110 protein-coding genes and 1 pseudogene (1 of these 111 cut by a window edge) are annotated in these 111,960 nt (G+C 60.8%); 62 read left to right on the top strand and 49 right to left on the bottom strand.

Annotated features, from left to right (window positions below):
- The 4 genes in view from B2Y33_RS02455 to glyQ are tightly spaced (at most 47 nt apart) and all read right to left on the bottom strand, a layout consistent with a single transcriptional unit that may run on beyond the window.
- Nucleotides 1-330: the 5' portion of a lysophospholipid acyltransferase family protein gene (locus tag B2Y33_RS02455; protein ID WP_206405071.1), read on the bottom strand. The gene continues 453 nt to the left of window position 1, outside the view; 330 of the gene's 783 nt are visible here — the first part of the coding sequence; the start codon lies at nt 328-330; its stop codon lies beyond the left edge, outside the window.
- 47 nt (nt 331-377) lie between these two features.
- Nucleotides 378-905 carry a D-glycero-beta-D-manno-heptose 1,7-bisphosphate 7-phosphatase gene (gene gmhB, locus B2Y33_RS02460; RefSeq protein WP_027913294.1) on the bottom strand — a complete coding sequence of 176 codons (528 nt, stop codon included), beginning with the start codon at nt 903-905 and terminating at the stop codon, nt 378-380.
- A gap of 3 nt (nt 906-908) precedes the next feature.
- Entirely contained in the window at nt 909-2,963 is a 2,055-nt protein-coding gene (glyS, locus tag B2Y33_RS02465; protein WP_206405070.1) for a glycine--tRNA ligase subunit beta, read from the bottom strand.
- The gene (gene glyQ, locus B2Y33_RS02470) at nt 2,960-3,907 is read right to left on the bottom strand and encodes a glycine--tRNA ligase subunit alpha (RefSeq protein ID WP_027913292.1); all 948 of its coding nucleotides are present in this window, start codon (nt 3,905-3,907) and stop codon (nt 2,960-2,962) included. The genes glyS and glyQ overlap by 4 nt, the downstream gene beginning before the upstream one ends.
- A gap of 83 nt (nt 3,908-3,990) precedes the next feature.
- On the opposite strand from glyQ, the gene B2Y33_RS02475 reads away from it, so the two are divergent.
- Complete coding sequence (locus tag B2Y33_RS02475) at nt 3,991-4,542, top strand: DNA-3-methyladenine glycosylase I (protein WP_027913291.1); 552 nt, start codon at nt 3,991-3,993, stop codon at nt 4,540-4,542.
- Between the two features lie 41 nt (nt 4,543-4,583).
- A complete protein-coding gene (locus B2Y33_RS02480; protein WP_027913290.1) occupies nt 4,584-5,471 on the top strand; it encodes a lysophospholipid acyltransferase in 888 nt (295 codons plus the stop codon).
- 55 nt (nt 5,472-5,526) lie between these two features.
- Here B2Y33_RS02480 and B2Y33_RS02485 read toward each other — a convergent pair whose 3' ends face one another.
- The 5 genes from B2Y33_RS02485 to def are packed head-to-tail and all read right to left on the bottom strand — an operon-like array spanning nt 5,527 to nt 10,044.
- Nucleotides 5,527-5,835 carry a tetratricopeptide repeat protein gene (locus tag B2Y33_RS02485; RefSeq protein WP_027913289.1) on the bottom strand — a complete coding sequence of 103 codons (309 nt, stop codon included), beginning with the start codon at nt 5,833-5,835 and terminating at the stop codon, nt 5,527-5,529.
- Nucleotides 5,836-5,845: 10 nt separating this feature from the next.
- Entirely contained in the window at nt 5,846-7,219 is a 1,374-nt protein-coding gene (gene trkA / locus B2Y33_RS02490; RefSeq protein ID WP_027913288.1) for a Trk system potassium transporter TrkA, read from the bottom strand.
- A 19-nt stretch (nt 7,220-7,238) separates the two neighbouring features.
- Nucleotides 7,239-8,549 carry a 16S rRNA (cytosine(967)-C(5))-methyltransferase RsmB gene (gene rsmB, locus B2Y33_RS02495; RefSeq protein ID WP_028686818.1) on the bottom strand — a complete coding sequence of 437 codons (1,311 nt, stop codon included), beginning with the start codon at nt 8,547-8,549 and terminating at the stop codon, nt 7,239-7,241.
- On the bottom strand, nt 8,546-9,478 hold the full coding sequence (gene fmt / locus B2Y33_RS02500; RefSeq protein ID WP_027913286.1) for a methionyl-tRNA formyltransferase: 933 nt from the start codon (nt 9,476-9,478) through the stop codon (nt 8,546-8,548). Before fmt ends, rsmB begins: the two co-directional genes overlap by 4 nt.
- Nucleotides 9,479-9,537: 59 nt before the next feature.
- A complete protein-coding gene (gene def, locus B2Y33_RS02505) occupies nt 9,538-10,044 on the bottom strand; it encodes a peptide deformylase (protein ID WP_023532616.1) in 507 nt (168 codons plus the stop codon).
- Between the two features lie 207 nt (nt 10,045-10,251).
- Between def and dprA the strand changes: the two genes are divergently transcribed.
- From dprA to B2Y33_RS02520, 3 genes are all read left to right on the top strand, one after another.
- Complete coding sequence (gene dprA, locus B2Y33_RS02510) at nt 10,252-11,349, top strand: DNA-processing protein DprA (protein ID WP_027913285.1); 1,098 nt, start codon at nt 10,252-10,254, stop codon at nt 11,347-11,349.
- Nucleotides 11,350-11,390: 41 nt separating this feature from the next.
- The gene (locus tag B2Y33_RS02515) at nt 11,391-11,948 is read left to right on the top strand and encodes an L-threonylcarbamoyladenylate synthase (RefSeq protein WP_027913284.1); all 558 of its coding nucleotides are present in this window, start codon (nt 11,391-11,393) and stop codon (nt 11,946-11,948) included.
- A 362-nt stretch (nt 11,949-12,310) separates the two neighbouring features.
- Complete coding sequence (locus B2Y33_RS02520; RefSeq protein ID WP_027913283.1) at nt 12,311-12,616, top strand: DUF3077 domain-containing protein; 306 nt, start codon at nt 12,311-12,313, stop codon at nt 12,614-12,616.
- A 340-nt stretch (nt 12,617-12,956) separates the two neighbouring features.
- Here B2Y33_RS02520 and B2Y33_RS02525 read toward each other — a convergent pair whose 3' ends face one another.
- Nucleotides 12,957-13,934 carry an NADPH:quinone reductase gene (locus B2Y33_RS02525; RefSeq protein ID WP_206405069.1) on the bottom strand — a complete coding sequence of 326 codons (978 nt, stop codon included), beginning with the start codon at nt 13,932-13,934 and terminating at the stop codon, nt 12,957-12,959.
- A gap of 134 nt (nt 13,935-14,068) precedes the next feature.
- On the opposite strand from B2Y33_RS02525, the gene hemF reads away from it, so the two are divergent.
- Together hemF and aroE are read left to right on the top strand one after the other, a co-directional pair.
- A complete protein-coding gene (gene hemF / locus B2Y33_RS02530) occupies nt 14,069-14,980 on the top strand; it encodes an oxygen-dependent coproporphyrinogen oxidase (RefSeq protein ID WP_023532527.1) in 912 nt (303 codons plus the stop codon).
- A gap of 25 nt (nt 14,981-15,005) precedes the next feature.
- The gene (aroE, locus tag B2Y33_RS02535) at nt 15,006-15,830 is read left to right on the top strand and encodes a shikimate dehydrogenase (protein WP_027913281.1); all 825 of its coding nucleotides are present in this window, start codon (nt 15,006-15,008) and stop codon (nt 15,828-15,830) included.
- Nucleotides 15,831-15,869: 39 nt separating this feature from the next.
- Here the strand turns inward: aroE and B2Y33_RS02540 are convergent, their stop codons facing one another.
- From B2Y33_RS02540 to betC, 3 genes are all read right to left on the bottom strand, one after another.
- Nucleotides 15,870-17,435, bottom strand: a complete 1,566-nt coding sequence (locus tag B2Y33_RS02540; RefSeq protein ID WP_181073839.1) for a SulP family inorganic anion transporter — start codon at nt 17,433-17,435, stop codon at nt 15,870-15,872.
- Nucleotides 17,436-17,526: 91 nt separating this feature from the next.
- On the bottom strand, nt 17,527-18,456 hold the full coding sequence (choX, locus tag B2Y33_RS02545; protein WP_197873900.1) for a choline ABC transporter substrate-binding protein: 930 nt from the start codon (nt 18,454-18,456) through the stop codon (nt 17,527-17,529).
- Nucleotides 18,457-18,470: 14 nt separating this feature from the next.
- Entirely contained in the window at nt 18,471-19,988 is a 1,518-nt protein-coding gene (gene betC, locus B2Y33_RS02550; protein WP_145278719.1) for a choline-sulfatase, read from the bottom strand.
- Between the two features lie 108 nt (nt 19,989-20,096).
- Here betC and B2Y33_RS02555 point away from each other — a divergent pair, with 108 nt between their 5' ends.
- Complete coding sequence (locus B2Y33_RS02555; protein WP_206405068.1) at nt 20,097-20,996, top strand: choline sulfate utilization transcriptional regulator; 900 nt, start codon at nt 20,097-20,099, stop codon at nt 20,994-20,996.
- Between the two features lie 55 nt (nt 20,997-21,051).
- A complete protein-coding gene (locus B2Y33_RS02560) occupies nt 21,052-21,390 on the top strand; it encodes a DOPA 4,5-dioxygenase family protein (RefSeq protein ID WP_206405067.1) in 339 nt (112 codons plus the stop codon).
- Nucleotides 21,391-21,556: 166 nt separating this feature from the next.
- On the opposite strand, the gene trpA is transcribed toward B2Y33_RS02560, so the two are convergent.
- Both trpA and trpB read right to left on the bottom strand, forming a co-directional pair.
- Nucleotides 21,557-22,366: a tryptophan synthase subunit alpha gene (gene trpA / locus B2Y33_RS02565; RefSeq protein WP_027913275.1), complete on the bottom strand. Its 810-nt coding sequence runs from the start codon at nt 22,364-22,366 to the stop codon at nt 21,557-21,559.
- On the bottom strand, nt 22,363-23,580 hold the full coding sequence (trpB, locus tag B2Y33_RS02570; RefSeq protein WP_023532832.1) for a tryptophan synthase subunit beta: 1,218 nt from the start codon (nt 23,578-23,580) through the stop codon (nt 22,363-22,365). Before trpB ends, trpA begins: the two co-directional genes overlap by 4 nt.
- A 108-nt stretch (nt 23,581-23,688) precedes the next feature.
- On the opposite strand from trpB, the gene B2Y33_RS02575 reads away from it, so the two are divergent.
- Nucleotides 23,689-24,585 (top strand): LysR family transcriptional regulator, encoded by an 897-nt coding sequence (locus tag B2Y33_RS02575; RefSeq protein ID WP_206405066.1) that lies wholly within the window; start codon nt 23,689-23,691, stop codon nt 24,583-24,585.
- Here the strand turns inward: B2Y33_RS02575 and B2Y33_RS02580 are convergent.
- Complete coding sequence (locus tag B2Y33_RS02580) at nt 24,582-24,905, bottom strand: DUF883 family protein (RefSeq protein WP_023532474.1); 324 nt, start codon at nt 24,903-24,905, stop codon at nt 24,582-24,584. The two genes, B2Y33_RS02575 and B2Y33_RS02580, sit on opposite strands and share 4 nt — an antisense overlap.
- A 151-nt stretch (nt 24,906-25,056) precedes the next feature.
- On the opposite strand from B2Y33_RS02580, the gene B2Y33_RS02585 reads away from it, so the two are divergent.
- The gene (locus B2Y33_RS02585; protein WP_023532741.1) at nt 25,057-25,272 is read left to right on the top strand and encodes a dodecin; all 216 of its coding nucleotides are present in this window, start codon (nt 25,057-25,059) and stop codon (nt 25,270-25,272) included.
- Between the two features lie 101 nt (nt 25,273-25,373).
- On the top strand, nt 25,374-25,595 hold the full coding sequence (locus B2Y33_RS02590) for a DUF1161 domain-containing protein (protein ID WP_206405065.1): 222 nt from the start codon (nt 25,374-25,376) through the stop codon (nt 25,593-25,595).
- A 123-nt stretch (nt 25,596-25,718) separates the two neighbouring features.
- On the opposite strand, the gene B2Y33_RS02595 is transcribed toward B2Y33_RS02590, so the two are convergent.
- Entirely contained in the window at nt 25,719-26,723 is a 1,005-nt protein-coding gene (locus tag B2Y33_RS02595) for an LLM class flavin-dependent oxidoreductase (RefSeq protein WP_206405064.1), read from the bottom strand.
- Nucleotides 26,724-26,874: 151 nt separating this feature from the next.
- Here B2Y33_RS02595 and B2Y33_RS02600 point away from each other — a divergent pair, with 151 nt between their 5' ends.
- Nucleotides 26,875-27,300: an OsmC family protein gene (locus B2Y33_RS02600; protein ID WP_027913272.1), complete on the top strand. Its 426-nt coding sequence runs from the start codon at nt 26,875-26,877 to the stop codon at nt 27,298-27,300.
- Between the two features lie 71 nt (nt 27,301-27,371).
- On the top strand, nt 27,372-27,605 hold the full coding sequence (locus B2Y33_RS02605) for a DUF1161 domain-containing protein (protein ID WP_027913271.1): 234 nt from the start codon (nt 27,372-27,374) through the stop codon (nt 27,603-27,605).
- Between the two features lie 29 nt (nt 27,606-27,634).
- Here B2Y33_RS02605 and B2Y33_RS02610 read toward each other — a convergent pair whose 3' ends face one another.
- Nucleotides 27,635-28,048, bottom strand: coding sequence for a hypothetical protein (locus B2Y33_RS02610; RefSeq protein ID WP_206405063.1), 414 nt, complete (start codon nt 28,046-28,048; stop codon nt 27,635-27,637).
- A gap of 57 nt (nt 28,049-28,105) precedes the next feature.
- Complete coding sequence (locus B2Y33_RS02615; RefSeq protein WP_027913270.1) at nt 28,106-28,519, bottom strand: hypothetical protein; 414 nt, start codon at nt 28,517-28,519, stop codon at nt 28,106-28,108.
- Between the two features lie 66 nt (nt 28,520-28,585).
- Between B2Y33_RS02615 and B2Y33_RS02620 the strand changes: the two genes are divergently transcribed.
- Nucleotides 28,586-29,677 (top strand): aminopeptidase, encoded by a 1,092-nt coding sequence (locus tag B2Y33_RS02620; protein WP_028687750.1) that lies wholly within the window; start codon nt 28,586-28,588, stop codon nt 29,675-29,677.
- Between the two features lie 26 nt (nt 29,678-29,703).
- Here B2Y33_RS02620 and B2Y33_RS02625 read toward each other — a convergent pair whose 3' ends face one another.
- Together B2Y33_RS02625 and B2Y33_RS02630 are read right to left on the bottom strand one after the other, a co-directional pair.
- Nucleotides 29,704-30,360: an HAD family hydrolase gene (locus B2Y33_RS02625; protein ID WP_206405062.1), complete on the bottom strand. Its 657-nt coding sequence runs from the start codon at nt 30,358-30,360 to the stop codon at nt 29,704-29,706.
- Between the two features lie 74 nt (nt 30,361-30,434).
- Nucleotides 30,435-30,983: a gamma carbonic anhydrase family protein gene (locus B2Y33_RS02630; protein ID WP_023532446.1), complete on the bottom strand. Its 549-nt coding sequence runs from the start codon at nt 30,981-30,983 to the stop codon at nt 30,435-30,437.
- 66 nt (nt 30,984-31,049) lie between these two features.
- Between B2Y33_RS02630 and prlC the strand changes: the two genes are divergently transcribed.
- The 28 genes from prlC (at nt 31,050) to B2Y33_RS02770 (ending at nt 60,866) form a co-directional block, all read left to right on the top strand.
- Nucleotides 31,050-33,137 (top strand): oligopeptidase A, encoded by a 2,088-nt coding sequence (gene prlC, locus B2Y33_RS02635; RefSeq protein WP_145278708.1) that lies wholly within the window; start codon nt 31,050-31,052, stop codon nt 33,135-33,137.
- Nucleotides 33,134-33,415, top strand: a complete 282-nt coding sequence (locus B2Y33_RS02640) for a YheV family putative zinc ribbon protein (protein WP_027913266.1) — start codon at nt 33,134-33,136, stop codon at nt 33,413-33,415. The genes prlC and B2Y33_RS02640 overlap by 4 nt, the downstream gene beginning before the upstream one ends.
- A 121-nt stretch (nt 33,416-33,536) precedes the next feature.
- Nucleotides 33,537-35,543, top strand: a complete 2,007-nt coding sequence (locus B2Y33_RS02645) for a M3 family metallopeptidase (protein ID WP_206405061.1) — start codon at nt 33,537-33,539, stop codon at nt 35,541-35,543.
- A gap of 61 nt (nt 35,544-35,604) precedes the next feature.
- Nucleotides 35,605-36,663 carry a PA0069 family radical SAM protein gene (locus tag B2Y33_RS02650; RefSeq protein ID WP_027913264.1) on the top strand — a complete coding sequence of 353 codons (1,059 nt, stop codon included), beginning with the start codon at nt 35,605-35,607 and terminating at the stop codon, nt 36,661-36,663.
- Nucleotides 36,664-37,204: 541 nt separating this feature from the next.
- Nucleotides 37,205-38,155, top strand: coding sequence for a P-type conjugative transfer ATPase TrbB (trbB, locus tag B2Y33_RS02655; protein ID WP_305955236.1), 951 nt, complete (start codon nt 37,205-37,207; stop codon nt 38,153-38,155).
- Between the two features lie 13 nt (nt 38,156-38,168).
- Entirely contained in the window at nt 38,169-38,570 is a 402-nt protein-coding gene (locus B2Y33_RS02660) for a TrbC/VirB2 family protein (RefSeq protein ID WP_050587287.1), read from the top strand.
- 3 nt (nt 38,571-38,573) lie between these two features.
- A complete protein-coding gene (locus B2Y33_RS02665) occupies nt 38,574-38,885 on the top strand; it encodes a conjugal transfer protein TrbD (RefSeq protein ID WP_023532470.1) in 312 nt (103 codons plus the stop codon).
- Nucleotides 38,882-41,440, top strand: coding sequence for a VirB4 family type IV secretion/conjugal transfer ATPase (locus B2Y33_RS02670; protein WP_027913263.1), 2,559 nt, complete (start codon nt 38,882-38,884; stop codon nt 41,438-41,440). Before B2Y33_RS02665 ends, B2Y33_RS02670 begins: the two co-directional genes overlap by 4 nt.
- The gene (locus B2Y33_RS02675; protein ID WP_027913262.1) at nt 41,437-42,195 is read left to right on the top strand and encodes a VirB8/TrbF family protein; all 759 of its coding nucleotides are present in this window, start codon (nt 41,437-41,439) and stop codon (nt 42,193-42,195) included. Before B2Y33_RS02670 ends, B2Y33_RS02675 begins: the two co-directional genes overlap by 4 nt.
- Nucleotides 42,196-42,205: 10 nt before the next feature.
- The gene (gene trbG, locus B2Y33_RS02680) at nt 42,206-43,096 is read left to right on the top strand and encodes a P-type conjugative transfer protein TrbG (protein WP_206405060.1); all 891 of its coding nucleotides are present in this window, start codon (nt 42,206-42,208) and stop codon (nt 43,094-43,096) included.
- Between the two features lie 2 nt (nt 43,097-43,098).
- On the top strand, nt 43,099-43,542 hold the full coding sequence (locus tag B2Y33_RS02685) for a hypothetical protein (protein WP_081728179.1): 444 nt from the start codon (nt 43,099-43,101) through the stop codon (nt 43,540-43,542).
- A gap of 6 nt (nt 43,543-43,548) precedes the next feature.
- Nucleotides 43,549-44,946, top strand: a complete 1,398-nt coding sequence (locus B2Y33_RS02690; protein WP_027913260.1) for a TrbI/VirB10 family protein — start codon at nt 43,549-43,551, stop codon at nt 44,944-44,946.
- A 23-nt stretch (nt 44,947-44,969) separates the two neighbouring features.
- Entirely contained in the window at nt 44,970-45,749 is a 780-nt protein-coding gene (gene trbJ / locus B2Y33_RS02695) for a P-type conjugative transfer protein TrbJ (RefSeq protein WP_033694858.1), read from the top strand.
- Between the two features lie 10 nt (nt 45,750-45,759).
- Nucleotides 45,760-46,005, top strand: a complete 246-nt coding sequence (trbK, locus tag B2Y33_RS02700; RefSeq protein ID WP_111475819.1) for an entry exclusion lipoprotein TrbK — start codon at nt 45,760-45,762, stop codon at nt 46,003-46,005.
- Between the two features lie 126 nt (nt 46,006-46,131).
- Nucleotides 46,132-47,724 (top strand): P-type conjugative transfer protein TrbL, encoded by a 1,593-nt coding sequence (trbL, locus tag B2Y33_RS02705; RefSeq protein WP_178102841.1) that lies wholly within the window; start codon nt 46,132-46,134, stop codon nt 47,722-47,724.
- Between the two features lie 118 nt (nt 47,725-47,842).
- Nucleotides 47,843-48,049 carry a TrbM/KikA/MpfK family conjugal transfer protein gene (locus tag B2Y33_RS23120; RefSeq protein ID WP_144435207.1) on the top strand — a complete coding sequence of 69 codons (207 nt, stop codon included), beginning with the start codon at nt 47,843-47,845 and terminating at the stop codon, nt 48,047-48,049.
- 10 nt (nt 48,050-48,059) lie between these two features.
- A complete protein-coding gene (locus B2Y33_RS02715) occupies nt 48,060-48,665 on the top strand; it encodes a muramidase (protein ID WP_206405059.1) in 606 nt (201 codons plus the stop codon).
- A gap of 348 nt (nt 48,666-49,013) precedes the next feature.
- Entirely contained in the window at nt 49,014-49,472 is a 459-nt protein-coding gene (locus B2Y33_RS02720) for a hypothetical protein (protein ID WP_058603667.1), read from the top strand.
- Between the two features lie 60 nt (nt 49,473-49,532).
- Entirely contained in the window at nt 49,533-51,227 is a 1,695-nt protein-coding gene (locus tag B2Y33_RS02725; protein WP_206405058.1) for a T6SS phospholipase effector Tle1-like catalytic domain-containing protein, read from the top strand.
- 107 nt (nt 51,228-51,334) lie between these two features.
- On the top strand, nt 51,335-51,805 hold the full coding sequence (locus tag B2Y33_RS02730) for a hypothetical protein (protein ID WP_206405057.1): 471 nt from the start codon (nt 51,335-51,337) through the stop codon (nt 51,803-51,805).
- Between the two features lie 374 nt (nt 51,806-52,179).
- A complete protein-coding gene (locus B2Y33_RS02735; protein WP_027913254.1) occupies nt 52,180-52,638 on the top strand; it encodes a hypothetical protein in 459 nt (152 codons plus the stop codon).
- Between the two features lie 69 nt (nt 52,639-52,707).
- The gene (locus tag B2Y33_RS02740; protein WP_050587284.1) at nt 52,708-54,408 is read left to right on the top strand and encodes a T6SS phospholipase effector Tle1-like catalytic domain-containing protein; all 1,701 of its coding nucleotides are present in this window, start codon (nt 52,708-52,710) and stop codon (nt 54,406-54,408) included.
- Nucleotides 54,405-55,166, top strand: coding sequence for a TraX family protein (locus B2Y33_RS02745; RefSeq protein WP_206405056.1), 762 nt, complete (start codon nt 54,405-54,407; stop codon nt 55,164-55,166). The genes B2Y33_RS02740 and B2Y33_RS02745 overlap by 4 nt, the downstream gene beginning before the upstream one ends.
- 10 nt (nt 55,167-55,176) lie before the next feature.
- A complete protein-coding gene (locus B2Y33_RS02750) occupies nt 55,177-55,716 on the top strand; it encodes an IncP plasmid survival protein KfrC family protein (protein WP_206405055.1) in 540 nt (179 codons plus the stop codon).
- A 46-nt stretch (nt 55,717-55,762) separates the two neighbouring features.
- Nucleotides 55,763-57,601: a type IV secretory system conjugative DNA transfer family protein gene (locus B2Y33_RS02755; protein ID WP_027913252.1), complete on the top strand. Its 1,839-nt coding sequence runs from the start codon at nt 55,763-55,765 to the stop codon at nt 57,599-57,601.
- On the top strand, nt 57,598-58,137 hold the full coding sequence (gene traF / locus B2Y33_RS02760; RefSeq protein ID WP_206405054.1) for a conjugative transfer signal peptidase TraF: 540 nt from the start codon (nt 57,598-57,600) through the stop codon (nt 58,135-58,137). The genes B2Y33_RS02755 and traF overlap by 4 nt, the downstream gene beginning before the upstream one ends.
- 286 nt (nt 58,138-58,423) lie before the next feature.
- Nucleotides 58,424-59,143: a carbonic anhydrase gene (locus B2Y33_RS02765; protein ID WP_023532649.1), complete on the top strand. Its 720-nt coding sequence runs from the start codon at nt 58,424-58,426 to the stop codon at nt 59,141-59,143.
- Between the two features lie 190 nt (nt 59,144-59,333).
- Nucleotides 59,334-60,866, top strand: coding sequence for a SulP family inorganic anion transporter (locus B2Y33_RS02770; RefSeq protein WP_206405053.1), 1,533 nt, complete (start codon nt 59,334-59,336; stop codon nt 60,864-60,866).
- A gap of 53 nt (nt 60,867-60,919) precedes the next feature.
- Here B2Y33_RS02770 and B2Y33_RS02775 read toward each other — a convergent pair whose 3' ends face one another.
- Nucleotides 60,920-61,561, bottom strand: a complete 642-nt coding sequence (locus tag B2Y33_RS02775) for a hypothetical protein (protein WP_027913249.1) — start codon at nt 61,559-61,561, stop codon at nt 60,920-60,922.
- A 356-nt stretch (nt 61,562-61,917) separates the two neighbouring features.
- On the opposite strand from B2Y33_RS02775, the gene B2Y33_RS02780 reads away from it, so the two are divergent.
- Nucleotides 61,918-62,550 carry an SCO family protein gene (locus tag B2Y33_RS02780; RefSeq protein ID WP_206405052.1) on the top strand — a complete coding sequence of 211 codons (633 nt, stop codon included), beginning with the start codon at nt 61,918-61,920 and terminating at the stop codon, nt 62,548-62,550.
- A gap of 126 nt (nt 62,551-62,676) precedes the next feature.
- Here the strand turns inward: B2Y33_RS02780 and B2Y33_RS02785 are convergent, their stop codons facing one another.
- The 3 genes from B2Y33_RS02785 to B2Y33_RS02795 form a co-directional block, all read right to left on the bottom strand.
- A complete protein-coding gene (locus B2Y33_RS02785) occupies nt 62,677-63,447 on the bottom strand; it encodes a MetQ/NlpA family ABC transporter substrate-binding protein (RefSeq protein WP_206405051.1) in 771 nt (256 codons plus the stop codon).
- A gap of 64 nt (nt 63,448-63,511) precedes the next feature.
- Entirely contained in the window at nt 63,512-64,183 is a 672-nt protein-coding gene (locus B2Y33_RS02790; protein ID WP_027913246.1) for a methionine ABC transporter permease, read from the bottom strand.
- Complete coding sequence (locus tag B2Y33_RS02795; RefSeq protein WP_027913245.1) at nt 64,183-65,190, bottom strand: methionine ABC transporter ATP-binding protein; 1,008 nt, start codon at nt 65,188-65,190, stop codon at nt 64,183-64,185. Before B2Y33_RS02795 ends, B2Y33_RS02790 begins: the two co-directional genes overlap by 1 nt.
- 222 nt (nt 65,191-65,412) lie before the next feature.
- Between B2Y33_RS02795 and katE the strand changes: the two genes are divergently transcribed.
- Nucleotides 65,413-67,548: a catalase HPII gene (katE, locus tag B2Y33_RS02800; protein ID WP_027913244.1), complete on the top strand. Its 2,136-nt coding sequence runs from the start codon at nt 65,413-65,415 to the stop codon at nt 67,546-67,548.
- Nucleotides 67,549-67,593: 45 nt separating this feature from the next.
- On the opposite strand, the gene B2Y33_RS02805 is transcribed toward katE, so the two are convergent.
- The 4 genes from B2Y33_RS02805 to zur form a co-directional block, all read right to left on the bottom strand.
- The gene (locus B2Y33_RS02805; protein WP_206405050.1) at nt 67,594-68,301 is read right to left on the bottom strand and encodes a PA5502 family lipoprotein; all 708 of its coding nucleotides are present in this window, start codon (nt 68,299-68,301) and stop codon (nt 67,594-67,596) included.
- A gap of 125 nt (nt 68,302-68,426) precedes the next feature.
- Nucleotides 68,427-69,209: a zinc ABC transporter permease subunit ZnuB gene (znuB, locus tag B2Y33_RS02810; RefSeq protein WP_027913242.1), complete on the bottom strand. Its 783-nt coding sequence runs from the start codon at nt 69,207-69,209 to the stop codon at nt 68,427-68,429.
- On the bottom strand, nt 69,202-69,975 hold the full coding sequence (znuC, locus tag B2Y33_RS02815) for a zinc ABC transporter ATP-binding protein ZnuC (protein WP_288632760.1): 774 nt from the start codon (nt 69,973-69,975) through the stop codon (nt 69,202-69,204). The genes znuB and znuC overlap by 8 nt, the downstream gene beginning before the upstream one ends.
- Nucleotides 69,972-70,457 (bottom strand): zinc uptake transcriptional repressor Zur, encoded by a 486-nt coding sequence (gene zur, locus B2Y33_RS02820; protein ID WP_027913240.1) that lies wholly within the window; start codon nt 70,455-70,457, stop codon nt 69,972-69,974. Before zur ends, znuC begins: the two co-directional genes overlap by 4 nt.
- An 18-nt stretch (nt 70,458-70,475) precedes the next feature.
- On the opposite strand from zur, the gene B2Y33_RS02825 reads away from it, so the two are divergent.
- The gene (locus B2Y33_RS02825) at nt 70,476-71,429 is read left to right on the top strand and encodes a zinc ABC transporter substrate-binding protein (protein ID WP_241194854.1); all 954 of its coding nucleotides are present in this window, start codon (nt 70,476-70,478) and stop codon (nt 71,427-71,429) included.
- 100 nt (nt 71,430-71,529) lie between these two features.
- Here the strand turns inward: B2Y33_RS02825 and B2Y33_RS02830 are convergent, their stop codons facing one another.
- Nucleotides 71,530-72,480, bottom strand: coding sequence for a homoserine kinase (locus B2Y33_RS02830; RefSeq protein WP_206405049.1), 951 nt, complete (start codon nt 72,478-72,480; stop codon nt 71,530-71,532).
- 68 nt (nt 72,481-72,548) lie between these two features.
- Nucleotides 72,549-72,836, bottom strand: a complete 288-nt coding sequence (locus tag B2Y33_RS02835) for a DUF2782 domain-containing protein (RefSeq protein WP_027913237.1) — start codon at nt 72,834-72,836, stop codon at nt 72,549-72,551.
- 75 nt (nt 72,837-72,911) lie between these two features.
- Here B2Y33_RS02835 and polA point away from each other — a divergent pair, with 75 nt between their 5' ends.
- Nucleotides 72,912-75,659: a DNA polymerase I gene (gene polA, locus B2Y33_RS02840; RefSeq protein WP_028687760.1), complete on the top strand. Its 2,748-nt coding sequence runs from the start codon at nt 72,912-72,914 to the stop codon at nt 75,657-75,659.
- Between the two features lie 298 nt (nt 75,660-75,957).
- Here the strand turns inward: polA and yihA are convergent, their stop codons facing one another.
- Nucleotides 75,958-76,590, bottom strand: a complete 633-nt coding sequence (gene yihA, locus B2Y33_RS02845; RefSeq protein ID WP_027913235.1) for a ribosome biogenesis GTP-binding protein YihA/YsxC — start codon at nt 76,588-76,590, stop codon at nt 75,958-75,960.
- A 228-nt stretch (nt 76,591-76,818) separates the two neighbouring features.
- Here yihA and B2Y33_RS02850 point away from each other — a divergent pair, with 228 nt between their 5' ends.
- The 7 genes from B2Y33_RS02850 to B2Y33_RS02880 all read left to right on the top strand — a co-directional run bounded on the left by B2Y33_RS02850 (nt 76,819) and on the right by B2Y33_RS02880 (nt 83,934).
- Nucleotides 76,819-77,091 (top strand): cytochrome c5 family protein, encoded by a 273-nt coding sequence (locus B2Y33_RS02850; RefSeq protein ID WP_080992798.1) that lies wholly within the window; start codon nt 76,819-76,821, stop codon nt 77,089-77,091.
- A gap of 31 nt (nt 77,092-77,122) precedes the next feature.
- Nucleotides 77,123-77,740 (top strand): c-type cytochrome, encoded by a 618-nt coding sequence (locus B2Y33_RS02855; protein WP_027913234.1) that lies wholly within the window; start codon nt 77,123-77,125, stop codon nt 77,738-77,740.
- A 151-nt stretch (nt 77,741-77,891) separates the two neighbouring features.
- A complete protein-coding gene (gene dsbA / locus B2Y33_RS02860; RefSeq protein ID WP_206405048.1) occupies nt 77,892-78,524 on the top strand; it encodes a thiol:disulfide interchange protein DsbA/DsbL in 633 nt (210 codons plus the stop codon).
- 11 nt (nt 78,525-78,535) lie between these two features.
- Nucleotides 78,536-79,390, top strand: a complete 855-nt coding sequence (locus tag B2Y33_RS02865) for an endonuclease/exonuclease/phosphatase family protein (RefSeq protein ID WP_027913232.1) — start codon at nt 78,536-78,538, stop codon at nt 79,388-79,390.
- Between the two features lie 95 nt (nt 79,391-79,485).
- Nucleotides 79,486-81,360, top strand: coding sequence for a GGDEF domain-containing protein (locus B2Y33_RS02870; protein WP_206405047.1), 1,875 nt, complete (start codon nt 79,486-79,488; stop codon nt 81,358-81,360).
- 76 nt (nt 81,361-81,436) lie between these two features.
- A complete protein-coding gene (locus tag B2Y33_RS02875; protein ID WP_027913230.1) occupies nt 81,437-82,225 on the top strand; it encodes an N-acetylmuramoyl-L-alanine amidase in 789 nt (262 codons plus the stop codon).
- 104 nt (nt 82,226-82,329) lie between these two features.
- On the top strand, nt 82,330-83,934 hold the full coding sequence (locus B2Y33_RS02880) for an EAL domain-containing protein (protein ID WP_027913229.1): 1,605 nt from the start codon (nt 82,330-82,332) through the stop codon (nt 83,932-83,934).
- A 15-nt stretch (nt 83,935-83,949) separates the two neighbouring features.
- Here the strand turns inward: B2Y33_RS02880 and B2Y33_RS02885 are convergent, their stop codons facing one another.
- A complete protein-coding gene (locus B2Y33_RS02885; RefSeq protein WP_033694889.1) occupies nt 83,950-85,716 on the bottom strand; it encodes a KinB sensor domain-containing domain in 1,767 nt (588 codons plus the stop codon).
- A gap of 11 nt (nt 85,717-85,727) precedes the next feature.
- On the bottom strand, nt 85,728-87,074 hold the full coding sequence (gene algB / locus B2Y33_RS02890) for a sigma-54-dependent response regulator transcription factor AlgB (protein ID WP_027913227.1): 1,347 nt from the start codon (nt 87,072-87,074) through the stop codon (nt 85,728-85,730).
- A 210-nt stretch (nt 87,075-87,284) separates the two neighbouring features.
- Between algB and B2Y33_RS02895 the strand changes: the two genes are divergently transcribed.
- The 6 genes from B2Y33_RS02895 (at nt 87,285) to B2Y33_RS02920 (ending at nt 92,655) form a co-directional block, all read left to right on the top strand.
- Nucleotides 87,285-88,106: a BON domain-containing protein gene (locus B2Y33_RS02895; RefSeq protein ID WP_206405046.1), complete on the top strand. Its 822-nt coding sequence runs from the start codon at nt 87,285-87,287 to the stop codon at nt 88,104-88,106.
- A 173-nt stretch (nt 88,107-88,279) separates the two neighbouring features.
- Entirely contained in the window at nt 88,280-88,570 is a 291-nt protein-coding gene (locus B2Y33_RS02900; protein ID WP_027913225.1) for a hypothetical protein, read from the top strand.
- Nucleotides 88,571-88,604: 34 nt separating this feature from the next.
- Nucleotides 88,605-88,766: a DUF1328 domain-containing protein gene (locus B2Y33_RS02905; RefSeq protein WP_023532363.1), complete on the top strand. Its 162-nt coding sequence runs from the start codon at nt 88,605-88,607 to the stop codon at nt 88,764-88,766.
- Nucleotides 88,763-89,233: an inhibitor of vertebrate lysozyme family protein gene (locus tag B2Y33_RS02910; protein ID WP_104925684.1), complete on the top strand. Its 471-nt coding sequence runs from the start codon at nt 88,763-88,765 to the stop codon at nt 89,231-89,233. Before B2Y33_RS02905 ends, B2Y33_RS02910 begins: the two co-directional genes overlap by 4 nt.
- Before the next feature lie 729 nt (nt 89,234-89,962).
- A complete protein-coding gene (gene gltP, locus B2Y33_RS02915; protein WP_023532821.1) occupies nt 89,963-91,291 on the top strand; it encodes a glutamate/aspartate:proton symporter GltP in 1,329 nt (442 codons plus the stop codon).
- Between the two features lie 134 nt (nt 91,292-91,425).
- Nucleotides 91,426-92,655, top strand: coding sequence for a nucleoside recognition domain-containing protein (locus B2Y33_RS02920; RefSeq protein ID WP_023532681.1), 1,230 nt, complete (start codon nt 91,426-91,428; stop codon nt 92,653-92,655).
- A 31-nt stretch (nt 92,656-92,686) separates the two neighbouring features.
- Here the strand turns inward: B2Y33_RS02920 and B2Y33_RS02925 are convergent, their stop codons facing one another.
- The 15 genes and pseudogenes from B2Y33_RS02925 to B2Y33_RS02995 form a co-directional block, all read right to left on the bottom strand.
- Complete coding sequence (locus B2Y33_RS02925) at nt 92,687-93,709, bottom strand: DUF5924 family protein (RefSeq protein WP_027913223.1); 1,023 nt, start codon at nt 93,707-93,709, stop codon at nt 92,687-92,689.
- Nucleotides 93,710-93,785: 76 nt separating this feature from the next.
- Nucleotides 93,786-95,193, bottom strand: a pseudogene (locus B2Y33_RS02930) (M16 family metallopeptidase).
- Between the two features lie 30 nt (nt 95,194-95,223).
- Nucleotides 95,224-96,882 (bottom strand): Na/Pi cotransporter family protein, encoded by a 1,659-nt coding sequence (locus B2Y33_RS02935; RefSeq protein WP_027913221.1) that lies wholly within the window; start codon nt 96,880-96,882, stop codon nt 95,224-95,226.
- 208 nt (nt 96,883-97,090) lie between these two features.
- Nucleotides 97,091-97,861 carry a TerC family protein gene (locus B2Y33_RS02940; protein WP_027913220.1) on the bottom strand — a complete coding sequence of 257 codons (771 nt, stop codon included), beginning with the start codon at nt 97,859-97,861 and terminating at the stop codon, nt 97,091-97,093.
- 70 nt (nt 97,862-97,931) lie between these two features.
- Complete coding sequence (locus B2Y33_RS02945) at nt 97,932-99,239, bottom strand: CitMHS family transporter (RefSeq protein WP_023532698.1); 1,308 nt, start codon at nt 99,237-99,239, stop codon at nt 97,932-97,934.
- Between the two features lie 289 nt (nt 99,240-99,528).
- The gene (locus B2Y33_RS02950; RefSeq protein WP_241194863.1) at nt 99,529-101,475 is read right to left on the bottom strand and encodes a DUF4105 domain-containing protein; all 1,947 of its coding nucleotides are present in this window, start codon (nt 101,473-101,475) and stop codon (nt 99,529-99,531) included.
- Between the two features lie 5 nt (nt 101,476-101,480).
- On the bottom strand, nt 101,481-101,801 hold the full coding sequence (locus tag B2Y33_RS02955; protein ID WP_023532340.1) for a DUF2388 domain-containing protein: 321 nt from the start codon (nt 101,799-101,801) through the stop codon (nt 101,481-101,483).
- Between the two features lie 36 nt (nt 101,802-101,837).
- Nucleotides 101,838-102,131, bottom strand: coding sequence for a DUF2388 domain-containing protein (locus tag B2Y33_RS02960; RefSeq protein WP_028687771.1), 294 nt, complete (start codon nt 102,129-102,131; stop codon nt 101,838-101,840).
- Between the two features lie 29 nt (nt 102,132-102,160).
- Nucleotides 102,161-102,478 carry a DUF2388 domain-containing protein gene (locus B2Y33_RS02965; protein ID WP_027913216.1) on the bottom strand — a complete coding sequence of 106 codons (318 nt, stop codon included), beginning with the start codon at nt 102,476-102,478 and terminating at the stop codon, nt 102,161-102,163.
- A 285-nt stretch (nt 102,479-102,763) separates the two neighbouring features.
- A complete protein-coding gene (locus B2Y33_RS02970; protein WP_027913215.1) occupies nt 102,764-102,979 on the bottom strand; it encodes a DUF1127 domain-containing protein in 216 nt (71 codons plus the stop codon).
- Between the two features lie 339 nt (nt 102,980-103,318).
- Nucleotides 103,319-104,812 carry an acetyl-CoA hydrolase/transferase family protein gene (locus B2Y33_RS02975; RefSeq protein WP_028687772.1) on the bottom strand — a complete coding sequence of 498 codons (1,494 nt, stop codon included), beginning with the start codon at nt 104,810-104,812 and terminating at the stop codon, nt 103,319-103,321.
- A 186-nt stretch (nt 104,813-104,998) separates the two neighbouring features.
- On the bottom strand, nt 104,999-106,435 hold the full coding sequence (locus tag B2Y33_RS02980) for an NAD(P)(+) transhydrogenase (Re/Si-specific) subunit beta (protein ID WP_027913213.1): 1,437 nt from the start codon (nt 106,433-106,435) through the stop codon (nt 104,999-105,001).
- Nucleotides 106,432-106,752, bottom strand: a complete 321-nt coding sequence (locus B2Y33_RS02985; protein WP_023532697.1) for an NAD(P) transhydrogenase subunit alpha — start codon at nt 106,750-106,752, stop codon at nt 106,432-106,434. Before B2Y33_RS02985 ends, B2Y33_RS02980 begins: the two co-directional genes overlap by 4 nt.
- Nucleotides 106,753-106,764: 12 nt before the next feature.
- Nucleotides 106,765-107,886 (bottom strand): Re/Si-specific NAD(P)(+) transhydrogenase subunit alpha, encoded by a 1,122-nt coding sequence (locus tag B2Y33_RS02990; protein ID WP_206405044.1) that lies wholly within the window; start codon nt 107,884-107,886, stop codon nt 106,765-106,767.
- Nucleotides 107,887-108,301: 415 nt separating this feature from the next.
- Nucleotides 108,302-109,207, bottom strand: a complete 906-nt coding sequence (locus B2Y33_RS02995) for a LysR family transcriptional regulator (RefSeq protein WP_206405043.1) — start codon at nt 109,205-109,207, stop codon at nt 108,302-108,304.
- Between the two features lie 156 nt (nt 109,208-109,363).
- Here B2Y33_RS02995 and B2Y33_RS03000 point away from each other — a divergent pair, with 156 nt between their 5' ends.
- Nucleotides 109,364-110,545 carry an acyl-CoA dehydrogenase gene (locus B2Y33_RS03000; RefSeq protein ID WP_027913210.1) on the top strand — a complete coding sequence of 394 codons (1,182 nt, stop codon included), beginning with the start codon at nt 109,364-109,366 and terminating at the stop codon, nt 110,543-110,545.
- A gap of 13 nt (nt 110,546-110,558) precedes the next feature.
- Nucleotides 110,559-111,779: a CaiB/BaiF CoA transferase family protein gene (locus tag B2Y33_RS03005; protein ID WP_206405042.1), complete on the top strand. Its 1,221-nt coding sequence runs from the start codon at nt 110,559-110,561 to the stop codon at nt 111,777-111,779.
- The last annotated feature ends 181 nt before the right edge of the window (nt 111,780-111,960 follow it).

Here is a 111,960-nt window from a genome sequence, read left to right on the forward strand (position 1 = left end):
CTCACGCTTGAGCACCTGGCTGAGCGGAGAGAAATACTGAGACAGGAAAAATGTCTCCCAGGTGCTCTGGTGATTCGACAAAATCACACAGGGCTCGGCTGGCACGTTTTCAGCGCCGGTAATCTTGTAATCGATGCCTACGATGACGCGTGCCAGGAAAATAGCGCAGCGGCACCAGTACACATTGATGAATTTGTAGCGCTTGGGGAACGACAGAAACGGCGCAATGAAGAAGCTCAGCGAGCACCAGAGCAGCGAACTGGTACCCAGCAGCAGGTAAAAAAGAAAGACTCTGATCGCCTGCAGGATCGACATAGTGGTTTGTACCATTGCGGGACCTGCCCGCTTTTAGAAAAGTGCGCCCAAGGGCGCACCGTTTAGATAAGTGCCCTGGCGATGGCAGCCAGATCGTCATAAATCAGGGTTGAAGCCGGAACGCCCTTCTCAAGGGTACGTTCGCCTTTGCCTGTCTTTACCAGAACAGGTTGTGCATCGACGGCCAGCGCAGCCTGTAGGTCACTTTGGCTATCGCCCACGAACCAGATGCCCTCAAGGCTTGCCTGGTAGTGCTCGGCGATGGCCCGCAACAGGCCCGGCTTGGGCTTGCGGCAATCGCAGCCTTCATCGGGGCCATGCGGGCAATACACGATATGCCCCACCTCACCGCCCTGCTCGGCCACCAGCATGCGCAAGCGCGCATGCATGGCCTCAAGGGTCGCGAGCGGGTAATAGCCACGGGCGATACCGGACTGGTTGGTGGCCACGGCCACCGTCCAGCCCGCTTTGCTCAACTGCGCGATCGCCTCGATGGCGCCAGGGATGGGCACCCATTCATCCAGCGACTTGATGTAGGCGTCGGAGTCCTGGTTGATGACCCCGTCACGATCGAGAATCAGCAGTTTCAAGGCTTACCCCAGCAACGAAATGTCGGCCACGCCCAGGAACAGCCCACGCAGACGGCTGAGCAGGGCATATCGGTTGGCACGTACCTTGGCGTCCTCGGCATTGACCATCACAGCCTCGAAGAAGGCATCGACCGGATCACGCAGGGCGGCAAGGCGCGCCAGCGACTCGCTGTACTGACGTGCAGCAGCCATCGGTTGCACAGCCTGATCGGCTTGCTGGATGGCCGAGTACAGCGAGAACTCGTTGGCATTGTCGAAGTACTTGGGCTCGACCTGTTCGGCGATGGCGCCTTCTGCCTTGCTCAACAGGTTCGACACGCGCTTGTTGACGGCGGCCAGTGCCTCGGCTTCGGGCAGCTTGCGGAAGGCCTGGACCGCCTGGACGCGCTGATCGAAGTCCAGTGCGGAACCTGGCTGAAGCGCGCGAACCGCGAGGTAAGTGGCGACGTCGATGCCTTCGTCTTCGTAACGGGCACGCAGCCTGTCGAAGATGAACTCCAGCACCTGGTCAGCCAACCCGGCAGCCTTGACCTTGGCCCCGTACTGCTGGACCGCGAACTGCACGGCACCGGTCAGGTCCAGGTCCAGCTGCTTCTCGATCAGGATGCGCAGCACGCCCAGTGCGGCGCGGCGCAGGGCGTACGGGTCCTTGCTGCCGGTGGGCAGCATGCCGATGCCGAAGATGCCCACCAGGGTATCGAGCTTGTCGGCGATGGCGACGGCAGCACCGGTCAGGGTCTGAGGCAATTCGGCGCCTGCACCGCGCGGCATGTATTGCTCGTTCAGCGCCAGCGCCACATCCTGCGGTTCGTCGTCGTTGAGCGCGTAGTAGTAGCCAGCGACGCCTTGCATCTCTGGGAACTCACCGACCATTTCCGTAGCCAGGTCGCACTTGGACAGCAAGCCGGCACGCGCGGCTCGTTGCGCATCGCCGCCAATCAAGGGCGCAATGAACGCTGCCAGTTTCGATACCCGCTCGGCCTTGTCATAGACCGTACCCAGCTGGGCCTGGAACACCACGTTCTTCAAGCGCTCGTTGAAGGTTTCCAGCGGTTGCTTCTTGTCCTGCTTGAAGAAGAACTCGGCGTCGGTCAGGCGTGGACGCACGACCTTTTCGTTACCCTGCACGATCTGCTTGGGGTCGCGGCTCTCGACGTTGGCCACGGTGATGAAGCGCGGCAGCAACTTGCCTTCGCTGTCGAGCAGGCAGAAGTACTTCTGGTTGTCCTGCATGGTGGTGATCAAGGCTTCTTGCGGCACCTCCAGGAAACGCTCTTCGAACGAGCACACCAGCGGTACCGGCCACTCCACCAGCGCGGTCACTTCGTCCAGCAACGCGGGTGGCACGATGGCGGTGCCTTCCTGCTGCATGGCCAGCTCGGCGGTACGTTTGGCGATCAGGTCGCGACGCTCGCTGAAATCGGCCAGCACATAGGCCTTGCGCATGTCCTCGACATAGTTGGCCGGGGCGCTGATGGTGACGCTTTCCGGATGGTGGAAGCGGTGCCCGCGCGATTGGCGGCCGGCCTTCTGGGACAAGAGGGTGCAGTCGACCACCTGATCGCCCAGCAGCATCACCAGCCATTGGGTCGGACGCACGAACTCTTCACGGCTTGCCGCCCAGCGCATGCGTTTAGGGATAGGCAGGTCGTTGAGCGAGTCTTCGACGATGGTCGGCAGCAGGCCCGCGGTCGCTTTGCCGGGGATGTGCTGGGAGAAGCGCAGCTTGGGGCCGCTACGGTCGATGTCGGCCAGCTCCACACCGCACTTCTTGGCAAAGCCCAGTGCAGCCTGGGTCGGCTCGCCTTCTGCGTTGAAGGCCGCCTGCAGGGGCGGGCCGTCGATGTTGATGCTGCGGTCAGGCTGCTGCACATCGAGTTGGCGGATCAGCACGGCCAGGCGGCGCGGCGCGGCGTAGACCGATTTGCCGGTGTAGTTCAGGCCTGCAGCTTGCAGGCCTTTTTCGATGCCGGCCAGGAACGCGTCGCCCAGGGTCGCAAGGGCCTTGGGTGGCAGCTCTTCGGTGCCCAGTTCTACCAGGAAATCTTGAGCACTCATTGTGCAGCCTCCAGCTTAACCAACACTTCGTCACGCAGTTCGGGGGTCGCCATCGGGAAGCCCATGCGCGCACGGGCCTGCAGGTAGCTTTGCGCCACGTCGCGGGCCAGGGTGCGCACCCGCAGGATGTAACGCTGGCGCTCGGTCACCGAGATGGCACGGCGGGCATCGAGCAGGTTGAACGTATGGGATGCCTTGAGGACCATTTCATAGGTCGGCAATGGCAGTTCCAGCTTGATCAGGCGGTTGGCTTCACTTTCGTAGAAGTCGAACAACTCGAACAGTTTCTCGACGTTGGCGTGCTCGAAGTTGTAGGTCGACTGCTCCACTTCGTTCTGGTGGAACACGTCGCCGTAGCTGACCTTGCCGAACGGACCATCGGCCCATACCAGGTCGTAGACCGAGTCCACGCCCTGGATGTACATGGCCAGGCGCTCCAGACCATAGGTGATTTCACCGGTCACCGGGTAGCACTCGATACCACCGACCTGCTGGAAGTAGGTGAACTGAGTCACTTCCATGCCATTGAGCCAGATTTCCCAGCCCAGGCCCCAGGCCCCGAGGGTTGGCGATTCCCAGTTGTCTTCGACGAAGCGAATATCGTGCACCAGCGGGTCCAGACCGATGGCTTTCAGCGAGCCGAGGTACAGCTCCTGGAAGTTGGCCGGGTTGGGCTTGAGCACTACCTGGAATTGATAATAGTGCTGCAGGCGGTTGGGGTTTTCGCCGTACCGCCCGTCGGCAGGGCGACGGCTTGGCTGCACGTAGGCGGCGTTCCAGGTTTCTGGACCCACCGCGCGCAGGAAGGTGGCGGTGTGGAAAGTGCCGGCGCCTACTTCCATATCGTAGGGCTGAAGCACCACACAACCTTGCTCGGCCCAGTAGTTCTGCAGGGCGAGGATCAGGTCTTGGAAGGTACGCACGGCTGGCGTAGGCTGGCTCACGAAATTCACCTGTATCTGGGGATGCGGATGTAAAGAGCGGGAGTATAACCTGATTCGCCTCGCCCTCTACTCATTGGAGCCTTATGCCACGCTGCTTTTGGTGTACCGACGATCCGTTGTACCAGGCCTACCATGACCAGGAATGGGGAACGCCCCAGCGTGACCCGGCGTTGCTGTTCGAGATGCTTTTGCTCGAAGGGTTCCAGGCAGGCCTTTCCTGGATCACCGTGCTGCGCAAGCGCGAGCGCTATCGTGAAGTGCTGGAGGGTTTTGATCCTGCGAAACTCGCGGTGATGAGCGACGAGCGCATCGAGGCGTTAATGCAGGATGCCGGCATCATCCGCAATCGGCTCAAGCTCAAGGCTGCCAGGCGCAATGCCCAGGCCTGGCTGGCTGTGGATAACCCGGCCGAGTGGCTGTGGTCGTTCGTCGGTGGCGCCCCGAAGATCAACCATTTCAGCACCCGCAGCGAAGTCCCGGCGGTCACCGAACAAGCCCAAGCCATGAGCAAGGCGTTGCGCAAAGCCGGCTTCACCTTCGTCGGCCCGACCATCTGCTATGCCTTCATGCAGGCGACCGGCATGGTCATGGACCACACCACCGACTGTGATCGCTACGCCGACTTGTCCCACTGAAGGGTTACAATGCCCGTCCTGCTGAAATAAGGAACTCGCCTGTGGAAAAGTTCAAGGGCGCCCTGATGGTCGGGGTGCTGCGACTGTTCGCCAAGTTGCCTTGGGGTGCGGTGCAACGCGTCGGGGCCGGCATCGGCTGGCTGATGTGGAAAATACCCAATGGCTCGCGCAACGTGGTGCGCATCAACCTGGCCAAATGCTTCCCCGAGATGGACCCGGTTGCCCGTGAGCAACTGGTCGGCCAGGCCCTGCGGGACATCGGCAAATCCTTCGTCGAAAGCGCCTGCGCCTGGATCTGGCCTCCACACCGCTCGTTGGAGTTGGTCAAGGAAGTGCATGGGCTTGAAGTGCTGGAGCAGGCCCTGGCTTCTGGAAAGGGCGTTGTGGGCATCACCAGCCATTTGGGCAATTGGGAAGTGCTGAACCACTTCTACTGCAACCAGTGCAAGCCGATCATTTTCTACCGGCCCCCCAAACTCAAGGCGGTGGACGACCTGCTGCGCGAGCAGCGTGTGCAGATGGGCAACCGTGTGGCGCCTTCGACCAAGGAAGGCATCCTCAGCGTGATCAAGGAAGTTCGGCGCGGCGGCCAGGTCGGCATCCCGGCCGATCCCGAGCCGGCCGAATCGGCGGGTGTATTCGTTCCCTTCCTGGGCACTGAAGCGCTGACCAGCAAGTTCGTGCCGAACATGCTCGCCGGCGGCAAGGCAGTGGGGGTTTTCCTGCATGCCCTGCGCCTGCCTGACGGGTCAGGCTTCAAGGTGTTTCTGGAAGCCGCGCCGGAGGCGATGTACAGCACCGACGTGAACGAGTCGGCGGCCGCGATGAGCAAGGTGGTCGAGCGCTATGTGCGCGAGTATCCCAGCCAGTACATGTGGAGCATGAAGCGCTTCAAGAAGCGTCCGGCGGGTGAGGCGCGCTGGTATTGAGGCGCGCATCGCCGGCAGCGGCTGTCTGGCAGCCGACGTGTCGGCGACAGCGCACTCAGCGTTTGTCGAGTTTCTTGAGAAACACCGTCATTTCTTTCTCGGCCTGCTTGTCGCCATGGGCCTGCGCCGCCGCGATGCCATCTTCCCAGGCCTTGCGCGCAGCTGGCAGGTCCCCCAGTAACTGGTAGGCCTTGCCCAACAGCTTCCAGGCTGCCGAATAGGTGGGGTCCTGCTCGACACAGCGAGCCAGGTGCACGGCAGCCTGGGCACCATCGCCTTCGTCGAGCCACGCCTTGCCCAGGCCAAAGCGCAACAACGGGTTATCCACACCCTTGGCCAGCATCTTTTCCAACGATTGGCGCATGTCCCGCCTCCTAGAAGAAACTCAAGCCGACGTGGAACAGCTTCTCCACATCCCGAATGTGTTTCTTGTCCACAACGAACAGGATCACATGGTCACCTGATTCGATGACTGTCGTGTCGTGCGCGATCAGCACACTGTCGTGGCGAATGATGGCACCGATGGTCGTCCCCGGGGGCAGGGTAATGTCCTCGATCGCCTTGCCCACCACCTTGCTCGACTTCGCATCACCGTGGGCCACAGCCTCGATGGCTTCGGCTGCACCACGACGCAGCGAGTGCACGCTCACGATATCGCCACGGCGCACATGCGCCAGCAAGGTACCGATGGTGGCCAATTGCGGGCTGATGGCGATGTCGATTTCACCGCCCTGCACCAGGTCCACATAGGCCGGGTTGTTGATGATCGTCATGACCTTGCGCGCACCCAGGCGCTTGGCCAGCAGGGACGACATGATGTTGGCTTCGTCATCGTTGGTCAGGGCCAGGAAGATATCGGTGTCGGCGATGTTCTCTTCCAGCATCAGGTCTTTATCCGATGCGCTGCCCTGCAGCACCACGGTACTGTCCAGCGTATCGGACAGGTACCGGCAGCGTGCCGGGTTCATCTCGATGATCTTCACCTGGTAGCGGCTTTCGATGGCTTCGGCCAGGCGCTCGCCTATCTGCCCGCCGCCGGCGATGACGACACGCTTGTTGGTTTCATCGATACGGCGCAGCTCGCCCATGACCGCCCGGATGTCCTTCTTGGCGGCGATGAAGAACACCTCGTCATCGGCCTCGATCACCGTATCACCGCGCGGTGTGATCGAACGGTCACGGCGGAAGATCGCCGCCACCCGGGTTTCCACATTGGGCATGTGCGCGCGTATCTGGCGCAGCTGCTGGCCGACCAGCGGGCCGCCGTAATAGGCCTTCACGGCCACTAGCTGCGCCTTGCCCTGGGCGAAGTCGATCACCTGCAACGAACCGGGCTGTTCGATCAGGCGCTTGATGTAGTGGGTGACGACCTGCTCCGGGCTGATCAGCACATCGACCGGAATGTGGTCGTTGTCGAACAGCTCTTCACGGGTCAGGTAGGCCGACTCGCGCACCCGGGCGATCTTGGTCGGTGTGTGAAACAGCGAGTAGGCCACCTGGCACGCGACCATGTTGGTCTCGTCGCTGTTGGTCACGGCAACCAGCATGTCGGCGTCCTCGGCGCCGGCCTGGCGCAACACCGTCGGCAGCGACCCGCGCCCCTGCACGGTGCGGATATCCAGGCGATCACCCAGGTCGCGCAGGCGGTCGCCATCGGTGTCGACCACGGTGATGTCGTTGGCCTCGCTGGCCAGGTGCTCTGCAAGCGTCCCGCCCACCTGGCCGGCGCCCAGGATGATGATCTTCATCCGCTACTCTCCAGTGTGCTCAACCGCGCGAGGCGGCAATCTTGATCAGCTTGGCATAGTAGAAACCGTCGTGGCCGCCTTCCTGAGCCAACAACTGGCGTCCATGCGCCTGGCGCAGGCCCGCTTCGGTGGCCAGGTCCAGCTCGCGTGCGCCTGGCGTGCGTGCCAGGAACGCGCCGATGACCTCGGTATTCTCGGTCGGGAGGCTGGAGCAGGTGGCGTACAGGAGCATGCCGCCCACCTCCAATGTCGGCCACAGGGCATCGAGCAACTCGCCTTGCAAGGCCGCCAGCGGCGCGATGTCTTCGGCCTGGCGGGTGAGCTTGATGTCTGGATGACGACGGATTACGCCAGTCGCCGAGCAAGGCGCGTCCAGCAGGATGCGCTGGAACGGTTTGCCGTCCCACCAGCTGGCCGTGTCGCGGGCATCGCAGGCGATCAGCTCGGCGTCGAGCTTCAGGCGGTCGAGGTTTTCCCGCACGCGTACCAGGCGCTTGGCTTCAAGGTCGATGGCCACCACGTGAGAGAGCCCGGCTTGGGCTTCAAGCACATGGCAGGTCTTGCCCCCAGGGGCGCAGCATGCGTCGAGCACGCGTTGACCGGGCGCCAGGTCCAGCAGGTCGGCGGCCAGTTGCGCGGCTTCGTCCTGGACGCTGATCCAGCCCTCGGCAAAGCCTGGCAGACCGCGTACGTCCCGCGGTTCGGCCAGCACGATACCGTCACGGCTGTACGCGCAGGCCTGGGCCTGGACGCCTGCATCGGCGAGCAGCTTCAGATAGCCGTCGCGGCTGTGGTGGCGGCGGTTGACGCGCAGGATCATCGGCGGGTGCGCATTGTTGGCGGCGCAGATGGCTTCCCACTGATCCGGCCAGAAGGCCTTGAGCGCCTTCTGCAGCCAGCGTGGGTGCGCCGTGCGCACCACAGGGTCGCGCTCCATGTCGGCCAGCATCGCTTCGCCGTCGCGCTGAGCACGGCGCAGCACGGCGTTCAGCAGCCCCTTGGCCCAGGGTTTTTTCAGCTTGTCGGCGCAGCCCACGGTTTCACCAATGGCGGCGTGAGCCGGGATGCGTGTATAGAACAACTGGTACAAGCCAATCAGCAACAATGCCTGCACGTCGGCATCGGCGGCCTTGAAGGGCTTTTGCAACAGCTGCGCTGCCAGCAGGTCCAGGCGCGGCTGCCAACGCGCGGTACCAAAGGCCAGGTCTTGGGTCAGCCCGCGGTCGCGGTCCTCGACCTTGTCCAGTTGCGCGGGCAGGGAGCTGTTCAGGGAGGCCTTGCCGCTGAGCACAGCGGCAAGGGCACGGGCGGCAGCCAGGCGTGGGTTCATTGGCCGAGCACCTTGCCGGGCGTGAATTTCTCTTTGCGGCTGTTGAACAGGTCAGCGAAGGCCAAGGCTTTACCGCCAGGCAACTGCAGGCGGGTCAGGCTGAGCGCCTGCTCGCCGCAAGCCACCACCAGGCCGTCTTTGCTGGCCGCCAGGATTTCACCGGGTGCGCCCTGCCCTGTGGCCAGGCACGCACCCAGCACCTTCACGGTTTCCCCGTCGAGCGTGCTGTGGCAAATCGGCCAGGGGTTGAATGCCCGGATCAGGCGCTCCAGCTGTTCAGCGGGCAGCGACCAGTCCAGACGCGCCTCGTCCTTGTTCAGCTTGTGCGCATAGGTGGCCAGGGCATCGTCCTGTACCTCGCCGTGCAAGGTGCCATCGGCCAGCCCGGCGATGGCCTGGATGACGGCCGGCGGTCCCATTTGCGCCAGGCGATCGTGCAGGCTGCCGCCGGTATCAATGGCGTTGATCGGGGTGACGACCTTGAGCAGCATGGGGCCGGTGTCCAGGCCCGCTTCCATGCGCATGACGGTTACGCCGCTTTCGGCATCGCCCGCCTGCACGGCCCGCTGAATCGGGGCCGCCCCGCGCCAGCGTGGCAGCAGGGACGCATGGCTGTTGATGCAGCCAAGGCGCGGGATGTCGAGCACCGCCTGGGGCAGGATCAGGCCGTAGGCAACCACGACCATCAGGTCGGGTTCCAATGCTGCCAATTGTGCCTGGGCCTCGGCATTGCGCAGGCTCGGCGGCTGCATCACCGGGATGTCATGGGTTACGGCCAGCGCCTTGACGGCGCTGGGCATCAGCTTTTGACCGCGGCCTGCCGGGCGATCGGGCTGCGTGTAGACGGCCACGACTTCGTAAGGGCTGTCGAGCAGGGCCTTGAGGTGTTCGGCGGCAAACTCGGGAGTGCCTGCAAAGACGATGCGCATGGTGTTCTCGCTGCAAAAAGAAAAAGGCTTGCCGGAGCAAGCCTTCTGGGAGGTGGGAATCAGGCTTGCTGGCGGTGCTGTTTTTCCAACTTCTTCTTGATTCGATCCCGCTTGAGCTGCGACAGGTAGTCGACGAACAGCTTGCCATTGAGGTGATCGAATTCGTGCTGCACGCACACCGCCAGCAGGCCTTCGCATTCCAGCTCGAACGGTGTGCCGTCGCGATCCTGGGCCTTGACCCTGACACGCAGGGGCCGGTCTACGTTCTCGTAGAAGCCCGGCACCGACAGGCAGCCTTCCTGGTACTGGCCCATGTCATCGGTCAGTTCCTCGACCGACGGGTTGATGAAGACGCGTGGCTCGCTGCGGTCTTCGCTGAGGTCCATCACCACGACTTGCTGGTGCACGTTGACCTGGGTCGCAGCCAGGCCGATGCCAGGGGCTTCGTACATGGTTTCAAACATGTCGTCGATCAGCTGGCGCAGGGCGTCGTCGAACGCCGTCACCGGTTTGGCGATGGTGCGCAGGCGCGGGTCCGGGAATTCGAGAATGTTCAAAATGGCCATAAGGTCAGGCAGTCACTGTGCGTTTGGTTGAAAACTGAACACACATAATAAAGGGAAACGCGGACTTCGGCACCTGGCAAGCTCGTCTAGGGTGACTATTGGCGTGATAGCCCCCAGCCAATGGACAGCTTTTCAAAGTGTTACTCACAGAGTTATCCACAGGCTGCGCAGCCTGAATCAACCGTTTTGCATCAAGGATGATTGCCGATGTCTGATTGCTCCTTATCCACTTGCCCACCTGCGGAACTGGAGGCGCGCTTGCGCCTGCATTGCCTTCCCGAGACCGGCTTGCGACGCTTTTCTACGCTGATCGAGGCCTTCGGAAGTGCCTCATCGGCGCTCAGTGCCCCCGGCTCGGCCTGGCGCGCACTGGGCATTCCCCATGCCAGTATCGATGCAAGGCGCAGCCCTGAAGTGCGGGATGCGGCCAGTGCCGCAATGCGCTGGCTAGAGCGTCCGGGCCAGCAATTGCTGATGTGGGACAGCCCAGACTACCCCCCGCTGCTCGCCGAAATCGACGACGCCCCGCCGCTGCTGTTCGTGACGGGGAACGCATCGCTGCTCAGCCGCCCGCAGTTGGCGATCGTGGGCAGCCGCCGCGCGACGCCGCCGGCGGTGGACACGGCTGGAGCGTTTGCCAGGTACCTTGCCCAGGCAGGCTTCGTCGTCACCAGCGGCCTGGCAGTAGGCATTGATGGCGCCGCTCACCGCGCCGCGCTGCAGGCTGGAGGGGCCACGATAGGCGTACTGGGCACAGGGCTCGAAAAACTTTATCCACAGCGGCACAAGCAGTTGGCCGAGGCGATGATCGACAACGGCAGTGCACTGGTGTCGGAGTACCCGCTCAACGCCGGGCCGCTGCCGGCTAACTTCCCCCGGCGCAACCGCATCATCAGCGGTCTTTCGTTGGGTGTGCTGGTGGTCGAGGCCAGCTTGGCCAGTGGCTCGCTGATCACGGCGCGGCTCGCCGCCGAGCAGGGCCGGGAGGTCTATGCCATTCCAGGCTCCATTCACCATCCCGGCGCCAAGGGTTGTCACCAGCTGATCCGCGACGGCGCACTGCTCGTCGAAAGCGTCGGGCAGATACTCGAAACCCTGCAAGGCTGGCAGAACCTGCCCCCGGCCCGTGCGGACACGTTCGATCACCCGCTGCTGGCGCTATTGCACGCTGCACCGCAGACCACCGAAAGCCTGGCCCATTGCAGTGAGCAGCCGCTGGCAGAGGTGCTGGCGCAGCTCACCGAACTGGAGCTCGATGGCCGGGTCAGCAATCAAGCGGGGCGTTGGTTTGCCCGCTCGGGCTGAGTAAACTGCGCCCAGGCAACATTCCCAGTGGAGAAACATCAATGGTGAGCAGTTTTCGTGTGCAACAAGCCGCACGTGAGATCCGGGCAGGCGCAGTGATCGCCTACCCGACGGAGGCGGTCTGGGGCCTGGGCTGCGACCCATGGAACGAGGATGCGGTCTATCGGCTGCTGGCACTGAAGTCGCGGCCTGTGGATAAAGGGTTGATCCTGGTCGCCGACAACATCCGCCAGTTCGACTTCCTGTTCGAAGACTTCCCCGAAGACTGGATCGACCGAATGGCCAGCACTTGGCCTGGGCCCAACACCTGGCTGGTGCCGCATCAGGATCTACTGCCTGAATGGGTGACCGGGCAGCACGACACCGTAGCGCTTCGCGTCAGCGACCACCCGGTGGTACGCGAGCTGTGCGCATTGGTCGGGCCGCTGATCTCCACGTCGTGCAACCCTGGCGGGCGCCCTGCGGCGAAGACCCGGCTGCGGGTGGAGCAGTACTTTCATGGGCAACTGGATCTGGTACTGGGCGGGGCATTGGGCGGTCGGAAGAACCCGAGCCTGATTCGCAATCTGGCTACTGGCGAGGTGGTACGACCGGGTTGAGGCACCTGCTGACCAGGCTTGGGCCGAGCGCCTGAGCCATCCCCCTCATGACCCCTTGGTTTTTTCTGATTTTTGCCAAGGCGGTTGTTTGATATTCGGTTTGGGAAATATCCTACGAGCCGCGTCCCCTGCCATCACCTTCTCAGTAGGAACCTCTCCCCATAGGCTTCAGCTGTCGCCAAATACCTTGGCGATCGGGTGTGGTAGCCCGGATGCATTCTTTCTATGACAGTCTATGGCGACTGTGCGTGGGAGGCTTTCGAGCCTGCCTGGATTGGAAAATGCCCGGGTCTACCACCCCGCGTACAGTCGCCACCTATTCGCGTGGTAGTGGTACGTGGCGGCGTTAGGAGCATTTTCCAATGAAAAAAATAGTCCCTGATCCACCCCTTCCTTCAACTTCCACCCACCCATTCGGCCGCTGCGACGCAGGTCACCGGCCGCTGTTTGCGGTTAACCCAGACATCTCCGCTGAAGACGCCCTGGTGCATGTCGCCCTGTATCTGCGCTGTGCGTACGAAGCCGGCTACAAGGCCCTGGACCATATGCGCGAAGAAGGTCGTGGCCTGTTCTGGTCCAATCTGCATGCCGTTGAAATGGCAGAAGGTGTGGTCGAGGCCATCTTGAATGGCATCGAGTCGAATCCGCCGTCGCAGAAGAAGGTGTGAGGGCTGACAGGTGTCCGCCTTTAGTTTTTAGCGCCTGTGAAATCGAGCGCCGCCCGCGCGGCGCTTCGCGGGACAAGCCCGCTCCCACATTTGTTGCAACGTGCCGAACCTGTCAGGCCATGGTTGCCCGCCTTGATGTATAGCTTGAGGCAGGCGGCGGCATCAATGCCCGCCTTGAAATCCAGTCATGCCAGCAAGGCTGACAACCATGGACTTACAGGCGTGGTCGCGTTGCAACGGATGTAGGAGCGGGCTTGTCCCGCGAAGCGCCGCGTGGGCGGCGCTCGATCTACAAAAACCAAGGCAAGCACCTGGTCGCCATAACGCGACCTTCTGCCAATCAAGGCAACAAAATAGTAGACCCCACGGTCCGCCGCGCCGACAGCTCGCTCTGGGCCTTGGCCGCTTCGCTGAGCGGGTAGCGTTGCTGGATATCCACCGTCAGTTGGCCGCTGGCAATCATGGCAAAGAGGTCATCGGCCATGGCCTGGGTGTTCTCGGCGTTGTTGGCGTAAGTCGCCAGGGTCGGCCGAGTGACGTACAGCGAGCCCTTCTGCGCCAGAATCCCCAGGTTCACCCCACTCACCGCGCCCGAGGCATTGCCGAAGCTTACCATCAACCCCCGCGGTTGCAGGCAATCGAGCGACGTCAGCCAGGTGTCGGCGCCCACGCCGTCATACACGACTGGGCATTTCTTGCCGTCGGTCAGCTCCAGCACCCGTTTGGCGACATCCTCGTGGCTGTAGTCGATGGTGGCCCAGGCGCCCAAGGCCTTGGCCCGCTCGGCCTTTCCGGCAGAGCTCACGGTGCCGATGAGCTTGGCGCCCAGCGCTTTTGCCCACTGGCAGGCCAGCGAACCAACGCCGCCTGCGGCCGCATGGAACAGGATCACATCGCCAGGCTGCACAGCGTAGGTCTGCTTGAGCAGGTACTGCACGGTCATGCCCTTGAGCATGACGGCGGCAGCCTGCTCGAAGCTGATGGCCTCTGGCAATTTGACCAGGTTGGCCTCAGGCAGCGTGTGCACCTCGCCATAGGCGCCCAATGGGCCCCCGCCATACGCCACACGGTCGCCGACCTTCAACCGTGACACGCCCTGGCCCACGGCCTCGACCACCCCTGCGCCTTCGGTGCCCAGGCCCGAAGGCAGGGACGGCGGCGCGTACAACCCGCTGCGGAAATAGGTATCGATGAAGTTCAAGCCCACAGCATGGTTGCGCACGCGCACGTGCTGAGGCCCAAGGTCGGCGGGTTCGAAGTCCACCCACTGCAGCACTTCGGGGCCGCCGTGCTGGTTGAACTGGATACGCTTGGCCATCTCGTACTCCTGGATTGGGGATCGGGAAAGGGGCTTCTATCGGACGCCTTTGCTTGACTGCCGTCAACTGCGGGGCGCTGGCAGGCGGTGTTATGCTACGCGCCACTTGTTTCCTGCCCGCTCCTGGTGACCCGATGATTAGCCGCACCGAGGCTGTGAAAGCCTATCTGCTCGATTTGCAAGACCGCATCTGCTCAGCCCTGGAACGCGAAGACGGCGGCGCCCGCTTCGTCGAGGACGCCTGGGTGCGCGAAGCCGGTGGCGGGGGCCGTACGCGGGTGATCGGCGAAGGCACCGTCATCGAAAAAGGCGGGGTGAACTTCTCCCATGTGTTCGGCACCGGGTTGCCGCCTTCGGCCAGCGCCCATCGGCCGGAGTTGGCTGGGCGCGGTTTCCAGGCGCTCGGGGTGTCGCTGGTGATCCACCCGCACAACCCGCACGTGCCTACTTCCCACGCCAACGTTCGGTTTTTCATCGCCGAAAAGGAAGGCGAAGAGCCTGTCTGGTGGTTCGGCGGTGGCTTCGATCTGACGCCGTATTACGGCGTGGAGGAAGACTGCGTGCACTGGCATCGAATCGCTGAACAGGCCTGCGCCCCCTTCGGCGCCGATGTGTACCCACGCTACAAGGCCTGGTGCGACCGGTATTTCCATCTCAAGCACCGGGGTGAGCCCCGTGGCATCGGCGGGCTGTTCTTCGATGACTTGAACGAATGGGACTTCGATACTTGCTTCGCCTTCATCCGTGCCATCGGCGACGCGTACATCGACGCGTACCTGCCCATCGTGCAGCGCCGAAAAGGGACGGCCTATACCCCACAGCAACGTGAATTTCAGGAGTTTCGCCGGGGCCGCTACGTCGAGTTCAACCTGGTCTATGACCGTGGCACGCTATTCGGGCTGCAGTCTGGTGGGCGCACCGAGTCCATCCTCATGTCGCTGCCACCGCAGGTACGCTGGGGCTACGACTGGAAACCCGCGCCAGGCAGCGAAGAGGCACGGCTGACCGAGTACTTCCTGCAAGACCGTGACTGGCTCGGCCAGTAAGCCTGTAACCATTCAAGGAGCCGTCATGGACCAGTACGTCGTTTTTGGCAACCCGATCGGCCACAGCAAGTCGCCGCTGATTCACCGCCTGTTCGCCGAACAGACCGGCCAGGAGCTGGAGTACGCCACGCTGCTGGCGCCGCTGGATGACTTCAGTGACTGCGCGCGCGGCTTCTTCAAGCAAGGCAGCGGTGGCAACGTTACCGTGCCATTCAAGGAAGAAGCCTATCGCCTGTGCGACAGCCTTACCCCGCGCGCACGTCGCGCAGGTGCGGTGAACACGCTCAGCAAGCTGGCCGACGGTACCTTGCAGGGTGACAACACCGACGGCGCGGGGCTGGTCCGTGACCTCACCGTCAATGCCGGTGTTGAACTGGCAGGTAAACGCATCCTTGTCCTCGGTGCCGGCGGCGCCGTGCGCGGGGTGCTGGAGCCGCTGCTGGCACACAACCCGCAGTCACTGGTGATCGCCAACCGCACGGTGGAGAAGGCCGAACGCCTGGCCGAGGCGTTCGATGAACTGGGGCCGGTGGTGGCCAGTGGGTTCGCCTGGTTGCAAGAGCCAGTGGACCTGATCATCAATGCAACCTCGGCCAGCCTGGCCGGTGAGCTGCCACCGATTGCCAGCAGCCTGATCGAACCCGGGCGCACGGTGTGCTACGACATGATGTATGGCAAGGCGCCAACGCCGTTCTGCCAGTGGGCCGCCCAACATGGCGCCGCCAAGGTGCTGGACGGCCTGGGGATGCTGGCCGAACAAGCAGCCGAAGCCTTTTATGTGTGGCGCGGCGTGCGGCCGGACACTGCACCGGTTCTCGCTGAACTGCGCCGCCAACTGGCGCGGGGCTGACCGCCAGCTGGGCTACTGAGCGGCGCTGGGTGTGGCTGCTCAGTCCTCGAACCGGATTGGGCAACGCGCCGGGCCTTCGAGCTTATGCAGCTCTTCGATCACCTGTGGCCTGGCGCCGCGCAAGGTCAGGCTACCGCCTGTTCGCGCCAGCCGCCTCGCCTCGCGGTGCAGCATGTCCACCCCTGAATAGTCGATGAAGTTCACCTGCCGCGCATCCATGACCACCTGCGGGCCTTGGCAACCTTGCAGGCGTACTTGCAGGTAATGCGCAGCACCGAAGAAGATCGACCCGCCTACACGCAAGATGTCCGCATCGCCTTCGCGGCTCTGGTGGATCCGCGGGCGCGAGGTGCGCTTGAGGTAGAAGAACAGGGAAACCAGCACACCGGCATAGATGGCCGTCTGTAATTCCAAGAGCAAGGTGGCCGCTGCCGTCAGCGCCATGACCGCGAACTCGGCACGGCTGACACGCAGCAATGCGCCAATGGCCTTGCGATCAACCAGCCCCCAGCAAATCAACAGGATGCTGCCTGCCATCGCCGGAATCGGCAGGTGCGCGATCAGGCCGGCACCAGCGACGGCGAACACCGCTACCCAAAGCGCCGAGAACACGCCGGCCATGGGCGAGCGTGCGCCTGCGTCATAGCTCAGGCCCGATCGGGTGAACGAGCCCGACGAGAGGTAGCCGGAAAAGAACGCACCGACGATGTTGGAGAGCCCTTGGGCACGTATTTCCTGGTCGGCGTCAATCAGTTGCTCGGAGCGCGCAGACAACGAACGTGCGATGGACAAGCTGGTCACCAGCCCCAGCATGCCAACGGCCACGGCGCTGGGGAGCAGGCGCAGTATCAGGTCCACGTCCAGCAGCGGCACGGCACTCAAGGGGGGCAGGCGCCCCTCGAACGCCGGTACACGCGGCACGTGCCCGAACACGCCGGGCAGCAGCCACGCCAGCAGGCTGACGGCCAACAGGCTTATCAACAGGCTGGGCCAGCGGGGACGCCATAGTTTCAGCGCTATGCCCATTACCACGGTGAGCGCTCCCAGTATCAAGGACGGCACGTCCATCTCACCGGCATGGCTGGCCAGGTCTTGAGCTGTCTTCAAGGCGGTAGCCTGGCTGGGCAAGTCCAGCCCAAGCAGGTTGGGCAGCTGCCCCAGCGCGATGACCACGGCGGCCCCAAGGGTGAAGCCGATCACTACCGAATGCGAGACGAAATTGACCAGGGCCCCGAAACGCAAAAGCCCCAGCAGTAGCTGGAAGACACCGCCCAGAAAGGTCAGCAGCAGCACAAGGGTGATGTAGTCATCGCTTCCTGCTACCGCCAACGGGCTGACACTGGCGTATAGCACGATGGAAATGGCCGCCGTCGGCCCGCAGATCAGGTGCCAGGAGGATCCCCACAGGCAGGCGACCAGCACGGGGACGATGGCCGCGTACAGCCCATATGCTGCTGGCAGGCCGGCGATCAGGGCGTACGCGATGGATTGCGGCAGCGCAAGGATGGCGCCGCTCAAACCCACCAGCAGGTCCTGACGCAAACTGTGGCGCGTCTGGCGCGGCAGCCAGCCCAGAAAGGGCAGCAGGCGTATGAGGCGATGCATAGTGCGATCAAAATCCCCCGAATGGGTCTGTTCTGGAGAAGCGATCTATTTCACGAATCAACCGCAGACAGACCCGCTCCCCATTAACGCGTTACAGCGTTCTTTTTACGGCCGCAACGGCGTCCGCACCCTCTTTGGTGGTCACGCCGGTCAGCCAACCATCCAGTGCTTCGGGATGTGCTCTCACCCAGGCCTTGGCGGCATCGTCGAAGCTGATCTTCTTATCCACAACCTCGGCCATGATGGTGTTTTCCATGTCCAGCGTGAAGCTCAAGTTGCTCAGCAACTTTGCCGCGTTCGGGCAGGCTTGTGGATAACCCTTGCGTGTCAGCGTGAACACGTCGCCTTTGCTGCCGAACCACTTCTCTCCACCGGTCAAGTAATGCATGTTCAGCTTCACGTTCATGGGGTGAGGCGTCCAGCCGAGGAAGGCGATGTACTGCTGTTTCTTGACCGCTCGGTCCACCTGGGCCAGCATGGCCTGCTCACTGGACTCCACCAGCTTCCATTTGCCCAGGCCGAAGGCATCATCCTTGATGATCGCTTGTAGCGAGAGGTTGGCCGGCGCGCCTGAGCCAATGCCGTAGAGCTTCCTGCCAAACTGATCGGCGTGTTTGTTCAGGTCTGCGAAATCGCGTACCCCGCCATTCCACACGTAGTCCGGCACCGCCAGGGTGAATTCGGTTCCTTGCAGATTGCGCGAGAGCTGCTGCACATCCCCGTTGGCGACGAATTTGTCATGGAAGCCTTGGTGCGCAGGCATCCAGCTTCCAAGAAAGGCATCGACCTGGCCGTCCTTGAGCCCGCCATAGATGATCGGCACCGCCAGGCTGTCCACCTTGACCTGGTACCCCAGGGGTTCAAGCAGCAGGCGGGCCACTGCGTTGGTGGTGGCGATGTCACTCCACCCAGGGTCGGCCAGCTTGACGGTTGAGCACTGCGCGTTGTCATCGGCGGCCTGGGCGCTCAGTGTGCCCAGGCTGACGGCTAGCGCGAACAAGGTAGCAGCGAACGTATGCATGGCGGGCTCTCTTTTCAATCCAGTGGGGCGGGCTGTGGATAACGTGCCTTGCGCTCAAGGTCATCAAGATCGATGTGGTTGCGCATGTACTGCTGACTGGCGTCCACCCAAGGTTGGTGGTCCCAGCTGCTCAACTTGCCAATGGCCAGTGCCTGGGCCACCAGACGGCGACGTCGCTGGCTGGCCAGCACTTGCTGGCGCAGGCCGGGTATGTCCCAGCGCTGGCGCGCCTCGGTGACGAACGCCTGCATCGATGCTTGATGATCCGGGCTGGTAGCCAGATTCTCCCGCTCGTACGGGTCGCGGCTCAGGTCATAGAGTAGACAGGGGTCGTCCTCGCTGTACACGAACTTGTAGGAACCACGGCGAATCATCATGAGCGGGCCGACGGTACCCTCGGCCATGTATTCACCAATGACCTCGTCGTGACCGCCCTGCCCTTGCAAATGACCAAGCAGAGAGCGGCCATCCAGGTGAAGGGATTTATCCACAGCCCCACCTGCCAACTCGACCAGGGTGGGCAGCAAGTCGCAGGTCGAGACGGACGCACTGACGCGTCCGGGCGCGAAGCGCTGCGGGGCATGGATCAGTAGCGGTACACGGGCTGACATCTCGAACCAGTGCATCTTGTACCAGAGGCCACGCTCACCCAGCATGTCGCCATGGTCGCCCGAGAACACGATCAAAGTATCGTCGGCGAGGTTGCATTCCTCGAGGGTTTGCAGCAATTGACCGATATTGTCGTCGATATAGCTGCATGCGCCGAAGTAGGCCCGCCGAGCATCGCGGATTTTGTCCACAGGAAGCGGTTTGTTCCAAAGGTCGTAGACCTTGAGCAATCGCTGGGAGTGGGGATCGAGTGACGCCTGGCTATCGGTGTGCCTGGGCAACGGAATATCCACACCTTCGTAGCGATCCCAGTAGCGTTTGGGAATGGTGTAAGGGTCGTGGGGGTGGGTCATGGACACTGTCAGACAGAACGGACGGCCGTCGTTTTCACGGACATGGTCATACAAATACTGACGCGCCTTGAACACCACTTCCTCGTCGAAATCCAGCTGGTTCGTACGCACGCATGGCCCTGCCTGCAGCACCGAGGACATGTTGTGGTACCAGCTTGGTCGCACGTCAGGCTCATCCCAGTTCACGGCCCAGCCGTAGTCGGCCGGGTAGATATCACTGGTCAGGCGTTCCTCGTAGCCGTGCAATTGATCAGGCCCACAGAAGTGCATCTTGCCTGACAGTGCCGTTCGGTAACCCAGGCGGCGCAGATAATGGGCGTAGGTGGGGATATCGGCGGGGAAATCTGCTGCATTGTCATAGGCCCCAATGCGGCTGGGCAGCTGACCGCTGACGAGGGTGAAGCGCGAGGGCGCGCACAGCGGGCTGTTGCAGTAAGCCGAATCGAACACCACGGCCTGAGCGGCCAGGCGAGTGAGGTGAGGCATTTGAAGGGGTGAGTCAGCGTAGATGGGCAGCAGCGGCGCTGCCATCTGGTCGGCCATGATGAACAGGATATTAGGGCGTTTCATGCAAGCTTCCATCGTTGAAGGTTATGCGGAATGCTTGCCTACCACGATGAGGCGGTGCATAACGGGGGTAAAGCCCCTGTAGGGCAATGTGTGGGATTAGCCAGGCTTATGTTCGAGCACCTTGCGGGATTGTCGTTGGATACGTTGCGCGTGTTCGAGGCCGCCGCGCGCTTGCGCAGCTTTACGGCAGCTGCCTTGGAGCTGGGCACCACGCAGCCGGCGATCAGTCAGCAGATAAAACGCCTGGAGGCGCAGCTGGGCACGCGGCTGTTCGACCGTATCTACCGGGGCATCGAGCTGACCGAAGCGGGCCAGGTGTTGTTCGAGTATGTCGGCCAGGGGCTGCACACCATGGACGATGGCGTGGCCCGCGCAAGCGGGCGCACACAGCGTGAAGTCCTACAGGTGGCAACGGATTTTGCGTTCGCTGCGTTCTGGTTGATGCCCCGACTGCAGCGCTTTCATGAAGCGTATCCTCAGGTCGATGTGAGCCTGGTAACAGGTGAGCGAAGCCAGGGCATGTTGCGCCCGGATATCGACGTGGCGGTGCTGTTCGGCGATGGGCGTTTTCATCAAGGCGAGAGCCGTTGGCTGTTCGACGAGGAAGTTTTCCCGGTATGCAGCCCTCGTCTTATCCATGGCAAACCCTTGTCTGCTGCGGCCTTGCAGCGTTTGCCGCTGCTGCACCTCAAGGGTGAACAGGCCAGCCGATGGTTCGACTGGGCAGGTGTATTTCGCGGTTTAGGAGTGACCAGCGCGCCGCCTGCGGGGCAGCTGCGGTTCGACAACTACACGTTGTTGATCCAGGCTGCCATCGCGGGCCAGGGCATGGCGATTGGCTGGCGGCATCTGGTCGATGGGCTGGTCGATCAAGGGTTGTTGTGTCGGCCGTTGGAGGGCAGCTTGCGGTCGGCGCGCGGCTATTACGCCGTGCTGCCGCCGCGCAAGCGTCGCGGGGCGTTGATCGGACGGTTCGTGGATTGGCTTGAGCACGAGCGTAGCCTCTGAGATGCTGGGCCCGCTTGTGGCAGGTTGTCAGAATCGACGCACATCAGGAGTAGCTGTGCAGAGAATCAAGGGTTATCACGCCCACGTGTACTACGATGCCTCGACCCTTGAGCACGCGCGAGCCTTGTGCGAGGAGGCAGCGGCGCTGTTCCCGGTCGTCATGGGGCGTATGCACACCAGGGCGGTTGGGCCGCATCCCGACTGGAGCTGCCAGTTGGCGTTCGAGCCGGAGCTCATTGGCGTGGTGCTGCCCTGGTTGGCGCTGCACCGCAAGGGGCTGGTGGTGTTTCTGCACCCGCTGACGGGGGATGAGCTGGCAGACCACCGCGATCATGCGATCTGGATGGGAGCGTTGCGGCCTCTGGACTTGTCGGGCTTTGGCGAAGGGCGTTGATTGGGCGATCCCAATCTCAGGAACGTTCTTGCCGGGGCGCCGGACTGGCGCCGATGAGTCGCGGAGCGTGTCCGGAAACCTCTGTGGAAAGTTGAAATCCTGGGACTGCAAAGTAGTCCCAGGATAGCTTCGGGCACCGAGCAACCCTTGAAGCGACAACCATCGGTTAGCGCCGAGCGCCACGCACCCCTTCTGCCAACGCCGAGCACAGGCTCAACACATCGTCTACCGCCTGACCGGGGTTCTGCGCGTGGGCAATCTTGTCGACCAGGGCCGAGCCTACCACCACACCGTCGGCAAGGCGGGCGATATTGGCCGCCTGCTCGGGGGTGCGAATGCCGAACCCTACACTGATCGGCAAATCCGTATGGCGACGCAAGCGTGCAATGGCTTCGGTCACATGTTCGGTAGTCGCCGAGCCTGCACCGGTCACACCGGCCACCGACACGTAGTAGACGAAGCCGGAGCTACGCTGCAGCACGCGGGGCAGGCGCGCGTCGTCGGTGGTCGGGGTCGTCAGGCGAATGAAGTCGATACCCGCAGCCTGGGCCGGGCTGGCCAGTTCGTCGTCATGCTCAGGTGGCAGGTCGACGATGATCAGGCCATCGACACCGGCTTCGTTGGCCTGGGCCACGAACGCTTCCACGCCAAAGCGGTGGATCGGGTTGTAGTAACCCATCAGCACGATCGGCGTGGTCTGGTCATCCACTCGGAATTCGCGGACCATCTGGAGCGTCTTGGCCAAGGTCTGGCCAGCCTCAAGCGCGCGCAGGGTGGCCAGTTGGATCGCTACACCATCGGCCATGGGGTCGGTGAACGGCATGCCCAGTTCGATCACGTCGGCACCTGCCGCCGGCAGGCCCTTGAGAATCTGGAGCGAGGCGTCATAGCCTGGATCACCTGCGGTGACGAAGGTGACCAGTGCTGCGCGGCCTTCGGTTTTCAGCTCGGCGAAACGTTGTTCAAGACGGCTCATGCCTGTTTCTCCTGGGCGGCCATGTGGTTCATGACGGTGTGCATATCCTTGTCTCCGCGCCCCGACAGGCAGATCACCATCAGGTGGTCCTTGGGCAAGGACGGAGCGCGCTTGATGGCTTCGGCCAGCGCGTGGGCGCTTTCCAGCGCTGGAATGATGCCTTCGAGCCGGCAGGATGCGTGGAAGGCATCCAGGGCCTCGTCATCGGTGATGCTGACGTATTCGACCCGCTTCACTTCGTGCAGGTAGGCGTGCTCGGGGCCGATGCCCGGATAGTCCAGGCCTGCAGAGATCGAATGGGCATCGGTGATCTGGCCGTCGGCATCCTGCAGCAAGTAGGTACGGTTGCCGTGCAGTACCCCAGGCACCCCGCCGTTCAGGCTGGCAGCGTGCTTGTCGGTCTGCACGCCGTGCCCGCCCGCCTCGACACCGATGATCTGAACGCTCGGCTCTTCAAGAAACTCGTGGAACAGGCCCATGGCATTGGACCCGCCACCCACGCATGCCACAAGGCTGTCCGGCAGGCGGCCTTCCTTTTCCTGCATCTGGGCGCGGGTTTCCTTGCCGATGATCGACTGGAAGTCCCGGACCATGGCTGGATAGGGGTGCGGGCCGGCCACGGTGCCGATCAGGTAGAAGGTGTCGTCGACATTGGTGACCCAGTCGCGCAGAGCCTCGTTCATGGCGTCTTTCAAGGTGCCGGTGCCAGCGGTGACCGGCACGATTTCAGCGCCCAGCAGTTTCATGCGGAACACGTTGGCCTGCTGCCGCTCGATGTCGGTAGCGCCCATGTAAATCACGCAAGGCAACCCGAAACGCGCCGCCACGGTGGCGGTAGCGACGCCATGCATGCCGGCACCGGTTTCAGCGATCAGGCGCTTCTTGCCCATGCGCTTGGCCAGCAATACCTGACCGATGCAATTGTTCACCTTGTGCGCGCCGGTGTGGTTGAGTTCCTCGCGCTTGAAGTAGATTTTGGCGCCACCGCAGTGCTCGGTCAGGCGCTCGGCGAAGTACAACGGGTTGGGACGGCCGATGTAGTCGCGTTGAAAATAAGCCAGCTCTTCGAGAAATGCAGGGTCTGCCTTGGCCGCTTCGTATTCACGGGCCAGGTCCAGTACCAGTGGCATCAGGGTTTCGGCCACGTAGCGGCCGCCGAACGAGCCGAACAGGCCATTGGCATCGGGGCCGGGGCGATATTGGGACTGGGTCATGAGACGCTCCAAGGCATAACGAATGAGTGATGGGCTTTACTGTAACCATGACCTGCTCCGATGAAAACCGATAAGATTGCTCTGACTTGTCAGGAAAACTCACACGTAATGGCCAGTGATCTCCCTCCTCTCAATGCGTTGCGCGCCTTCGAGGCAACTGCCCGGCTCAACAGCGTCAGCCAGGCAGCCGAGGCGCTGCACGTCACCCACGGCGCAGTTAGCCGGCAAATCAAAGCGCTCGAAGCGCACCTTGGCGTGGCCCTGTTCGCCAAGGATGGGCGAGGTGTCAAACTCACAGATGCAGGCGCCAGGTTGCGTGACGTCAGTGGTGAGGTCTTTGATCGGCTGCGTGGGGTATGCCGGGAGCTGACCCGCGAAGTGGAGCACGCCCCTTTCGTGCTTGGCTGTTCCGGAAGCTTGCTGGCGCGTTGGTTCATCCCGCGCCTGGGACGGCTGAATGCCGACTTGCCTGAGCTTCGCCTGCATCTTTCTGCCGGTGAGGGTGACCTGGACCCGCGTCGCCCTGGGCTGGATGCGTTGCTGGTCTATGCCGAACCGCCGTGGCCAGCGGACATGCAGGTTCACGTACTGGCGCAGGAACGTATCGGGCCAGTCGTCAGCCCGCACTACGAGGGCACCGGGCGCCTGCGTAAAGCGGCTGTCAGCCAGCTCTTGGAAGAATCCTTGCTGCACACCACCTCGCGCCCGCAAGCCTGGCCTACCTGGGCGTTGGCCAATGACCTCGATGCCCAGGCGATGAAATATGGGCAGTCGTTCGAGCACTTGTATTACTTGTTGGAAGCCGCAGTCGCAGGATTGGGGGTGGCCATCGCGCCGGAGCCACTGGTGGCCGATGACTTGCGTGCAGGGCGCCTGATCGCGCCATGGGGCTTTAGCGCAACGCCTGCAGCGTTGGCGCTGTGGGTGCCACGGCGCGCCGCGGATGGGCGCGCCGAGCAGCTGGCGCAGTGGTTATGCGCCGAGTTGGCTGGGCAGAGCGTTTAGTTGCGCTTGCACAGCAGGTAGGCAGCCAGCAGGCCCAGTGCGCCTACTGCCACGCCAGCGGTGGTGTAGGGGTGTTCCTGGGCATAGTCGCGAGTAGCGATGCTGGTCTTGACCGTGCGGTCTTTGACTTCTTCGTAAGCGTCGCTCAGTAGGCTGCGCGAGTGCTTCAGGGCCGTCTCGGCATTGCTGCGGATAGCCTTGAGGGACTTCTGGGATTCCTCGGAGGCGTCGTTCTTGAGGCTTTCCAGGCTCTTCAGGAGGCTCTCGATCTCGGCTTCCATGCTTTCCAGTGATGTTTTACGCAGCGAGTTGCGGGGCATGTTGACTCTCCTTCGCGTTATGGGCTCTAGAGAGTGCGACTATCAAGCGAAGCGAAAGTGCGATCGAACTTTCTGCCGCTGCGCCTGCTCGCAGGTAAACCAGCACTGCGCTGCTAGCGCTCAACGTTATCGCCATCCAAGGAGTCAACACATGTCCGATCACCACACGTACAAAATGCTCGAACTGGTAGGTTCATCCACCACCGGTATCGAAGATGCAATCCAGAATGCCCTGGCCGAAGCCTCCAAAAGCGTGCAGATGATGGAGTGGTTCGAAGTCGTCAGCACCCGCGGCCATATTCGCGACAACAAAGTCGAGCACTTCCAGGTGACCCTGAAGGTCGGCTTCCGTATCACCAACAGCTGATACAGGTCCGGGCTGGATGTGCCTGGCGCGATGGGGTAAGACTTAGACGAGGCGCCTGATGGGCGCCTTTTGCGATTTCATCTGCACAAGGAAAGCAAGTGATGAACAAAGTGGTTCTGGCGTTGGGCCTGATGACCCTGGCGGGCGGCGTGATGGCGGCCGGCAAGCCGTGCGAAGAGCTGAAAGCGGAAATCGCTGCCAAGCTCGATGCCAAGGGCGTGCAAAATTACATGCTGACGGTCGTGGACAAGGGCGATCCCGCTGGCAAGGTGGTGGGCAGTTGTGAAGGCGGTACCAAGGAAATCGTTTACAGCCGCAACTAAAGGGCCACCGAACCCCGTGGGTTGACCACGGGGTTCGGGCATACGGCCGTTTGCTCGGCTGCCGGCCACCCATCAAGAGGCCGGCCTGGCCCAGTTCGCTCCGCGGCGCGCCCTGCTCAACCGCTAGGCTGACTGCAGGGCCTGAGCCAGCAACTCGTAGGAGCGTATCCGGTCTGCGTGCTCGTACAGGTCGCAGGTAAAGATCAGTTCATCGGCCCCTGTCTGCTCCAGCAACACGTCGACCTTGGCACGGACCTTGTCTGGGCTCCCGATCATCGCCAGCCCCATGAAGCTGCCCACTGCATCGCGCTCATGCGGCAACCACAAGCCATTCATGGTTTCTACCGGGGGCTTCTGCATCAGGCTCTGACCGCGAATCAAGGCCAGGATGCGTTGATAAACCGACGTGGCCAGGTACTCGGCTTTCTCATCGGTCTCGGCCACTACCATGGGGATGCCGAGCATGACGTAGGGCTTGTCCAGCGTGGTAGAGGGCTTGAAGTGGTTGCGGTAGACCCGAATGGCCTCGTGCATGTAGCGCGGCGCAAAATGCGATGCGAAGGCATAGGGCATACCACGCATGCCGGCCAATTGGGCGCTGAACAAGCTAGAGCCCAGCAACCAGATAGGTACTTCGGTGTCGTGTCCCGGTACGGCAATCACCTTCTGATCATCGGTGCGTGGGCCCAGGTAGCGCGACAACTCTTCGACGTCATCCGGGAAATCATCCGCACTGCCGGCCCGGTCGCGGCGCAATGCGTGGGCGGTCATCTGGTCGGACCCTGGAGCGCGGCCCAGGCCCAAGTCGATACGGCCGGGGTAGAGGCTGGCCAGGGTGCCAAACTGCTCGGCCACGACGAGCGGCGCGTGGTTGGGCAGCATGACGCCCCCGGAACCTACCCTGATACGCGATGTACCGCCTGCGAGGTAACCGATCAGCACTGAGGTGGCCGAGCTGGCAATGCCGTCCATGTTGTGGTGCTCGGCTACCCAGAAACGGTTGTAACCGAAACGCTCGACCTGTTGCGCCAGGTCCAGCGAATTGCGCAGTGATTGCGCGGGCCCCTGGTCGGCGCGCACTGGCACCAGATCAAGGGTGGATATTTTCAGATTTCGCAACTGCGTCATGAAGCCTCCGCAATGATGGTTGGCCTGAGGCCTTTTGACTCTGTATGGGCGCAATCGTTGGATTCAATGTCCCCTGTCGGATTGAGCTGAACTCTCATCAGGCTACCAGCCTCTGAATAGATAGGTACTTAACCAATGACCGGGAGGCATCATGAAGAAGACAGCATCGGCAATCTGGGAAGGTGGTCTCAAGGACGGCAAGGGCCAGATCTCCACTGAAAGCGGCGCGCTCAAGAACAATCCTTATGGGTTCAACACCCGTTTCGAAGATACGCCGGGCACCAACCCGGAAGAACTGATCGGCGCCGCCCACGCTGGGTGCTTCTCGATGGCGCTGTCGATGATGCTGGGCGAAGCCAAGCTGACGCCCGAGCGTATCGACACAGCGGCAGAAGTCACCTTGGACAAGCAAAGCGATGGTTTTGCCATCACCGCAGTGCACTTGGTGCTCCGCGCCAAGGTACCAGGGGCGAGCGAAGAGCAGTTCCAGGAAATCGCCAATAAGGCCAAGCAAGGCTGCCCCGTGTCCAAGGTGCTCAACGCCGACATTACCCTGGATGCCAAGCTGGTAAGCTGATCGCTCCAGCCGTGGGCGGTTTGCGGTAATCTGAAAACCCGGCAGCTTCGCTGCCTTTACTGGAGCCGCCCATGATTCGCATCGCTACAACTTTACTGGTCTCCCTGATGACAACTTCGGCACTGGCAGCAATCAAGCCATGCGAGGAGTTGAAGGCAGAAATCGAGGCCAAGATCCAGGCCCAGGGCGTGCCGTCCTATACCCTTGAAATCGTGCCCAACAGCGAAGTGCAGGACCCTAATATGGTGGTCGGCAGCTGCGATGGCGGTGCCCGCAAGATCATTTATCAGAAGAATGATCAGTAAGCCTGCCAACAGCGGGTCATTAAGGAAACCTAAGGGATGCAGAAGACCCTGCTAGGTTCGTTGACGACCACGGCCCTGGCTGAGTCATACAGCAGCACCTGTGGCTCCATCACCGGCGCTCTTGCCTCAAGCCGATAACGCTCCCCTGCCTCGAAGTGATCGTAACGCACCGTCAGGTAGCACGTACGGTCCCTGGGGTCGGTAGAGAACCCGCCCGCGTAGATCTCATAGTCGAAACGTACGATCAGTTCGTGCTTGCCGGGCGTCACCTGAAAATAACGGCCATCGTCCAGGCGCTTGCCATCGAGGCGGTCGGCCATGATGACCCTGCCGGGTGTCATGGTGTATAGGTCTACCCAGGCCTGTTTGGGATCTTTGGGCGGTAGGGGGCTGGCACAAGCTCCCAGTGCACTGAGGGCGATCAGCATCATGGGCTGGCGCATGGCAGGGTTTTCCACTTGCAGTGAATATGTGACAAGCATAGCGCTGTTTTGGATGCTTTACGTCCGTTGGCAGCCTGCCGGTTCGCCCTGGCTGACCAGTTTCTGTTGCTGATCATAGAGCTTGATCCAGGGACGGAAGCCGATGCTGCCAGCCTGCAGCTGGTACCGCTCGCCAGCATCGAAGCCCTTGAAGGCTACCTTGACCTGGCAATCACGCCATAGCGGGGCGTCGACGGGACCGATGTTGCTGGGCGCCACCGGGAATTGGTAGCGCACGGTCAGTTCATGGTTGCCGGGCGGTACCTGGAAATAACGGTTGTCGTCCCAGTCGCGTGCATCGACTTTCACCGCATCTAGGGACGTCTGCTGGCCTGGTTCAAGGTCGACCCACGCCTGAGAGGGGTCGGGGTCGGGCAATGTCGAACAGGCCGTTGTCAACAGCAAGGAACCGGTAACCCACAATGCGCGCATGGCGAAACTCCCCTTCGGCACGATAATCTTTAGGCGAATGGGGTTGAGCGAATAAGACGGTAAACGATGCTTGGAATAGTGCTTGCGCAGCGCTCAGACCCTGGGGCACTCGACCGTGTTTTCACCCGGTTTGTTCCGCTACTGGTCGCCGCGCTGCTCAACGGTTGCAGCAGCGCTGGCTACTATGGCCAGCTGGCAGCCGGCCAGTGGGAGCTGCTGCAGGCGCGTCGGCCCGTGACGAAGGTGATGGCTGATCCTGCCACGTCTGTGCCATTGCGCGCTCGGCTGGAGTACGCCCAACAAGCGCGAGCGTTCGCCACCCAGCAGCTGAAATTGCCCGACAACCGAAGCTACACGATGTACGCCGACTTGGGCCGCCCCTACGTCGTGTGGAATGTTTTCGCCACCCCCGAGTTGTCGCTTCAGCCAGTCACCCACTGTTTTCCCATTGCCGGGTGCGTGGCTTACCGCGGCTATTATCGTCAGGGCGCAGCACGGGGTGCAGCGGCGTTGATGCGCCAGCAGCACCTTGACGTCTATGTGGGCGGCGTTGAAACCTATTCGACCCTGGGCTGGTTCGATGACCCCATCCTGTCATCGATGATGGGCTGGGGTGAAGAGCGCCTGGCCACACTGATCTTTCACGAGCTGGCTCATCAGCGTGTCTATGTGCAAGACGATACGGCCTTCAACGAGTCATTCGCGTCGTTCGTGGAGCAGCAAGGCACGCGGCAATGGCGGCTCAGCCGTGGGCTGGCGGCCACCGGCGACGACCATGGTCCGCAGCGCGAGCAGTTCATTCGCTTGGTGCTGGCCACGCGGGCACGGCTACAGGCCCTTTATGCGGCGCCCACCGATGATCAAACCAAGCGCTTGGCCAAGCGGGCCGAGTTCGAGCGGTTGCGGCGCGATTACCATTCGCTGCGCGATGGCCCATGGGGAGGCGACAGGCGTTACGACGCTTGGGTCTATGGGCCGATGAACAATGCGAAATTGCTGCCATTCGGACTGTACGACCAGTGGGTGCCTGCTTTTTCGGTTTTGTTTCGCCAGGTCGAAGGTGACTGGGAACGCTTTTATGAGCGCGTCGGGCAACTGGCTTCATTGCCCCTCGCAGCGCGTACTGCAGCCTTGCAAGGGTTGATGCCCAAGGGCTAGGTCGCGCTAGCCGGTTGCCCAGCCCTTCAGCGAGGTTGCCTGTTGAACGCCTCGTGCATCTCGGCCAGGGAGGCGAAATGGAACGCCGGCGCTTCTGCCATCAGTTCCTCGCGGCTTCCGAACCCATACCCTACTGCCACGGACTGCAAACCGTTGCTACGGGCTCCGATCAGGTCATGCTTGCGATCGCCGATCATGAGCGTGTGCGCCGGGTCCAGCCCTTCTTCGTCCAGCAAGTGGCGAATCAGCTCGACCTTGTTGGTTCGCGTACCGTCCAGCTCGCTGCCGTAGATCATTTTGAAATGCTGATCGAAGGCGAAGTGGCGGGCAATTTCGCGCGCGAATTCCCACGGCTTGGAAGTCGCTATGTAGAGCGTGCGGCCTTGGCCATTGAGGGTCTCGAGCAGCTGCGGCACCCCGTCGAACACGAGGTTTTCGTACAGGCCCGTGACGCGAAAGCGCTCACGGTAGAAGTTGACCGCCTCCCAGGCCTTGGCTTCGTCGAAACCGTAGAACTGCATGAACGCCTGCAACAACGGTGGGCCGATGAAGTGTTCAAGGCGTGAGAGGTCTGGCTCGTCGATACCCAGTTTCGCCAAGGCGTACTGGATGGAGCGGGTGATACCCAGGCGTGGGTCGGTCAGGGTGCCATCAAGGTCGAACAAAATGTTTTGCTGGTGCATAGGGAAGGTTTCCGCTTGAGTGCTGCGCCGCATGCTGGCGGGCAAGCCGTGCCCGCATGGCTGTGGAAAAACGATCAGTCTGGCTGATCGAAGCCCTCGGCCAGGTGCTGGTCCTTGAGCTTCACATAGTTGCCAGCGCTGTAGGCGAAGAAGGCACGTTCCTGGTCGTTCAACAACCGGACCTGCCTGACTGGGCTGCCCATGTACAGGTAGCCACTGACCAGGCGCTTGCCCGGTGGCACCAGGCTGGCGGCGCCAATGATCACCTCGTCCTCGACGATGGCGCCGTCCATGACGGTACTGCCCATGCCAACCAGGATGCGGTTGCCCAATGTGCAGCCGTGCAGCATGACCTTGTGCCCGATGGTGACTTCGTCACCGATGATCAGCGCAAAGCCATCAGGGTTGAACGGGCTAGCGTGGGTGATGTGCAGCACACTGGCGTCCTGCACACTGGTCCGCGCGCCGATACGGATGCGGTGCATGTCGCCTCGCACGACCACCAATGGCCAGACCGAACTGTCTTCGCCGATCTCCACATCGCCCAGTACCACCGCCGAGCGGTCGACGAAGGCCCGCGCTCCGAGCTTGGGATGGTGTTGCTGGAAGCTTCGAATGGCCATGATAGTGTTCCTCATGTGTGCCGATAGGCTGGCTGCCTGCTGCGGTCGGCGTCGATTGTAATTAAGATGGGGCTGTGTTTCTTCTGCCAAGGTATCCAAACCGTGACTGCGAACAACCCGCTTCTGCAATCCCACGATCTGCCGCCCTTCTCGCAAATCCGTGCAGAGCACGTGCTGCCGGCGATCGAAGCGATCCTGGCCGACAACCGTAAAGCCATTGCCAGGATTCTTGAAGAACAAGGCGCAGCGCCTACATGGGCAGGCCTGGTGCTGGCGATGGACGAACTGAACGACCGCCTCGGGGCCGCCTGGAGCCCGGTGAGCCACCTCAATGCGGTGTGCAATAGCCCAGCGTTGCGTGAAGCCTATGAGGCCTGCCTGCCAGCGCTGAGTGCCTACTCCACGGAGCTTGGGCAGAACCGTGCGCTGTTCGATGCCTACCAGGCACTGGCTGCAAGCCCTGAAGCTGCCTCGTTCGATGTGGCGCAAAAGACCATCCTTGAACATGCATTGCGCGACTTCCGCCTGTCGGGCATCGACCTGCCCGCCGCAGAACAGCAGCGCTACGCTGAGGTGCAGAGCAAACTCAGCGAGCTGGGCAGCCGTTTCTCCAACCAGCTGTTGGATGCCACCCAGGCATGGAGCAAGCACGTCACCGACGAAACCACGCTCGACGGCCTGCCCGACTCGGCCAAGGCCCAGATGGCCGCCGCTGCCGCCGCCAAGGACCTCGAGGGCTGGCTGATCACGCTAGAGTTCCCCAGCTATTACGCGGTGATGACCTACGCCAGCGACCGCGCGCTGCGCGAAGAGCTGTATGCGGCCTACTGTACCCGCGCTTCGGATCAGGGCCCGAACGCGGGGCAGTTCGATAACGGTCCGGTGATGCAGCAGATTCTCGATCTGCGCCAGGAGCTTGCCGAATTACTGGGCTACAAGAACTACGCCGAGCTCAGCCTGGCGACCAAGATGGCCGAGTCCAGCGACCAGGTGTTGAGCTTCCTGCGCGATCTGGCCAAGCGCTCCAAGCCCTTCGCCGCCCGCGACCTGGCCCAGCTCAAGGCCTATGCTGCCGAACAGGGTTGTCCCGAGCTGGCCAGTTGGGATGCCGGCTACTTTGGCGAGAAGCTGCGAGAGCAGCGCTACAGCGTGTCCCAGGAAGCACTGCGCGCCTACTTCCCCATCGACAAGGTGCTAGGCGGCCTGTTCAGCATCGTGCAGCGCCTGTACGGCATCGAGATCAACGAGCTCAAGCAGTTCGATGCCTGGCACCCGGATGTACGCCTGTTCGAGATCAAGGAGAACGGCCAGCATGTGGGGCGTTTCTTCTTCGACCTCTATGCCCGCGCCAACAAGCGTGGCGGTGCCTGGATGGACGGTGCGCGTGACCGTCGCGTAACGGCTCAGGGCACACTGCAAAGCCCGGTGGCCAACCTGGTGTGCAACTTCACCCCTGCCGCGCCGGGCAAACCTGCCTTGCTGACCCATGACGAGGTCACGACGCTGTTCCATGAGTTCGGCCATGGCTTGCACCACCTGTTGACCCGCATCGACCACGCTGGAGTGTCCGGCATCAACGGCGTGGCATGGGATGCGGTAGAACTGCCCAGCCAGTTCATGGAGAACTGGTGCTGGGAGCCCGAAGGCCTTGCCTTGATCTCCGGCCATTACGAAACTGGCGAGGCACTGCCGAAGGACCTGCTGGACAAGATGCTGGCTGCGAAGAACTTCCAGTCGGGCATGATGATGGTGCGCCAGCTCGAGTTCTCGCTGTTCGACTTTGAGCTTCACGCCAGCCACGGTGACGGCCGTACGGTACTGCAGGTGCTCGAAGGGGTGCGCGATGAAGTGTCGGTCATGCGCCCACCGGCCTATAACCGCTTCCCCAACAGCTTTGCGCACATCTTCGCGGGCGGTTATGCCGCAGGCTACTACAGCTACAAATGGGCTGAAGTGTTGTCGGCCGATGCCTTCTCGCGGTTCGAGGAAGAAGGCGTGTTCAATGCCGAAACAGGCCGGGCGTTCCGCGAAGCGGTGCTGGCACGCGGCGGCTCGCGTGCGCCGATGGTATTGTTCGTCGACTTCCGCGGTCGCGAGCCGTCCATTGACGCCTTGCTGCGCCACAGCGGTCTGGCCGAAGAATCGGCAGCATGAGCGAGGATGCCGTGAACAAGACCAAGAAGCGCTTCATCGCCGGCGCGGTATGCCCGGCGTGCAGTGAAGCTGACAAGCTGACGATGTGGAACGAAGACGGTGTGCCGCACCGCGAGTGCGTGGCGTGTGGTTTTACCGATACGCTCAATGAGCAGGGCTTGTCGGTACCCAGTGAACTGGGCACGCGGGTCAACCAACAAGCGCCCAAGCCGGCAGCGGCGAAAGTGCAGACCGTGCAGTTCTTTCCCAATCCGAAGCTGAAGAAACCGGCCGATTGACCACCGCACCGCCCGGGTGCAAGGCCCGGGCGGTGGCGGCTGGTGGTAATTAAGAGCGACCTGCACGCTTGCGCAGTCGTCCACGCTTGCATGCTCCCATCATTGAGCAAGGTAACGCGTGATGAGCAACCCGCTTCTGCAAGACGGCAATGTGCCCGTCGACTACCCCTCCATTACAGTCGAAAGCATGCAGGATGCGTTCGACCAGGTCCTTGAGCAGTATGCACAGGGCATTGAGCGCGTGATCAACAGCCAGCCATCGATGCCAACATGGGATGACCTGGTGCTGGCCATGGATGATCTGGACGCCCAGGTGTACGCAGTGCTTTATGGGGTAATGCCCTTTCTGGGCAAAGGGCAGACCTGGAGTGACCCTATCCTGGCGTTTCATATCGCGGCCAGCGCTGCGTTGGACTCAAGGTTTAGCAACGAGCAGCTTCAATCGCTGTATGAACAGCTGGCGCACAGCGATATCGGCGTTAACCTCGATGATCGCCAGCGGGCAACACTGCGCTGGCACTTGGAAAGGTTTCGCGTGAGTGGCGCTTCCCTGCCCACGAGCGACAAGGCGCGGCTGCTCGACCTGCAACGTCGGATAACCGAGCTTGAAGAGCAGTATCTGATTAATCTCGACCAGCCGGACATGATCGTCGATGACGTCACTCAGCTGCGTGGTCTGTCCCAACGCAGTCTCGATGAGTTGAGCGAGCGAGCAAGGCAGCGTGGCAGTAACGGATGGTCCATACCTTGCGAAAGCTGGGCTGCCGAGCGTGTGCTGGAAGAGGCCGAGCTGGGTGCTCTCCGTGAGCAGGTGTATCAGGCTTTTCATGGACGTGGCGTCAATACCGACCTGTCGCAAGATAATGGTCAAGTGCTGCAGCAACTGGCCCTTCTGCGCCATGAACAAGCGACGCTATTGGCGTTCTCCGATCACATGACCCTGAGCTTGGCGCGTAAAAGTGCTGGTTCGCCAGACCAGGTTCGCGCCTTCCTGCAAAGCTTGGCTGCTGGCATGAAGCCCGTGGTGCTGCAGTGGCGCTCAGACTTTGAGCGTGACGCTCAGGCATTGGGGCTGGAAGACATGCAGCCCTGGGACCTACGCTTTGCCCAAAAGCAACTGCGAGACGCGGCCAAGATAGTGCCAAAGGACGCGCTGCGCGAATTTTTCCCGATGGCTGCCGTCATCGACGCGTTGGTCCAGCTGGCCAAGCGGCTCTTTGACCTGGAGTTGAGGCCAACCCCTGCCCCCGTATGGGCACCCTCGGTACTGGTGTTCGAGGCATTCCAGGACGACGCACGGATTGGCTTGCTCTACCTCGATGCCGTGCAGCACGCCGGTAAGCAGGCAGAGGCGGTGTTCACAACGTATGTGCGTAACCGCCGGATCGACGCGGAAGGGATTTTCCAGCAAGCGGTGGTGATCGTCTTCAGCGATGTGCCCGAAGGTAGTGCAGGTGCGCAGCCACTGTTGGATCACCTCGCGTTGCGCAAGCTGTATCACGAGTTCGGCCATGCCTTGCACCACCTCTTGGTGCGCACGGACAATCAGATCCAGTCGGGCGTAGTCGAACTCGGTACGGACGGTACGGAGCTCTTCGGCAAGCTGTTCGAACGTTGGGTGTGGAACGCCGCCTATCTCGTCAGCATTTCCTCGCACTATTCGGATGGGCGTCAGATTGACAGGGCGCAGGTCGAGCAGTGCGTCGAGCGCTACAGACGCGAAGCCATCGGCGAAGCCGCGCTTGAGCTGAGCAAGGCCTTGTTCGATGTGGATCTGCACACGAACCCAGCTGACGGGAAAACCCTTCGCCAGCGATTTACTCGATCGCGCGAGCAATGTGGTTACTGGCCTTTGAACGCCCTAGAGCACCCAGCCCACGCCTTCGACCACCTGGTTACCGGCTATGACGCCGGTTATTACGCGTACCTCTGGGCAGATGTATGTGCTGTGGATATCTTCACCCGCTTCGAGCAAACAGGGCTACTTGATCGTGCACTTGGACAGGCGCTGTTCGAGTCATTGATTGCCCCCGGAGCATCGCGCCCATTGCGTGAAGGAGTGATGCAGTTTCTTGGCCGTGAGACAAACCTACACCCCTACCTCCAGTGGCTTCAGGCCGTCGGATGATCGGGCTGGCAATTAGTCGCCAGGCCCTTTACTGTACATGCATACAGTAAAGGGTGTAGCCATGTCATATTCACCTCCGTTGAAGGGCCGCGGCACTGCGCATAACCCGCATAACCGCTTCGGCCCTACCCACTCTTCGCATGAGGACGATGGCTGGTACCAAGATGTACCGGTCACGCAAGGGACCGAAGTGCGGATCGAGACGGCCAAGACGGTTATCAGCCGCAATACCTCACCCGATCTGCCCTTCGACCGGTCGATAAACCCTTATCGCGGTTGCGAGCACGGGTGCATCTACTGCTATGCACGCCCTTCGCACGCCTATTGGGATTTGTCGCCTGGTCTGGATTTCGAAACCAAGCTGATTGCCAAGACCAATGCAGCCGATGTGCTGGCGCAACAGCTGAGCAAACCTGGGTACGTGTGTGCGCCAATCAACCTGGGGGCGAACACCGACCCTTATCAGCCCATAGAGCGCGAATACATGCTGACCCGGCGTTTGCTGGAGGTGCTGCTGAAGTTTCGCCACCCAGTGACCATCGTTACCAAGGGCGCCTTGGTTCTGCGTGACCTTGACCTGTTGACTGAAATGGCCAGCTTGCGGCTCGTGCGCGTGATGATCAGCCATACCACCCTTGATGCCGGCCTCAAGCGCATTCTGGAGCCCCGTGCCGCTTCGCCTGCTGCACGCTTGCGGGCCATACGCCTGCTGCGCGATGCCGGCGTACCCGTAGGCGTCCTGTGCTCGCCGATCATTCCCATGATCAACGACTGTGAACTGGAGCAGTTGCTGGAGTCGGCGCAAGAGGCTGGGGCGCAAAGCGCAGCCTACATGATGCTTCGCTTACCGCTTGAGGTGGCCCCTCTGTTTGAGCAGTGGTTGCACGATCACTACCCGCAGCGTGCAGCCCATGTAATCAGCCTTATTCGGCAAAGCCGGGGTGGAGCGCTTTATGACAGCCGTTTCGGTGCTCGTATGCAGGGCGAGGGTATTTTTGCGCAGTTGTTGGCGCAGCGTTTTGACAGGGCTGTACGCAAGCTGAACCTGGAGGGCCGTGAATCTCTGCAACTTGATTGCTCATTGTTCAGCCCACCCGGCAGACAACTTCAATTGCTTTGAACCAATTAACGTAGATGCTGTCTGGCTTGCTCGTTGATATCTAAGTGCCATCATCGTATGGCTGTCTTATATCAACTCACAGCCAACAGAAGCGATGTTTGCGCAGGAGGCAATTGTGAACTGGGCCACAAAAAAATGTTTTGGCTAATTGTGAATTGCCTCTCATTTTTTGTGAAAGGCGATCAGTCAGCGGTAGTGGCGTTTAGCTGCCAGCATTACTGGCGCTCATGGTAGAGACCAGCTACGGCGCGGGTTTCAGAGGCACGCGTGCGGTCAATTCGAAGAACGCTCGTACCAATTTTGTAGGAAAAGACTTACATGGCTGTAAGAGATTTACCATTTCGTTAGCAATTGTTGCTCCGGTAACCTCCGCGCCATTGTGGATCGCCTCTCGTAACTTGAAAGCATCTGGTCAGCCCAGGTGGATATTTCGAGCGAGGCGCGTTTTGCCCCTCATCAGTAGTTGAAGATCTGTAACACACGCTCGGTGGAATACCTTGCGATTGGGTCAGCGTTTAATTCATGGACGAATAGTGTGGATATTGCAGAAACTGTCAGCCTGAAAGATCGCGCCAAGAAAAAACTTGAACGCGATGCCGGCCCGCTGATTATCGACGCGCTCAACCATCCGCAGACCGTCGAGTTGATGTGTAACGGCGACGGTAAGCTGTGGCTCGAACAATTGGGCCAACCGATGAGGCACATTGGCGACCTGCGCCCGGCGCAGGCCGAGTCCATCATCAAGACCGTGGCCGGCTTCCATGGCAAGGAAGTGACCCGCAGCAAACCGCTGCTCGAAGGCGAATGGCCCCTCGATGGGTCGCGCTTCGCGGGCCAGCTTCCGCCAGTGGTGCGCGCCGCCACGTTTGCGATCCGAAAAAAAGCGGTCGCCATCTACACCCTGGACCAGTATGTGGAGTCGGCGATCATGACGCCGGCCCAGTGCGATGCCATCAAGCGGGCCATCCGCGATCACCGCAATATCCTCGTTATCGGCGGTACGGGTACCGGCAAGACCACCCTGGTCAACGCAGTCATCAACGAGATGGTCATCGAGTTCCCCAGTGAGCGGGTATTCATCATCGAGGACACCGGTGAGATTCAGTGCGCTGCCAAGAACTTCGTGCAGTACCACACCACCGTCGACGTAAGCATGACCCACCTGCTCAAGACCTCCTTGCGCATGCGGCCTGACCGCATCTTGGTCGGTGAGGTGCGTGGCGAAGAGGCACTCGACCTGATCGACGCCTGGAACACTGGTCACCCTGGCGGTGCTGCGACCCTGCATGCCAACAGCGCCAGTGAAGGGCTGACCCGTCTTAAATCCCTGGTTTCTCGCAACAAGTCGGCCCCGGCCGACATCGAGCCGCTGATTGGCGAAGCGGTTCACGTCGTCATCTCCATCGCCAGAACCCCAGAAGGCCGCCGCATCCAGGAAATCCTCGAGGTTTCCGGGTACGAAAACGGCCGTTACATCATGCGCAACCTCTAGGAAAACATCGCACATGCAAGCCAACATTTCTCTGTCCCGCATCAATGCCCAAACGTTTGGCTATCTGGCGCTCTGCCTGTTGATGCTCTACGTAATGGTCACCCCGGAAAATGCATTCGCCTCTACTGCCGGTAGCGGCAGCTTGCCCTACGAGAGCTGGTTGGAGTCTCTGCAGAAATCGGTGACTGGCCCAGTCGCCTTTGCCCTGTCGCTGATCGGCATCGTGGTCGCAGGCGGCGTGCTGATCTTCGGTGGCGACCTCAACGGCTTCTTCCGCACGCTGATCTTCCTGGTGCTGGTTATGGCACTGATCGTGGGCGCCAACAACATCATGCAGAAATTCTTCGGCACCTCGGCTGAACTGGCCCAATCGGTACCGATGATGACTGCCCACTCGGTACAAGGGCAGGTCTGAACCATGGCGCTGCGCACCATCCCTATTCGCCGTGCGGGAAACCGCGACAATCTGTTCATGGGTGGCGACCGCGAGCTGGTGATGTTCTCCGGCCTGCTGGCATTCGCCCTGATCTTCAGCGCCCAGGAATTGCGCGCCACGGTAGTCGGGCTGGTGCTGTGGTTTGCCGCACTTTTCATTCTGCGGGTCATGGCCAAGGCCGACCCGAAGATGCGCCCGGTGTACCTGCGTCATCGACGCTACAAGTCTTACTACCCGGCGCGTAGTACCCCGTACAGGGACAACCCGCCAAGTCAGGGAAATCAATACAAATGATCGAAGGTATTGCGTATGCCATCGCAGCCCTCGGTGCGTTGCTGGTCCTGCTGCTGGTCCAGCGTCTCCTGCAGGTCGATGCCGAGCTCAAGCTCAAAAAGCACCGCTCCAAAGATGCGGGCCTCTCAGATCTGCTGAACCATGCGGCGCTGGTCGACGACGGTGTGATCGTCGGCAAGAACGGCGCATTCATGGCTGCGTGGTTGTATCGAGGTGACGATAACGCCAGCAGCACCGACGCCCAGCGCGAGTTGGTATCGCTGCGTATCAACCAGGCCTTGGTTGGGTTGGGCAGTGGGTGGATGATCCACGTCGATGCCGTGCGGCGTCCTGCGGTCAATTATTCCAGCAAGGGTTTCTCGCATTTCCCGGATCGGCTCACCGAAGCGATGGACGAAGAGCGACGCAGCTTCTTCGAGTCATTGGGATCGTTGTATGAAGGTTATTTCGTCCTGACGCTGACTTACTTCCCGCCCATGCTGGCGCAGCAGAAGTTCGTCGAGCTGATGTTCGACGATGACACGCCGCCGCCAGACCACAAGGCGCGCACGCGTAACCTTATCGAGCAATTCAAGCGCGATTGCACCAGCGTCGAGGGCAGCCTGTCGTCGGTGCTCAAGATGACACGTTTGAAGGCCAATACGCTGGTGACAGAGGAAGGCGCACAGATCACCCATGAGGATCTGCTCAGCTGGGTCCAGTTCTGCGTGACCGGTATAAGCCAACCCGTACAGTTACCAAGCAACCCCATGTACCTGGATGCCATTCTTGGCGGCAAGGAACTGTGGGGGGGCGTGGTACCGAAGATCGGCCGCAACTTCATTCAGGTGGTGGCGATAGAAGGTTTTCCGCTGGAGTCTGCGCCCGGCATCCTGGCCGCGCTTGCCGAGCTGCCCTGCGAATACCGGTGGTCCAGTCGCTTCATATTCATGGATACCCATGAGGCCGTGCGACACCTGGATAAATACCGCAAGAAATGGAAGCAGAAGGTTCGTGGCTTTTTCGATCAAGTCTTCAACACCAACAGCGGCAATATCGACCAGGACGCGCTCTCGATGGTGCAGGATGCGGCTGACGCGATCGCCGAGGTCAACAGTGGCTTGATCGCTCAGGGCTATTACACCAGCGTCGTAGTCTTGATGGATGAGGACCGCCAGCAACTTGAAGAAGCCGCCCGTGGTGTGGAGAAGGCCATCGAGCGGCTTGGCTTTGCCGCTCGTATCGAGACCATCAATACGCTGGACGCGTATCTGGGAAGCCTGCCGGGCCATGGCGTTGAAAACGTCCGTCGCCCGTTGATGAATACGCTGAACCTGGCTGACATGCTGCCCACCAGCAGCATCTGGACAGGCAGCGCCGAAGCCCCCTGCCCACTCTACCCGCCGCTTTCGCCGGCGCTGATGCACTGTGTAACCAGCGGTGCCACGCCGTTCCGTCTGAATCTGCACGTGCGCGATCTGGGTCACACATTCATGTTCGGCCCCACGGGTGCGGGTAAGTCCACGCACCTGGCGCTGATCGCTGCACAACTGCGCCGCTACCAGGGCATGTCGATTTTCGCCTTCGACAAAGGCATGTCCATGTACCCCCTCGCAGCAGGTATCCGGGCAGAAAGTGCCGGGAGCTCCGGGCTTCACTTCACCGTAGCGGCCGACGACGAGCGTCTTGCCTTCTGCCCTCTGCAGTTCCTGGAAACCAAGGGTGACCGCGCGTGGGCGATGGAATGGCTCGATACCATCCTGGCGCTGAACGGCCTTGAGACCACCGCTGCACAGCGTAACGAAATTGGCCATGCGGTGATGAGCATGTACCGCGACGGTTCGCGCACCCTTTCCGAGTTCTGCCTGGTGGTGCAGGACGAGAACGTGCGTGAAACCCTGCGCCAGTACACCGTCGACGGAACCATGGGGCACCTGCTCGATGCCGATGAGGATGGTTTGACACTGTCCGACTTCACCGTCTTCGAGATCGAAGAACTGATGAACCTGGGCGACAAGTACGCCTTGCCAGTGCTGCTTTATCTGTTCCGCCGTATCGAACGCGCGCTCAAGGGGCAGCCGGCGGTGATCATTCTCGACGAAGCCTGGCTGATGCTTGGCCACCCCGCTTTCCGCGAGAAAATCCGTGAGTGGCTCAAAGTGTTGCGTAAGGCCAACTGCCTGGTACTGATGGCTACCCAGAGCCTGTCGGATGCCGCCAACTCCGGCATTCTCGATGTCATCGTCGAGTCGACGGCCACCAAGATCTTCCTGCCTAACGTCTATGCACGTGATGAAGACACTTCATTGCTGTACCGGCGCATGGGCTTGAACGCCCGGCAGATCGAAATCCTCGCCACCGCCGTACCCAAGCGTCAGTACTACTACGTCTCGGAAAACGGCCGCCGGTTATATGACCTTGCCCTGGGTCCGCTCGCCCTGGCGTTCGTCGGCGCCTCCGATAAAGAGTCGGTGGCCGCCATCAAGCGACTGGAAGCCAAGTATGGCAACGGTTGGGTGGACGAATGGCTGGCCGCCCGTGGCCTCAGACTGAATGATTATGGAGTGGCCGCATGAGCTTCGCTGAACGCATGAAAGCGATGGTGCGCAAACGCCCCGCTGAATCTGTCGATACCGTTACCGGCGCCCCGTCGCCGCAAGGCGCAGTACTCGACAACCCCTACCTGACGGCCCGCCGTACCTGGAATGACCATGTCGGCAGCGTCGTGACCTCGCGCCTGATGTGGCAGGTGGTTGCGATCCTGTCGATGATGATCGCCCTGGCCTGTGTGGGCGGGCTGATTCATATCGGCAGCCAGTCCAAGTTCGTGCCCTACGTGGTTGAAGTGGACAAGCTTGGGCAGCCATTGGCGGTAGCGCCGGCGCAGGTGGCGCAGCCAGTCGATCAACGCGTTGTGAAATCGCAAATCGCCAGCTTCATTGCCGATGCCCGCACCGTCACGCCGGACGTGGCGCTGTTGCGCAAATCGATCTTCCGCATTTATGCGCTGCTCAGCCAGAACGATCCGGCTACGCAGAAAATGAACGAATGGCTCAACGGCACCAAGGACTCGAGCCCGTTCGTGCGCGCTGCAGAGGAAACCGTCAGCGTCGACATCCGTTCGGTCATGCAGCAGACCCCGGAGACATGGCAGGTGGACTGGGAAGAAGTCACTCGTGATCGGCAAGGCCTGGTCAAGAGCAAAGTCAACTGGCGTGCCCTGGTAACCACCTATACCGCCGAACCCACTACTCAAACCAGCGAAGAGCAACTGCGGATGAACCCGATCGGGACCTATGTGCGCGACTTCTCCTGGTCTAAGCAACTCTGAAGGACCGACCATGAACCGTTATCTTTGCGCTTTGCTCGCCGCCGCACTGCCTGCGTTCGTTCAGGCCGCGCCCGGCACCAGTCAGGCCGACCTGTACTTCTCGGACGCCAACCCTACCTTGACCCCGCAGGAAAAGGCCGGCCTGGCCATTTCCCAGCGTTGGCAGCAGGCCAGTGCCACTGGCATCAAGCCGGTCGATGGTGGCGACGGCACTGCCCGCTTCATCTTCGGTGCCCAGCAGCCGAGCATCGTCTGCGCCGTGTTGCAGGTGTGCGACATCGCCCTGCAAGCCGGTGAGCAGGTCAACTCGATCAACCTGGGTGACACTGCACGCTGGACTGTCGAGCCGGCCATCACCGGTGTGGGCCCGAGCGAAGTACAACACCTGATCATCAAGCCCATGGACGTGGGGCTGGAGACGTCGCTGGTGGTCACCACCAACCGCCGCACCTACCACTTCAAGCTCCGCTCGCACCGCACCCAGTACATGCCGCAGGTGGCCTTCACCTATCCGGAAGAAGCGCTGGCGAAGTGGAACATGATCAAGCAGCGCGAAACCACCGAGCGCAAGCGCGCGACCATCCCCGAAACCGGCGAATACCTGGGTAACCTGAGCTTCGACTACACCGTCGAAGGCGACACTGCCTGGAAACCCGTGCGGGTTTATAACGATGGCAGCAAGACCATCATCCAGATGCCGCAAACCGTAGCCCAAACCGAGGCCCCGTCGCTGATGGTGGTGCGCAAGGACGGCGGCTGGTTCCGGGATGATGAGACCGTGATGGTCAACTACCGCATCCAGGGCGACCGTTACATTGTTGACACCGTGTTCGACAAAGCCATCCTGATTGCCGGCGTGGGCAAGTCCCAGGACCGTGTCACCATCCAGCGGGGTAAATGAGCATGCGCGCTTGTCTAGCACTGTTCGCCACCCTGTGGCTGGCCGCCTGTGCCAACGGGCCTTATGGCAACTTCGCCGAGCGCACATCGCCTGCGGTCAACCAGCAGCTGGCGCAGGCCACCGTTCGCCAGTTGGCGGTGGTGCACCCGCCTGCCAGCACCCGCTTGCGGTTTGCTCAGGAAACCCGTGATGGCTTCGGTACTGCCCTGTTGAGCACTCTGCGCGCCTCGGGCTATTCCGTGCAGGAGTTCGACCCCAAGGCGCAGCCAGCGCCTGCTGCGCGCGGCGTGGTACCTGCGCTGCCGCTGAACTACGTGGTCGACACCCCCAAAGACACCCAGCTGCTGCGGGTGATCCTGCGGGTCGGCCCTGAAACCCTGAGCCGTGCCTATGGCGTACAGAACGATCGCCTGCTGGCTGCTGGCGTCTGGGTTCGCAAGGAGTGACATGGGATGAGTAAAGCTAACGATGCCATGTCCCCGGATGCCTCCCCTGGCAAGCTGAACCGCAGCAGCGGTGTGCGTCGCGTGAACAACTGGCCGATGTACATCATCGGTGCTGCGACCGCTATCTTCCTGCTGATCATGATGCTGGTGGCAGCGGATCGGTCGGGTGAGCAGAGCGAGCCGAAGGACAAGAAGAGTGAAAAAACGGGCAACAGTAGCCTGTTTGCCAGTCAGATCAGCGGTATGGACTCGGACGGGATCATCCCAAGCAAGGCAGAACCGCCAAAAGTGCCAGTGCTCGACAACGCGCCCGCGCGCGAACCTGAGCGGCTTCAGGTGGTGCGCCCGGACAACCTTGATGCGCCGCCATTGCCTCCGCGTGCGTCGCAGCCAGATGTGAATGCGGACGAGTTGCAACGCATTCGCGTAATGAAGGCGCAGCAGTTCCAGGAGGCAGTGCGGGCCAGGAGCACCGTTCAGGTGCAAGCACCGCGTAGCGCAGCATCCTCTCAACCGACTCATGGTCCGCTGGGCCCTCAGGACGCGCTCGCAAACATTGCGGCTGCACGCCAACGGTTGGATGAACAGGCGCGAAGTGATCCAAACAGCGCCTTCAAGGCCCGCATGGCCGAACTGCGTCGTGCAGGCATGGGCGGCGTCGGTGGTGGCGCTGACGGCGACGATGACTCGCCGTTTAGAGTAACGCCTTCATCCGCTCGCAATGCGGGCTACGACCAGTTCGCCGCAGGTGGGAGCGAAGACCGTTGGGCACTGAATTCGAAAGTGGAGGCACCGAGAAGCCCTTACGAGTTGCGCGCCGGCTTCATTATTCCCGCGATGCTGGTGTCTGGGATCAACTCCGACTTGCCAGGGCAGATCATTGGGCAGGTCACTCAGGGCGTCTATGACACTGCGACCGGCAAGCACTTGTTGGTGCCTCAGGGCGCGCGGCTGGTGGGGTCGTACTCCAGCGAGGTGGCCTATGGTCAGGCGCGAGTACTGGTTGCCTGGCAGCGCATCATTTTTCCAGATGGCAAGGCGATGGATATCGGCGCGATGCCTGGAGCGGACGGCCTGGGCTATTCCGGTCTGAGCGATCAAGTCAATAACCACTATGTGCGACTCTTCGGGTCTGCCTTCCTGATGTCCGGCGTAGTGGCCGGGATCAGCTTGAGCCAAGACCAGAACAACAGCAGCAGTTTTGGTGGCGGCAATCAGCGCGAGAGTGCCAGCAGCGCCATGAGCGAAGCACTGGGTCAGCAGTTGGGTCAGGTGACGGCCCAGATGATCGCCAAGAACCTGAATATCGCCCCCACCCTCGAGATTCGCCCTGGATTCCGTTTCAACGTGATGGTCACCAAAGACCTTACGTTTTCCAAGCCTTATCAATCGTTTGACTACTGATGGACTAAGTCAAGGAGAGGACTATGAACAGACCTACCGCGTTTAAATCGGCTCTGGGCTTAGTGGCTGGTATCGGGCTCGCCCTGCAAGCCCATGCTGGGATTCCAGTGATCGATGGAGCGAATGTGGCGCTTAATAAGGTCACTTCTATTGAAAGCATTGCCCAGACGGCAAAGCAGATCGAAGAGTATGCAACGCAGGTTAACCAATACAAGACACAGCTTGATCAGTACGAAAACATGATCAAGAATACTGTCGCCCCTGCAGCTTATATCTGGGATGAAGCGAACAACACGATCAACAAACTGATGCGTGCCCAGGATATGCTGGACTACTACACCAATCAGGCGGGTAGTTTCGATTCCTATTTGGATAAGTTCCAGGATACAAGCTACTACAGGAACTCCCCCTGCTATGGGAGCGGCGGATGCTCAGCTGAAGACGAGGCGGCCATTCAGAAACAACAGGACATGGCCACTGCATCCCAGAAAAACGCAAACGATGGGATGTTCAAGAGCATCAAACAGCAGCAAGAAAACCTGAAAGCGGACGCTCGGCAGCTTGAGAGGCTCCAACAGGCTGCCACCACTGCCGATGGACAAGTGAAGGCCATTCAATATGCCAACCAACTGTCTAGCCAGCAGGCCAATCAGCTACTTCAACTGCGTACCTTGATGCTGGCGCAGCAAACCGCCGAAGCCAACCGTCATGCTGCAGAGCTCGATGAGCGAGCACGTGGCGAAGCCCAGAATCGCAGGCTCACCGATTGGACTTATAAAAAGAGCCCTAAAGATGATTTTTAATGGAGAAGTTATGAAAGTGTTTAGCGTAAAAGCTGCCCTCGTGCTGGTTACTGCCGGGTTGCTGGCAGGTTGCTTTGGCGAAGACGTACCGCAGGCTACGGCTGAAAACTGCTCGCCCGTTATGTACGAAAAAGTCCTTGCAGAACTTTCGAAAGAGGCCAGTAAAAATGAGTTCAAAGCCAACTGTGATAGTTTCTTGTCTTCCAAAAAAATGACGGATTGGGAATTTAAGAAAAGTCCGAAGGACGATTTCTAGTAAGGAATGAGTTTTATGCTTGGCAAACGTCGGGATTTGTTCGTAAACGCCTTGGCTATCCTCGCCATTCTGTCAATCCCGGCGGTGGCTCAAGCGGCGGGCCCCGGGTTAGGCAGCTCGGGAATCATGAACGAAGTGCTCCATCGCTTCCGTGATGCCACCCAGGAATGGTTGCCCGCCATTCAGGCTGCTGCTGAACGGCTGTTTTTGGCACTGACCGTGATTTCCATGGTGTGGACGTTTGGGCTCATGCTGCTCAAAAAAGCCGACATTGGCGAGTTTTTCGCAGAGCTGATACGGTTTCTGGTGGTGTTCGGGTTGTTTTGGTGGTTACTGAGAAATGCCATGCAGGGCCTCCAATTGGCTGAGAGCATCGTGAGATCATTGAGCGAACTGGGATCGACAACCGGTAATATTGGTACTACTGATCTCCAGCCGTCTACCATTGTCGACATAGGGTTCGAACTCTATGACCGGACAGTTAAAGCGACTGATAAGCTGAGCTGGTACCAAATGGGCCGGCAGATCACTATGGAACTAATGGCAATTGTTGTTCTGGTCGTCCTGGCCGTAGTGGGTATCAACCTGCTAATACTTCTGGCATCGAGTTGGTTCTTATTGTATGCCGGTGTGTTTTTCTTGGGCTTCGGCGGCTCGCGATGGACTTCTGATATCGCCTTGAACTATTACCGAGCGGTATTAGGTGTCGGGGCCCAGCTGTTTTCGATGGTCCTTCTTGTCGCCATTGGCAAACGTTTCATTGAAGACTTCGCTAACCGCATTAGCGACAAAATGGCAGTGCAAGAGCTGGCTGTGATGCTCGTAGTCTCTGTGCTGCTACTTTTACTTGTTCACAAAATTCCGCCCATGATTGCAGCGCTGGTAGGTGGCGCAGGCAGTGCTTCATCGGGCATCGGAAACTTTAGCGCAGGCGCGGTAGTGGGTGCGGCAACTACCGCTGTTTCGATGGCTGGAAAGGGTGCATCTGCAGTCGCCAGCGGCGGGGCAAACCTGATAGGTGGTGCGCAGGCTGTGCATGCCGCATTCAAAGGAGCGCAATCAAGCGTCGCATCTGGCTCCGACATTGGCTCGCGCATGGCTAGCGGTCTTTCCGGCATGTTGGGTGGCGGCACCAATGGGGGCCAAGCGGGTTCACCTGGCGGCAAAAGTAGTAGTTCGGAATCAAGTCCTCTCAGCTCAGTGATGGGCTTGTCCTCATCATCGAGTGCGGGAAGCGTACAAAGCGCCTCCTCTAGCGGAGGCGAACAGTCCTTGACCAGTGCAGGTGCAGAGTCGTCTGGTTCATCTGCTGGCGGGGCGCAAGAGAGTGTCGCTGACGCTGGAGGTGGAAGCACAGCAGGGGGCAGTAACGACTCTGCAACCGCCGCTGGCGCTGCGGGTGCTCAGGGGGGTAGCACCTCTTCCGCCTCAAAAGACGCTGCAGGCAGCACCGCTGGCAGCGGTTCAGCTCAGACCTCCTCAAGTAAGTTGGGTAATGCGGGACGTGTCGCTTTGCAAACAACAGCGAATCTAATCTCAGGTTCAGGCCGTGTGGCGCAGGCGCGCGTAGACAAAAGCTCGGGCGGTAAGCTGGCTCAGGCAGTGAGCAATAGCGGCCAGCGTACATCAGGCAACTTGGACACGCAGTCAAAAAGCCGTGACTTCAACCCCGACGCAGAAGTGAAGAGCTTCAGCGAGCGCAAACAAGATTTGTCCTGACCTGGAGGTCGTTGTGAAGAACTCAATACGCTCAACTCAAATACTGTTGGCCGCCACGCTTGCACTGGCTGTTGTGAGCCCAGCCCAAGCCGGTGACCCATGCGCCACAGTACTGTGCATGTTCGGCAAGCTCAAAGGCGCCGGTGTCGTTGAAGGCTGCGAGGGTCCAGTAGCCGACTATTTCAATATCGTTAAGAGAAAAAAGCATGGTGGTATCAAGTGGAACGATACCGCTAACGCCAGGCAGTCTTTCCTGGATAGCTGCCCAGCAGCTGACTCGGATAAGACCAAAGAAATTAACAACAAATTTGGCAAAGTGATCTAGGCCCACGCGCATGCCCATCGACGCCCCGCCTCCGCTCCCGCCACTCGAAGAGCCGATCGTGTGCTCGGTCATGGCCGCCGTTAAGTACGAGCTGCCCGTGAACATCGTGCTCGCGGTGGCAGCTCAGGAAGGCGGCAAGCCGGGCCAATGGGTGCGCAATACCAATGGCACCTACGACGTAGGCCCCATGCAGTTCAACACCAGCTACCTGCGCGAGCTCGCCCGTTACGGCATCACTGCCCAGGATGTGGAGCAAGGTGGCTGCTATGCCTACGACTTGGCGGCTTGGCGCTTGCGCGGCCATGTGCGCAACGACCGTGGCGACTTGTGGACGCGGGTCGCCAACTACCACTCGCGCACCCCCGCCATCAATGCCCGTTATCGCCAGCAAGTGATGCGTCGGGCGGCCTGGTGGGCCGATTGGCTGGATGAGCGCTTCGCCACGCAGCAAGTAGCACAAGGCGCCGTCTTGTCTACTGCCCCGGGCCAAGCGCCTGTCGTTGCGGCGAGCACCTCTTTTGAAGCGACGCCGGTCGTTGAAACGCAGCCAGCCGTGGCCCAGCCTAAGGCAGCGACCGCGTATGTGCCGCGAGGTCTGGTGCTGGGCGGCAAATGATAGTGAATGTACTGTGCGGTGACATTTCAATCAGCGCAAACCGTGAGTTGTTCACGTTGTTGGATACGCGTGTAGTGGCCCCAATCTCGGGATTTATCAGTATTCTTCGATCAACTTAGCCGGATGACCCATGCGAATACAACCTGTCAAGAGCCATCCGGAGACGGAGGTCACGGAGGATAAATGAGTAGAACCGACAACCTGAGTACATGGGTTCCCGCCGCTGCAAATAGCGCCATTCAAGGCTGCTGGTCTCGCCTGCGTCTGAGCCGGCTCGCCACGCTGGTCCTGGGAGCGTTCGTGCTCCTGCCGGCTACTTCCTCTGCACTCCAAGCCAAGGAGATTTCCATGCAAGACAATCAAGGCCAATACCAACCCTACACACCTGGCATGAAGCTACCAGAGGGTGTGTTCCCACCTATGCAGGGTTATACACACGAAGATTTGGTAGGCGCTGCCGCCAAGCGTGCCGAGGCCGTGCTCAAGCGTGGTGGCGTGGATCCAACACTCATACGCGAATCGTTGATAGCGCTAGCCAAGCACTTTAACCAGGCGCTTGAAGCCCAGAATGTCGAGTACCAGATATCGACCTGGTATCAGAAACCTTATGCAAACCCTGCCGATCGCGACAAAAGCGTCGCTGACATGGCGGAGACCTTCGGCGCACTGGCCGTCCGGGCCGCAACTGAATCTCTCAAGGGGTCGCCGTTGCTGGACCAAGACAGGGAGCTGCTTGGTGAATACATCAGCAGTGCCGGGGATGGCGTTCACGATTTGATCGCTGGCCTGGAAAAGCCAGGCGCCTGATCGTTATCCAGAGCGGTACCGAGAGCCCGTACCGCGCTACGAGCACCATAGGGACATGAAATGAGTGATGCCAAGCGCTTTACGGTGTACTTCGATGGCACCGGGAATAACAAAGACCTGAATACGCCGGAAGGTACGCAGACTAACGTCGCGCGCCTTTTTGAACTTGATACGGCCAAGGGCACCAACTTGGCACGCAACTCAGGGCATGTTCCGCAGCAGTACGACACGCAGGAGCGTTCGGGCCAGTCTGAGAAAATCTATTTCGATGGCGTGGGCAGCCAAGGCCAGACATCAGGGCGCTCGCTCATCGAAGGCGCTACCGGGCGCGGCGCACAGGAGCGCGTTGACCAGGCCTACGACGCTATCGTGGCCTTTCATAACAAGTATCCCGGTGAGCAGGTTGACGTAAATATCGTTGGCTTCAGCAGGGGTGCATCGCAGTCCAGGGCGCTCGCTAACAAATTCATTGAAAGCGGCGTGCCTAAGCTCGACGGGCAAGGCAAGCCTACTGGGGATTTTCTGATTCCCCCTGGGCAAGCGCACGTCAACAAGCTGGGGATCTTCGACACTGTGGCCACCGATGGCCTGTCCATTACAGACACGCACTTGGGCAAGAATCTCGAAATCGGCAAGAACGTCGATTCGACTACCCACTTGGTGGCCATGAACGAATACCGAGATACGTTCAGGTTGACCAGTGCGCTGCGCAATGACAATAACGGCAAAATCGAGGAGCTGAAGTTCGCAGGCGCCCACTCGCAGGTCGGTGGTGGCTATCAGAATGACGTGCTGGCCGCGGGTCCTCTTGCCGTGATGTACGATCGCTTGCAGTCGGCAGGCATCGAACTCAAACCGATGCACCAGGAAGATGTGCAACGCGTCGAGCAGTACAATGAATTGATAAAGGATCCGCAGAAGGTCCAAGCAGCGCTCATTGATTCACGCCTGATAAAAGGTGAAAAGGCATTTTCCCAAGACGAGAACGGCGCCTACAAAACCCTCGACAATCAGCCCTTTCCTCTGGAAAGAGGGACGCTCAATGTCTTTGATCGCCAAAGCCGGCCTTTCGATCACGAACCCGATGGCAGGGGCGTGATTTTCGAGAACGACGACAGCCTGAGCCGCAGCAGCGTCACCCGTGGCCTGGAAGGGCTTGGTGGCAGTCTTAAGGCGTTGGGCCAGAATGCGCTGGAAGCCACATCGCGTTTTGTCGGGCTTGATACGCGCAAGCAGGCCAAGCAAGACGGGCTTGACGTCATTGATCAGCTGCAGGCGGAAAGAGCAGCGGCTGCGCAGAAGCAAGTTTCTGATTTGACGGGCGACCTGAAGGCATCGCGCCCCAACGCGACTTACATCGAAGGCATAAAATTACAACCTGTCCCAATTCCCAAAACTGCTTCGCACGCCCAGGAACTGGATCCTCTCTCGCAGCCACGTAACGAGTCGTTCAAAGCGATGGAAGATGAGGCTCGTGCCATGAGCCCATCCGCAACTATCAATGAGGCATCCCAATCCGGGCGCAAGGCTACCAGCGGTATGGTCGTTGGCATGGACGAACACCATATCCTTCAAAAGGTCGGTCAGACTGATCAATTCGTGATCCATGACCGGCGTGACGTCGACCCTAACCGAAACTTCCAGGTAGGCAAAAGTACAGCCATCGTCAACGAGAAAGGTATTGGTGAGCTGGGGCGTAGTACCCCACCCAAGATCGAACTTGATGTGGGGCTAGGTCAGGCGATGCGTAGATAAATCCATCTCGACCTGCAGACCTTGCCAGTTCACGTGTTGTACGCGTCGCTCGGCAGTCAGTTGCCGGCCTGATCGCAGGCGCTACCCCACAAACCTGAGAGTCCAAAATGACTGAAAAAAACGATGCCTATTCGTGCGATACACGCGGCATGAAGCTGCCCGATGGGGTCTTCCCCCCTATGCAGGGATATACCCATGAGGACTTGATAAGCGCGGCGGCAGTCCGTGCCGAAGCGGTACTGACCAAGGATGGTATGGACCCCACGCTGATTCGGGAGTCGCTATTGGCAATGGCAAACTACCTCAAGCCAGCATTCGAGGCCAAAAACGTCGAGTACCAGATCTCGACGTGGTACCAAAAACCATATGCGGACCCGGCGGATCGTGGCAGAAGCGTTGCTGACATGGCCGAAACCTTTGGCGCTCTCGCGGTGCGAGCCACCACCGAATCTCTGCGAGGCTCTGCGTTATTGGACAAAGACTGGGATTTTATCCGTGAGTACATCAGCAACGCGGGGGACGGCGTGCACGACCTGATCGCTGGCTTGGAACGGCCAGACGCCACACCGGATGTGTAGGGTCACCAGGCCGTGTGAATGAGGACACCAAGCTCTTCGAACGTTCTCTCACGACTTAGTCGAGGTAGGCACCCTGTTCTGGTGCAACATTGGTCTGCTGAGCCTCATAACTTCTCGGCTTCGCCTGTCTTGTGAGGCCAACGCATTAACAGAAAAACACTTCAGAAGGACGCAGGCCACTCAACGACCAAACTTCACCCATGGAAAATACCATTGAATTTCATTCCTCATTATGGAGGAGAGTGATGAACCAAAAAAAACGTTGGCCTCAAGGACGCTGTGGACTAATGCGCGGCGGCCTACTGGGCTTTGCACTGACTACCAGTCTGGTAGCGCTGCTGATCAATTCCCCTGTTCACGCAAAGGAGCCAACCATGGCTGATAAAGACTACACCTACCACCCCTACACCCCTGGCATGAAGCTCCCCGACGGTGTCTTCCCGCCCATGGAGGGTTACACCCATGGTGACCTGATCGCAGCCGCTCAGGTTCGCGTTGAGGCGTACATGAAAGCGCACGATATCGACCCGACGCTGATACGTGAGTCGTTGATCGCACTGGCGGCGCACATGAATGAAAAGTTCGAACGTGAAGGCGTCGAATACCAAGTGTCGAGCTGGTATCAGAAACCCTACGACGATCCTGCCGCACGAGCGCGCAGTGTCGAGGCGATGAGCGAAGAGTACGGTTCTGCGACCGTCGAAGCCGCCGCAGAATCGATGGACGGTTCGCCATTACTGCATCAGGGCAGGGAGTTCTACAAAGGTTACATCGGGGCGGCAGGTGATGCAGTTCGTGATCTCATCATCACGCTGAACAAACGAGACGCCTGACCGCGTACCGGCGTGGTATGCACGCCGGCTCGCGAACACTCAAGCCTTACAACTGCATAGGGACGTGACATGAGCGACGCTCTGCGATTTTCGGTCTTTTTTGATGGCACCGGGAATAACAAAGACCTGGACCAACCTAAAGGCATGCACACGAACGTGGCTCGCCTGTACGACCTGGATAATGCCCAAGGTACCAACTTGGCCAGAAACTCCGGTCACGAGCCCGCTCAGTACGACAGTACCTTGCGTACGGGACAGTCCGAGAAGGTGTACTTCGACGGCGTCGGCAGTCAGGCACAGACGTCCGTTCGCTCGGCACTGGAAGGTGGGACGGGCCTGGGCGGGCAGGAGCGGGTTGAGCAGGCGTACAACGCCATCGTGGCGTTCCACAACAAATACCCGGATCAGAAAGTCGATGTAAACATCGTCGGTTTCAGCCGTGGTGCTGCCCAGTCGCGTGCCTTGGCCAACGAGTTCATTGATCGTGGTGTGCCCAAGCTCGATGACCAAGGCAAAAGCACGGGCGAATATCTGATTCCTCCCGGACAAGCTCACGTTCACAAGTTGGCGATCTTCGATACCGTTGCTTCCTATGGGAACGCCTTGTCCGACGAGCACTTGGGCAAGAACCTGGAAATCAGCAAGAACGTCGACTCCACCACTCATCTGGTGGCCAGTAACGAATACCGCGGTACGTTCCGGTTGACCAGTGCACTGCGCAATGATGACAACTCCAAGATCGAAGAGGTGAAATTCCCTGGTGCGCATTCGCAGGTGGGTGGCGGGTACAGGGATGACGACCTAGCGGCTGGGCCACTTGCCCATATGTACAACAGCCTTGAGGACGCCGGCTTTGATCTCAAGCCAATGTTGCAAGAGGACCTCCAGCGCGTCGGACGCTATAACGACATTATTCAAGATCCTGCCAAGGTTCAGGAGGCCCTGATCGATTCTCGACTCAAGGATGGGAATCTGGCATTCGGACGGGGTGAAGACGGCTCGTATATTGTCTTGGACAATACGCCGTTCATCGGTGAGCGAGGCACGGTGCTGAGCTCTAATCGCCAGACTCGGCCGTTCGATCACGAGACGAATGGTCGAGGCGTGATTTTTGAAAATGACGACTCGCTGAGCAAAACGCGGATCCAGCGTGGCGTGGAGACGGTCGGGACATGGTTTGAGAAAGCCGGCGATCAACTCAAGAACCGGGCTGCGGAATTCGTGGGTAAGCGTCCCGAAGTCAGTCAAACTGTCGACAAGATGGGCGACGACCTCTTCGAAAAGCAGCTCAAGCAGTTGAATGCGCAGTCTACGGCGCAGAGCCAAGCCATGAAGGCTGCGATGACGCAGTCCAGGCCCGACCAGGCCTACATCTCTAGCCTGAACCTGCAACCTGTTCCCATACCCGGTCAGAAAAACCGCCCGGGCGAGGAAGATACTCAGGCCCGCCAACGTGGTGAATCCCACAAAGCAATGGAGGAAAAGGCTAAGTCGCTAAACCCTGGGGCCAGTATTCGCGACGCTGGGCAAGAGGGCCGCTCTGCCACCAGTGGCATGGTCGTGGACATGGATGATCACCACATCTTGCAGAAGGTGGGGCGCTCCGATCAATTCGTGATTCACGACCGTCGTGATGTGGACCCCAACCGTAATTTCCAGATTGGTAAAAGCACGGCCATCGTCAACGAGAAGGGGCTCGGCGAGGTCGCGCGCGACATGACACCCAAACTCTCCCTCGAAACAGGACTGGGCCAGGCGATGCGCAGATGACGCACACCCGCGCGCATTGCGCCCCTGCACCTGCCGATCAGGTGGCAGCGCCGGGCGTTCGATTTCAGACCGGTGCGCTTGAAGCGTTGAAGTGGCTGGCATTGTTGTTGATGACCGGCGATCACGTGAACAAGTACCTGTTCAACGAGACGCTCCCCTATCTGTTCGAAGCTGGCCGTGTCGCGATGCCGCTGTTCGTGATGGTGCTGAGCTACAACCTGGCGCGCCCGACGACTTGGCACAATGGCGGCCACCGGCGTACCGCCTGGCGCCTGCTGGGCGCCGGCCTGCTCGCCACGCCGCCGTTCATCGCCTTGGGCGGGCTGTGGTATGGCTACTACCCGTTGAACATCCTCTTCACCCTGCTGGTCATCACGCTTACCCTGGCCGCCTGCGAGCGCGCCTTGGCAGGCCAACGCTGGGCGTGGTTCGTGGCACTGATGGTGTTCGTGCTCGGCGGCGCACTGGTGGAGTTCTGGTGGCCGGCGGTACTGCTGGGGCTGTGTACGACTTGGTTCGTCCGTCGTCCCAATCCGATAGCCGCACTGGGCGCAGTGCTCTCGTTGGCATCGCTTACCTATATCAATGGCAATGCCTGGGCCATGGCTGCCCTGCCCATCGTGCTGCTGGCGCGCGGCCTGTCACTGAACGTACCGCGGTGGCGCTGGCTGTTCTATGCCTATTACCCCCTGCACCTTGCGGCGCTTTGGCTGATCCGTATCCCCATGGCCAAGGTCGGTTACCTGTTCCTGATTTGAGGAGTGCTTGATGAAAATGCCCACCCCCATCAACCCGCCGGCGGATGATGCTGGCCAAGGTATCGAGGCGCAGGCCCAGGCGTTGGCCGCCGAGCAGGCTGCGCTGCTGCAGGGCGGTTCGGTACAGGCCCGCTACGATCAGGCGCTCGGCGAACTGGTGGAGCAGAAAGCCGATCAGGCGGGTGCGCTGGAACAGCGGCTGGAGAACATGCTCGATCGTCAGCAGGCGCAATTACAGCAGAACATGGCCTCACGCCCAGGCATGATCGCCCTCCCCTCCACACGTGCTGCCTGGGAACAGGCGAACCAGCGCTGCCAGGCACGTTTGCAACAGTTGCAGGCGCGCCTGGAACGGGTACAGGACCTGCACCATGGCATGGGTCTGTACTCTCCGCGTATCGAGGAGATGGCGGCGCGCCAGTTGCGAGCCGAGCAACCTGAACTGGTCGAGCAATGGAGCCTGCAACGCCAGGCCGAGCGCAGCTTGACCGAAACACAGCGCCGCAGCCTCACCCAAGAGCTGAGCCGTGGCCGGACGCCATCACCATGACGCCAACCCTTTTTCCCACTCACTTCATCCTTTCCGGAGCCCATCCATGAAGCACAACAACGCCGTTGGGCCGCAAATTCGCGGCGAGAGGCGCGGCGGCGCCAGCCGTTGGCAAGCTTTGCTGGCGCTGGCGTTTTTGCTCGCCGGGTTGGCCACTGCCACGCAATATTTCGCCTATCTGTTCAACTATCACGCCGCCCTTGGGCCTAACCTCAACGGGGTCTATGCCCCTTGGATGATCCTGGTGTGGGCCGCTCGCTGGTCGACCGAACAGCAGGACGCGCTGATGACCGCAGGCTCCGTCGGGGTATTGGTCACAGGGGTTGGCCTGATTGCCGTGGTGGTGGTGCGCATGATCACCAACAACAGTGCCCAGGCCAACGCCTTCCTGCACGGTTCGGCGCGCTGGGGGGGGCACAAGGACATCCAGAGCGCGGGTTTGCTGGCCGATGAAGGCGTGTACGTCGGCGCCTGGCTCGACAAGCGCAACAAGCTGCATTACCTGCGTCACAACGGGCCGGAACACATCCTCACCTTTGCCCCCACGCGCAGTGGTAAGGGCGTGGGGCTGGTGATTCCTACCTTGCTGTCGTGGAAGCACAGCGCCGTGATCACTGACTTGAAGGGTGAGCTGTGGGCGTTGACCGCAGGGTGGCGTCAACAGCATGCGGGCAACCGCGTGCTACGGTTCGAACCGGCAACCGCCAATGGCTGTGTGGGTTGGAACCCGCTGGAAGAGATCCGCCTGGGCACCGAGTTCGAGGTGGGTGATGTGCAGAACCTGGCCACGCTGATCGTCGACCCTGACGGCAAGGGCCTGAACGACCACTGGCAGAAGACCTCCCAGGCCATGCTGGTCGGCTGCATCCTGCACCTGTGCTACCGCGCCCAGGATGAAGGGGGCGTGGCCAGCCTGCCGATGCTCGATGCCATGCTGGCCGATCCCTCCCGGCCCATTGCGGAGCTGTGGGAAGAGATGACCCATTACGGTCACCTGGACGGCGAAAACCACCCGCTGGTGGGCTCTGCCGCGCGCGACATGCTCGATCGGCCGGCCGAGGAAGCCGGCTCGGTGCTGTCTACCGCCAAGTCCTACCTGTCGCTGTTCCGCGACCCGATCGTGGCCCGCAACGTGGCGCGCTCGGAGTTCAAGATCCGCGACCTGATGAACCACGACGACCCGGTCAGCCTGTTCATCATCACCCAGCCCAACGACAAGGCGCGCCTGCGCCCGCTGGTGCGAATCCTGGTGAACATGATCGTGCGGCTGCTGGCCGACAAGATGGACTTCGAGGACGGCCGGCCCAAGGCCCATTACAAGCACCGCCTGTTGATGATGCTCGATGAGTTCCCAAGCCTGGGCAAGCTGGACATCATGCAGGAGTCGTTGGCGTTCGTGGCCGGTTACGGCATCAAGTGCTACCTGATCATCCAGGACTTGTCGCAGTTGCAGGAGTTCTACGGGCAGAACGAGAGCATCACCTCCAACTGCCATATCCAGAACGCCTACCCGCCTAACCGCGTGGAAACGGCCGAGCACCTGTCCAAGCTGACAGGCCAGACCACCATCGTGAAAGAGCAGATCACCACCAGCGGGCGCCGCTCCAGTGCGTTGCTCGGGCAGGTTTCGCGCACCATCCAGGAGGTCCAGCGCCCCTTGCTCACCACCGACGAAGCCCTGCGCATGCCCGGCCCGCGCAAGGACAGCCAAGGCAACATTCAGGAAGCCGGGGACATGGTGGTGTACTGCGCAGGTTACCCAGCCTTCTACGGCAAGCAGCCGTTGTACTTCCAGGACCCGATCTTCCTGGCCCGCGCCAAGGTGCCTGCGCCGCGCGAGAGCGATCGCACCATCGATCTACGGGACACTGTGACCCCGGCATGAAACGTCCGCTGAGCGTGGCCGCCGCCTTGGCCATCCTGTGTTTCCTGTTGCTGCCCCTGGCGCTGCACTGCGGCGCCAGGATCAATGTGACCAGCAGTTTCCCGCCCGGTATCTATTGGGTAGTCGACAAGACGCCGGCCAAGGGCGACTTGGTGATGTTCTGCCCGCCAGAGCAGCCTTTGTTCGAGTTGGCCCATAGCCGTGGCTATGTGGGCAGCGGGACATGCCCTGGCGGCTACATGCACATGCTCAAGCGCCTTGTGGCCGTGGCGGATGACGAGGTGGACTTCGCCGAGACGGGCGTGCGGGTCAATGGTCAGTTGCAGGTGCGCAGCCAGCCGCTGGCCAAGGACCCCAGTGGGCGGAGCCTGCCACGCCCGCCTCAGGCTCACCTGCGCCTGGCGGGCAGCGAGGTGCTTCTGCTCTCCGACTACAGCAGCCTGTCGTTCGACGGTCGCTATTTCGGTGTCTTGCCACGCAAGCAAGTGAACGAAGTGGTCAGGCCTTGGCTGGTATGGCAGCGCGAGCCACGTTGAGCGCTGGGGCCTTAATCCCCAGCCTCACTAATCCGAGCAAATAATTGCAGTCATGGTACTTGGCAATTGATGCTTTTTTGCTACTATTGAAACTCCCTCCTGATCATCTGGAACGCCCGTTCTAGAGCCTCCGAATTAAGTTTCAGTTAAGTTTTCCCGGCTAGCGTAGGAAATCAGTCCACACCGACTGTGATTTATGCTCAATGCCTGTCATCTAAATCCCAGCATTGCCAGAATCTTTCACCGGTAAAATGGATTTGCCTACTCACCGTCAAGAGGATGAATCATGCCCGTAAAGGACCCATCCAAGGTCGTGCCGCAGGTCCCTGCGGAGAGCGCCGATGCCGCCCTGAAGCACATTGTCGACGGCTTCCTGCGCTTTCATCATGACGTTTTTCCTGAGCAGCAAGAGCTGTTCAAGAAGCTCGCCACGGCGCAAACGCCGCGCGCCATGTTCATTACCTGCGCCGACTCGCGCATCGTGCCGGAGCTGATCACGCAAAGCTCGCCGGGCGATCTGTTCGTTACTCGCAACGTCGGCAACGTGGTCCCGCCTTATGGCCAGATGAACGGCGGCGTTTCCAGCGCTATCGAATACGCCGTCATGGCGTTGAAGGTGCATCACATCATCGTGTGCGGTCACTCCGACTGCGGCGCCATGCGCGCCGTGCTCAACCCGCAGTCGCTGGCCAAGATGCCGACCGTCAGCGCATGGCTGCGTCATGCCGAAGTAGCCCGCACCGTGGTCGAGAACAACTGCACGTGCGAAACCGAGCACGAGAACATGCAGGTGCTGACCAAGGAAAACGTCATCGCCCAGCTGCATCACCTGCGTACGCACCCCTCCGTTGCTTCGCGCCTTGCCGCTGGCGAGCTGTATATCCATGGTTGGGTGTACGACATCGAGACGAGCAAGATCGAAGCCTACGACGCCTTGAGCGACAGCTTCCTGCCGTTGTCGGCAGACCAGCCAGTGCCCTGCGCTACGCCGAGAGGCCGCTACTAAGCGACCCGACCACCGCTGAACCTTGATGGCCGGCTACACCCCGCTGGGGTGTGGCGTGGCCGTCTGCTGCCCTGAATTCCCTGACTGGTGTGCCGGCTTCTGCGCTGGCGGCTTGCTGCCGCGCGCCTGTCGGGGCTAAACGTGCCCGCGGCCAGAGGAATGGCCGTGCGATAGAGAAAGGAGTAATACGGTGAACATTACACAGCTGAAAGCGGCCCTGCCGCGTGAGTTGCTGGCCTCGGTAGTGGTCTTTCTGGTGGCCCTGCCCTTGTGCATGGGCATTGCGATCGCCTCCGGTATGCCGCCGGCCAAGGGACTGATCACCGGTATCATCGGCGGCATTGTCGTCGGTTTTCTTGCCGGTTCCCCGTTGCAGGTCAGCGGACCGGCAGCTGGGCTGGCGGTGTTGGTCTTTGAGTTGGTGCGCCAGCACGGCATGGCCATGCTCGGGCCGATTCTGCTCCTGGCAGGGATACTGCAGTTGCTGGCCGGGCGCCTGCGCCTGGGCTGCTGGTTTCGAGTGACGGCGCCTGCGGTGGTGTACGGCATGCTGGCGGGTATCGGGGTACTGATCGTGCTGTCGCAGGTCCATGTGATGTTCGACACGGCGCCTCAGCCGTCGGGCATGCAGAACCTGCTGGCGTTCCCGGCAACCGTCGCTGGGGCATTGCCCCTGCAAAGCGCAGGCATGGGTTGGCAGGCCGGTGCATTGGGGTTGGGTACCATGGTCATCATGTGGGGCTGGGAACGGTTGCGGCCACAGCGTTTGCGCTTCATTCCGGGGGCATTGCTGGGCGTGACAGCCATGACTGCCATCAGCCTGTGGCTGGCGCTGCCGGTGAACCGCGTGGAGGTACCGGCGGACTTGTCCGAGGCCATCGACTGGATTCGGCTCGATGACCTGATGAAACTGACCGACCCTAGCCTGCTGGTGGCTGCCTTCGCACTGGCATTCATCGCCAGCGCCGAAACCTTGTTGTCCGCCGCAGCGGTGGACCGCATGCACAGTGGCCAGCGCTCGGATTTCGACCGGGAACTCTCGGCCCAAGGCATCGGCAACATGCTGTGTGGCGTACTGGGCGCGCTGCCCATGACCGGCGTGATCGTGCGTAGCTCGGCCAACGTTCAGGCCGGCGCACAAACCCGGGCTTCGGCGATTCTGCATGGCGTGTGGCTGTTGGCGTTCGTGGTGGTGCTCAGCAGCATCTTGCAGCAGATCCCGATTGCAAGCCTGGCCGGGGTGCTGGTGTTTACCGGGATAAAACTGGTCGATCTCAAAGCCTTCCGGGGCCTTGGACGCTATGGCCGGATGCCGATGTTCACCTATGCGGCCACCGCCTTGGCGATCATCTTCACCGACCTGCTCACGGGCGTCTTGCTGGGCTTTGCCCTGACGTTGCTCAAGCTCGCCTTCAAGGCAGCACGCCTGAAGATCAACCTGGTGGACCTGCCCAAGGCCGGGCACATGGAACTTCGCCTGAGCGGCGCGGCCACCTTCCTCAAGGTGCCGGCGCTGACCAAGGTGCTCGACGGCGTACCGGCCGGCACCACCTTGCATGTGCCGCTGGGCAACCTCAGTTACATCGACCACGCCTGCCTGGAATTGCTCGAAGACTGGAGCCGCAGCAATGCAGCCAATGGCTCCAAGCTTCGCGTCGAGCACAAGCGCTTGAAACGGCGGGTAGAGGGACGGTTACGTACCACGTCCGGCGTCGGCGCCTGACAGCGGGCCGTGGCCCAGGCCGGCCATCGCAAGAACAGCCAGCCTGGCCCTGCTCAGGCTGGCTGGCCGAGCTCCACGCCCAGCTGACGTGACAAGCAAGGCCAACGTTTCCAGGCGGCGCCGGTTTCAGGGCTGCTCAGCTTCTCGCGGTAGGCCTCTACGGATTCGGCGGCGAAGCTCTCGTCGTCGAGCATTTCATCGACCGAATGGTGCACCACTTCGTCGAGCTGATTGGCGAACGCCTCGCCGATCAGCTGGTGAGCGATCAGGTTGGCAACGGTGGTATCGACGGGGATGAGCGGCTGCTGGAAGTGCCGGATGTACAGGTCGTTCACCTCCTCCACCAGGCGATGGGCCAGATAGGCCTCATCCAACAGGCAGTCCAGGCCGACATGCCCTTGCATCACGCTGGGCGGCTGCAGGAAGTAAGCCTCGGCAATTTTCAGCACCGGCGTGATCTGCGATTCGATGCCGGCTTCACGCGCCACCTCATGAGCCGCTTCGAGCAGTTCCGGCACTTGATCGATGTAGGCACCCACAAAGCGCGCCAGCGTGTCCTGAGCACCCTGCTCCGGCAATTGAATGGACGGGTGCAGGTGCGGCAGTTGCAGCGCGAGACGTTTTTTCAACTGGCCGGTCTGGCCTTCATGTTGATGGGCTTGATTCACCTGCTCGCGTACAGCAGCGATGTTCATGACAACTCCAAGGACAAAACGTTTCAAACGGAAGACACTAACTTAGCTGGATATTCAATTAAGTTAAGATCCATTTGTTATAAACGGATCCAATCCCTGTGGCATCCAGCATATATGGCGTTCCCTGCCTGACGGTTTTCCTTCAATTACACCGGTTTAGAGCCTTGAGGCGGCGGATGAAGTTCATTTCATGAAGAGCCTCGCCCACCGTGCTGATCCTTCCGGGCAGCCTGAAAAGGCCAGTGCAGGCCGTGGCGCCGCGCCGCATGCGCAGCATGTCGGCATCGCGTACCCTACTGCCTACCTTGTGCGCTGTTCGCCACAGCGATCGTCGACCTCAACCTGTTACCGAGCCCATGACCCGAACCCAGAAAGCCGTCTTCATCATCGCTGCCCTGATCGTTGTGATCATGGGCCTGATCCTCAACAATGTGCTCAACGCCAAACACGCCCCGAGCGCCACCGAGCTTATCGATGCTGGCATCATCCTGCTGCCGCAAAGCCGGACGGTGGCTGGCGTGACCATGACCAACCAGGATGGCCAGCCGGTGCAGCTGGACCAGCTGAAAGGCAAGTGGTCGCTGCTGTTCTTCGGCTATACCTACTGCCCGGACATCTGCCCCACCACGTTGGCGCAGCTGCGGCAGGTAAAGAGTGAACTGCCCAAGCAGGCGCTGGACCGCTTGCAGGTGGTATTGGTGAGCGTGGACCCCAACCGCGACACGCCGAACCAGCTCAAGCAGTACCTGGGTTATTTCGACAAGGACTTCATGGGGCTGGCCGGTTCCGTGGAAGACACTCAGAAGCTGGCCAATGCGCTCAGCATTCCCTTCATCCCAGCCGATACCAGCAAGCCCGGTTACACCGTGGACCACAGCGGCAACCTGGCCATCGTCGGCCCGGACGGCCGTCAGCGTGGCTTCATTCGTGCGCCGTTCGACAGCCAGAAATTGGTGGCCCGCCTACCTGGTCTGGTCCAGGGCGACTGAGCATCGCTCAGGGCCCTGCGCGGGCCCTGGCCTCTGGGGCGATAGCACAGGCGCATTGCCCCCGTGCTTGCGTCACGCGCCAGTAGCAACCTCACCCTGGGTCGCCAGGCGACCCAGGGCGCAGGCTCAGAACGCGGGTACTACAGCGCCTTTGTACTTCTCGGTGATGAACTGCTTCACCTCAGGCGAATGCAGGGCGGCTGCCAGCTTCTTCATGTCCTCGCTGTCCTTGTTGTCCGGACGCGCGACGAGGATGTTCACGTAAGGCGAATCGCTGCCCTCGATGGCCAGCGCATCCTTTTCCGGGTTCAGCTTGGCTTCCAGTGCATAGTTGGTGTTGATCAGGGCGGCATCGACCTGGGTCAGCACGCGCGGGATGGTGGCCGCTTCAAGTTCGCGGAACTTGATGTTCTTCGGGTTCTCGGCAACGTCTTTCACAGTGGAGAGGATGTTGGTGTTGTCCTTGAGCTTGATGACACCAGCCTTGTCCAGCAGCAGCAGAGCACGGCCACCGTTGGTGGCATCGTTGGGGATGACTACGGTGGCGCCGGACGGGAGTTCGTTGAGCTGCTTGATCTTGGTGGAGTAAACGCCCAGCGGCTCGATGTGCACGCCAGTCACGCTCACCAGGTCAGTGCCCTTGGCCTTGTTGAACTCATCGAGGTAAGGCTGGTGCTGGAAGAAGTTGGCGTCCAGACGCTTTTCCGCCACCTGTACGTTTGGCTGGATGTAGTCGGTGAATTCCTTCACCTTCAGCTCCACCCCTTGCTTGGCCAGCAGCGGCTTGACCACATTGAGAATCTCGGCATGCGGCACCGGCGTAGCGGCGACGGTGAGGGTATCGGCCTGGGCCGAGAAGGCCGCGATGGCGGCAGCGACAGCAAGCAGCTTCTTCATTGATCACTCCTTGTGAGGGCCGCGACGGCCCCCGAACGGGTCGGTCGAGCCGACCCCATTGGGGTTACTTACGGGAAAAATGCACAACCAGCCGGTCGCCGACACTTTGCAGGACCTGCACCAGCACCAGCAGCAGCACCACGGTCACGACCATGACGTCGGTCTGGAAGCGCTGGTAGCCGAAACGAATCGCCAGGTCCCCCAGGCCACCGGCACCCACGACACCGGCCATGGCGGTGTAGGAAACCAACGTGATGGCCGTGACGGTGATCGCGGCGAAGATCCCTGGCCGGGCCTCAGGCAACAGCGCGCTGGTGATGATCTGGCGCGTGGTGGCGCCCATCGACTGGGTAGCTTCGATGATGCCGCGGTCCACTTCGCGCAGGGCGGTTTCGACCAGACGTGCAAAGAACGGGGTAGCACCCACCACCAGCGGCGGGATCGCACCTGCCACGCCTAGCGATGTACCCGTGATCAGCACGGTGATAGGGATCATTACGATCAGCAGGATGATGAACGGCAGCGAGCGCAGGATGTTGACCACCAGCGACAGCAACGCGTACACGCCCTTTTGTTCGAACATTTGCCGCGGGCCGCACAGGAACAACAGCACACCGAGTGGCAGGCCGAGCAGTACGGTGAAGAACAGCGAGCCGAACAGCATGATCATGGTATCGACGGTTGCCAGCCAGATTTCGGCCCAGTCGACGTTAGCGAAGAAACTCAGGGCGTCCATCAACGCAATACCTCCATATGAACATCAGCAGCCTTGAAGCAGGCAAAGGCCGCTTCCATGTCGCCGCCGATCAGGGCAAGCGTGAGCTGGCCGTAGGGGACGTCCTTGATGCGATCGATACGCCCGGCAAGGATGCTGTAGTCGACGCCGGTTTCACGGGCGACGGTGCCCAGCAGCGGTGCATAGGTCGCGTCACCCTGGAAGGTCAGTCGCACGATGCGGCCTGGCACATGGGCGAAATCGTCGCGCTGCTCGCCTTCGTCGACTTGCTCGTCTTCCTGCACGAAGCGTTTGGTGGTGGGGTGCTGCGGATGGAGGAACACGTCCGCCACCGAGCCCTGCTCGACGATCTGGCCGGCGTCCATTACTGCCACCCGGTCGCAGACACGGCGGATCACGTCCATTTCATGGGTGATCAGCACAATGGTGAGCTTCAGCTCACGGTTGATCTCGGCCAGCAGCTGCAGTACCGAGGCGGTGGTCTGCGGGTCCAGGGCGCTGGTTGCTTCGTCACACAGCAGAATCTTCGGGTTGGTGGACAAAGCACGGGCAATGCCGACGCGTTGCTTTTGACCGCCCGACAACTGCGCAGGGTACTTGCGCGCATGGTCCGACAGACCGACCCTGGCCAGAAGCTCGACCACGCGTTTGTCGATCTCGGCGCGCGACAATTGGCCAGCGAGGGTGAGTGGCAGGGCGACATTGTCGGCGACGGTCTTGGACGCCAGCAGGTTGAAATGCTGGAAAATCATGCCGACCTGCTGGCGAAAGCCGCGCAATTGGGTGGCATTGAACGCGGTCACTTCTTCACCGTCGACAATGATCTTGCCGCCGGAAGGCTCTTCCAGGCGGTTGATCAGGCGCAGCATGGTGCTCTTGCCGGCCCCGGAGTGGCCGATCAGGCCAAACACCTGGCCATCCTCGATCGTCAGGGTCGTCGGATTCAGGGCGGGAATTTCTCTACCGGCAACGCGGTAAGTTTTGTGTACCTGTTGGAACTCGATCACGTAGCGAACCTTGTGGGGCGCATGGAAATTGATTCAGCGGTGGGCTGGGGGCCGCATTTTAGCCTTTTATAACCGCTGTTCTTAGCATTTATTTTGCCTCTGACCAATCAGAACGCTATATGGCGACAGCTGGTCATCCCGATGGAACGCTCGCTCTTGTGCCCGGGTCACTAACTGGACAAGCCCGATCGGGCGCCCGAAGACTGATGAGGAAAGCCAACCATGCCCAGCAAGAACAAGGATGCGCCGAAGCACAGCGAGGCCGCAGGTACTCAGACCCCGGATCGGGCCAATACCAATGCCAAGTTGCAGAGCCTGGAAGCAGACCGCAGCGATGCCACCGGGCAGGCGCTGCGCACCAACCAGGGTGTGCGCATTTCGGACAACCAGAACACCTTGAAGGCCGGCGACCGCGGCCCCTCGCTGCTTGAAGACTTCATCATGCGCGAGAAAATCACCCATTTTGACCATGAGCGCATCCCGGAGCGGATCGTCCATGCACGAGGCACCGGTGCCCATGGTTATTTCCAGAGCTATGGCTGCCACGCCGAACTGACCAAGGCCGGTTTCCTGCAAGATCCGGAGAAGATCACCCCGGTATTTGTGCGCTTTTCCACCGTTCAGGGGCCGCGCGGCTCCGGTGACACGGTGCGCGACGTGCGCGGCTTTGCCGTGAAGTTCTATACCGATGAAGGCAACTTCGACCTGGTCGGCAACAACATGCCGGTGTTCTTTATCCAGGACGCCATCAAGTTCCCGGACTTCGTACACGCCGTCAAGCCCGAGCCGCATAACGAGATCCCCACCGGCGGTTCGGCCCACGACACCTTCTGGGACTTTGTCTCGTTGGTGCCTGAATCGGCGCACATGGTCGTCTGGGCCATGTCGGACCGCGCCATCCCACGCAGCCTGCGCATGATGGAAGGTTTCGGCGTGCACACCTTCCGTCTGGTCAACGCCGAAGGCGTGGCCCACTTCGTCAAGTTCCACTGGAAGCCCAGCGAGGGCGTGCATTCCGTGCTGTGGGACGAGGCGCAGAAACTGGCGGGCAAGGACACCGACTACCACCGTCGTGACCTGTGGGAAGCCATCGAAACCGGCGACTACCCGGAATGGGAACTCGGCGTGCAGATCGTGCCTGAGGCCGACGAGCACAAGTTCGACTTCGACCTGCTGGACCCGACCAAGATCATCCCTGAAGAGCTGGTCCCGGTCACCCCGCTGGGCAAGATGGTGCTCAATCGCAACCCGGACAACTTCTTCTCCGAGGTCGAGCAGATCGCTTTCTGCCCAGGCCACATCGTGCCGGGCATCGACTTCACCAATGACCCGTTACTGCAGGGTCGCCTGTTCTCCTACACCGATACTCAGATCAGCCGCCTGGGTGGCCCAAACTTCCACCAGATCCCGATCAATCGCCCGGTTGCCCCGAACCACAACAACCAGCGCGATGCGATGCACCAGCATATCGTGCACAAAGGCCGCGCCGCCTACGAGCCCAACTCCATCGACGGCGGCTGGCCGAAGGAAACCCCGCCCGGCCCACGCGACGGCGGTTTCGAGACGTATCAGGAGCGCGTCGATGCGCACAAGATTCGCCAGCGCAGCGACTCGTTCGGTGATCACTTCTCCCAGGCGCGCCTGTTCTTCCAGAGCATGAGCCCGACCGAGCAGCAGCACATCATCAAGGCCTACAGCTTTGAGTTGGGCAAGGTCGAGCGTGAGCACATCCGTGCGCGCCAGGTGAATGAGATTCTCGCCAACATCGACCTGAAGCTGGCAGCAGCCGTGGCGGAAAACCTGGGCCTGCCAGCCCCTAAAGCCGGCACCGTCAAGGTCAAGGGCAGCCAGCTGGCCGAATCGCCAGCCTTGAGCCAGATGAACCATCCGGGCAAGGTCGGGATCAAGGGTCGCAAGATCGCTGTACTGATCGCCAACGGCGTGGATGCCGCCAGCGTCGACAAGATGGTCAAGGCCCTGGAGGCGCAGAGCGCTCGCCCCATGCTGCTGGGCCCGACCTCGGCGCCTGTGAAGGCCGCCGACGGTACGCAACTGCCGGTAGATGCCTCCATGGAAGGCATGCCGTCGATCATGTTCGATGGCATCGTTGTACCCGCTGGCAAGGCGTCCACCGATGCCATGGCGGCCAGTGGCCTGGCCAAGCACTTCCTGCTTGAGGGCTACAAGCATCTCAAGGCGATGGTGCTGACCCAGGAACTGCTTGCAACGTTGGGCCTGAAGGAAGACAAGGGTCTGCTGACCGGCGACGACCAGAAGGCCATGGACGCGTTCGTCAAGGCAGTGGAAGGGCATCGCGTATGGGAGCGTGAAGCGGCTGCCGAAGCGGTTCCTGCTTAAACCCTCCGCGTGTCAGGGGCTGCATTGCAGCCTCTATCCACGGGCCTAGCGCTGGTGGGGGACCAGCACCACCTGAGCGGGCAACGCGCGCTGGATGTCGTGCTTTTGTTTCAGGTCGAAGGTGCTGTCGATCTTGCGAACACGCTTGGCCAGCAATGTCTTCAGCCACGGCGCATCCGCGCTGCGTGGCACCTGGAACACCACATCGCAACCATAATTGACCACGTCGGCGGCGATGTCATCGAGCTGCTGGCGCATGGCTTGGATGTCGGTGGTTTCCAACGCAATCACCGTACTGGGCGCACTGGGGTCGATCACTCGAGCCCTGGGCTTGGCTTCGGCAGCCTTGAGTGCGGCTTCGGCCTTGGCCAGCTCGGCCTTGCGCGCTTGTGAAACGGCATCACCGCCAGTGACCGCCGGTGCCTGTGGCATCAGTGCGCGCGCGCGCGCCAGGGCTGTGACCGCCGCATTCACGTCACCCTTCTGCAACATGATCTGGCTGCGTTGCAGGTAGGCTTCGGCCAGCTCGCGCTGGTATTGCTCGACGCGGCCATCGCCAGGCGACTGCGCTTGCAGGGAGACCAGTTGGTCTTCTGCGGTGGCCAGCTCGTTGCTGGCGATATTTTGTTGCAACTGCTGCCATGCATCAGGCTGGGCAGGCGTGCTGGCCTGTTCGACCGGTGCATGGGAGCACGCGGCAAGGAACAGGGAAAATACGCCAACAAGCAGACAACGGGAGGCAAACGGCTTCATTCCTGCGGCTCTCTATTTGCGCAAAAAGCGAGCAAGTCTACACCCAGGTGCGCACGCTCGAAAACTGGTCTTACAGACCCTTTACTCCGCCGAAGGTTGCAAGGCAGGACTTGGACGCCTGTCGCTCACCGTTTGGGCAGGGCCAGACTCAGCAAGAATAGCACCGCAGCGCACACCACAATGGATGGACCGGCAGGCGTGTCCTTGAACCATGACAAGGCCAGCCCGCCGCAGACCGCTACCACGCCTATGACGCTGGCGCCTACGGCCATCTGCTCGGGAGAGCGCGCATGCCGCTGAGCGGCTGCCGCCGGAATGATCAGCAAAGAGGTGATCAGCAAGACGCCGACGATCTTCATGGCCACCGCGATGACCACGGCGATGAGCAGCATCAGCGCCATGCGCAACGCTGCAACCGGTAGCCCTTCGACCGTTGCCAGTTCTTCGTGGACGGTGACGGCGAGCAAGGGGCGCCACAAGACGGCGATCAGTACGAGTACCAGGGCGCTGCCGCCCAAAATCCAGGCAAGATCGGTCGGGCTGATGGCCAGCAGATCCCCGAACAGGTAAGCCATCAGGTCGATGCGCACGTCGTGCATGAAGCTCAGCACCACCAGGCCCAAGGACAAGGTACTGGGTGCCAGGATACCGAGCAGCGTGTCGGATGCCAGAGGCTGGCGTTGCTGCAAGGTCACCAGCAGAATCGCCAGCAACAGGCAGCCCACGGTGACGGCCAATGTGGGGCTGACATCCAGCACGAAGCCCAGGGCTACACCCAGCAAAGCAGCATGGGACAGGGTGTCGCCAAAGTAGGCCATGCGCCGCCAGACGACGAACGAGCCAAGGGGGCCAGCTACCAGCGCGAGGGAAAGACCAGCGAGCAGGGCGTAGAGAAGAAAATCAGCCATGCTTGCAGTGCGCTCCGTGAACATGGGGGGCTGGGGCGACCACCGAACCGTGCAGGTCGTGACTGTGGTCATGATGATGGTGATAAATGGCCAGGCTGGGTGCGGTCTGGCCGAACAGTTCGACGAATGCCGGGTCACCGCTGACCTGTTCGGGATGACCGGAGCAGCACACATGGCGGTTCAGGCACACCACCTGATCGGTTGCACTCATGACCAGGTGCAGGTCGTGGGAAACCATCAATACGCCGCAACCCAGGCGGTCGCGCAGTCGGGTGATGAGGTTGTACAGCTCCGTTTGCCCTACTACGTCAACACCTTGGACCGGCTCGTCCAGCACCAGCAACTGCGGCTCTCGCAGCAGCGCACGGGCCAGCAGCACGCGCTGCATTTCACCCCCGGACACAGTCTGGATGGGGCTGTCGATCACGTGCTCGGCGCCGACCTCCTGAAGCGCCGACAGGGCCGCCGCGCGATCCACGCCGGGCACCAGGCGCAGAAAGCGCAGCACCGACAACGGCAGCGTGGCGTCGACCTGGATTTTTTGCGGCATGTAGCCAATGCGCAGCCGGGGTTTGCGCCATACCGAGCCGCGGTGTGGCTTGAGTAGCCCCAGCACGGCGCGGACCAGCGTGGTCTTGCCCGCTCCATTGGGCCCGATCAGGGTGACGATCTGGCCGGGTGCGACTGCCAAGTCGATGCTGTCGAGCACGGCCTCCCCGCCATAGGTGACGCCAACCTGCCCCAGGCGGATCAGCGCGTCGCTCATGCCGCGTCCTTGCAGTTGCTGCACACGCCCACGACCTCGACGGTCTGGTTCTCGACCGTGAAACCTACATGCCTGGCGCTGCCGACGATGGCATCGCTGATACTCGCCTGCTCCAGCTCAATGGCGATATGGCACAGTCGGCAAATGAGAAACTGCCCCTGGTGCGTATGCTCGGGATGGCTACAACCGATAAAGGCGTTGAGCGAAGCGATGCGGTGCACGAGACCGTTTTCCAGAAGGAAGTCCAGCGCGCGGTACACCGTTGGCGGCGCCGCGCGACGGCCATCCTGTTCGCTCAGCACCGCCAGGATGTCGTAGGCGCCCAACGGTTTGTGGCTCTGCCACACCAGCTCCAGTACCCGGCGGCGCAGCGCCGTCAGGCGCAGCCCTTGACGAGCGCACAGAGCGTCGGCTTCAGCCAGGGCGCTGTGCACGCAATGGGAATGGTCATGAGGACGGGTGGCCAGCGGCGTAATGGACATGGGCAGAGACGATTCTGGATGGAGACGTTATTATGTTACCTGTTTCTGACGATTCGAGTACCTACTGTGGCCCGATTCCTTACCCTGTTTGTCGCTTTCATCGCATTTTCCGCCCACGCTGACGTGCATGTGCTGACCAGCATCAAGCCTCTGCAACAGATCGCCGCTGCTGTGCAGGAAGGCGTCGGCAGCCCTGAAGTGCTGTTGCCGCCGGGTGCCTCGCCTCACCATTACGCACTGCGTCCCTCGGACGTGCGCAGGGTCGCGGAGGCGGATTTGCTGTACTGGATAGGCCCGGACATGGAGGGCTTTTTGCCCAAGGTGCTGACCAGCCGCAGCAAGACGACCGTTGCGGTACAGTCGCTGCCGGGCATGAAGCTGCGTCACTTTGGCGAGGACAGCCATTCCCACGACGAAGACCACGACGACCATGACCATGATCACCGCCCAGGCAGCCTGGATGCGCACTTGTGGTTGTCTTCGGTGAACGCCCGGGTGATCGCCGGGAAAATGGCCGCCGATCTCGCCAGCGTGGACCCTGCCAATGCCGACCGCTACACGCGTAACCTGGCGACCTTCACCCAGCGCCTGGACGCGCTCGACACCCGCATCAAGGCTCGGGTGGCGGGTGTGGCAGGCAAGCCTTACTTCGTGTTCCACGAGGCCTTCGATTATTTCGAGGCAGAGTATGGCCTCAAGCATACCGGCGTGTTCAGCGTGGCGTCTGAAGTGCAGCCCGGCGCTCAGCACGTGGCCGCCATGCGTAAGCGGCTGCAGGAAGTGGGCAAGACTTGCGTCTTCAGCGAGCCGCCCTTGCGCCCCCGGCTGGCCGAAACCCTGACAGCCGGTCTGCCGGTGCGCCTGGCCGAGCTCGATGCGCTGGGTGGCACCGATCCGGTGGATGCGCAAGGCTACGAGCGATTGCTCGACAAGCTAGGGGGCGACTTGGCGAGCTGCCTGGAGCAGCTGTAAAGGTACGCTGCGGCTGCATATCTGGGTTGGGCGCCCGGGGCAGCGCCTGATGCCTTCTGCCCCATGGGCAGGCGCACAGGGCCTGCCGCCAGGGTTTGGATCAGAGGGCGAACGGCAGCTTCACGGCCACCTGCTGGCGCTGCGCCAGGCGCACCTCGAACTCGCTTGGGTCGTGGATCATCACGTCCATGCCAGCAAAGGACTCTGCCGCGATCAAGCGAGACAGCCAGAACCGCACGCAGGCAACGCGCAACATCTGTGGCCAGAGTTCGGCTTCGGCTGCTGTGAACGGCCGTAATGCGGCGTAGGCGGCAAGCAAGGCCTGGGCGCGCGGTACATCGATGCCGGCCTGCGCATCCAGGCACCAGTCGTTCAGGGTAATGGCAATGTCATACAGCATCGGCCCCGAGCAGGCGTTGTAGAAGTCGATGACTCCGGACAGATGGGTGCCTTCGAACATCACGTTGTCGCGGAACAGGTCGGCATGCAGGTTCGCCCGGGGCAGTGCCAGGATCTGCGCCTGATGGGCGGCGATTTCATCCAGCGCCGGTTGCAGCAGGCTCGCCTGCTCGGCGTTCAGGCGCGGCAGCAGTTCAGCCCCGGCGGCCAGCATCCACTCAAGGCCTCGGTCCGTGCGGCGCTCGATGATGTGTTCACGGGTGGCCAGGTGAATGTGTGCGAGCAGTTCACCGACCTGGGCACAATGCTGGGCATTGGGCGCCTTGATGTGTTTGCCCGAGAGCCTGGGTTGCAGCAACGCCGGCTTGCCGCACAGTTCGCGCAGGCCATGGCCGTCACGGTCACGAATGGCGTAGGGCACTGGCATCCGGACCGTGTGCAGGGTATCGAGCAGCTCGATGAAGAACGGCATGTCCTCGCTGGGCCCACGCTCGATCAGCGTCAGCACGAACTCCCCCTGTTCGAGGCTGACGAAGAAGTTGCTGTTCTCGGTGCCGGCGGCGATACCCTGGAAATCGAGCAGGCGACCCAGCTCATAAGGTGCCAGAAAGGTTTCCAGCTCAGGCCGGGTCACGGGGGTGAAGACTGACATGATGAAAGATTGCCCATGCAGGCACTTCTGGCCGAAGTGCCGGGTTGATGTGAACGGTGCGCGTCAGATTACCACTCGAAGATCTTCCAGGACGGAATCAGCATGTCCGGCTGGTCGGAACGAATGAAATTGCCATCGGAGCCATCGGCGCGTACCAGAAAGTAAGGCTTGCCATGTTTGGGCGTGATCTTGATCGCATACAGGAAGCCGTTTTGGCGATATTCCTGGATGGTCTTGTCGCCTTCCGTGCGAATGGTCACCTCGGGATCGGCCGAGGGCGCGTCATCCGCCGCCAAGGTAACGACGGGCAGACCTGCCATCAGGCAGAGCAGTAACAGGCGATTGAGTGTACGCATGATAACCTAGTCCCTTTGTCGTCAATGATTCTGGCTATTCTAGCGCCGGACCCGTCGAAAAGGTTGATTCTGCTCATGAGCCAAGCGCCCCTCGTCCTCGTGGACGGTTCCTCCTACCTTTATCGCGCCTTCCATGCCTTGCCCCCGCTGACCACGTCCAAGGGCATGCCAACCGGTGCGGTGAAGGGTGTGCTCAACATGCTCAAGAGCCTGCGCAGGCAGTACCCGGACAGCTTGTTCGCCGTGGTGTTCGACGCCAAGGGCGGCACGTTCCGCGACACCCTGTTCGCCGACTACAAGGCCAACCGCCCCAGCATGCCTGACGATCTGCGGGTGCAGATCGAGCCGCTGCATGCCAGCGTCAAGGCCATGGGCTACCCACTGTTGTGCGTCGAAGGGGTCGAAGCTGACGATGTCATCGGTACCTTGGCACGCAGCAGCGCGGCGCTGGACCGGCCGGTCATCATTTCCACCGGCGACAAGGACATGGCGCAGCTGGTCGACGGGCACATTACCCTGGTCAACACCATGACCGGTAGCGTGCTGGACGTGGCTGGCGTGCACGAGAAATTCGGGGTCGGCCCCGAGCACATCATCGACTTCCTGGCGCTGATGGGCGACAAGGTGGACAACATTCCAGGTGTGCCAGGTGTGGGTGAAAAGACCGCCGTCGGGCTGTTGACCGGGATCGGCGGGGGGCTCAGCGACCTGTACGCGAACCTGGACAAGGTGCCTGCGCTGCCCATTCGAGGCGCCAAGAGCCTGCCCGCCAAGCTTGAAGAACACCGTGAAGCGGCTTTCATGTCGTACGAGCTGGCCACCATCAAGATCGATGTGCCGCTGGACATCGAAGTCGATGCGCTGGTGTGCGGCGAACCAGACCGCGAGGCGCTGCTGGCGCTGTATACCGAAATGGAGTTCAAGAGCTGGATTGCCGACCTGCAGCGCGATGCGGCTCGGGAAGGGGACCAGTTGCCCCCGGTAGAGGCCCCGGCGGCCATGGTCGAGGCCCGCTATGAAACCATCCTTGACCAGGACCGCTTCGACGCCTGGCTTGAGAAACTGCGCCAGGCACCGCTGTTCGCGTTCGATACCGAAACCACCGGCCTCGATGCGCAGCGCGCCCAGCTGGTAGGGATTTCCTTCGCCGTCGAGCCCCATGAAGCGGCCTACGTCCCCTTGATGCACGACTACGAAGGCGCCCCTGCCCAGTTAGACCGTGAGGCCGTTCTGCTCGCGCTCAAGCCCTTGTTGGAGGACCCGGCAAAAGCCAAGGTAGGCCAGAACGCCAAGTACGACATCAACATCCTTGCCAATGGTTCTCCCGCGATCCAGGTGCAGGGGGTGGCCTATGACACCATGCTCGAATCGTACGTGTTCAACTCGACCGGCACGCGGCACGACATGGACAGCCTGGCGCAAAAGTACCTTGGGCATACCACCATTGCGTTCGAGGACATTGCAGGCAAAGGTGCCAAGCAGCTGACCTTCAACCAGATCCATCTGGACAAGGCCGGCCCCTACGCGGCCGAAGATGCCGACATCACCCTGCGCCTGCACCAGGCATTGCAGGCGCACATGGCCAAGACCCCCAGTGTGCAGCCGGTGCTCACGGACATCGAAATGCCGCTGGTGCCCGTGCTGGCCAAGATCGAGCGCCAGGGCGCGTTGGTCGATGCGGCGCTGTTGCACGTCCAGAGCGGTGAGCTGGGTGTGAAGATGGCCGAGCTGGAACAGCGGGCCTTCGAACTGGCTGGTGAGGAATTCAACCTGGGTTCGCCCAAGCAGCTGGGCGCGATCCTGTACGACAAGCTGGGCATGCCGGTGATCAGCAAGACGGCCAAGGGCCAGCCATCGACGGCAGAAGCTGTGCTGGACGAGCTGGCCGAGCAAGGGTACCCACTGCCTGAAGTGCTGATGCAGTACCGCAGCCTGAGCAAGCTCAAGAGCACCTACACCGACAAGCTGCCGGGGCAGATCAACCCTCGCACGGGGCGAATCCACACGTCGTATCAGCAGGCAGTGGCGGCCACGGGCCGGTTGTCGTCCAGTGACCCGAACCTGCAGAACATTCCGATCCGCACGGCCGAAGGCCGGCGAATCCGCCAGGCCTTCATCGCAAGCCCTGGCTACAAGCTGCTGGCCGCCGACTATTCCCAGATCGAGCTGCGCATCATGGCGCACCTGGCCAAGGACGAAGGCTTGCTGCACGCGTTCCAGAACGATCTGGACGTGCACCGGGCGACGGCGGCCGAAGTATTTGGCGTTGCGCTCGAACAGGTCACCCATGACCAGCGGCGCAGCGCCAAGGCGATCAACTTCGGGCTGATCTACGGCATGAGCGCCTTTGGTCTCGCCAAGCAGATCGGGGTGGACCGCAAGCAGTCCCAGGATTACATCGATCGTTACTTCACACGCTATCCAGGGGTGTTGGCCTACATGGAGCGTACCCGTGCCCAGGCCGCAGAGCAGGGGTTCGTGGAAACCCTGTTTGGTCGCCGGCTCTACCTGCCTGATATCAACGCCAAGAACCCAGCCTTGCGCCGGGGAGCCGAGCGCACGGCGATCAACGCGCCGATGCAGGGTACGGCTGCCGACATCATCAAGCGCGCCATGGTCAATGTGGACAACTGGTTGACCGAAAGCGCACTGGATGCGCGGGTGATCCTGCAGGTGCACGACGAACTTGTTCTTGAGGTGCGCGAAGACCTCGTGGATCTGGTGAAAGATGAAATTCGAAAGCACATGAGTCAGGCGGCGCAACTGGACGTGCCGTTGCTGGTCGAGGCCGGTGTGGGCGCAAACTGGGACGAAGCCCACTGATTGCGCGGGCCAAGGGGCGTTGTGGTGCGGTTTGCCGTCACAGTCGCCCTGGGCTGTCACAACCGGTTTCATGAAACTGTCGCAAATAGTTCCAGGCCCCAGGAACTAAAGCAGTGAACTGCAACTCAGAGTACCTGAATGGCTGGTGAAGCCGTTCGATGCTCCTATGTTGTGTTAAGTGTTGGCAGATATCCGGACCCCGCCCTAGCGGTCCGGGCTTGGACCCCGAACTTCCCCCTCCCCATACGAAGTCCGGGGTTTTTTTTGCCTGAAATTTGCCTGGCGCGGGCCTTGGCCCTCAGGCGACAGGCTTGTCTTCGAGCTCCATCCAGTCGGCCAGCACGCGGTAGGCGTCTTCAAGGCCCAGGCGCTTGGGGGCCGAGAACAGTTGGATGGTCACGCCTTCGCCCCAGCCTTTCCTGATCTCCGATTGCACCTTGAGCAAGGTGTTCTTGGCGGCGCCATGGGTGAGCTTGTCGGCCTTGGTCAGCAAGATATGCATGGGCATGCCGCTGGCCTTGGCCCAATCGAGCATCATCTTGTCGAAATCCGTCATCGGGTGGCGGACATCCATCATCAGGATCACGCCACGCAGGCATTCGCGGCTGCCCAGGTAAGCTTCCAGGTGGCGCTGCCAGTGCTGCTTGAGGGGGATGGGCACCTTGGCGTAGCCGTAGCCCGGTAAGTCGACCAGGCGGCGTTCGTCATCCAGGCTGAAGAAGTTCAGCAACTGGGTGCGGCCGGGCGTTTTCGAGGTGCGGGCCAGGCTGGCGTGGGTCAGCGTATTCAGCGCGCTGGATTTACCGGCGTTGGAGCGGCCGGCGAAGGCCACCTCGTAACCCTGGTCGTCCGGGCATTGTTCGACCTTGGCAGCGCTGAGGGCGAATTTGGCTTTCTGGCACAGGCCGAGGATGGGGTTCTTGACTTGCATGGGATATCCGATGTGGTGATGCCAGCCCCCTGTTGAGCGGGGCCTGGCAAGCGGTGTCGTTTCCGTTTGGGTGGCGGAAGTATATAATGCCCCAGTTTTTGTGTGCTCTTTCTCCCGGCTTTGGGGAACGAGCATGGGGTGTCGAACATGAGCTTGCGCATTAGAACGCAGCGCGGCCCCCAACCCTGAACGTCATGGCGCAATACGCAATGGCCGCTTGCTGTCGGTCTGTTCCTGCCGGTTTTCAGCGCACAGGCTACACAGGATTCCGAGGTGTTGTACAACCGCGTGTGCGCGGCGGGTACAGCGAACGCCTGCTCCATGAGCCCAGAGGGGCGATCGGGCAACCTGAATCCTGATCTGGCGCAATGCATGAATATCTCGGCACGGCACAATGCTCAGGGTTTCAAGGCTATGCCGCCGCGTGGATTGTGCATGGACTGCAGTGCCGAGGACTACCGTCTGGTCATCCTTTGGATGAATGGCAGTCCCGATACATAACATTTCACCCCTAGCCGTGTTGGATTAGCTGATGAACAAACTAGTCGTGAGTCTGCTGTTGAGCCTGGGTGTCGCAGGTGCGGCCACTGCTGCGCAGCCCGTCAAAGGCGATGCCGCCGCAGGTCAGGCCAAGACGGCCGTCTGCGGGGCCTGCCACAACCCAGATGGCAATAGCCTGGCACCGAACTTCCCCAAGCTGGCAGGTCAAGGCCAGCGCTACCTCGAAAAACAAATGCACGATATCAAGTCCGGCAAACGCGTCGTGCTGGAGATGACCGGCATGCTGGCCGGTTTCAACGACCAGGACCTAGCCGACATTGCGGCATATTTCGCTAGCCAGAAAAGCAGCGTGGGCGCGGCCGACCCTGCGCTGGTCGAGCGCGGGCGTGCGCTGTTCAACGGTGGCGACCTGGACAAGGGCATGCCGGCCTGCACGGGCTGCCACTCGCCTGACGGGGCGGGTATCGCACTGGCCGGGTTCCCTCACCTGAGCGGGCAGCATGCCCAGTACGTGAGCAAGCAGCTGACGGACTTCCGTGAAGGCAATCGCACCAACGATGGGGATGCCATGACCATGCGCACCATCGCCGGGAAGCTCAGTAACCATGACATCGAGGCATTGGCCAGCTACATCCAGGGCCTGCATTAATGCCCGGTTAATGTTGAAAGCCAAAGATGAAAGGGCGGCGCGGCTGCCCTTTTTTTCGTCCGCAGCCGTTACACTACAGAACTAGAGCCCTTCCCGGCCTGTCTCAATCCAGGTCGTGCCGTGGCGACCCATGACTGCTCAGGAGTAAAGCATGCGTAAACTGATTCTCAGCGCTGCGCTGGTCGCTGCCAGCGTACTTGGTATGACTTCCGTTCAGGCCGCAGAGCCTGTAGCCGGCAAGGAGTATGTCGAGCTGAGCAACCCGGTTCCGGTTTCCGTGCCTGGCAAGATCGAAGTGGTCGAGTTGTTCTGGTATGGCTGCCCGCATTGCTATCACTTCGAGCCTGTCATCAACCCGTGGGTCGACAAGCTGCCCGAGGACGTCAACTTCAAGCGTGTGCCTGCCATGTTCGGTGGCCCTTGGGATGCCCATGGCCAGATGTTCCTGACTCTGGAAGCGATGGGCGTCGAGCACAAGGTGCACGCGGCGGTATTCGACGCCATCCAGAACCAGCACAAGCGCCTGACAGATCCAAAAGACATGGCCGCTTTCTTGGCAACGCAGGGGGTGGACAAGGACAAGTTCCTGGCCACCTATAACTCGTTCGCCATCAAGGGCCAGGTCAACCAGGCGAAAGAACTGGCCAAGAAGTATGAAATCACTGGCGTTCCCAGCATGGTGGTCAACGGTAAGTACCGCTTCGACCTGGGCACCGCTGGCGGACCAGAGGGCGTCCTCAACGTGGCCGACCAGCTGATCGACAAGGAGCGCGCTGCCAAATAGGCAGCGCAACCATGCCTCGCCTACGGGTCACGCGCGGCGTTGCCCTGCCCCAGCCGCAGGTCAACGAGCATCACTTGCAAGCCCCCGGCTTGCCAGAAGATGGTCGTCTGCGGCTGCTCAGCTTCAACATCCAGGTGGGCATTAGTACCGAGCGCTATCGGCATTACCTGACGCGCAGCTGGCAGCACCTGCTGCCGCACACTGGCCGAGCCAGCAACTTGCAGAAAATCGGTAAGTTGCTTGGGGACTTCGACCTGGTGGCCCTGCAAGAGGCGGATGGGGGCAGCTTGCGCTCGGGCTATGTCAATCAGGTCGAGCATCTGGCCCAACTGGGTGCCTTCCCCTATTGGTACCAACAGCTCAATCGCAACCTTGGGCGCTTCGCTCAGCACAGTAATGGCGTACTCAGTCGCTTGAAGCCTCACCAACTCGAGGATCACCCACTGCCTGGCCCAGCAGGGCGCGGGGCTATCCTGGTGCGCTTCGGCGAGGGTGAGGATGCGCTGATCGTAGTCATGATGCACTTGGCCTTGGGCGCCAAGACCCGTGCACTGCAGCTGGCCTACATCCGCGAACTGATCGGCGGGTATCGCCATCAGGTGTTGATGGGGGACATGAACACCCATGCTACCGACCTGCTCGAGCATTCACCGTTGCGCGACCTTGGCCTGATTGCGCCTCAGGTGGAGGCCACCTTCCCCAGTTGGCGACCACAGCGCTGCCTGGACCATATCCTGCTCAGCCCGAGCCTTACCCTGGAAAGAGTCGAAGTGCTGGCCCAGCCGATTTCCGACCATCTTCCTGTGGCCGTCGAGATCCGATTGCCTGATGCATTGACTGTGGATACGCTGCCGGCCTTGAGCTGAATCAACTGACGCCTCGCTTGCCCTCAAGTGTCCCGGGCACGCGCCGACAGTGTGTATCAGACAGCCCCAGTTGTATCACCCGTGCGGACACAGGCATGACCGAAGAAGCCGAGCGCTGGAAAGAAAAATACCTGATAAGCATTGAGCAACAGGAGAAGCTCGAACGTCGCTGGGAGGCGCGCCTGGACTTGCTGCGCCGAGGCCTGGTTCGCAGTACGTTAGCCGCTGAGGGCAGCGACAAGGTCGTCGACCAGTGCATGAAGGAAATGCGCGAGGTCATTCGCAGTGACAACATGGATGCCGGGCTTGCCGGCCTTATCCCCCGTCTTGAAAAAGCGGTACTGGAGTCTGAGCAGCGCCGCGAAACCCGCATGAACCAAGTGGGCGATGCGCTGACGGCACTGGTCGATCAGTTGCAAGGCCTGCCGTTGACCAGCGATGTCTCCAGGCCGTTGAAGAAGCTTGCCAAGCGGCTGGAGGCCGGTGTCACCCAGTCTCGCGATCTGCCGCCGCTGCTGGGGGAACTCAGTGGGCTGCAAGGGCGTGCGCTGGCCGCGCTGGACAGGCCCGAAGCCAGTTCGCGGGGCGGCTTTTTGCAGCGGTTGTTCAAAGGTCGCGATGACCTGGCGCCTGTCGAGGCCGCCAGCGAGCAGGCGCCGGGCCTCGTCCCTGCTGCCTCGCAGCCCCTGGTTCAGGAAGCGTCCATTGTCCCTCAGCACGATGGGCATGAGGACAGCGATGCGTCCCCGTCACTGATCGAGTCTGAACAAATGTCGGGTGGCGAGCCGCCGCCCGTGCCCCCGGCACCTGGTCCGGCAATGGACGTGCCATTGCAAAGTGGGGGTGAGGATGATTCGACCCCTTTGGCTGATGTCCCGTTGTCTGACCAAGAGGCCTATGCCCTGCCCTACGCAGTCGAGCCGCCATACAGCCAGGTGGCCGCCCATATCGAGCAGACGCTGCTCGGTCTGCTGGATGACCTGAGCCTGCCGGACCGCCACAAGGCGCAGGCGCAGGCGATGCGCGAACGGGTGGCGCGCGGCATGAACTGGTACGAGTTGATTCCGGTGCTGGATGATCTTGCCGTGTTGTTGCTGGCGATCACCGACAGCGGCCAGCATGAGTTCGAAACCTATCTGCAATTGCTCAATGAGCGGCTCGAGGGTTTCCACGGCCACTTGCAGGCCGCCAGCGCAGGTCACGCCGACAACAGCAGTGCGGCACGCGAACTGGATACGCAATTGCGTGAGCAGGTGGACGGGCTGCAAACCGACATGCAAGGCGCCGCAGACGTATCGAGCTTGAAGCACCTGCTCGAAAGCCGGCTCGAAGGCTTGCTGATGACGATGGACCAGCACCAGCACGAGCGCGATCGCCGCGAGCAGGCGCTGGCTGGGCGTCTGCAGGGGCTGTCCGAGCGCGTGGCCAGCATGGAGCAGGAAGCGCTGGGTTACCGTGAGCACCTGGAGGAGCAGCGGCAGAAGGCGTTGCTCGACCCACTGACCGGCTTGCCCAATCGTGCGGCCTGGAGCGAGCAAATCGAGCGCGAGATGCAGCGCTGGCAGGAAAACGGCGGCGACTTGGCCATGGCGATTCTGGACCTGGATCATTTCAAGCAGATCAACGACGGCTATGGGCATCTGGCCGGTGATAAGGTACTGAAGATCGTGGCCGAACAGTTGCGCAAACGGCTGCGGGGCCAGGATTTCATTGCCCGCTTCGGGGGCGAGGAGTTCGTGCTGCTGCTGCCCGACACCTCGCCGGCAGACGCGTTACAGGTCGTCGAAACGATGCGCCTTGCCGTAGAGGCCTGCCCGTTTCACTTCAAGGGGGAGCGGGTGGTGGTATCCACGTCCATCGGGCTGAGCGCGTTCAGGCCTGGCGAGGTGGCCGATCAGGTGCTCAAGCGTGCCGACGTAGCGCTTTACCGTGCCAAGCAACGGGGGCGCAACTGCGTGGAGCAGCACTGACCGAGCGCCTGGCAAGGGCGAGCGCAGATGCGGGGAGAGCGTTATACTGTAGCGCTCATTCGCTGAGGCCACTGCCGTGCTTTCCACGCTGAAAAAATCACTGATCACCCTGCTGCTGCTGACTGTCGCCGGTTGCTCCACGGGCTTGCGCATCGACCGCAGCCACCCGTCAGCCAACCAAGACAACCGCATTCAGTTCGTGGTGCTGCACTATACCAATGCTTCACTGGAGCGCTCGTTGGCGTTGCTGACCCATGGCGAGGTCAGCAGCCACTACCTGATCGGTGATGGCCCCGCAACTGTCTACCAATTGGTGGATGAAAGCAGGCGGGCCTGGCACGCTGGCGACAGCCAGTGGCAAGGCAGAACCTGGTTGAATTCATCGTCCATCGGTATCGAGATCGTCAACGCTGGCTTTACCGATACGCCTGCCGGGCGGGTATGGCACCCCTACAGCGAAGCGCAGATCCAGTCGCTGATCGCGCTGCTCAAGGATATCGTCAAGCGTAATGGCATCGAGCCTCGGCACATCATTGGCCATAGCGACATCGCCCCACTGCGCAAGCAGGACCCCGGCCCGCTGTTCCCGTGGAAACGTTTGGCCGACGCCGGCCTGGGTGTGTGGCCTGACGCCTCTAGCGTGGCTCGCCAGCAGGCCTACTTCGAGGTCAATCCTCCTACGGTTGGATGGTACCAGCAGGCGCTTGCCCGATTTGGCTACGCCATCGAGCAGACGGGCGTGCTCGATGTCCAGACTCGGCACGTGATCGCGGCGTTCCAGATGCGCTTCCGACCTCAACGCTTCGACGGCCAGCCCGATGCGCAGACGGCCGCCATGCTCGAGGTGCTCAACCGCATGCGGTAAAGCGTTGACGGCTGCCGTTTGGTCCTCGCGCAAGCGAAGCGCTAAACGGCAAAGGTAATTGTCCATTGAGTTGCTATACCTTGGTAATCAACTGGATGCCTTCGATGCCTGATCGCCTAGCGGCCTTGCGCCAATTTTTCTACCGCCCCTGGATGCTTGCCGCTTTGGCGGCAATCGCCAGTGCCGCCCTATTGCTAACCGCCAGCATCGCCATTGCGTTGCAGCAGATGAAGCAAAGTGAAAGCGAACAGATGAATGCTCAGGGCGAGCGTTTTCTGGAACGACTGGAACAGGTATTCGGGCAGTTGCGCGAAGGTGTGGACTTATTGGAGACGCAACCTTTGCGTGGCTGCGGCCCCGCCATGCTGACGGCCTTGCAGCAGATCGGCTTGAGTTCACGGTTCATCTACGAGGCGGCCTATGTCGACGGTAATGTTGCCTGCTCGAACCGAGGTGACGAGCGGGCTTTCGTGCCGCTGCGCCCGCCAGACATCAAGGGGCCGGTCTACAGCTACTGGCTCAACACCACCACCGAGCCCGACGAAAACCTTGCCGCCCTGATGTTGGGGCGTGGCCGGTTTCTGGTGTCCACGTCCCGTGGGCATCTGACCGATGTAGTGGATTTGCCTCCGGGCGGGAGCTTGTTGGTCGTGCTGGACAACGGTGCTCGGGCGATCCCGGTGCTGGGCCCGCCCCAGGTGTGGCCACCGCCTTCTGTGTGGTCGACCAGTCACAAAACGTTGCTGGAGTTCAGCGATCGTCTCATCTATCGCATGCCCACCAAGTCTCCTGATTACCAGTTGGTTCTGATTGCACCACGCGCAAGTCTCCCCCTGCGCATGAATGGCGCCCTGTGGCTGCTGTTTCCAGGCAGCGTACTGGGAGCTTGTTGCATTGGCTGGCTGGTCCTGCAATTGGCTCAACAGCGACGCTCCATGAGCTCCGAGCTTCAGCAAGCGCTGAGTCGTGGCCAGCTGCAAGTGCTCTACCAGCCGATTTTCGAGCTCGACAGCAGGCGCTGTGTCGGCGCCGAGGCATTGGTGCGCTGGCGTCGTCCCGATGGCAGCCTGACCAGCCCTGAGCTGTTCATACCGCTGGCCGAGAATACCGGGCAGATCCGTGAAATCACCGACTTCGTCCTGCGACGCGTCCTTGAGCAACTCGGCCCTCTGTTGCGCTCAAGGCCCATGCTCTACATCTCGGTGAACCTGGCGGCGTGCGACGTGATGGTTCCGCGTGTTGGGGAAGTGGCGGCGCGCCTGCTGGCGCTGCACCGGGTGGCCCCGAGGCAGATCGCCTTCGAGGTGACCGAACGGGGCCTGATCGATGTGGTGGTGGCGCGCGAAAACCTGCAAGCGTTGCGCGCCGAGGGCCATCAAGTGCTGATCGACGATTTCGGCACGGGTTATTGCAGCCTGGCCTACCTTCAGACCTTGCCCGTGGATTGCCTGAAAATCGACAAGGCATTCATCGATGCGCTGGGCCACGATGCCGCCAGCAGCGGTGTGGCACCCCATATCATCCGCATGGCCCACGACCTGCATCTACGGGTGATCGCCGAAGGTATCGAGCGTGAGGACCAGGCGCTGCTGCTGCTTGGCGAAGGGGTGAAGTACGGCCAGGGCTGGCTGTTCGCCAAGGCCCTGACGGCCCGGCAGTTTGCCGAGCTGGTCACGCGGGATAAGTTGCCACGGGGCAGACAGGCCTGACAGGCCTTGCGAGCGTCAGACCGGCAGGGCCAGGTAGAACTGGGTACCTTCACCTGGTCGCGAGAAGACGCCCATGCGCCCACCGTGCAACTGCACGATTTCCTTGCACAGGGCCAGTCCCAGGCCGGCCCCGCCCTTCTTGCGGCCCACTTGCACGAACGGCTCGAAGATGCGGCCCTGCTGACCATAGGCGATACCCTCGCCCGTGTCCTCGACACTGATGATCACGCGTTCGGCATGGCGGCGCGCATGCAGGCGGATGCGCCCGCCCTGGGGGGTGTGCCTGACCGCATTGTGCAGCAGGTTGTCCAGCACGCGGTCGAGCTGAGCAACGTCAGCCTGGATGCGCGGCAGTGGCGGTTCCAGGGCCAAGACCAGTTCGATCTGCTTCTGGCCCGCCTGATCGGCGAAGCGCAATTGCGCCCGCTCCAGCAATTCATCGATGGCACAGGGCGCCAGCTCGAGCTTTTGCAGACCGCTTTGATAGCGGCTGAAGTTGAGCAGGTCGTTGATCAACTGGGTCAGGCGCTGCATTTCTTCGCCGATGGTTTCCAGCAGATCGTATTCACGCGCTTCCTCGGGAAACTTGACCCGTTCGCGCAGCAAGCCGAACGCCATGTGCATACCGGTGACAGGCGTACGCAGCTCGTGGGAGGCGCGTAGCACGAACTCGCTGCGCACCCGCTCGAAGGCACGCTGTTCGGTCACATCGTGCAGCACCATCACGGCGCCCAGGATCGGGCCCTGAGGATGGCTGACGGGCGTCAAGCTATAGGTCAGCAGACGCGTTTCCTCGTCAACGTCGATGTGAAGGTCGTCCGGTTGACGGTCCAGACTGCCGCCGCGTAGCACCTGGCACAGTTGCTGTTCCAGTTCAGGTCGTTCCAGGGCTTCGGCCAGGCTGCTGCCAACGCGGCTGTCGTTCCAGCCCAGTTGGCGTTGAGCAACCGGGTTCAAGTGCTCGAGCAAGCCCTGTCGGTCGATGATCAGCAGGCCATCATCGATACTGTCGAGCACGGCTTGCAGGCGCTGCTGCCCGGCGAGCAATTCGTCGACATTGGTGGCCTGGTGCTTGCGCAGGGCGTCGGCCATGATCCCGAAGCGACGCGTGAGCTGGTTCAGTTCGCTGGCTTGAGTGATCGGGAGTGTGACATCGAAATTGCCCTTGCCCAGCTGATCGGCTGCCTTGGCCAGGGCCTCGATGGGCTGGCCGAATCGGCGGGCAATGTTGTGGGCCGTGATGAAGCCCAAAACCAGGACCACCAGGCCCATCAGGCCCAGCACGCCGCCTACCAGCAGTGCGCGGGCACGGCTTTGTTCTTCGCTGCGAGCGATGTTGGCCAGCGCTTGTTTGTGGGAATCGATCAGGTCGGTACGCACTTGATTGAATGCGGCGCCCAGTGGCTGGTCCACGGCCAGGCTGCGCGAGGGCGCCGGGGTGGCGTGGTAAGCCTCGAGAAATGCCTGGTAGTGGTCGCGGGCTTCGCTGAACCCTGGCCGCTGGCCACCGTCGGCCAGGCCTTGGTCGAGCAGGCGTTGGAAGTCGTCTTGCAGCGTTTGCAACTGACCTGGAGCCGTGTCCGTATCCAGCAGCAGGATAAGCTGCTCACCCAGGTTCTGGCGTAGCTTTAGCCCTACATCCAGCGAGTGGTTGGTGTCGCGAACCAGCGCCTGCTGGGCCGAAGCCATCTGCAGGACACTGACCAGGCCGAGTAGCAACCCCAACAGGGCGACCGTGACCAGCGCCGAGATGCTGAGAAAGAGCCGCGTGCGCAGCTTCATGGTCGGCCACTTCACAGGTTGTACTGCTTACGCTTGCGATACAGGGTCGATGCGTCGATCCCGAGGGTCTTGGCGGCTTGGTCGAGCGTGTCGCTGGCGGCCAGCACAGCGCCGATGTGCGCGCGCTCAAGCTCATCCAGGCTCAAGGCGGCCCCTACGCGCGGCGCGTTGCTGGCCGGTTGCTCGCCCATGCCCAGATGGCTGATCTCGACCTTTTCCTGGGGGCAGATGATGCTGGCCCGCTCGATCACGTTACGCAATTCGCGAATGTTGCCCGGCCAGCGATAATTGAGCAGCGCTGCACGTGCTTCCTCACTGAAACCGCGGGCCGGCCTTGAGTATTCCTTGACGAAGCGCGCCAGAAAGCGGTCGGCAAGCGTGAGGATGTCTTCACTGCGCTCGCGCAGGGGCGGCAGGTGCAAGGTAATGACGTTCAGGCGGTAGAGCAGGTCTTCGCGGAAACGACCCTCGCGCACCATTTCTTCAAGGTTGAGGTTGGTGGCGGCGAGAATGCGCACATCGGCCCGGCGGGTGACCGGGTCGCCAACACGCTCATATTCCTTGTCCTGGATAAAGCGCAGCAACTTGGGTTGCAGGGTCAGGGGGAAATCACCGATTTCATCGAGGAACAAGGTGCCGCCGTCCGCCTGGTTGACTCGGCCAAGGGTGCTTTCGCTGGCGCCGGTAAAGGCCCCTCGCGTGTGACCGAACAATTCGCTTTCCATCAGCTCGGCATTGAGCGACGGGCAGTTGATGGTCACGCAGGCCTTGCGTGCGCGCTTGCTCCAGCCGTGGATGGCGCGAGCCAACTCACCCTTGCCGGTCCCGGATTCGCCCAGGATCAGGATGTTGGCATCAGTGGTTGCCACCTGGCGGGCTGTTTCCAGTACGACCATCATGGCCGGGCTGTGGGAGTCGAGGCCATCCTTGGGCTTGCGCACTTCGCCTTCCAAGGCTTCCAGGCGGGCGGAAAGCTGGCGCACCTCCAGTTGCTTGGCTGTGGCCAGGCGCAACTGGTCAGGACTGCAAGGCTTGACCAGGTAGTCGGCGGCGCCGGCCTGGATGGCATCGACCGCTGTATCGATGGCGGAGTGGGCGGTCACGATGACTACACGCATCCACGGCGCCTGAACGCGCATCTGGGCCAACACGTCCAGGCCATTGTCTTCGCCAAGGCGCAGGTCAAGGAAGCACAGGTCGAACACCTGGCGCTGCAGCAGGCTCTCCGCCTGAGTGGCGCTGTTGGCGGTCGCCACGCTATAGCCCTCGTCTTCCAGGCAGTAGCGGAAGGTGCGCAGGATCGCGGACTCGTCATCCACCAGCAGAATGCGGCCTTGCTTGTCCTGGGCTGATTCCATGTACCTGCGCTCCTTTGGGAAATATCTTTGTTTAGTGTGGGAAAAATCGGGCAAGTTGCATGGTCAATTCTGAAGGATTCTGCCCTTTGCACGCCAGCGAGTCGACCAGCATGCTCAAAAGTCCCGGGGACTGGCGATTTGCTTAGAGAGGGTGGTTGGCACATTGGTTGCGAAGAGTTTCAGATTTTGCCTACAAAAGGAGAGTACGACATGCCCTTCCCCTTTCGCGCGCTTGCGCTAGCGGTCAGTTTGCTGCCCTTCGTCGCTGTGGCGAGTGGAGATCCTGTTCACGATGCTCGCTTGGAAGGTTCGCTGCAGACGGCAGTGTCCCTGAACCGGATCCTCAACCCTTATCGGATCACCGTTGAGGTCGACGGCGCATCGGCGCGTTTGGCTGGGGAAGTCGAAAATGAGGTTGAGCGCCGTTTGGTCGAGGAAGTGGCCTTGGCCACTTCAGGTATCGAGAAGGTCGACAATCAGGTAAAGGTCAATCCTGAGCTGGTTGAGCGACCGCTGGCGTTGCGAGCCTATGCCCGGCGCACGGAAGACGTGACGCTGACGGCGGTCATACGGTCACGGCTGTTGTGGAGCCGCCTGACCGATAAGGCATCTATAGAAGTGCAAAGTGACAGCGGTGTCATCACGCTCCGGGGTCGGGTAGACAATCCCGAGGCCAAGGAGCTTGCGGGCGTCGTGGCACGTACCACCGAGGGGGTGTACCTGGTCAACAACCTGATCAGCCTGGACACCGCCGCCATGATCAAAGCCAAAGGCCAGCCCGTGGATGCCCCGAGCGGACCACAGCCAAGCGATGCCTGGATCGTGGATAAAGTCCAAAGCAGTTACAGCTTCAGCCGCAACCTCGACGGGCTGAATCTGAAGGTGGTGAGCCAGGATGGCTTGGTACGACTCTCCGGCGAAGTCGTTAGCCCCGAGCAGATAAATATCGCGATGGACATCGCCAGGCAGATCATCGGAGTACGTGGCGTAGATGCCGACATGCTCAAGGTGGCAACCAAGGTTGAGGGGTGATCGTGCATTTCGCACGGCCCCCCAGGGTGCATCGTGCAGGATACGTGGTAGGTCCTAATGGTTCAATCTTTTAAATCATTGAAAAATAAGGATTTTTTCTAATTTGAAAGCTGGCACGCAGGCTGCAATTCCTTGTTCAAGTCTGGACAAAAATTACAGCAGGAGAAGCCGGCATGAACCGCCCATCTGTCAACCGTTTGCAAGTTACCGCCCTGCCACTGCGTCAGATCATGTCGCTTGGCATCGCGGTCATGCTGACCTTGGCAGCAGGGCTGTTCTACTACAGTGTGCAAACCGCCCGGTTGGCCGATCAGGTAGCGGCGCAAACCGCCCTGCTGTCGCAGATCCAGAACACCCGCGCCAGTAACCTCGTTCAGGCAGCCGAGCCGCTGCCATCGAAGGGTAAGGCCGAGTCCCCTGCAACCGTTGAACATGTCGTACCACAGGACCGTTGGGTGTTCTGATCACCCTGCTTTTGAAAAACAAAGGAGAATCACCATGCTGAGCTGGGCTATCACTTTCCTCATCATCGCCATCGTCGCTGCAGTTCTGGGCTTTGGTGGTATCGCTGGCGCTGCAACGGGTATCGCCAAGATCCTGTTCATCGTCTTCCTGGTTCTTTTCGTGGCTTCGTTCTTCTTTGGACGCGGTCGCAGATGAGCAGGCTGTTGCGCAATGCCGTAGCTGGCGTTCTGATGATGAGCGCCACTGCAGCAGCGTTGGCGGCCAATGATGGCCAGCAACGCGTCGATCAATTGCTGGGTAGCGATGCCGAATACCGGGAATCTTGGCAGGATGCTGTCAAAGGCGAAGAACGCCTGCCCGATTGGGTATTGAACCTCACGGGGAGTTCGCCTCAGCAGATGTCGGCGGTCACGGAAGACGGTAATAAGTACCTCGTGGGCCCGCTCTGCGAAGCCGCGGAAAAATGCACTTACAAGCGTTTGATCGTGGCATTCAGCTGGGACAAGGATGACGCCTACGGGATGCTGGTGGAGGTACCGGAAGGCCTGCCCAGCGACAAGTCGCCTACCCGCCATGCGCAGTACCGGTGGCTTGGCGAACCTGATGATGGCATGAAAGCCCTGCTTCAGGAGCAACTCAAGCAGGACCCGAACTGGTACTGAGTCGCAAGACCAGTGTGGTTCAGGTCTGGCACTGTCATGAAATAGAAGCTGAACGGCCGTAGGCTTGCAGCCTTCTATGATGCGCCGCTCCGAGGAGGAGCAGCACATGACCAAGGGGCCGGGCTGTTCTGATCGCTACAGGATCGGAGTGGCCTAGGGGTACAGGGAGTGCCTCCACCTGTTGGGCCGGGTCAGGTAAGGCAGAATCGGAAGTTCCAGGTCAGTAGAGCCCTGAACGATCTTCAGGGTGGACCTGGCTTCCGAGGAGCCATCCAAATATCAGTGCACGATGCACGAATTCCCTCTCGGGACACATTTTGTCTCAACCGCATGTCTTTTTTTTCCTCAGCCGTGCTATCAATACGAGCTGCGTTTGAAGCATTCGGATTGTCGAACAACCTGATTTTTCCTACGTGCTTTTGCGACTATTCCAGCCGCCATTTGGCGTTTATGTCCTATTCGGGTTTCCGAACGGCGCACCGCATGTCAGTTATTTCCCTCGAAATGCCTCCACTTTCCCATGCTTGATCGGTATGGGGTATGCGTTTCCGGCATTAGATTTCCCTCTTTCCCATCGCAATAGTTGCGGCCTTTTTCGCCGACCGAGCCCTGCGCTCGTCTGCGCTGTCCTTACAACACGTCGCTGATCGGCGCATTCGCCCCGGGGTTGTTTCCACAGTTTTCCGGTAGCCGTTAGTTGACATGACCACTACAACAAAGGGTAAAGACATGAAGAAGGCAAAACTGAGCCTCGCCTGGCAGATCGTCATCGGTCTGGTCTTGGGCGTTGCAATCGGCGCGCTCCTGAACCACTTCAGTGCGGAAAAGGCCTGGTGGATCAGCAACGTCCTTCAACCTGCTGGTGATATCTTCATTCGCCTGATCAAGATGATCGTGGTCCCGATCGTGATCTCGTCGCTGATCGTGGGCATCGCTGGGGTTGGCGACGCCAAGAAGCTTGGCAGTATTGGCCTGAAGACCATCCTTTACTTCGAAGTCGTCACGACCATCGCCATTGTCGTGGGCCTGGTGCTTGCCAACCTGTTCCATCCGGGCGCCGGCATCGACATGAGCACCCTCGGCACCGTGGACATCTCCAAGTACCAGGCGACCGCCGCCGAGGTGCAGCATGAGCATGCCTTCATCGAGACCCTGCTCAATCTGATTCCGTCGAATATCTTCGCGGCGCTGATGCGCGGTGAGATGCTGCCGATCATCTTCTTCTCGGTCATGTTCGGCCTTGGCCTCTCCAGCCTGCAAGCCGAGCTGCGCGATCCGCTGGTACGCACCTTCCAGGCCGTATCGGAAACCATGTTCAAAGTCACTCACATGATCATGAAGTACGCGCCGATCGGTGTGTTCGCGCTGATCGCGGTGACCGTTGCCAACTTTGGCTTCAGCTCATTGCTGCCACTGGCCAAGCTGGTCCTGCTGGTGTATTTCGCCATCGCCTTCTTCGCCTTCATGGTGCTGGGGCTGGTAGCGCGCCTGTTCGGCTTCTCGGTGATCAAGATCATGCGCATCATGAAAGATGAGCTGATCCTGGCCTACTCCACCTCAAGCTCGGAAACCGTCCTGCCACGGGTTATCGAGAAGATGGAGAAATACGGTGCGCCCAAATCGATCTGCTCGTTCGTGGTGCCTACCGGCTACTCGTTCAACCTCGACGGCTCTACCCTGTACCAGAGCATCGCGGCCATCTTCATCGCCCAGCTCTACGGCATCGACCTGTCGTGGAGCCAGCAGCTGCTGCTGGTACTGACCTTGATGGTGACCTCCAAAGGTATTGCCGGAGTACCGGGTGTTTCGTTCGTGGTACTGTTGGCCACCCTGGGTAGCGTGGGTATCCCGCTGGAAGGTCTGGCGTTCATTGCCGGTGTCGACCGCATCATGGACATGGCCCGCACGGCACTCAACGTGATCGGTAATGCCCTGGCCGCGCTGGTCATCTCCCGCTGGGAAGGTATGTACGACGCAGCCAAGGGCGAGCTGTACTACGCCTCGCTGATCGCCGAGAAGCCTGAAGCTGCCATGGTGGGTGAAGCAGCCAAGCGCTGAGGCCAAGCCTGTTGGACACAAAGCCCCGACATGTCGGGGCTTTTTGTTGTCTGCGGCATCTACACTCACGGCGGGCCGCAGCCAGGGCGGTGTTCGATACGTTATGATTCGGGCATTTCGGGGGAGGTACGTGGATGCTCAACGGCTTGTGGCTCGGCTTTTTCCTGGTAGCGGCCATATCTGCCATGGCTCAATGGCTAGTGGGTGGCAACGCTGGCATCTTCGCGGCCATGGTCGAAAGCATCTTCGCCATGGCGAAACTTTCCGTCGAGGTCATGGTATTGCTGTTCGGCACCCTGACGCTGTGGCTGGGCTTTCTGAAGATTGCCGAGCAGGCGGGTATCGTCGAATGGCTGGCCAAGGTGCTGGGCCCCTTGTTCGCACGGCTGATGCCAGAAGTGCCGCCTGGGCACCCCGCGCTGGGGCTGATCACCATGAACTTTGCGGCCAACGGTCTGGGCCTGGACAACGCTGCTACCCCTATCGGCTTGAAGGCCATGCGTGCCCTGCAGACGCTCAACCCCAGCAGCACCACGGCCAGCAATGCACAGATCCTGTTCCTGGTGCTCAATGCGTCTTCCTTGACCCTGCTCCCTGTGACCGTCTTCATGTACCGGGCTCAGCAAGGCGCGCCCGACCCAACCATGGTGTTCCTGCCTATCCTGCTGGCCACCAGTGTGTCGACGCTGGTAGGGCTGCTGTCGGTCGCGGTGATGCAGCGTTTGCGGCTATGGGACCCTGTGGTGCTGGCTTACCTGGTGCCCGGTGCGTTGCTGCTGGGGGGCTTCATGGCCTTTCTCGGCACGTTGTCGGCAGCCGCGCTGGCCAGCTTGTCCTCAATCCTGGGCAACCTCACGCTGTTCGGGGTGATCATCGTCTTTTTGATCATCGGCGCGCTTAAGCGGGTCCAGGTCTACGAAGCGTTCGTCGAAGGGGCGAAGGAAGGCTTCGACGTTGCCAAGAGCCTGCTGCCCTACCTGGTGGCGATGCTGGTGGCGGTCGGTGTGCTGCGCGCATCAGGGGCGCTTGAGGTGGCGTTGGACGGTATTCGCCATGCGGTGAACTGGATGGGCCTGGATACGCGCTTCGTCGAAGGGCTGCCAACTGCCCTGGTCAAGCCGTTTTCCGGCAGTGCCGCACGGGCGATGCTGATCGAGACCATGCAGGCCCAGGGTGTGGACAGCTTCCCTGCCTTGGTCGCTGCGACCATTCAGGGTAGTACCGAAACCACGTTCTACGTCCTCGCCGTGTACTTCGGTGCCGTGGGCATTCAACGGGTGCGCCATGCCGTGGGGTGTGCACTGTTGGCCGAGTTTTCCGGTGTGGTGGCAGCGATCTGCGTTTGCTACTGGTTCTTTGGCTGAACGGCGTTTCAGGTGCTACAGGGTGCGTCGCTCATGAAGCGGCGCCATCCTCGACTACCTTGAAGCGCAGTACGCCTATCACCTGGCCATCTTCGGTCAGCACCCTCACCTGCCAACGCCCCACCGGGTTGGGCGGGAAGTTCTGCTTGTGGGTCCAGGCCCGATAGCCTTCCTTGCGCCCACCGTGAATGTCCAGGGCAATACGGTCCACCTCCTGCCCGTCTTTCTGCCACACATGGTAGATCCGCTCATTCAGGCCGCGCGGCGCGTTGATGGCGGTGTAGGCGTACAGGCCGCTGCTGCGAATACGGCTGGCAGCGATTTTATCCAGTGAATCTCCCGGCTCACGGTTGATGACCTCGGTACTCACGGCGACCTCGGTCATCCACAAGGTGGCCGGCGGCACCCAGGAGCGCAACAACCAACCACCGCCACCGACTGCCAGCGTGATCACCACCAGGCCGACACCGCGTCGCCAGTTGCTGACCGGGAAGCTGCTGACCAGGCTTGGGAAGGACAAGGCCATGGCGATGATCAGGGCCAGCTTGAAGCTTTGCGCGGTGGTGAGGTGCAGGATGATCGGCAAAGCCGTCAGCAAGGCGGCGAACAGGGTCAGGGTGTGCAGCGCCATGAACAGCCAGCGCCGCGGCGCGAGCCAGCGGTAGTACAGCGGGTCGATGATCGAGACCAGCCCGGCGGCGCCCAGCAAGCCTGTAAAGATCGACTGGCCGCTGTTCCAGGTGGTGGTGATGAAGAAAAACGGCAGCACGAAGAACAGGGATTCCTGGTGGATCATCTGCGTGGCATAGCGCAACAGCGGCTGGGGTATTTCACGCTTGAACGTACGCGTGAACAGGCGAGTGAGCGTGCTTTCGAGCATCAGCCAGACCCAGCTGACCAGCAGCATGACGGCGATCCAGCTGGCAAGCCCCGCCTGCCGGTCGACCAGGATGAAGCTGCCTACACCCGATAGAAAGCCCCCCAAGGCAATGACGCCCGGATAGCGTTTGAGCAGTTCGATGATGCGCTGGGCGATCTTGGGTATTGGGGGCATGGGGGCTGCAATGCTTGGAGTGGCTAGGGGGCGGCCCTTGCATGCACGACGCGGGCATTGAAAGGATACCGCCGTTTCACATGTGCCGAGTAGCACCGCTTGGCTTGTCAGGAGTTTGTCGACGCCAGCGCAGAAGGCACGCGGCGAGCAGCAACCCTGCCAGCAGGAACGACAGACCGTAGAGCTCGTCGTACCCAAAGCAGCGGTTTTTCGATACGAATGTAGCCTTCGTGGGCGAGCAACTGCTCGAGCGCCTGGTTGGCTTGCTCCAGTGTCACTCGTCGCAGCTGACGCACAGGGCTGGTGAAGCGGCCGTCGGTGTAGTCGTTCAATGCGCCCCAGTAATAATCGGCAAGGGCACTGTTACCTTGGGTTGCCCAACTTTCCTTGGCGATGCTCGCTTGCTTGATGCGGGCAAAGGTGTCCGGGTCCAGGCCCTGCTTGCGCAAATGATCGAACAAGCGCCGCATGACCTCGATGGCCCTTCCTATATCATCGCGCTCAAGGTCGGCGTTGAGGCTGAGCAGGCCGGTATCACCGAAGCTCTCGCGCTGGACCGAGGGCCCGTAGGACAGGCCGTTGCGCAGGCGCAGCTGGTCGTACACTGCCCAATCCAGATAACGGGAGAGCAGATCCAGGGTGGCCTGATGGTCGTTGTCCAACACGGGCTCGATGAACAGCCAGTGGAGTTTGGCGGTATCGCCCAGCCAGCCGTGCATCAGGTCGCGCCGTTGCTTGGCCTCGTGGCTGATCGATTCCAGATCACGGCGGTCTTCCGGCTCGGTGGCCGGGAGTTCGCCGAAGGTTCTTTCCAGATAGGCGGGCAACAGGCGGTCAAGGCCACCCACCATGATCAGTGTCATGTTGTTGGCCGCGTACCAACGCTCGCGCAGGCCTTGGACCTGCTCGAGGGTCATGTCGTCGAGGTTGGAGCGCTCGGGGCATTTCAAGCCCAATTCCGTGGCCAATTGCTGCCCGGCGGGGTGGCCGATGTCCTGCCGGTCGAGCCAGCGCTGCAGATGCCCGTAATGGCCACCGTCCTCACGCTCGATGATGCGCTTGGCAGTCGCCAGGGCCTTGGCGTCGATCTGGGTGTCGCGAATGATCGACAGCAACAGATCGAGTACCTTGCGCTGATTGCGTGCGGGCGCCTCGATCACGAACGTGGTGTCGGCATTGCCCGTGAACGCATTCCATTCGCCACCCAGCGCCTGCAGGCGCTCTTCCAGACCCCCTTCGCCCGTGTCATCCACTCCACTGAACAGCAGGTGCTCCAGCAGGTGCGGCAGCTCTTTCTGGTCGCAGCCGAAGTCGTCCAGGCCCACCCCCACGACCAGGCGAATGGACACATGGTCGCGTTCGTAGCCGTCCTTGAGAATGACCTGCAGGCCGTTGGGCAGCAGATAGCCCTCCACGCGAGCGCGGTCCAGGGCAAAGGAGCAGAGGCTACACATCAGCAGGCAGACGAACATCAGGCAACGCATGGGTGAGCGGGGGTCCTCAGGTCGGCGACATCACGGCAGAGGGGCTTCGTCCGGCACGCTGTCGAGCATCAGCCCGCCCGTGTCCGAGCCGCCCAGTACCACATAGGCACTGCTGCAGAACAAAGAGTTCAACCGCTTCATGTCGGCGATAAGCTCCAGGTGGATGGAGCTGGTCTCGATGCTCTGTACCACTTTGCGCTGCAGGCGGCTGACATGGGCGTGGGCCAGGCGCCGTTCCTGGGCGCGAAAACGACGTTTCTCGCGCAGCAGCAAACGCGCGCTTTCCGGGTCGGCGCTGAGGAATACCGAGAGGCCAAGGCGCAAGTTGGCCAGCAATTGCTCCTGCAATCCGGTCAGTTCCTCCAGCCCCATCTGAGAAAAGGCACGGCGTTGGCTTGTCTTCTGCTGCTGGACTTTGCGCAACATGCGTTCGATCAGGTCGCAGGCCAGCTTGAGGTTGACGGCCAGCTCGATGATCTCGGCCCAGCGACGGTTGTCGTGTTCGCTGAGGTCCTCGCGGGTCATCTGCGCCAGGTATAACTTGATGGCGCTGTACAGGGCCTCGGCATCCTCACCCAGTGCGCGTACCTGCTGAGGCAATGCAGCCTGAGTGCCGCGCAGGGCGCCAAGCATGGCTTCAAGCAAGTTGTCGACGATATCGCCCAGGCGCAGCGTCTCCCGGGCAGCATTGGCCAGCGCCAGGCTGGGCGTTTCCAAGGCCGAGGCGTCGAGATGGCGCGGGCGTATCTGCCCGTTGTCGCGCTCGCGCTCTGGCAACAGGCTGTTGCACAGCCTTCCCATGGGCTTGACCGTAGGCAGCATGATCAGGCAGCGGGCCGTGTTGTAGAGCAAGTGGAAGCCAATGACCAGTTCTTGCGGACTGAAACTCAGTGAGTCCATCCAGTCCACCAGCGGGTGGAGCACGGGGATGATCAACAGCAGGCCGATCAGCTTGTACAGCAGGCTGCCCAGCGCCACGCGGCGGCCGGCGGCGTTCTGCATGCTGGTGCTGATGAACGCCAGCAGGCCGCTACCAATGTTGGCGCCGACCACAAGGCCTATGGCCACCGGCAGGCTGATCACCTCGGCACCTGCCAGTGTGGCGGTGAGCAGGACGGCGGCCAGGCTCGAATACGACACCATGGCAAACAATGCACCGACCAGGGCGTCGAGCAGAATGTCGCCGGTCAGCGAGGCGAAAAGCACCTTCACGCCTTGGGCATGGGTGATGGGGGCGGCTGCCTGGACGATCAGTTCCAGCGCCAGGATGATCAGGCCCAGGCCGATGCCGACGCGGCCGAGTTGGCCAGCACGGGTCTGCTTGCGTGAAAGGAAAAAGATCACCCCCAGGAAAATCAGCAGGGGCGAAAGCCAGGACAAGTCGAAGGTCAGTACACGGGCCATGAGCGCCGTGCCCACGTCGGCCCCTAACATGATGGCCAGCGCCGGGGTCATGGCCATCAGGCCCTGACCTACGAATGAGGTGACCAGCATTGCGGTTGCGTTGCTGCTCTGCACCATTGCAGTGACCAGAATGCCCGCGATGAAGGCCAGCGGGCGTTTGTCCATGTTCTGGCCGATGATGCGTCGCAGATCCGAACCGAATACCCGCAAAATGCCGGTTCGCACGATGTGCGTGCCCCACACCAGCAAGGTGACTGCCGAAAGCAGATTGAGTAGGGTCAGCATGACGAGAGCCCCCTGAGTGCACCGGCCAAGGTGGCCGGTCGAAAAGACGCGGGCGCAGTGCTGTTTGCAAAGGCCTGTTCAAGCTTTAGTTCTATTATGCCGCTGCCGCCAGCTTCGCATGGCTGTCATCATTTTGAAACATCCTTGGGACGTACTGGCGGCATGCGCAAAGGGCCCCGCAGGGCCCTTTTCTTCGTGACGTGTGAGGTTATTGACCCGGCACGTCCTTGCGCAGCTTCACGGCCTCGTGCTCCTTGCCAGCCTTGCGTGCCAACGACGTACGCATGCGGATGTTGATGGCTTCGACCGCCAGGGAGAAGGCCATGGCGAAATAAACGTAGCCTTTAGGAACATGCACATCGAATGCTTCGGCGATCAGCACGGTACCTACCACGATCAGGAACGACAGCGCGAGCATCTTCAATGAAGGGTGCTTGTCGATGAAGTCGGCGATGGTACCGGCACAAGCCATCATGACCAGCACGGCGACGATGATTGCGGCGATCATCACCGGCACGTGCGACACCATCCCCACAGCGGTAATCACCGAATCCAGGGAGAAGACGATATCGATGATCGCGATCTGGATGATGGTGTACAAGAACTTGCCGCCAGAGCCCTTGGGTTCGTCGGCGTTTTCTTCTTCGCCTTCCAGGCCGTGGTAGATCTCCTGCGAGCTTTTCCAGAGCAGGAACAAGCCACCGAAGAACAAGATCAGGTCACGCCCGGATATACCCTGCCCTAGCACCACGAACAGATCGTCTGTCAGGCGCATTACCCAAGTGATGGACAGCAGCAGCATGATGCGAGTGACCATGGCCAGGGCCAGGCCGAAGATCCGGGTACGCGGCTGCATGTGCTTGGGCATGCGGCTGACCAGGATCGAGATCATGATGATGTTGTCGATGCCCAGAACGATTTCAAGCGCGGTCAGGGTGAAGAAGGCAACCCAGATTTCCGGGCTGGTCAGCCATTCCATGTGTTTTCCTTTGAGCGGTATGGGCGATGCGCCTGCATCGAGGCGCATTGCGGTGGAGAGAGGTCTGTTATCAGAGACTACTGAACAGCGGGAAAATGCCCATGATCAGCGCGGCGAACATTATGCACAGGCACACCAGTACTGCCCACTTGAGCGTAAAGCGTTGGTGATCCCCGAATTCGATGCCGGCCAGGGCGACCAGCAGGTAAGTCGAGGGGACCAGCGGGCTGAGCAGGTGCACCGGCTGCCCGACGATGGATGCACGGGCCATCTCGACCGGACTGATGCCATAGTGGCTTGCCGCTTCGGCCAGTACGGGGAGAACACCGTAATAGAAGGCGTCGTTGGACATGAAGAAGGTGAACGGCATGCTCACGATCGCCGTGATCACCGCCAGGTACGGGCCCAACGCTTCGGGAATGACAGCCAGCAGGCTTTTGGACATGGCATCGACCATGCCCGTGCCCGACAGGATGCCGGTGAAGATGCCCGCGGCGAAGATCAGGCCGGTAACCGCCAGCACGCTGCCAGCGTGGGCGGCGATACGGTCTTTCTGTTGTTGCAGGCAGGGGTAGTTGACGATCATCGCGATGCTGAAGGCGATCATGAACAGCACTGGCAACGGCAGCAGGCCGGCGATGAGGGCCGCCATCAATGCAGCGGTCAGTGCGCCATTGAAGTACAGCAGCTTTGGCCGGCGTGCCTCTGGATATTGCGAAACACTGATGTCGCTGTGATCGATATCGTCAGTTGGCAGGTGCAGCTCGCCCAGGCGGGCACGTTCGCGTTTGCCGTACAGGTAGGCGATGGCCAGGATCGCGACCACGCCGAACAACATCGCTGGAATCATGGGTACGAAGATATCGGAAGGGTCCACGTGCAAGGCGCTGGCCGCCCGCGCGGTGGGCCCACCCCATGGCGTCATGTTCATGACCCCGCCGGCAAGAATGATGAGCCCCGCCATGATGCGCGGGCTCATGCCCAGGCGGCTGTACATGGGCAGCATGGCCGCGCAGCAGATCATGTAGGTGGTAGCGCCGTCACCGTCCAGCGATACCACCAGGGCCAGCACGGCGGTGCCTACCGACACCTTGAGCGGGTCGCCCTTGACCAGCTTGAGGATTTTTCGCACCGCAGGGTCGAAAAGGCCGGAGTCGATCATCAAGGCAAAGTAGAGAATAGCGAACATCAGCATGACGCCGGTGGGCGCCAACTTGCTGATGCCTTCGAGCATCATGGGGCCGATCTTGCTGGCGAAACCGCCAAAGAGGGCGAACAGAATGGGCACCAGGATCAGGGCGATCAAGGCCGACAGGCGCTTGGTCATGATCAGGTACATGAACGTGACGACCATGGCGAAGCCGAGGAAGGTCAGCATGGCAATACTCCAGGCGAGGCGCGACGAAAAAGAGGACGGTTCGGGCGGGTCAGCGTGCAGGACGCTGCGCGTGGAGTAGGTAGGACGGGACTAAGAAAAGTCGGGCACGGAAAGGCATCGGTATCACCATTGTTGTTGTTGGTTGCGCCGGGCGCGGCACGTACCTCGCCCTGGCTGACCGGTCTGTGCCGGCAATGGGGCTATCCTAAGCGGGCAAGCTTTCAGCCAGCTTTCGCTCCAACAAGGGTGACAAAAGGTAGGTAAGGCGGGTGGATGAGCTGTTGAGCCGCTACAGCTGTAGCCCACCCGCTGCCTTATGCAGTGCGCGAAGATGCTCTCCGATGTGCTTCACGTTGGCTTCAACTGCCGCTATCTGCCTGGCCCGGGAAGGTTCGAGCAGCGCCCTCACCTCTTTGTCCAGGTTGGTACTCAAGCGCAGCAACTGCGCCTGGCGTTCGCTGCTGACCTTTTCCAGGTGAACCCGCTCTTCTCGCTGCGGCAGCCCGTAGCCTGTGGTGTCGAGCAATTCCGCCGGGCGACTCAGGAAACCGCTGTTGGCGAGCATCTGCTTGAGGGTGGCATCGGCCTTGTCGACGCTACCATCCTTGAGCGCTGCGGCATTGAGATAGCGCTGCTTGACCTCGTCCTGTGCCAACAGCAGTTGCCGTCGCAAGCCCGCCTGTTCCAGAAGCAGCAAGGCGGCACTGGTGCGCAGGTCAGCCTGGTCGAACCAGGGCTTGCGTTGCTCGGCGTCCAGGGCCAACCAATCCTCTACCTTGGTTTGCTTTACCGGCAGTTGCTTCTTCAGCACATCGAACATGGCCTGGTAGCGGTCGCGGTACGAGTCAAAGCGGTAGCCCAGGCGCAGTGCCTCTCGCGGATCGTCCAGCACGCTGGTGTCAGCCAGCCCACGGCCGTCGAGCACGGCAAGCAGGCCATTGGGCATGATGCTGTCGAGGTCGTTGAGTTTTGGGTTGGCGGTACCGCTACGCAGCAGCTTCAGCGATTCCACGGCGCAGTTATTGGACAGGAACCAGTAGTTGCCGTCGTAGCTCCACTGCATTTCGGCGGCCTGGCGGACCAGGTTCTCGATCTCCTCACGATTGAGCTTGAGTGGCACCGAGGCCAGGCTGCGCAGTTCGGTCTTGGTGTATTCATCGATGACCTGCCCCAGCGGCAGCACGAACAACCGGGAGGGGTAGACGCCGACCAGTCCATCCCAGCTGGACAACTGGACGTCGTTGACGAAAGCGCGATACGAAAGCACCAGGCTTTGATCAAGGTCCAGGCGGCAGTCCGGGCCTCGCGGACGGCCGGGCTTGCAGATGACCAGGCGCAGCATGCTGTGCCCCCAGCGGCTGACCAGGTTCTGATTGGCCTCGGCCAGCAGGTAATCCACTTCGTACACCCGCTCGGGGTCGACCTCACCCAGCGGCTGGCGCGCGAAGTCGCTACCGGCATTGATGAACGGCAGGCCTTTGGCGCAGGCGTCCTGGGGAGGGCTCCAGCCAAAATGTTGAGTCAGGTATCGATTGAGCGCGGGGCGGCGACAGCCATAGCTGGGGTCGAGAAGGAAGTACTCCATATTGACCGCGACGTATTCTTTCGGGCTGCTCAGCTCGTAGCGGTCGGGGCTACGCACGAACTGGCCGTTATGCTGTTCGCGCTCGCCGCGCCGGCCTACGTACTGGGGCCAGCCGGCGAGGTCCAGCAGGCGTGGGTCATCGCTGAGGGTGAACCGTCGCCCCGCCTGGCCGCGGCATTCGCCGGGCAGGCCTACATTCCCGACAGTGCCTTGCAGGCGGTTGCATCGAGTGAACAATGCGTTCTGCTGCCCCGGCCACAACCGGGCGCGGTCGTAGATATGAGTGAGCTCATGGACCACGGTCGCCAACAGTTCGTTGCGCACAGTGCCATGGGGCCGATGCGTCAGCTCTGTGGTCGCGGTGCCGTCGGCAAGGCTGGGCAGCAGGCGCCGATTGAGCATCAGGCTGGACACCAATGATGCCTGGCCGTAGGCGTCAGGCGGCATCTGGTCACTCCAACTGACGCTGACGGTGCGATCAAGCCGCTGCTTGAACGAGGGTGGCAGGCTGGCCATCGCTTGGTCGAGCAGCGCCTGGCTGGCGCTGACCTGCTGCGGGGTCAGGTCGGCGGTTTGCAGATCCAGGTGCAAGTCTGCAAGCGCGGGCGTGCCGAGCAGTGTCAGAAGACAGCCGAACCACCCGGCACGCAGTGACTTCACAGCGCGAGAATAGCTTCGGCCAATACCTGGTCACTGGCATCGCGTGCCTGCGGTACACGCTCGCGCAACGTCGTGAACGCCGCTTCCAGTTGCGCGCCACGGATATCGCCGTCGCTGGCCACGAAGCTGGCTGCATCGTCGTGAGCTTCACGTACCACTTTCGAATCGCGAATGGATGTCGTGGTATCCGATGTGAAGTCGATCGAGCGGCCAAAGGCGCGCACGATGATGTTGCTGGTGGCCACCAAGGTCTGAGCCTGGGCCAGGTCGGCCAACAGGAACATGCCGAGAGTAGCGGCAATCAGCGGTTTACGCATGGAGCATCTCCGAAAATACTGGGAGGAAAAGGATAGTCATTCGACGAGGATTGCTCGCGCCAGTTCCAGGTCGCTGGCAGTGCGCGCGGGTTTATGCACGCGAATGGCTTCAAGGGCTGCCTCAAGGCGTGCACCGCGCACACGACCCTCGGTGGCGACGAACACTGCTGCATCGTCGCGCGCTGCGCTTATGAGCTTTCGATCAAAAGGTGCAGTGGTGACCTGGGTCGTGACGTAACCCGAGATCACCAGGCCTTGGGTGGTGGCGTCCAGCGCGTGGGCCGTGGCTATGCCCGCGATCCAGAGCAGGGGTAATAGCAGAAAACGCATGAGCGATCGGCTGGAGACGGCTTGCTGACTCAAAGAGCCAGGATGGCTTGAGCCAGTTGCTCGTCGCTGGCGTGCAAGGCAGGTGCCTGGGCACGGATGTGAACCAGCGCGCTTTCGAGCTTGGCGCCCCGGATGCTGCCCTGGCTGGCGACGAAGCTGGCGGCGTCGTCGCGGGCTGCTTGCACGATCTTGTTGTCGCGCAGGGATGAAGACGCATCGGACGTGGCGTTGGTTGAGGCAGCGACGCCTCGTACCACGGTGTCGGTGGTGACGACAAAACTGCTGGCACTGGCTGTACCAGCCAGGCCAAGCATCAGCGCAGCGCCGATCAGGTAAGTACGGGTCATGAACGTAAGCTCCTGGTGTGAGGGGATCCAGCTGGGAACGTGGGCAACGGCCCTTGCCTAGACTATGACAGTCGGTTCTACCAGACAGTTAAGCGAAGCGTATCACGCGGTGCTGTATCAAGATGTTAATGATAGAGCGGCGTTGAACTGTTATGCCTTATAGAAGAGCTCACGGTAACTGTACCGGTGACGGAGATTTTATTTGAAACACAAATAAAAAACCCGTCGCAGGGCTCTGCGACGGGTTTTCGAAATTCACGTTGCCAGTCAGGCTGGCACAGGCGCTTAGCGCCAGAAAGGCTTGCTCAACTCTTCGTAACGCTGCGATTCGCTGATACCGGCGTCTGCCAGCAGACGCGCATCCAAGCGGGCCAATTGACGACGGCTGGCCATACGACGCTGCCAAAGCAACAAGGTAGAGGCTACGCGCAGGGGGAACGAGGCGTTGGATTGTTTGGCGGTGCTTTCAAAAACCAGACCGGAACTGAGGGTACGTTCCATGATGATCATCCTTCCGCTTATGGCGGCATTAGATAGTGATTTAACTGATGCCAATGATCCTCCCCTCTTGTCCATAACAGTAGATACAGTTGCAGGTAAAGAGGGTGAGCCAGTTAACTGTGTAATGCTACTGTTGCACTCGAAAGTGGCTAAACTGTACTGGTGTGCGCGAATATGGTGCATATTTCGGTGATTCCTCTGCCTTTCGGAGAGAACACCTGGTGAAAAGCAGTACAGTAGTACAGTTTATTCTGTTCCTGCCTTGTTGCTGCTTTCTCAGTGGCGTAAAAAAAGGGTCGCCAAGCGACCCTTCGAGGTTTGTGCTTACTTCAGGACGCGTTACAGGGCAAGCATGCGACCTGTCTCTTCCAGGTTTTCATGCCATGCCAGTGCTTCACGCAAGATGTGCGGCGTGTGCCCGCCCCGCTGGCAAGCGCGCTCGAAGTAATCGTTCAAGGCCGCGCGATAGTCGGGGTGCACGCAGTTGTCGATGATCGCCCTGGCGCGCTCCCGAGGGGCCAGGCCCCGCAAGTCTGCCAGGCCTTGCTCGGTGACCAGGATGTCCACGTCATGCTCGGTATGGTCCACATGGCTGACCATGGGTACCACGCTTGAGATGGCGCCGCCTTTGGCAATCGATTTGGTCACGAATACGGCCAGGTGTGCATTACGGGCGAAGTCGCCGGAACCGCCAATGCCGTTCATCATTCGGGTGCCGCAGACGTGCGTGGAGTTGACGTTGCCGTAGAGGTCGAATTCCAGGGCAGTGTTGATACCGATGATACCGAGACGCCGAACCACTTCGGGGTGGTTGGAGATTTCCTGCGGGCGCAGAACCAGCTTGTCCTTGTACTTTTCCAGGTTGCCGAACACGTCGGTGTTGCGGCGACTGGACAGGGTGATGGAACTGCCCGAGGCGAAGCGCAGTTTGCCCGCATCGATCAGATCGAACGTGGAGTCCTGCAGCACCTCGGAGTACATGGTCAGGTCTTCGAACGGCGAGTCGATGAGCCCGCACATCACGGCGTTGGCAATGCTGCCGATCCCCGCCTGCAGGGGCCCCAACCGGTTGGTCATGCGCCCTGCTTCAACCTCTTTCTTCAGGAAGCTGATCAGGTGGTCGGCAATGCCTTGGGTTTCGTCATCGGGTGGCAGCACCGTGGAGGGCGAATCGGGTTGGTCACTGATGACGATGCCTACGATCTTGGCAGGGTCGATGGCAATGGCGGTACTGCCGATGCGGTCATCCACCTTTACCAATGGGATGGGCGTGCGGGTAGGACGGTACGTAGGTATATAGATGTCGTGCAGCCCTTCCAGATTCGGGTTGTGCGACAAATTGATCTCGACGATAACTTTTTTGGCAAAGATCGCAAAGCTCGCCGAGTTGCCGACCGACGTGGTCGGTACAATATGCCCTTGCTCGGTGATGGCCACCGCTTCGATCACGGCAATGTCGGGGAGCTTCAGTTGCTGGTTGCGCAGTTGCTCGACGGTCTCCGACAAGTGCTGGTCGATGAACATGACCTTGCCATCGTTGATGGCCTTGCGCAGCGTACTGTCCACCTGGAACGGCATGCGGCGGGCCAGTACACCGGCTTCGGTCAGCTGTTTGTCCAGGTCGTTGCCAAGGCTCGCGCCGGTCATCAGGCTGATTTGCAGCGGCGACTGCTTGGCGCGTTCGGCCAGCGCGTGAGGGACGGCCTTGGCTTCACCGGCGCGGGTGAAGCCGCTCATGCCGACGGTCATGCCGTCCTCGATCAGGCCAGCGGCGTCGGCCGCACTCATTACCTTGCTATGCAGGGAGGACAAGCGGATGCGATCACGGTACATGGATTGTTATCTCGGGCTACTAAGCTACTGCTGCGCAGTCTAGTGATTTAGACCGGTGCCGTCCCGCGACCATGGTCGTATTACCCCCGCCGCTTCATGGCCGTTGATCCGGATCAATTAACGAAAAAGCCCTGGCCGTTATCGACCAGGGCTCTTCTTGTTCACAGGATCAGAACAGAACCTGCCTCACTCCACGGCCTTGACCATGTCTTCGATGACCTTCTTGGCGTCGCCGAATACCATCATGGTCTTGTCGAGGTAGAACAGCTCGTTGTCCAGGCCTGCATAGCCGCTGGCCATGGAGCGCTTGTTGACGATGATGGTCTTGGCTTTGAAGGCTTCGAGAATCGGCATGCCGGCGATCGGTGACTTGGGGTCATTCTTGGCGGCCGGGTTGACCACGTCGTTTGCGCCCAATACCAGGACTACGTCGGCCTGGCCGAACTCGGCATTGATGTCTTCCATCTCGAAGACCTGGTCGTAGGGGACCTCGGCTTCTGCCAACAGCACGTTCATGTGACCAGGCATACGCCCTGCCACCGGGTGAATGGCGTATTTGACGGTGACACCGTTGTGCGTGAGCTTCTCGGTCAGCTCCTTGAGCGCATGCTGGGCACGTGCGACGGCAAGGCCATAGCCGGGAACGATGATCACGCTGTCGGCGTTGCTGAGCAGGAAGGTCGCATCGTCGGCCGAGCCGGACTTCACCGGACGCTGTTCTGTGGAGCCTTGGGCAGCACCCGCTTCGGCATCGCCACCAAAGCCGCCCAGGATGACATTGAAGAACGAGCGGTTCATGGCCTTGCACATGATGTAGGACAGAATCGCCCCGGACGAACCTACCAGCGAGCCGGCGATGATCAACATGGAGTTGTTCAGCGAGAAGCCGATCCCTGCTGCAGCCCAGCCCGAGTAGCTGTTGAGCATCGACACCACCACCGGCATGTCGGCACCGCCGATCGGGATGATGATCAGCACGCCCATGATGAACGCCAGCACCAGCATGAGGGTGAAGGCGCTGTAGTGGCCGGTGAAGGTGAACAGCAACCCCAGCGCGATGGTGGTCAGGCCGAGAATGAGGTTGAGTTTGTGCTGACCGGCAAACTGCACCGGCGCGCCTTGGAACAGGCGAAACTTGTATTTGCCCGATAGCTTGCCGAAGGCGATCACCGAGCCCGAGAAGGTAATGGCACCAATGGCAGCCCCCAGGAACAGCTCCAGGCGGTTACCCGTAGGGATTGGATCGCTGATGGCGGCGACGATTCCCATCGACTGGGGCTCGAGCACTGCGGCAATGGCGATGAATACCGCGGCAAGGCCGATCATGCTGTGCATGAAGGCGACCAGCTCAGGCATCTTGGTCATCTCGACGCGTTTGGCCATCACCGAGCCTGCGGTGCCGCCCACCAGCAGCCCGACGATCACATAGCCGATGCCGGCCGTGGCCAGCTCAGCACCGAGCTTATAAATGAGACCGACCGTGGTGAGGATCGCGATACCCATACCGATCATGCCGAACAGGTTGCCACGCCGGGATGTAGTGGGGTGCGACAGGCCCTTGAGCGCCTGGATGAAACACACCGAGGCGACCAGGTACAGAAGTGTTACCAGATTCATGCTCATGCTGACTTCTGCCCCTCGTTCTTGACCTTTTTCTTGAACATTTCAAGCATGCGGCGGGTGACCAGGAACCCGCCAAATACGTTGACTGCAGCCAGAGCAACGGCGAGCGTGCCCATCACCTTTCCGGCAGGCGTGACCGTTAGCGCAGCGGCGAGCATGGCACCGACGATAACGATGGCCGATATCGCGTTGGTGACTGCCATCAGCGGGGTGTGCAACGCCGGTGTGACATTCCAGACCACGTGGTAACCCACATAAATGGCCAGCACGAAAATGATGAGGTTATAAATGCCATGGGAAATCAGCATGTCTTCCATTTGTCGTGCTCCTCAGCCGTTCTTGCGGACGATTTGACCGTCGCGGCACATGAGGCAGGCCGCGACGATGTCGTCTTCGAGGTTGATGGTCAGGGCGCCGTCCTTGTCGAACAGCAGTTTTGTGAAGTCCAGCAGGTTGCGTGCGTAAAGGGCGGAAGCGTCCGCTGCCACCAGGGCGGGTAGGTTAGTTGGGCCCACGATGGTGACGCCATGGGCATGCACGACCTCGTCAGCCACGGTCAGTGGGCAGTTGCCGCCCTGGGCCGCTGCCAGGTCGATGACTACCGAACCTGGTTTCATGTGGGCGACCGTTTCGGCGCTTAATAGCGTAGGCGCTTTGCGGCCAGGGATCAGTGCGGTGGTAATGACGATGTCTGCTTGCCGGGCACGCTCGTGTACGGCCTGAGCCTGACGCTGCATCCAGCTTGCCGGCATGGGCCTGGCGTAGCCGCCGACGCCTTGGGCACAGTCGCGCTCCTCATCGGTCTCGTAAGGCACATCGATGAGCTTCGCGCCGAGCGATTCGATCTGCTCCTTCACCGCAGGGCGCACGTCCGATGCCTCGATGACTGCGCCAAGACGCTTGGCCGTCGCAATCGCTTGCAACCCCGCTACACCTGCACCCAGGATCAAGACGCGTGCTGCCTTCACCGTACCGGCGGCCGTCATCAGCATCGGCATGAAGCGCGGATAGTGATGGGCAGCCAGTAATACGGCCTTGTAGCCGGCGATGTTGGCTTGGGATGAAAGTACGTCCAGGCTTTGTGCCCGAGACGTTCGCGGCGCGGCCTCCAGCGCAAAGGCCGTGAGGCCGCGCGCGGCCATCTTGGCGATAACGTCGTTGTTGAACGGGTTGAGCATGCCGACCAGGAGGCTGCCGCTGCTCATCAGCGCCAATTCACCATCGGTTGGCGCGACTACCTTGAGCACCAACTGGGTGCCATAGGCTTCAGCCGCCGAGCCTAGGCGGGCACCGACAGATTCATAGGCGCTGTCCGGAATGCTGGCATTGACCCCAGCACCTTGCTGGACCGTAACCTGATGACCCTGACCTATCAGTTTCTTGATGGTTTCAGGCGTCGCGGCGACCCTTGTCTCGCCGGTCTGCGTCTCGAGCGGAACACCAATGTGCACGACTATTTCTCCTGCGATGACCTTTTTTATATTTGTGAGGCCAGCGCACTTCGTAGGGTGCGCCGGAGCGGCTTAGGGCCCAACCACCCGATTCTGGGCGGGCACAGCATTTTGCAGACGAACCAGACGAGCTTCAATAGAATCTGGAGCGAAACTAACCAATAACTACAAGTCACCATGTGACCAGATGTCGCAGCTGATCTGTTGCGAACGCTCAAGCGCCTTTATTCGTCAAGCTAGGCCAGTTTTCAGCGGAAAATCTGCATTTTTCGTGTTTAAGCAGGCGAATGTCGCAAACAGAGGCTTGATAACAGATCGCTGAAGCACTCTATCACTGTCAGAAGCGCTGCAATATAGTTATTTAAATGCGACAGATCATTATATCTGTAGGTGTAAATTATAATTGACTACGGGGTCAGCTTTCCTTGGTGTCAGTGTAATCCGCCGCCTGTGCCACCAGCCATTCCCGAAACGCATCCAGCGTGGTTGATTCGACCCTGCGCTCCGGAATCATTAGATAGTAGGCCCTGTCGCTACGTAGAACATGCCTGTTAGCGACCACCAGCCTACCCTCGCCGAGCTCGCGTTGAATGAGAAAGGGGGGAATGAGCGCAACCCCCATTCCATGCATGGCCGCTTGTGCGAGCATTGAAAAGAGCTCAAGGCGGGGGCCGGTCATGTCGGTTGCTACAGAAATGCCGATGCTGCTGAACCACTGGCGCCATGCATAGGGCCGGGTGCTTTGTTGCAGCAGGGGGAGTTGTGCAATGTCGTGCGCCTGGAGGGTGTGCCTATCACCAAGCAACGCCGGGCTGCAGACAGGGACAGGATTTTCACCCATCAGCCTGTGCGAGCGGGTACCTGACCAGTCACCGTCACCAAAGTAGATGGCGGCATCGAAGCTGGTATCGGCAAATAGAAAAGGTCGTGTGCGATTGGTCAGGTTGACCGTGACATCGGGTTGACGCTGCTGGAAATCCATCAACCGCGGCAGCAACCATTGAGTGCCGAACGTGGGCACCACTGCCAGCTCGATCACGCTGGCGCCCTGCTGACGCATCACCGACAGCGTATCGCGCTCTACCGCATCGAGTTGCGCGGCCACTTGCCGGCTGTAGGACAGCCCTGCTTCGGTCAGCTTCACGCCCCGGTGTGAGCGGCGGAACAACTCAACGTTCAAAAAGCCCTCAAGGCTGCCGATCTGCCTGCACACAGCGCCCTGGGTCAGCGACAGTTCCTGAGCAGCCTTGGTGAAGCTTTCGTGGCGGGCGGCAGCCTCGAAGCAAACTAGGGCTGTAGTGCTGGGTATCTTCCGACGCATGCCTATCCCTCACTCGTGGACATTTGATTTTGGGGTTTCAATGCTCTCTGAGTGAGAAAATAGCACTCATAGGTGCAGAAACGTCGTTTGTCGTCGCCGCTTGCCCGGCCTAGGATCACGTCATAAGTCATCCACCGTTCTGGGAGAAATGCATTCATGGCCGCCAAAGCAAGCTTCAGCTGGATCGACCCCCTCTTGCTGGATCAACAGCTCAGTGAAGAAGAGCGCATGGTTCGAGACAGTGCCTATCAGTTCGCCCAGGACAAGCTGGCTCCGCGCGTGCTTGAAGCGTTCCGTCACGAAAAGACAGATGTAGCGATCTTTCGCGAGATGGGTGAAGTGGGCCTGCTGGGCGCTACGATCCCGGAGCAGTACGGTGGGAGCGGTCTGAACTACGTGTGTTACGGGCTCATTGCTCGCGAGGTAGAGCGCATCGACTCGGGGTATCGCTCGATGATGAGTGTGCAGTCGTCGTTGGTGATGGTGCCGATCAATGAATTTGGCTCCGAGGCACAGAAACAGAAGTACTTGCCCAAGCTTGCCAGTGGCGAGTGGATTGGTTGCTTTGGCCTTACTGAACCCAATCATGGGTCTGACCCGGGGTCGATGGTCACTCGTGCCCGGAAAGTCGAAGGCGGCTATCGGTTGACCGGCAGCAAGATGTGGATCACCAACAGTCCTATCGCTGATGTGTTCGTGGTGTGGGGCAAGGACGACGCAGGTGACATCCGTGGTTTCGTTTTGGAAAAGGGCTGGGAGGGCCTGAGTGCACCGGCGATTCATGGCAAGGTCGGGCTGCGCGCCTCCGTGACGGGTGAGATTGTCATGGACAATGTGTTTGTGCCCGAGGAGAACATGTTCCCTGAGGTGCGCGGGCTCAAGGGGCCTTTCACTTGCCTGAACTCCGCACGCTACGGCATTTCATGGGGAGCGCTGGGCGCTGCCGAGGCCTGCTGGCATACAGCGCGTCAGTACACCCTGGACCGGCAGCAGTTTGGCAGGCCGCTGGCTGCCAACCAGCTGATTCAGAAGAAGCTCGCTGACATGCAGACAGAGATCACCTTGGCACTGCAAGGCTGCCTGCGTCTGGGGCGCATGAAAGATGAGGGCACTGCCGCTGTCGAGATCACGTCGATCATGAAGCGCAACTCATGTGGCAAGGCGCTGGACATCGCCCGCATGGCGCGTGACATGTTGGGCGGTAATGGCATCTCGGACGAATTCGGCGTGGCGCGTCATCTGGTCAACCTCGAGGTGGTGAACACTTATGAAGGCACCCATGACGTGCATGCTCTGATTCTGGGGCGTGCGCAGACAGGTATTCAGGCTTTCTATTAATAAGGAGGCTGTCATGGGAGCGCTTTCGCATCTGCGCGTGCTGGATCTGTCGCGGGTACTGGCGGGGCCGTGGGCTGGTCAGATCCTTGCGGACCTGGGTGCCGATGTCATCAAGGTCGAGCGTCCTGGCAAGGGCGATGACACGAGGGCGTGGGGACCGCCTTATCTCAAGGACAGCGCGGGTGGCAGTACTGGCGAAGCGGCTTATTATCTGGCAGCCAACCGCAACAAGCGCTCTATCACGATCGACTTCACCCAGTCTGATGGTCAGCGACTGATCCGCGAACTGGCTGCCAAGAGCGATATCGTCATTGAAAACTTCAAGGTAGGCGGTTTGGCGGCTTATGGGCTGGATTATCCATGCCTGAAGGCTATCAATCCGAAGCTCATCTACTGCTCGATCACCGGGTTCGGGCAGACAGGTCCCTATGCGCAGCGTGCGGGCTATGACTTCATGATTCAGGGGCTTGGCGGGCTCATGAGCCTGACAGGGCTGCCGGAGGGTGAGGTGGGTGCGGGGCCTGTGAAGGTTGGGGTGGCGCTGACGGACATTCTTACCGGGCTGTATTCGACGGTTGCGATTCTGGCGGCGCTGTCTCATCGGGAGCAGCGTGGTGAGGGTCAGCACATCGACATGGCTCTGCTGGATGTCCAGGTGGCGTGCCTGGCCAATCAGGCGATGAATTACCTCACAACGGGCGTGCCGCCGCGTCGCCTGGGCAATGCGCACCCGAATATCGTGCCTTACCAGAACTTTCCCACGGCCGATGGCGACTTCATTCTCACTGTGGGCAACGATGGTCAGTTCCGAAAGTTTGCAGAGGTGGCTGGGCAGGTACAGTGGGCTGATGACCCGCGGTTCGCAACCAACAAGGCACGTGTAGCCAACAGGGGCGAGCTAGTACCGTTGATTCGCCAGGTGACGGTGTTCAGGACGACGGCGCAGTGGGTGAGTGACCTGGAAGCAGTAGGCGTGCCGTGTGGGCCGGTCAATGACCTGGCGCAGGTGTTTGAGGATCCACAGGTAGTGGCGCGAGAACTGGCAGTGAGCATGGCGCACCCACTGGCAGGCACAGTGCCCCAGGTCGCTTCGCCGATTCGCTTGTCGCAGACGCCTGTTGAGTACAGGCATGCGCCACCTCTACTGGGTGAGCATACAGAGAGCGTGTTGAAGGCACTGCTAAGCATGCCGGATGCCGAGGTGAAACGGTTGCGGGTGGCCGGGGTGATCTAGCGGGTGACGGCGGCTATGAATAAGCGGGGGGCGGCAGCCCCCCGCTTTGCTTTTGATTTATATGCAATTAAAGGTTGACGCGGCTTCGAATCCCCTTATAATGCGCCCCACTTCCAGCGACATCGGAACGCGAAACTCCTTGAGATTCAATGAGTTAGCTAGTTCGGGTGGTGCTGAAAGG

The sequence above is a fragment of the Pseudomonas sp. UBA5666 genome (assembly GCF_002420785.1).
Lineage (GTDB): Bacteria > Pseudomonadota > Gammaproteobacteria > Pseudomonadales > Pseudomonadaceae > Aquipseudomonas > Aquipseudomonas fulva.

Bases quoted from the DNA above. Each gene is read 5' to 3' on its own strand.
- glyS (WP_206405070.1), bottom strand. From the start codon at position 2,963: ATGAGTGCTCAAGATTTCCTGGTAGAACTGGGCACCGAAGAGCTGCCA.
- B2Y33_RS02475 (WP_027913291.1), top strand. From the start codon at position 3,991: ATGCCACGCTGCTTTTGGTGTACCGACGATCCGTTGTACCAGGCCTAC.
- B2Y33_RS02485 (WP_027913289.1), bottom strand. From the start codon at position 5,835: ATGCGCCAATCGTTGGAAAAGATGCTGGCCAAGGGTGTGGATAACCCG.
- trkA (WP_027913288.1), bottom strand. From the start codon at position 7,219: ATGAAGATCATCATCCTGGGCGCCGGCCAGGTGGGCGGGACGCTTGCA.
- rsmB (WP_028686818.1), bottom strand. From the start codon at position 8,549: ATGAACCCACGCCTGGCTGCCGCCCGTGCCCTTGCCGCTGTGCTCAGC.
- fmt (WP_027913286.1), bottom strand. From the start codon at position 9,478: ATGCGCATCGTCTTTGCAGGCACTCCCGAGTTTGCCGCCGAACACCTC.
- def (WP_023532616.1), bottom strand. From the start codon at position 10,044: ATGGCCATTTTGAACATTCTCGAATTCCCGGACCCGCGCCTGCGCACC.
- dprA (WP_027913285.1), top strand. From the start codon at position 10,252: ATGTCTGATTGCTCCTTATCCACTTGCCCACCTGCGGAACTGGAGGCG.
- B2Y33_RS02515 (WP_027913284.1), top strand. From the start codon at position 11,391: ATGGTGAGCAGTTTTCGTGTGCAACAAGCCGCACGTGAGATCCGGGCA.
- B2Y33_RS02520 (WP_027913283.1), top strand. From the start codon at position 12,311: ATGAAAAAAATAGTCCCTGATCCACCCCTTCCTTCAACTTCCACCCAC.
- B2Y33_RS02525 (WP_206405069.1), bottom strand. From the start codon at position 13,934: ATGGCCAAGCGTATCCAGTTCAACCAGCACGGCGGCCCCGAAGTGCTG.
- hemF (WP_023532527.1), top strand. From the start codon at position 14,069: ATGATTAGCCGCACCGAGGCTGTGAAAGCCTATCTGCTCGATTTGCAA.
- aroE (WP_027913281.1), top strand. From the start codon at position 15,006: ATGGACCAGTACGTCGTTTTTGGCAACCCGATCGGCCACAGCAAGTCG.
- B2Y33_RS02540 (WP_181073839.1), bottom strand. From the start codon at position 17,435: ATGCATCGCCTCATACGCCTGCTGCCCTTTCTGGGCTGGCTGCCGCGC.
- choX (WP_197873900.1), bottom strand. From the start codon at position 18,456: ATGCATACGTTCGCTGCTACCTTGTTCGCGCTAGCCGTCAGCCTGGGC.
- betC (WP_145278719.1), bottom strand. From the start codon at position 19,988: ATGAAACGCCCTAATATCCTGTTCATCATGGCCGACCAGATGGCAGCG.
- B2Y33_RS02555 (WP_206405068.1), top strand. From the start codon at position 20,097: ATGTTCGAGCACCTTGCGGGATTGTCGTTGGATACGTTGCGCGTGTTC.
- trpA (WP_027913275.1), bottom strand. From the start codon at position 22,366: ATGAGCCGTCTTGAACAACGTTTCGCCGAGCTGAAAACCGAAGGCCGC.
- trpB (WP_023532832.1), bottom strand. From the start codon at position 23,580: ATGACCCAGTCCCAATATCGCCCCGGCCCCGATGCCAATGGCCTGTTC.
- B2Y33_RS02575 (WP_206405066.1), top strand. From the start codon at position 23,689: ATGGCCAGTGATCTCCCTCCTCTCAATGCGTTGCGCGCCTTCGAGGCA.
- B2Y33_RS02580 (WP_023532474.1), bottom strand. From the start codon at position 24,905: ATGCCCCGCAACTCGCTGCGTAAAACATCACTGGAAAGCATGGAAGCC.
- B2Y33_RS02585 (WP_023532741.1), top strand. From the start codon at position 25,057: ATGTCCGATCACCACACGTACAAAATGCTCGAACTGGTAGGTTCATCC.
- B2Y33_RS02590 (WP_206405065.1), top strand. From the start codon at position 25,374: ATGAACAAAGTGGTTCTGGCGTTGGGCCTGATGACCCTGGCGGGCGGC.
- B2Y33_RS02595 (WP_206405064.1), bottom strand. From the start codon at position 26,723: ATGACGCAGTTGCGAAATCTGAAAATATCCACCCTTGATCTGGTGCCA.
- B2Y33_RS02600 (WP_027913272.1), top strand. From the start codon at position 26,875: ATGAAGAAGACAGCATCGGCAATCTGGGAAGGTGGTCTCAAGGACGGC.
- B2Y33_RS02605 (WP_027913271.1), top strand. From the start codon at position 27,372: ATGATTCGCATCGCTACAACTTTACTGGTCTCCCTGATGACAACTTCG.
- B2Y33_RS02610 (WP_206405063.1), bottom strand. From the start codon at position 28,048: ATGCGCCAGCCCATGATGCTGATCGCCCTCAGTGCACTGGGAGCTTGT.
- B2Y33_RS02615 (WP_027913270.1), bottom strand. From the start codon at position 28,519: ATGCGCGCATTGTGGGTTACCGGTTCCTTGCTGTTGACAACGGCCTGT.
- B2Y33_RS02620 (WP_028687750.1), top strand. From the start codon at position 28,586: ATGCTTGGAATAGTGCTTGCGCAGCGCTCAGACCCTGGGGCACTCGAC.
- B2Y33_RS02625 (WP_206405062.1), bottom strand. From the start codon at position 30,360: ATGCACCAGCAAAACATTTTGTTCGACCTTGATGGCACCCTGACCGAC.
- B2Y33_RS02630 (WP_023532446.1), bottom strand. From the start codon at position 30,983: ATGGCCATTCGAAGCTTCCAGCAACACCATCCCAAGCTCGGAGCGCGG.
- prlC (WP_145278708.1), top strand. From the start codon at position 31,050: ATGGGGCTGTGTTTCTTCTGCCAAGGTATCCAAACCGTGACTGCGAAC.
- B2Y33_RS02640 (WP_027913266.1), top strand. From the start codon at position 33,134: ATGAGCGAGGATGCCGTGAACAAGACCAAGAAGCGCTTCATCGCCGGC.
- B2Y33_RS02645 (WP_206405061.1), top strand. From the start codon at position 33,537: ATGAGCAACCCGCTTCTGCAAGACGGCAATGTGCCCGTCGACTACCCC.
- B2Y33_RS02650 (WP_027913264.1), top strand. From the start codon at position 35,605: ATGTCATATTCACCTCCGTTGAAGGGCCGCGGCACTGCGCATAACCCG.
- B2Y33_RS02660 (WP_050587287.1), top strand. From the start codon at position 38,169: ATGCAAGCCAACATTTCTCTGTCCCGCATCAATGCCCAAACGTTTGGC.
- B2Y33_RS02665 (WP_023532470.1), top strand. From the start codon at position 38,574: ATGGCGCTGCGCACCATCCCTATTCGCCGTGCGGGAAACCGCGACAAT.
- B2Y33_RS02670 (WP_027913263.1), top strand. From the start codon at position 38,882: ATGATCGAAGGTATTGCGTATGCCATCGCAGCCCTCGGTGCGTTGCTG.
- B2Y33_RS02675 (WP_027913262.1), top strand. From the start codon at position 41,437: ATGAGCTTCGCTGAACGCATGAAAGCGATGGTGCGCAAACGCCCCGCT.
- trbG (WP_206405060.1), top strand. From the start codon at position 42,206: ATGAACCGTTATCTTTGCGCTTTGCTCGCCGCCGCACTGCCTGCGTTC.
- B2Y33_RS02685 (WP_081728179.1), top strand. From the start codon at position 43,099: ATGCGCGCTTGTCTAGCACTGTTCGCCACCCTGTGGCTGGCCGCCTGT.
- B2Y33_RS02690 (WP_027913260.1), top strand. From the start codon at position 43,549: ATGAGTAAAGCTAACGATGCCATGTCCCCGGATGCCTCCCCTGGCAAG.
- trbJ (WP_033694858.1), top strand. From the start codon at position 44,970: ATGAACAGACCTACCGCGTTTAAATCGGCTCTGGGCTTAGTGGCTGGT.
- trbK (WP_111475819.1), top strand. From the start codon at position 45,760: ATGAAAGTGTTTAGCGTAAAAGCTGCCCTCGTGCTGGTTACTGCCGGG.
- trbL (WP_178102841.1), top strand. From the start codon at position 46,132: ATGAACGAAGTGCTCCATCGCTTCCGTGATGCCACCCAGGAATGGTTG.
- B2Y33_RS23120 (WP_144435207.1), top strand. From the start codon at position 47,843: ATGTTCGGCAAGCTCAAAGGCGCCGGTGTCGTTGAAGGCTGCGAGGGT.
- B2Y33_RS02715 (WP_206405059.1), top strand. From the start codon at position 48,060: ATGCCCATCGACGCCCCGCCTCCGCTCCCGCCACTCGAAGAGCCGATC.
- B2Y33_RS02720 (WP_058603667.1), top strand. From the start codon at position 49,014: ATGCAAGACAATCAAGGCCAATACCAACCCTACACACCTGGCATGAAG.
- B2Y33_RS02725 (WP_206405058.1), top strand. From the start codon at position 49,533: ATGAGTGATGCCAAGCGCTTTACGGTGTACTTCGATGGCACCGGGAAT.
- B2Y33_RS02730 (WP_206405057.1), top strand. From the start codon at position 51,335: ATGACTGAAAAAAACGATGCCTATTCGTGCGATACACGCGGCATGAAG.
- B2Y33_RS02735 (WP_027913254.1), top strand. From the start codon at position 52,180: ATGGCTGATAAAGACTACACCTACCACCCCTACACCCCTGGCATGAAG.
- B2Y33_RS02740 (WP_050587284.1), top strand. From the start codon at position 52,708: ATGAGCGACGCTCTGCGATTTTCGGTCTTTTTTGATGGCACCGGGAAT.
- B2Y33_RS02745 (WP_206405056.1), top strand. From the start codon at position 54,405: ATGACGCACACCCGCGCGCATTGCGCCCCTGCACCTGCCGATCAGGTG.
- B2Y33_RS02750 (WP_206405055.1), top strand. From the start codon at position 55,177: ATGAAAATGCCCACCCCCATCAACCCGCCGGCGGATGATGCTGGCCAA.
- B2Y33_RS02755 (WP_027913252.1), top strand. From the start codon at position 55,763: ATGAAGCACAACAACGCCGTTGGGCCGCAAATTCGCGGCGAGAGGCGC.
- traF (WP_206405054.1), top strand. From the start codon at position 57,598: ATGAAACGTCCGCTGAGCGTGGCCGCCGCCTTGGCCATCCTGTGTTTC.
- B2Y33_RS02765 (WP_023532649.1), top strand. From the start codon at position 58,424: ATGCCCGTAAAGGACCCATCCAAGGTCGTGCCGCAGGTCCCTGCGGAG.
- B2Y33_RS02775 (WP_027913249.1), bottom strand. From the start codon at position 61,561: ATGAACATCGCTGCTGTACGCGAGCAGGTGAATCAAGCCCATCAACAT.
- B2Y33_RS02780 (WP_206405052.1), top strand. From the start codon at position 61,918: ATGACCCGAACCCAGAAAGCCGTCTTCATCATCGCTGCCCTGATCGTT.
- B2Y33_RS02785 (WP_206405051.1), bottom strand. From the start codon at position 63,447: ATGAAGAAGCTGCTTGCTGTCGCTGCCGCCATCGCGGCCTTCTCGGCC.
- B2Y33_RS02790 (WP_027913246.1), bottom strand. From the start codon at position 64,183: ATGGACGCCCTGAGTTTCTTCGCTAACGTCGACTGGGCCGAAATCTGG.
- katE (WP_027913244.1), top strand. From the start codon at position 65,413: ATGCCCAGCAAGAACAAGGATGCGCCGAAGCACAGCGAGGCCGCAGGT.
- B2Y33_RS02805 (WP_206405050.1), bottom strand. From the start codon at position 68,301: ATGAAGCCGTTTGCCTCCCGTTGTCTGCTTGTTGGCGTATTTTCCCTG.
- znuB (WP_027913242.1), bottom strand. From the start codon at position 69,209: ATGGCTGATTTTCTTCTCTACGCCCTGCTCGCTGGTCTTTCCCTCGCG.
- znuC (WP_288632760.1), bottom strand. From the start codon at position 69,975: ATGAGCGACGCGCTGATCCGCCTGGGGCAGGTTGGCGTCACCTATGGC.
- zur (WP_027913240.1), bottom strand. From the start codon at position 70,457: ATGTCCATTACGCCGCTGGCCACCCGTCCTCATGACCATTCCCATTGC.
- B2Y33_RS02825 (WP_241194854.1), top strand. From the start codon at position 70,476: ATGGAGACGTTATTATGTTACCTGTTTCTGACGATTCGAGTACCTACT.
- B2Y33_RS02830 (WP_206405049.1), bottom strand. From the start codon at position 72,480: ATGTCAGTCTTCACCCCCGTGACCCGGCCTGAGCTGGAAACCTTTCTG.
- B2Y33_RS02835 (WP_027913237.1), bottom strand. From the start codon at position 72,836: ATGCGTACACTCAATCGCCTGTTACTGCTCTGCCTGATGGCAGGTCTG.
- polA (WP_028687760.1), top strand. From the start codon at position 72,912: ATGAGCCAAGCGCCCCTCGTCCTCGTGGACGGTTCCTCCTACCTTTAT.
- yihA (WP_027913235.1), bottom strand. From the start codon at position 76,590: ATGCAAGTCAAGAACCCCATCCTCGGCCTGTGCCAGAAAGCCAAATTC.
- B2Y33_RS02855 (WP_027913234.1), top strand. From the start codon at position 77,123: ATGAACAAACTAGTCGTGAGTCTGCTGTTGAGCCTGGGTGTCGCAGGT.
- dsbA (WP_206405048.1), top strand. From the start codon at position 77,892: ATGCGTAAACTGATTCTCAGCGCTGCGCTGGTCGCTGCCAGCGTACTT.
- B2Y33_RS02865 (WP_027913232.1), top strand. From the start codon at position 78,536: ATGCCTCGCCTACGGGTCACGCGCGGCGTTGCCCTGCCCCAGCCGCAG.
- B2Y33_RS02870 (WP_206405047.1), top strand. From the start codon at position 79,486: ATGACCGAAGAAGCCGAGCGCTGGAAAGAAAAATACCTGATAAGCATT.
- B2Y33_RS02880 (WP_027913229.1), top strand. From the start codon at position 82,330: ATGCCTGATCGCCTAGCGGCCTTGCGCCAATTTTTCTACCGCCCCTGG.
- B2Y33_RS02885 (WP_033694889.1), bottom strand. From the start codon at position 85,716: ATGAAGCTGCGCACGCGGCTCTTTCTCAGCATCTCGGCGCTGGTCACG.
- algB (WP_027913227.1), bottom strand. From the start codon at position 87,074: ATGGAATCAGCCCAGGACAAGCAAGGCCGCATTCTGCTGGTGGATGAC.
- B2Y33_RS02895 (WP_206405046.1), top strand. From the start codon at position 87,285: ATGCCCTTCCCCTTTCGCGCGCTTGCGCTAGCGGTCAGTTTGCTGCCC.
- B2Y33_RS02900 (WP_027913225.1), top strand. From the start codon at position 88,280: ATGAACCGCCCATCTGTCAACCGTTTGCAAGTTACCGCCCTGCCACTG.
- B2Y33_RS02905 (WP_023532363.1), top strand. From the start codon at position 88,605: ATGCTGAGCTGGGCTATCACTTTCCTCATCATCGCCATCGTCGCTGCA.
- B2Y33_RS02910 (WP_104925684.1), top strand. From the start codon at position 88,763: ATGAGCAGGCTGTTGCGCAATGCCGTAGCTGGCGTTCTGATGATGAGC.
- gltP (WP_023532821.1), top strand. From the start codon at position 89,963: ATGAAGAAGGCAAAACTGAGCCTCGCCTGGCAGATCGTCATCGGTCTG.
- B2Y33_RS02920 (WP_023532681.1), top strand. From the start codon at position 91,426: ATGCTCAACGGCTTGTGGCTCGGCTTTTTCCTGGTAGCGGCCATATCT.
- B2Y33_RS02925 (WP_027913223.1), bottom strand. From the start codon at position 93,709: ATGCCCCCAATACCCAAGATCGCCCAGCGCATCATCGAACTGCTCAAA.
- B2Y33_RS02935 (WP_027913221.1), bottom strand. From the start codon at position 96,882: ATGCTGACCCTACTCAATCTGCTTTCGGCAGTCACCTTGCTGGTGTGG.
- B2Y33_RS02940 (WP_027913220.1), bottom strand. From the start codon at position 97,861: ATGGAATGGCTGACCAGCCCGGAAATCTGGGTTGCCTTCTTCACCCTG.
- B2Y33_RS02945 (WP_023532698.1), bottom strand. From the start codon at position 99,239: ATGCTGACCTTCCTCGGCTTCGCCATGGTCGTCACGTTCATGTACCTG.
- B2Y33_RS02955 (WP_023532340.1), bottom strand. From the start codon at position 101,801: ATGCGTAAACCGCTGATTGCCGCTACTCTCGGCATGTTCCTGTTGGCC.
- B2Y33_RS02960 (WP_028687771.1), bottom strand. From the start codon at position 102,131: ATGCGTTTTCTGCTATTACCCCTGCTCTGGATCGCGGGCATAGCCACG.
- B2Y33_RS02965 (WP_027913216.1), bottom strand. From the start codon at position 102,478: ATGACCCGTACTTACCTGATCGGCGCTGCGCTGATGCTTGGCCTGGCT.
- B2Y33_RS02970 (WP_027913215.1), bottom strand. From the start codon at position 102,979: ATGGAACGTACCCTCAGTTCCGGTCTGGTTTTTGAAAGCACCGCCAAA.
- B2Y33_RS02975 (WP_028687772.1), bottom strand. From the start codon at position 104,812: ATGTACCGTGATCGCATCCGCTTGTCCTCCCTGCATAGCAAGGTAATG.
- B2Y33_RS02980 (WP_027913213.1), bottom strand. From the start codon at position 106,435: ATGAGCATGAATCTGGTAACACTTCTGTACCTGGTCGCCTCGGTGTGT.
- B2Y33_RS02985 (WP_023532697.1), bottom strand. From the start codon at position 106,752: ATGGAAGACATGCTGATTTCCCATGGCATTTATAACCTCATCATTTTC.
- B2Y33_RS02995 (WP_206405043.1), bottom strand. From the start codon at position 109,207: ATGCGTCGGAAGATACCCAGCACTACAGCCCTAGTTTGCTTCGAGGCT.
- B2Y33_RS03000 (WP_027913210.1), top strand. From the start codon at position 109,364: ATGGCCGCCAAAGCAAGCTTCAGCTGGATCGACCCCCTCTTGCTGGAT.
- B2Y33_RS03005 (WP_206405042.1), top strand. From the start codon at position 110,559: ATGGGAGCGCTTTCGCATCTGCGCGTGCTGGATCTGTCGCGGGTACTG.